The sequence below is a fragment of the Planococcus sp. SSTMD024 genome (assembly GCF_041320495.1).
Lineage (GTDB): Bacteria > Bacillota > Bacilli > Bacillales_A > Planococcaceae > Planococcus.
In genome coordinates this window covers 1-82,067 of sequence record NZ_JBGGNS010000007.1, presented here as the reverse complement: position 1 = coordinate 82,067, position 82,067 = coordinate 1, and the positions used below count along the sequence as shown (strand labels likewise).

At 50.6% G+C, this 82,067-nt stretch carries 83 protein-coding genes, 8 tRNA genes and 1 other annotated feature; of the genes, 71 read left to right on the top strand and 20 right to left on the bottom strand.

Features of this window, described 5'->3' with window-relative positions:
• Nucleotides 1–241 precede the first annotated feature (241 nt).
• The 12 genes from AB9R92_RS02105 (at nucleotide 242) to AB9R92_RS02050 (ending at nucleotide 12,103) form a co-directional block, all read left to right on the top strand.
• Nucleotides 242–1,393, top strand: a complete 1,152-nt coding sequence (locus tag AB9R92_RS02105) for a thiolase family protein (RefSeq protein ID WP_370667880.1) — start codon at nucleotides 242–244, stop codon at nucleotides 1,391–1,393.
• 33 nt (nucleotides 1,394–1,426) lie between these two features.
• Complete coding sequence (locus AB9R92_RS02100) at nucleotides 1,427–2,197, top strand: SDR family NAD(P)-dependent oxidoreductase (RefSeq protein WP_370667878.1); 771 nt, start codon at nucleotides 1,427–1,429, stop codon at nucleotides 2,195–2,197.
• Nucleotides 2,198–2,221: 24 nt separating this feature from the next.
• Nucleotides 2,222–3,370 (top strand): acyl-CoA dehydrogenase family protein, encoded by a 1,149-nt coding sequence (locus AB9R92_RS02095; protein WP_370667877.1) that lies wholly within the window; start codon nucleotides 2,222–2,224, stop codon nucleotides 3,368–3,370.
• Nucleotides 3,371–4,354 (top strand): CaiB/BaiF CoA transferase family protein, encoded by a 984-nt coding sequence (locus AB9R92_RS02090; protein WP_370667876.1) that lies wholly within the window; start codon nucleotides 3,371–3,373, stop codon nucleotides 4,352–4,354.
• Between the two features lie 143 nt (nucleotides 4,355–4,497).
• Nucleotides 4,498–4,727 (top strand) — a binding site (T-box leader).
• A gap of 62 nt (nucleotides 4,728–4,789) precedes the next feature.
• Complete coding sequence (trpD, locus tag AB9R92_RS02085; RefSeq protein WP_370667875.1) at nucleotides 4,790–5,782, top strand: anthranilate phosphoribosyltransferase; 993 nt, start codon at nucleotides 4,790–4,792, stop codon at nucleotides 5,780–5,782.
• Nucleotides 5,779–6,552 carry an indole-3-glycerol phosphate synthase TrpC gene (trpC, locus tag AB9R92_RS02080; RefSeq protein ID WP_370667874.1) on the top strand — a complete coding sequence of 258 codons (774 nt, stop codon included), beginning with the start codon at nucleotides 5,779–5,781 and terminating at the stop codon, nucleotides 6,550–6,552. The genes trpD and trpC overlap by 4 nt, the downstream gene beginning before the upstream one ends.
• The gene (gene trpB / locus AB9R92_RS02075) at nucleotides 6,549–8,357 is read left to right on the top strand and encodes a tryptophan synthase subunit beta (RefSeq protein WP_370667873.1); all 1,809 of its coding nucleotides are present in this window, start codon (nucleotides 6,549–6,551) and stop codon (nucleotides 8,355–8,357) included. Before trpC ends, trpB begins: the two co-directional genes overlap by 4 nt.
• Nucleotides 8,354–9,124 carry a tryptophan synthase subunit alpha gene (gene trpA / locus AB9R92_RS02070; RefSeq protein WP_370667872.1) on the top strand — a complete coding sequence of 257 codons (771 nt, stop codon included), beginning with the start codon at nucleotides 8,354–8,356 and terminating at the stop codon, nucleotides 9,122–9,124. Before trpB ends, trpA begins: the two co-directional genes overlap by 4 nt.
• A gap of 20 nt (nucleotides 9,125–9,144) precedes the next feature.
• Nucleotides 9,145–9,738 (top strand): DNA-3-methyladenine glycosylase, encoded by a 594-nt coding sequence (locus AB9R92_RS02065; RefSeq protein ID WP_370667871.1) that lies wholly within the window; start codon nucleotides 9,145–9,147, stop codon nucleotides 9,736–9,738.
• Between the two features lie 70 nt (nucleotides 9,739–9,808).
• On the top strand, nucleotides 9,809–10,324 hold the full coding sequence (locus AB9R92_RS02060) for a type 1 glutamine amidotransferase domain-containing protein (RefSeq protein WP_370667870.1): 516 nt from the start codon (nucleotides 9,809–9,811) through the stop codon (nucleotides 10,322–10,324).
• 138 nt (nucleotides 10,325–10,462) lie between these two features.
• Nucleotides 10,463–10,792 (top strand): ArsR/SmtB family transcription factor, encoded by a 330-nt coding sequence (locus tag AB9R92_RS02055; protein WP_370667869.1) that lies wholly within the window; start codon nucleotides 10,463–10,465, stop codon nucleotides 10,790–10,792.
• A gap of 15 nt (nucleotides 10,793–10,807) precedes the next feature.
• The gene (locus AB9R92_RS02050; protein WP_370667868.1) at nucleotides 10,808–12,103 is read left to right on the top strand and encodes an arsenic transporter; all 1,296 of its coding nucleotides are present in this window, start codon (nucleotides 10,808–10,810) and stop codon (nucleotides 12,101–12,103) included.
• A 62-nt stretch (nucleotides 12,104–12,165) separates the two neighbouring features.
• Here the strand turns inward: AB9R92_RS02050 and AB9R92_RS02045 are convergent, their stop codons facing one another.
• Nucleotides 12,166–12,966 carry a GNAT family N-acetyltransferase gene (locus AB9R92_RS02045; RefSeq protein ID WP_370667867.1) on the bottom strand — a complete coding sequence of 267 codons (801 nt, stop codon included), beginning with the start codon at nucleotides 12,964–12,966 and terminating at the stop codon, nucleotides 12,166–12,168.
• Between the two features lie 227 nt (nucleotides 12,967–13,193).
• Between AB9R92_RS02045 and AB9R92_RS02040 the strand changes: the two genes are divergently transcribed.
• The 4 genes from AB9R92_RS02040 (at nucleotide 13,194) to AB9R92_RS02025 (ending at nucleotide 17,527) form a co-directional block, all read left to right on the top strand.
• The gene (locus AB9R92_RS02040; RefSeq protein ID WP_370667866.1) at nucleotides 13,194–14,120 is read left to right on the top strand and encodes a manganese-dependent inorganic pyrophosphatase; all 927 of its coding nucleotides are present in this window, start codon (nucleotides 13,194–13,196) and stop codon (nucleotides 14,118–14,120) included.
• A gap of 104 nt (nucleotides 14,121–14,224) precedes the next feature.
• On the top strand, nucleotides 14,225–14,935 hold the full coding sequence (locus AB9R92_RS02035; RefSeq protein ID WP_370667865.1) for a DsbA family oxidoreductase: 711 nt from the start codon (nucleotides 14,225–14,227) through the stop codon (nucleotides 14,933–14,935).
• A 96-nt stretch (nucleotides 14,936–15,031) separates the two neighbouring features.
• Nucleotides 15,032–15,664 carry an FMN-dependent NADH-azoreductase gene (locus AB9R92_RS02030; protein WP_370667864.1) on the top strand — a complete coding sequence of 211 codons (633 nt, stop codon included), beginning with the start codon at nucleotides 15,032–15,034 and terminating at the stop codon, nucleotides 15,662–15,664.
• A gap of 309 nt (nucleotides 15,665–15,973) precedes the next feature.
• The gene (locus AB9R92_RS02025; RefSeq protein ID WP_370667863.1) at nucleotides 15,974–17,527 is read left to right on the top strand and encodes an FAD-dependent oxidoreductase; all 1,554 of its coding nucleotides are present in this window, start codon (nucleotides 15,974–15,976) and stop codon (nucleotides 17,525–17,527) included.
• Between the two features lie 45 nt (nucleotides 17,528–17,572).
• On the opposite strand, the gene AB9R92_RS02020 is transcribed toward AB9R92_RS02025, so the two are convergent.
• The gene (locus AB9R92_RS02020; RefSeq protein WP_370667862.1) at nucleotides 17,573–18,097 is read right to left on the bottom strand and encodes a YceI family protein; all 525 of its coding nucleotides are present in this window, start codon (nucleotides 18,095–18,097) and stop codon (nucleotides 17,573–17,575) included.
• A gap of 202 nt (nucleotides 18,098–18,299) precedes the next feature.
• Here AB9R92_RS02020 and murB point away from each other — a divergent pair, with 202 nt between their 5' ends.
• The 5 genes from murB (at nucleotide 18,300) to AB9R92_RS01995 (ending at nucleotide 23,953) form a co-directional block, all read left to right on the top strand.
• Nucleotides 18,300–19,217 (top strand): UDP-N-acetylmuramate dehydrogenase, encoded by a 918-nt coding sequence (gene murB, locus AB9R92_RS02015; RefSeq protein WP_370667861.1) that lies wholly within the window; start codon nucleotides 18,300–18,302, stop codon nucleotides 19,215–19,217.
• A 101-nt stretch (nucleotides 19,218–19,318) separates the two neighbouring features.
• Entirely contained in the window at nucleotides 19,319–20,794 is a 1,476-nt protein-coding gene (locus AB9R92_RS02010; RefSeq protein ID WP_370667885.1) for a potassium/proton antiporter, read from the top strand.
• A gap of 86 nt (nucleotides 20,795–20,880) precedes the next feature.
• The gene (locus AB9R92_RS02005) at nucleotides 20,881–23,235 is read left to right on the top strand and encodes a penicillin acylase family protein (RefSeq protein WP_370667860.1); all 2,355 of its coding nucleotides are present in this window, start codon (nucleotides 20,881–20,883) and stop codon (nucleotides 23,233–23,235) included.
• A 32-nt stretch (nucleotides 23,236–23,267) separates the two neighbouring features.
• Complete coding sequence (locus AB9R92_RS02000) at nucleotides 23,268–23,621, top strand: fluoride efflux transporter FluC (RefSeq protein ID WP_370667859.1); 354 nt, start codon at nucleotides 23,268–23,270, stop codon at nucleotides 23,619–23,621.
• Nucleotides 23,618–23,953: a fluoride efflux transporter FluC gene (locus AB9R92_RS01995; RefSeq protein WP_370667858.1), complete on the top strand. Its 336-nt coding sequence runs from the start codon at nucleotides 23,618–23,620 to the stop codon at nucleotides 23,951–23,953. Before AB9R92_RS02000 ends, AB9R92_RS01995 begins: the two co-directional genes overlap by 4 nt.
• Nucleotides 23,954–23,999: 46 nt before the next feature.
• On the opposite strand, the gene AB9R92_RS01990 is transcribed toward AB9R92_RS01995, so the two are convergent.
• On the bottom strand, nucleotides 24,000–24,986 hold the full coding sequence (locus AB9R92_RS01990) for a P1 family peptidase (RefSeq protein ID WP_370667857.1): 987 nt from the start codon (nucleotides 24,984–24,986) through the stop codon (nucleotides 24,000–24,002).
• A gap of 97 nt (nucleotides 24,987–25,083) precedes the next feature.
• Nucleotides 25,084–25,503 carry a universal stress protein gene (locus tag AB9R92_RS01985; RefSeq protein WP_370667856.1) on the bottom strand — a complete coding sequence of 140 codons (420 nt, stop codon included), beginning with the start codon at nucleotides 25,501–25,503 and terminating at the stop codon, nucleotides 25,084–25,086.
• Nucleotides 25,504–25,670: 167 nt separating this feature from the next.
• Here AB9R92_RS01985 and AB9R92_RS01980 point away from each other — a divergent pair, with 167 nt between their 5' ends.
• From AB9R92_RS01980 to AB9R92_RS01970, 3 genes are read left to right on the top strand one after another with little or no spacing between them, the layout of a single operon-like run.
• Entirely contained in the window at nucleotides 25,671–26,042 is a 372-nt protein-coding gene (locus AB9R92_RS01980) for an ArsR/SmtB family transcription factor (RefSeq protein WP_370667855.1), read from the top strand.
• Nucleotides 25,999–28,089 carry a heavy metal translocating P-type ATPase gene (locus AB9R92_RS01975; protein WP_370667884.1) on the top strand — a complete coding sequence of 697 codons (2,091 nt, stop codon included), beginning with the start codon at nucleotides 25,999–26,001 and terminating at the stop codon, nucleotides 28,087–28,089. Before AB9R92_RS01980 ends, AB9R92_RS01975 begins: the two co-directional genes overlap by 44 nt.
• Nucleotides 28,090–28,110: 21 nt before the next feature.
• Nucleotides 28,111–29,229: a GNAT family N-acetyltransferase gene (locus AB9R92_RS01970; protein WP_370667854.1), complete on the top strand. Its 1,119-nt coding sequence runs from the start codon at nucleotides 28,111–28,113 to the stop codon at nucleotides 29,227–29,229.
• A 59-nt stretch (nucleotides 29,230–29,288) separates the two neighbouring features.
• On the opposite strand, the gene AB9R92_RS01965 is transcribed toward AB9R92_RS01970, so the two are convergent.
• Nucleotides 29,289–29,444 carry a lmo0937 family membrane protein gene (locus tag AB9R92_RS01965; RefSeq protein ID WP_121300999.1) on the bottom strand — a complete coding sequence of 52 codons (156 nt, stop codon included), beginning with the start codon at nucleotides 29,442–29,444 and terminating at the stop codon, nucleotides 29,289–29,291.
• Nucleotides 29,445–29,673: 229 nt separating this feature from the next.
• On the opposite strand from AB9R92_RS01965, the gene mntR reads away from it, so the two are divergent.
• From mntR to AB9R92_RS01935, 6 genes are all read left to right on the top strand, one after another.
• A complete protein-coding gene (mntR, locus tag AB9R92_RS01960; RefSeq protein WP_370667853.1) occupies nucleotides 29,674–30,096 on the top strand; it encodes a transcriptional regulator MntR in 423 nt (140 codons plus the stop codon).
• 23 nt (nucleotides 30,097–30,119) lie between these two features.
• Nucleotides 30,120–30,980 (top strand): CvfB family protein, encoded by an 861-nt coding sequence (locus tag AB9R92_RS01955; protein ID WP_370667852.1) that lies wholly within the window; start codon nucleotides 30,120–30,122, stop codon nucleotides 30,978–30,980.
• A gap of 54 nt (nucleotides 30,981–31,034) precedes the next feature.
• On the top strand, nucleotides 31,035–31,922 hold the full coding sequence (locus AB9R92_RS01950) for a DUF1002 domain-containing protein (protein WP_370667851.1): 888 nt from the start codon (nucleotides 31,035–31,037) through the stop codon (nucleotides 31,920–31,922).
• A 219-nt stretch (nucleotides 31,923–32,141) separates the two neighbouring features.
• Complete coding sequence (locus AB9R92_RS01945; protein ID WP_370667850.1) at nucleotides 32,142–33,110, top strand: ring-cleaving dioxygenase; 969 nt, start codon at nucleotides 32,142–32,144, stop codon at nucleotides 33,108–33,110.
• A gap of 77 nt (nucleotides 33,111–33,187) precedes the next feature.
• Complete coding sequence (locus tag AB9R92_RS01940) at nucleotides 33,188–33,469, top strand: GNAT family N-acetyltransferase (protein WP_370667849.1); 282 nt, start codon at nucleotides 33,188–33,190, stop codon at nucleotides 33,467–33,469.
• Nucleotides 33,470–33,922: 453 nt separating this feature from the next.
• A complete protein-coding gene (locus AB9R92_RS01935) occupies nucleotides 33,923–34,471 on the top strand; it encodes a DUF4064 domain-containing protein (protein ID WP_370667848.1) in 549 nt (182 codons plus the stop codon).
• 80 nt (nucleotides 34,472–34,551) lie between these two features.
• Here the strand turns inward: AB9R92_RS01935 and AB9R92_RS01930 are convergent, their stop codons facing one another.
• Nucleotides 34,552–35,043, bottom strand: a complete 492-nt coding sequence (locus tag AB9R92_RS01930) for a GNAT family N-acetyltransferase (RefSeq protein WP_370667847.1) — start codon at nucleotides 35,041–35,043, stop codon at nucleotides 34,552–34,554.
• A gap of 94 nt (nucleotides 35,044–35,137) precedes the next feature.
• Here AB9R92_RS01930 and AB9R92_RS01925 point away from each other — a divergent pair, with 94 nt between their 5' ends.
• Complete coding sequence (locus AB9R92_RS01925) at nucleotides 35,138–35,596, top strand: GNAT family N-acetyltransferase (protein ID WP_370667846.1); 459 nt, start codon at nucleotides 35,138–35,140, stop codon at nucleotides 35,594–35,596.
• Nucleotides 35,597–35,663: 67 nt separating this feature from the next.
• Nucleotides 35,664–36,068, top strand: a complete 405-nt coding sequence (locus tag AB9R92_RS01920) for a hypothetical protein (protein ID WP_370667845.1) — start codon at nucleotides 35,664–35,666, stop codon at nucleotides 36,066–36,068.
• 60 nt (nucleotides 36,069–36,128) lie between these two features.
• Here AB9R92_RS01920 and AB9R92_RS01915 read toward each other — a convergent pair whose 3' ends face one another.
• A complete protein-coding gene (locus AB9R92_RS01915; protein ID WP_370667883.1) occupies nucleotides 36,129–37,250 on the bottom strand; it encodes an MFS transporter in 1,122 nt (373 codons plus the stop codon).
• A 191-nt stretch (nucleotides 37,251–37,441) separates the two neighbouring features.
• Between AB9R92_RS01915 and AB9R92_RS01910 the strand changes: the two genes are divergently transcribed.
• From AB9R92_RS01910 to AB9R92_RS01895, 4 genes are all read left to right on the top strand, one after another.
• A complete protein-coding gene (locus AB9R92_RS01910) occupies nucleotides 37,442–38,335 on the top strand; it encodes a diacylglycerol/lipid kinase family protein (RefSeq protein ID WP_370667844.1) in 894 nt (297 codons plus the stop codon).
• Between the two features lie 304 nt (nucleotides 38,336–38,639).
• A complete protein-coding gene (locus tag AB9R92_RS01905; RefSeq protein ID WP_058381804.1) occupies nucleotides 38,640–39,425 on the top strand; it encodes an AraC family transcriptional regulator in 786 nt (261 codons plus the stop codon).
• A gap of 143 nt (nucleotides 39,426–39,568) precedes the next feature.
• Nucleotides 39,569–40,366, top strand: a complete 798-nt coding sequence (gene yidC, locus AB9R92_RS01900) for a membrane protein insertase YidC (protein WP_370667843.1) — start codon at nucleotides 39,569–39,571, stop codon at nucleotides 40,364–40,366.
• A 49-nt stretch (nucleotides 40,367–40,415) separates the two neighbouring features.
• Entirely contained in the window at nucleotides 40,416–40,661 is a 246-nt protein-coding gene (locus AB9R92_RS01895; RefSeq protein WP_370667842.1) for a hypothetical protein, read from the top strand.
• A 217-nt stretch (nucleotides 40,662–40,878) separates the two neighbouring features.
• On the opposite strand, the gene AB9R92_RS01890 is transcribed toward AB9R92_RS01895, so the two are convergent.
• Nucleotides 40,879–42,030, bottom strand: a complete 1,152-nt coding sequence (locus tag AB9R92_RS01890) for a 3-phenylpropionate MFS transporter (protein WP_370667841.1) — start codon at nucleotides 42,028–42,030, stop codon at nucleotides 40,879–40,881.
• A 190-nt stretch (nucleotides 42,031–42,220) separates the two neighbouring features.
• Here AB9R92_RS01890 and AB9R92_RS01885 point away from each other — a divergent pair, with 190 nt between their 5' ends.
• Entirely contained in the window at nucleotides 42,221–43,021 is an 801-nt protein-coding gene (locus AB9R92_RS01885; RefSeq protein ID WP_370667840.1) for a D-alanyl-D-alanine carboxypeptidase family protein, read from the top strand.
• 1,270 nt (nucleotides 43,022–44,291) lie between these two features.
• Here AB9R92_RS01885 and cls read toward each other — a convergent pair.
• From cls to AB9R92_RS01860, 5 genes are all read right to left on the bottom strand, one after another.
• Complete coding sequence (gene cls / locus AB9R92_RS01880) at nucleotides 44,292–45,749, bottom strand: cardiolipin synthase (RefSeq protein WP_370667838.1); 1,458 nt, start codon at nucleotides 45,747–45,749, stop codon at nucleotides 44,292–44,294.
• A gap of 178 nt (nucleotides 45,750–45,927) precedes the next feature.
• Nucleotides 45,928–46,758, bottom strand: a complete 831-nt coding sequence (locus AB9R92_RS01875) for a squalene/phytoene synthase family protein (RefSeq protein ID WP_370667837.1) — start codon at nucleotides 46,756–46,758, stop codon at nucleotides 45,928–45,930.
• A gap of 167 nt (nucleotides 46,759–46,925) precedes the next feature.
• Nucleotides 46,926–47,645 carry an HAD-IIB family hydrolase gene (locus AB9R92_RS01870; RefSeq protein WP_370667836.1) on the bottom strand — a complete coding sequence of 240 codons (720 nt, stop codon included), beginning with the start codon at nucleotides 47,643–47,645 and terminating at the stop codon, nucleotides 46,926–46,928.
• Entirely contained in the window at nucleotides 47,587–48,852 is a 1,266-nt protein-coding gene (locus AB9R92_RS01865) for a glycosyltransferase (RefSeq protein WP_370667835.1), read from the bottom strand. Before AB9R92_RS01865 ends, AB9R92_RS01870 begins: the two co-directional genes overlap by 59 nt.
• Nucleotides 48,853–49,010: 158 nt before the next feature.
• Nucleotides 49,011–49,856 carry an MBL fold metallo-hydrolase gene (locus AB9R92_RS01860; RefSeq protein ID WP_370667834.1) on the bottom strand — a complete coding sequence of 282 codons (846 nt, stop codon included), beginning with the start codon at nucleotides 49,854–49,856 and terminating at the stop codon, nucleotides 49,011–49,013.
• A gap of 157 nt (nucleotides 49,857–50,013) precedes the next feature.
• Between AB9R92_RS01860 and AB9R92_RS01855 the strand changes: the two genes are divergently transcribed.
• Nucleotides 50,014–51,135, top strand: coding sequence for an NAD(P)/FAD-dependent oxidoreductase (locus AB9R92_RS01855; protein ID WP_370667882.1), 1,122 nt, complete (start codon nucleotides 50,014–50,016; stop codon nucleotides 51,133–51,135).
• A gap of 185 nt (nucleotides 51,136–51,320) precedes the next feature.
• Here AB9R92_RS01855 and AB9R92_RS01850 read toward each other — a convergent pair whose 3' ends face one another.
• Nucleotides 51,321–52,550 (bottom strand): helix-turn-helix domain-containing protein, encoded by a 1,230-nt coding sequence (locus AB9R92_RS01850; RefSeq protein ID WP_370667833.1) that lies wholly within the window; start codon nucleotides 52,548–52,550, stop codon nucleotides 51,321–51,323.
• A 227-nt stretch (nucleotides 52,551–52,777) separates the two neighbouring features.
• On the opposite strand from AB9R92_RS01850, the gene AB9R92_RS01845 reads away from it, so the two are divergent.
• The 3 genes from AB9R92_RS01845 to AB9R92_RS01835 all read left to right on the top strand — a co-directional run bounded on the left by AB9R92_RS01845 (nucleotide 52,778) and on the right by AB9R92_RS01835 (nucleotide 55,455).
• The gene (locus AB9R92_RS01845; RefSeq protein ID WP_370667832.1) at nucleotides 52,778–54,067 is read left to right on the top strand and encodes an MFS transporter; all 1,290 of its coding nucleotides are present in this window, start codon (nucleotides 52,778–52,780) and stop codon (nucleotides 54,065–54,067) included.
• A gap of 127 nt (nucleotides 54,068–54,194) precedes the next feature.
• On the top strand, nucleotides 54,195–55,049 hold the full coding sequence (locus tag AB9R92_RS01840) for an SDR family oxidoreductase (protein WP_370667831.1): 855 nt from the start codon (nucleotides 54,195–54,197) through the stop codon (nucleotides 55,047–55,049).
• A gap of 88 nt (nucleotides 55,050–55,137) precedes the next feature.
• On the top strand, nucleotides 55,138–55,455 hold the full coding sequence (locus tag AB9R92_RS01835) for a DUF5658 family protein (RefSeq protein ID WP_370667830.1): 318 nt from the start codon (nucleotides 55,138–55,140) through the stop codon (nucleotides 55,453–55,455).
• Nucleotides 55,456–55,491: 36 nt separating this feature from the next.
• Here the strand turns inward: AB9R92_RS01835 and AB9R92_RS01830 are convergent, their stop codons facing one another.
• The 4 genes from AB9R92_RS01830 to AB9R92_RS01815 form a co-directional block, all read right to left on the bottom strand.
• Nucleotides 55,492–56,679 carry an MFS transporter gene (locus tag AB9R92_RS01830; RefSeq protein ID WP_370667829.1) on the bottom strand — a complete coding sequence of 396 codons (1,188 nt, stop codon included), beginning with the start codon at nucleotides 56,677–56,679 and terminating at the stop codon, nucleotides 55,492–55,494.
• Between the two features lie 140 nt (nucleotides 56,680–56,819).
• Nucleotides 56,820–59,207 (bottom strand): heavy metal translocating P-type ATPase, encoded by a 2,388-nt coding sequence (locus tag AB9R92_RS01825; RefSeq protein ID WP_370667828.1) that lies wholly within the window; start codon nucleotides 59,205–59,207, stop codon nucleotides 56,820–56,822.
• Between the two features lie 65 nt (nucleotides 59,208–59,272).
• The gene (gene copZ, locus AB9R92_RS01820; protein ID WP_370667827.1) at nucleotides 59,273–59,494 is read right to left on the bottom strand and encodes a copper chaperone CopZ; all 222 of its coding nucleotides are present in this window, start codon (nucleotides 59,492–59,494) and stop codon (nucleotides 59,273–59,275) included.
• Nucleotides 59,495–59,543: 49 nt separating this feature from the next.
• Entirely contained in the window at nucleotides 59,544–59,864 is a 321-nt protein-coding gene (locus tag AB9R92_RS01815) for a metal-sensitive transcriptional regulator (protein ID WP_370667826.1), read from the bottom strand.
• 284 nt (nucleotides 59,865–60,148) lie between these two features.
• On the opposite strand from AB9R92_RS01815, the gene AB9R92_RS01810 reads away from it, so the two are divergent.
• On the top strand, nucleotides 60,149–60,292 hold the full coding sequence (locus tag AB9R92_RS01810; protein ID WP_180958518.1) for an Lmo0850 family protein: 144 nt from the start codon (nucleotides 60,149–60,151) through the stop codon (nucleotides 60,290–60,292).
• 41 nt (nucleotides 60,293–60,333) lie between these two features.
• Here the strand turns inward: AB9R92_RS01810 and AB9R92_RS01805 are convergent, their stop codons facing one another.
• Complete coding sequence (locus tag AB9R92_RS01805) at nucleotides 60,334–61,518, bottom strand: FtsW/RodA/SpoVE family cell cycle protein (protein ID WP_370667825.1); 1,185 nt, start codon at nucleotides 61,516–61,518, stop codon at nucleotides 60,334–60,336.
• Nucleotides 61,519–61,675: 157 nt separating this feature from the next.
• Between AB9R92_RS01805 and AB9R92_RS01800 the strand changes: the two genes are divergently transcribed.
• The 7 genes from AB9R92_RS01800 to AB9R92_RS01770 all read left to right on the top strand — a co-directional run bounded on the left by AB9R92_RS01800 (nucleotide 61,676) and on the right by AB9R92_RS01770 (nucleotide 70,062).
• The gene (locus tag AB9R92_RS01800; RefSeq protein ID WP_370667824.1) at nucleotides 61,676–62,446 is read left to right on the top strand and encodes a hypothetical protein; all 771 of its coding nucleotides are present in this window, start codon (nucleotides 61,676–61,678) and stop codon (nucleotides 62,444–62,446) included.
• 452 nt (nucleotides 62,447–62,898) lie between these two features.
• Nucleotides 62,899–63,969: a D-alanine--D-alanine ligase gene (locus tag AB9R92_RS01795; protein ID WP_370667823.1), complete on the top strand. Its 1,071-nt coding sequence runs from the start codon at nucleotides 62,899–62,901 to the stop codon at nucleotides 63,967–63,969.
• Nucleotides 63,970–63,982: 13 nt separating this feature from the next.
• Nucleotides 63,983–65,341 carry a UDP-N-acetylmuramoyl-tripeptide--D-alanyl-D-alanine ligase gene (locus tag AB9R92_RS01790; RefSeq protein WP_370667822.1) on the top strand — a complete coding sequence of 453 codons (1,359 nt, stop codon included), beginning with the start codon at nucleotides 63,983–63,985 and terminating at the stop codon, nucleotides 65,339–65,341.
• Nucleotides 65,338–66,033 (top strand): alpha/beta hydrolase, encoded by a 696-nt coding sequence (locus tag AB9R92_RS01785; RefSeq protein WP_370667821.1) that lies wholly within the window; start codon nucleotides 65,338–65,340, stop codon nucleotides 66,031–66,033. The genes AB9R92_RS01790 and AB9R92_RS01785 overlap by 4 nt, the downstream gene beginning before the upstream one ends.
• A gap of 336 nt (nucleotides 66,034–66,369) precedes the next feature.
• A complete protein-coding gene (cshA, locus tag AB9R92_RS01780; RefSeq protein WP_370667820.1) occupies nucleotides 66,370–67,866 on the top strand; it encodes a degradosome RNA helicase CshA in 1,497 nt (498 codons plus the stop codon).
• Between the two features lie 152 nt (nucleotides 67,867–68,018).
• On the top strand, nucleotides 68,019–68,498 hold the full coding sequence (locus AB9R92_RS01775) for a PH domain-containing protein (RefSeq protein ID WP_370667819.1): 480 nt from the start codon (nucleotides 68,019–68,021) through the stop codon (nucleotides 68,496–68,498).
• On the top strand, nucleotides 68,491–70,062 hold the full coding sequence (locus tag AB9R92_RS01770; protein ID WP_370667881.1) for a PH domain-containing protein: 1,572 nt from the start codon (nucleotides 68,491–68,493) through the stop codon (nucleotides 70,060–70,062). Before AB9R92_RS01775 ends, AB9R92_RS01770 begins: the two co-directional genes overlap by 8 nt.
• Nucleotides 70,063–70,079: 17 nt before the next feature.
• On the opposite strand, the gene AB9R92_RS01765 is transcribed toward AB9R92_RS01770, so the two are convergent.
• Nucleotides 70,080–70,694: a rhomboid family intramembrane serine protease gene (locus tag AB9R92_RS01765; protein WP_370667818.1), complete on the bottom strand. Its 615-nt coding sequence runs from the start codon at nucleotides 70,692–70,694 to the stop codon at nucleotides 70,080–70,082.
• A gap of 68 nt (nucleotides 70,695–70,762) precedes the next feature.
• Between AB9R92_RS01765 and acpS the strand changes: the two genes are divergently transcribed.
• From acpS to AB9R92_RS01655, 22 genes are all read left to right on the top strand, one after another.
• Nucleotides 70,763–71,116 (top strand): holo-ACP synthase, encoded by a 354-nt coding sequence (gene acpS / locus AB9R92_RS01760; RefSeq protein ID WP_370667817.1) that lies wholly within the window; start codon nucleotides 70,763–70,765, stop codon nucleotides 71,114–71,116.
• Between the two features lie 16 nt (nucleotides 71,117–71,132).
• Nucleotides 71,133–72,281, top strand: coding sequence for an alanine racemase (gene alr, locus AB9R92_RS01755; RefSeq protein WP_370667816.1), 1,149 nt, complete (start codon nucleotides 71,133–71,135; stop codon nucleotides 72,279–72,281).
• Nucleotides 72,282–72,325: 44 nt separating this feature from the next.
• On the top strand, nucleotides 72,326–72,610 hold the full coding sequence (locus AB9R92_RS01750) for a hypothetical protein (RefSeq protein WP_058381777.1): 285 nt from the start codon (nucleotides 72,326–72,328) through the stop codon (nucleotides 72,608–72,610).
• A 4-nt stretch (nucleotides 72,611–72,614) separates the two neighbouring features.
• Nucleotides 72,615–72,965, top strand: a complete 351-nt coding sequence (locus AB9R92_RS01745; protein WP_058381776.1) for a type II toxin-antitoxin system PemK/MazF family toxin — start codon at nucleotides 72,615–72,617, stop codon at nucleotides 72,963–72,965.
• Nucleotides 72,966–73,143: 178 nt separating this feature from the next.
• Nucleotides 73,144–73,974: an RsbT co-antagonist protein RsbRA gene (locus AB9R92_RS01740; protein ID WP_370667815.1), complete on the top strand. Its 831-nt coding sequence runs from the start codon at nucleotides 73,144–73,146 to the stop codon at nucleotides 73,972–73,974.
• Nucleotides 73,971–74,333, top strand: coding sequence for an STAS domain-containing protein (locus AB9R92_RS01735; RefSeq protein WP_058381774.1), 363 nt, complete (start codon nucleotides 73,971–73,973; stop codon nucleotides 74,331–74,333). The genes AB9R92_RS01740 and AB9R92_RS01735 overlap by 4 nt, the downstream gene beginning before the upstream one ends.
• 2 nt (nucleotides 74,334–74,335) lie before the next feature.
• Complete coding sequence (locus AB9R92_RS01730; RefSeq protein ID WP_058381773.1) at nucleotides 74,336–74,737, top strand: anti-sigma regulatory factor; 402 nt, start codon at nucleotides 74,336–74,338, stop codon at nucleotides 74,735–74,737.
• A gap of 12 nt (nucleotides 74,738–74,749) precedes the next feature.
• Entirely contained in the window at nucleotides 74,750–75,751 is a 1,002-nt protein-coding gene (locus tag AB9R92_RS01725; RefSeq protein ID WP_370667814.1) for a PP2C family protein-serine/threonine phosphatase, read from the top strand.
• Nucleotides 75,752–75,846: 95 nt separating this feature from the next.
• Nucleotides 75,847–76,179, top strand: coding sequence for an anti-sigma factor antagonist (locus AB9R92_RS01720; protein ID WP_370667813.1), 333 nt, complete (start codon nucleotides 75,847–75,849; stop codon nucleotides 76,177–76,179).
• Between the two features lie 2 nt (nucleotides 76,180–76,181).
• The gene (gene rsbW / locus AB9R92_RS01715) at nucleotides 76,182–76,652 is read left to right on the top strand and encodes an anti-sigma B factor RsbW (protein WP_058381770.1); all 471 of its coding nucleotides are present in this window, start codon (nucleotides 76,182–76,184) and stop codon (nucleotides 76,650–76,652) included.
• On the top strand, nucleotides 76,630–77,412 hold the full coding sequence (gene sigB / locus AB9R92_RS01710; protein WP_058381769.1) for an RNA polymerase sigma factor SigB: 783 nt from the start codon (nucleotides 76,630–76,632) through the stop codon (nucleotides 77,410–77,412). The genes rsbW and sigB overlap by 23 nt, the downstream gene beginning before the upstream one ends.
• A complete protein-coding gene (locus tag AB9R92_RS01705; protein WP_121300975.1) occupies nucleotides 77,412–78,011 on the top strand; it encodes a PP2C family serine/threonine-protein phosphatase in 600 nt (199 codons plus the stop codon). Before sigB ends, AB9R92_RS01705 begins: the two co-directional genes overlap by 1 nt.
• Nucleotides 78,012–78,112: 101 nt before the next feature.
• Nucleotides 78,113–80,293, top strand: coding sequence for a Tex family protein (locus AB9R92_RS01700; protein ID WP_370667812.1), 2,181 nt, complete (start codon nucleotides 78,113–78,115; stop codon nucleotides 80,291–80,293).
• A 1-nt stretch (nucleotide 80,294) separates the two neighbouring features.
• A complete protein-coding gene (locus tag AB9R92_RS01695) occupies nucleotides 80,295–80,759 on the top strand; it encodes a SprT family protein (RefSeq protein ID WP_370667811.1) in 465 nt (154 codons plus the stop codon).
• A 376-nt stretch (nucleotides 80,760–81,135) separates the two neighbouring features.
• Nucleotides 81,136–81,210: transfer RNA gene (locus AB9R92_RS01690), tRNA-Asn, on the top strand.
• Between the two features lie 7 nt (nucleotides 81,211–81,217).
• A tRNA-Glu gene (locus AB9R92_RS01685) sits at nucleotides 81,218–81,292 on the top strand.
• Nucleotides 81,293–81,361: 69 nt separating this feature from the next.
• Nucleotides 81,362–81,438: transfer RNA gene (locus AB9R92_RS01680), tRNA-Met, on the top strand.
• Nucleotides 81,439–81,441: 3 nt separating this feature from the next.
• Nucleotides 81,442–81,517, top strand: a tRNA-Asp gene (locus AB9R92_RS01675).
• 9 nt (nucleotides 81,518–81,526) lie between these two features.
• Nucleotides 81,527–81,601: transfer RNA gene (locus AB9R92_RS01670), tRNA-Gln, on the top strand.
• 101 nt (nucleotides 81,602–81,702) lie between these two features.
• A tRNA-Leu gene (locus tag AB9R92_RS01665) sits at nucleotides 81,703–81,788 on the top strand.
• Nucleotides 81,789–81,805: 17 nt separating this feature from the next.
• Nucleotides 81,806–81,882 (top strand) — tRNA-Arg (locus AB9R92_RS01660).
• A 16-nt stretch (nucleotides 81,883–81,898) separates the two neighbouring features.
• A tRNA-Gly gene (locus AB9R92_RS01655) sits at nucleotides 81,899–81,972 on the top strand.
• Nucleotides 81,973–82,067 lie beyond the last annotated feature (95 nt).

Sequence of the window (82,067 nt, the reverse complement as noted above, 5' to 3'; positions counted from 1 at the left end):
AAAAACACCTCCGATTTCAGTACTTGTGGTAAGTGTACCATCTCGAAGGTGTTTTATAGTGTCTCATTTTACTGTGTTAGTCTATTGGCTGCAGGGTTTTTTTGTTTGCCTGAAATTTCGTCTGCCCCTTTTTCATGTAGTAATCCTTTAAGGATTCTTGTACAATTAACGAAGGTGAGTGAATAGTCATTCAATTCAGTTTAATTTAATGAAAGCGATATCAAATTAGGAGTGATCATGAATGAAAGAAGTAGTTATCGTTGAAGGTGTCCGGTCGCCAGTCGGCAGGCGCAAAGGGCAATTCCGGGAGATGCGCCCGGATGAACTCGCAGCTGTCGTATTGGAAGAATTAGTGAACCGCGCAGGCGTCGATAAAGGAAGCGTGGAAGACGTCATTCTCGGATGTGTTTCGCAATCGGGCGAACAAGGCGGCAATATCGCCAGAACGGCAGCATTGATTGCCGGGTTCCCGGATTTTGTGCCGGGGGTTACCATCGACCGCCAATGCGGATCGAGCCAGCAAGCCGTGCATTTCGGAGCGCAAGCGATTCTGTCCGGCGATATGGATGTCGTCATCGCGGGCGGCGTCGAGAGCATGACGCGCGTGCCGATGTTTTCCAATATGCAAGGGGCGAAACCGAGTAAAAAATTAACCGATCAATACGAAATCATCAACCAGGGCTTGTCTGCAGAACGCATAGCTGAAAAATGGGGATTCAGCCGCCAGCAACTGGATACTTATTCTGTACAAAGCCACCAACGGGCACAAAACGCAATCGATGCAGGTGTATACGATAAGGAAATCGTTTCTGTAGATGTACCGGATGAGCAAGGCGATTTTCAGAAAGTCACAAAAGACGAAGGGCCGAGGCCTGGAACGACCGAAGAAGTGCTCGCCGGGTTAAAGCCGGCTTTCGATGAACAAGGCGTCATCACGGCAGGCAACGCCAGCCAAATGAGCGACGGGGCGTCCGCTGTTTTATTGATGTCAAAAGAAAAAGCCGATCAGCTCGGTTTGAAACCGAAAGCACGCATACTCGCCCGCGCGGTTGTGGGGTCGGATCCAACTTTGATGCTGACGGGGCCAATCGCCGCGACGAAAAAAGTGCTGGAGAAAGCCGGGCTGTCAATCGGAGATATGGACCGCTACGAAGTGAATGAAGCATTTGCGCCTGTTCCGCTTGCGTGGCTATCGGATATCGGAGGAGACCCGGACAAGCTCAATGTCAACGGCGGCGCGATCGCACTCGGGCATCCACTCGGTGCGACCGGCACGAAATTATTGGTGTCGCTTGTGCATGAATTGGAACGCTCTGGTAGCCGCTACGGCTTGCTTGCGATTTGCGAAGGCATGGGGATGGCCAATGCGACCGTCATCGAAAGACTCACATAATTAGTGAAAGACATCGGCAAAGGGGAGAATGGAATGGATTTTGCAAAAGTAACCGCCATCGTGACAGGCGGCGCATCGGGTCTTGGTGAAGCGACCGTGCGCCATATCGCTGAAAACGGCGGGCGTGCGATTATCTTTGATTTGAACGAAAAGCGTGCGCAACAGGTGATGGGTGATTTCAGTGAAGGGCAAGTCAGTTATTTAGAAACAGATGTAACAAACGCACTTCAGGTGGAAGAAAATGTGAAGAAATCAGTGGGCCAGCTCGGTGGCGTCAATCTTTTGGTCAATTGCGCAGGCATCGGCACACCTGGAAAAGTCGTGTCGAAAGGGCAGCCGCTTGCGCTCGACCGATTTGAAAAAGTCATTCAAGTGAATTTGGTCGGCAGTTTCAATGTATTGCGCGCTGTGGCGGCGGCCATGCAAACCAACGAGCCGAATGAAAACGGCGAACGCGGTGTCATCATTTCGACCGCATCCGTCGCGGCATTTGAAGGCCAGATCGGGCAAGCGGCCTATAGTGCCTCAAAAGGCGGCATCGTCTCGATGACTTTGCCGATTGCGCGTGAATTGGCGCGTGATGGCATCCGTGTCATGGCCATTGCGCCGGGCCTCATGAAAACGCCGATGTTCGACGGCTTGCCGGAAACGGCCATCGCTTCGCTTTCTGCGACCGTGCCGTTTCCGGCGCGTCTTGGGCGCCCTGCGGAATACGCAAAATTGGTCGAAAGCATTGTGGAAAATCCGTTGTTGAACGGCGAAGTGATCCGCTTGGACGGCGCGATCCGCATGCAGCCGAAATAAAGTAAGAAAAGGGGAATGGGAGAAATGGGAAGATATCGTTTTGAAGAAGAAGAACATACGATGTTCCGCAAATCCTTGCGCAAGTTTTTGGAAAAAGAAGCGGTGCCGCAGTACGAGCAATGGGAAAAAGACCGCCTGATCCCGAAATCGTTCTGGAAACAGCTCGGCGAGATGGGTTTTTTATGCCCTCAAGTCGAAGAACAGTACGGGGGACTCGGTCTCGATTTCCGCTATGGCGTCATTATCGGCGAAGAAATGGAGCGCGTCGGGGCGAGCTTGACGGGTGTCGGGCTGCATAACGACATTACCGTCCCTTATATTGAAGCATACGGGACAGAACAGCAGAAACAGGACTGGTTGCCGGGGTGCATCAGCGGCAAGTATATCACCGCCATTGCGATGACTGAACCAGGCGCCGGGTCCGACCTCGCCAATATTTCCGCAACGGCCGTAAAAGACGGCGACCATTACATCGTCAATGGGCAAAAAACTTTTATCACCAACGGCATCAATTCGACCCATGTGCTAGTGGTCGTCAAGACCGACCCGAAGGCGGAACCGAAGCATAAAGGCATCTCGCTCTTGATGGTCGAAGAAGGGACGCCAGGCTTCACGAAAGGGCGCAAGCTTGATAAAGTCGGGCTCCATGCGCAAGATACGTCCGAGCTGTATTTTGAAGATTGCAAAGTGCCCGCCGCCAATCTGGTCGGCGAAGAAAACAAAGGCTTTACCTATTTGATGGAAAAGCTGCAGCAGGAGCGGCTCGTCGTGGCGCTTGCCGCGCAAATTGCATCGGAAGATATGCTCGAAATGACGATCGATTATGTAAAATCCCGTAAAGCATTCGGCAAGCCGATCAGCGCATTCCAAAACACCCAATTCAAATTGGTGGAAATGGCGACCGAAATCGAACTCGGCAAAGCGTTCCTTGAATCTTTGATTGAAGAGCACATGGCCGGAAAAGACGTCGTCTCGAAAGTGTCGATGGCGAAATACTGGCTGACTGAAACGGCGAAGAAAATATCGGGTGAATGCATGCAATTGCACGGCGGCTACGGTTATATGGAAGAATACAAAATTGCCCGGCGCTACCGGGACATTCCGGTCGCAGCGATTTATGCCGGTTCGAATGAAATCATGAAAACCATCATCGCCAAGCGGATGGGGCTCTAAATGGAAAAGGCATTGTCTGGCGTCCGTGTCCTGGATGTGACGTATTATGTGCCGGGGCCGTTTGCCGGCATGCGGCTTGCGGAATTTGGTGCGGAGGTCATCAAAGTCGAACCGCCGAACGGCGATCCATCACGCAGGATGGGCGGCGGGCTGGTGCACCGTGCGCATAATGCCGGTAAAAAAATCGTCCAGCTGGATTTGAAATCAGAAAGCGGCAAGCGCGAGGTGCTTGAGCTCGTGCGTTCTGCTGACGCTCTCATCGAAACTTTCCGTCCCGGCGTCATGAACAAGCTGGGGCTGGATTATGAAAGTGTCAAAGAGTATAAAGGCGATATTGTCTATTGCTCCCTATCGGGGTATGGGCAAGCAGGTGAGCTTGCGCATCTCGGCAGCCATGACCTGAATTACTTGGCGCTTTCGGGTGCCTTGGACCAACTCCGCGATAAAATCGGCCGGCCAGTGCATCCGACCAATACACTCGCTGATTATACTGGGGGATTGCTTGCCGCTGAGCAGATCCTCGCGGCGCTGATCCGAAAGTTCCGGACGGGCGAGGGGGCTTATCTGGATATTGCACTTGCGGAAGTGATGGCGGAGTTTCTGCCGAATCACGATGCTTACGCGGAAGCGGGATTATCGGAGCACGGTGTGCCGGACATTGGCGGCGGCCACATCAGCTACGCGATTTACGAAACGAAAGACGGACGCTTCGTGACGCTTGGGGCTTTGGAGGAAAAGTTCTGGCGCAATTTCTGTAAACTGGCGGGACGGCCCGACTGGCTGTCTTGGGGAGAGTGCGCGCCGGACACGCCGGAGCACAGGCAGGTCCAGGCGTTTTTCAAATCGAAAAGTTGGCAAGAGTGGTATGGGCTGTCGCTCGTCCATGATTGCTGTTTAGCGCCGGTTTTGACTGCAGCTGAACGGCACCGGCATCCTTTTTTCCTCGGCCGGGCGACAGGCATGAAAACAAGCAGAGTGCGCTAAGTGAATTTGATTGAACGGCGAATGTGGAGGATTTGAAGTTTGACACTTGACAGAATATACAAAACCTTTTAGTATGAAGGACAACTTGTTGGTAGCGGCAAGTCTATTCGAGAGAAGAGTTAGCAGAGAAGAGAACAGAAGAGTATAAATCGAGGAATGAGACGAGTAGGCAGTGGCCTCTATTTAGAGAGTCAGCGGGTGGTGGAAGCTGATTAGAAGTGCTGTGCGAATGGACTTATGAGAGCCAGCCGGAAAGCGGAAGCGAGTATGGCGGACGTATCCCTGCGTTAAAGGGAAAGGCTTAAGAAGCCTGTTTAAGTGAGTGCAAAATGCATTAATGCGTGGTGGTACCGCGGTTAAAACCGTCCCCGCAACCGGAATCGATCCCGGTTGCGGGGATTTTTGCATTTAAAAACGAGACGAGGAGAGATTGAGATGAGCAGAGCAGAGCATAGAAATGAACATACAATGAAACAGCAAGCATTGGAATTATTGGAAGGGCGCATGGACCGCCAGCAGATGAAGGAATTCTTGAGCGAATTGCACGAAAAGGGCGAGACGGCCGATGAACTGGTCGGCATGGTGCTGGCGATGCGGGAGAAAGCAGTCGCGCTTCCGGAAGTGGCGGGTGAGCTGGTGGATGTTTGCGGCACCGGCGGCGACAAATCGTTCAGCTTCAATATCAGCACATTGACGGCTTTTGTCTTGGCGGGCTGCGGCATGAGCGTCGCAAAACATGGCAACCGAAGTGTCTCCAGCAAAACGGGCAGCTCGGATTTATTGGAAGAGATCGGGATATCCACTCAATTGGCTGTAACCGAACTGCCGGCACTCGTCGAACAGACGGGCATCGCCTTTTTGTTTGCACCGGCGATCCATCCAGCGCTCGGAGGCTTGCGCGAGGTGCGCAAAGAAATCGGCACGCCGACCATCTTCAATTTGGTCGGGCCGCTCGCCAATCCTTTGCCGATTGCCATCCAAATGAGCGGCGTCTACCGCCCGGATATGATGGAACCGATGGCCGATGCCTTGATGCGCCTCGGCAGAAAGCGCGGGGCGATTGTCCACGGGGCTGGCGGCTTGGATGAGCTGTCTCTTTCCGGAACCAACCAATTGATTGTCTTTGACGAACAAGGCAAGCGCAGCATGACGGTCCATCCTCACGAAGTTGGGCTTGAGACAGCGCCGATCGAGGCGATTCGCGGTGGCGATTCGAAGCGTAATGCCGAGATTTTCATGCAAGTGATCGGCGGGACGCCGAGCGCGTACTTGGACACGGTAGCGCTGAATGCGGGAACGGTGCTTTACGTGAGCGGACGTGCCGCGAGCATTGCAGAAGGCGTGCACCAGGCAAGAAAATCAATCATTTCAGGCGAAACGGCGCGTGTGTATGAACTGCACCGCCTCGCATCGGGGGTGCTCGTATGACGATATTGGATAAGATTATGGATACGAAACGGCAGGAAATCACTACTTATGAAGACAGTTATCCAGCTGTTGAGCAATTTCCAAATAAACCGAAACTTATCGACAGCTTGCGAAAAAGCCGCGGCGTCATTTCGGAAATCAAGCGCGCATCCCCATCAAAAGGCGCCATCCGCATGGAAGTGGACGTCGTTGAACAAGCCCGCCAATACGAAGGGGCCGGCGCAGCCGCCATTTCCGTTTTGACGGATGAGCAATATTTTAAAGGGTCCATCGACGATTTGAAGAAAGTGGCACGCGCAGTTTCGGTGCCGGTGTTGTGCAAAGATTTCATGGTCAGTGAAATCCAAATCGAACGGGCGAAAGCGGCTGGTGCGACAATCATTCTATTGATCGTCGCAGCCCTTTCTGACGAAGAATTAGAACGTTTATTCAGCTATGCAGAGTCGCTGAACTTGGAAATTTTAGTGGAAGTGCACGATGCAGCAGAGCTGAAAAAAGCCGTAGCGCTCGGCGCACAATTGATCGGCGTCAATAACCGCAATTTAAAAACTTTTGAAGTGTCATTGGAGCGGACGGCAGAACTGGCTGAGAAATTTGCGTTCGACAGCGGTTCGGTGCTGATCAGCGAAAGCGGCATGAACGATGCAGCGGATGCGCACCGCGCCTACGAACTCGGCGCGCAAGGCGTATTGGTCGGGGAAGCGTTGATGCGTTCGGAAAATCCGGCAAGCTGGATCCGCCGGGCAACAGGACAGGAGGCAGCGCAATGACACGTGTTAAAATTTGTGGGTTGATGGAAGAGCAGCACGTTAAAGCCGCATCACAAGCAGATGCCATCGGCTTCGTCTTTGCCCCTAGCAAACGGCGTGTATCGATCGAACGGGCGCAGGAATTATCGCGTCTCGCGAATAATGGCGTGCAGCGGATCGGCGTATTCGTCAACGCTTCCTTTGAAGAAATCGACAAGGCCGTCAAGACGGTGCCGCTGACGATGGTGCAATTGCACGGCGATGAACCGGACGAATTGATCCGGCGCATTGAAGTGCCGGTCATTCAGGCGTTCTCCATCCGCACGCCGGAGGATGTGAAAAAACTGAACCACTCGATTGCGGACTATGTATTGGTCGATGCACCAGGCGCGGACTACCGGGGAGGCAGTGGGCGTGTGTTTGATTGGAGCCTCCTGGAAAACGTGAATTTGGATCATAGCCGCCTCATTTTAGCGGGTGGTTTGAATAGAGACAACGTACAAGCGGCCATCAGCCAAACTGCTCCGTTCATGGTCGATGTGTCGAGCGGCGTGGAAACCGATGGCCGAAAAGACGAAGTGAAGATTCAGCAATTCATACTACAGGCAAAGGGTGATTCGATGGAAAAAACACAAGAGAAGACGATCGATCCAGTAGGTTTTTTCGGTCGCTACGGCGGCCAGTTTGTCCCTGAAACTTTGATGAAAGCGGTCAAAGAGTTGGAAGCGGCTTATGAAGAGGCGAAAAACGACGATGAGTTCCAAAAGGAATATCACCATTACCTGAAGGAATATGTCGGACGTGAGCAGCCGCTGACCTTTGCGGCGCGCATGACCGAAGCGTGGGGTGGGCCGAAAATCTATTTGAAGCGCGAGGACTTGAACCATACCGGTGCGCATAAAGTAAACAATGCGATCGGCCAGGCGCTGCTCGCACAGCGCATGGGCAAACGTAAAATCGTCGCAGAAACCGGGGCCGGCCAGCACGGCGTCGCGACGGCTACCATTTGTGCCTTGTTCGATTTGGACTGCGTCGTCTTCATGGGCGAAGAAGACATCAAACGCCAACAGCTTAATGTGTTCCGGATGAAACTGTTGGGCGCGCGAGTGGAAAGTGTGACAAAAGGCAGCGGCACGCTCAAGGATGCAGTGAATGAAGCGTTGCGCTACTGGGTCACCAATGTTGAAGACACCCACTATTTGATAGGATCGGCACTTGGGCCGCACCCTTTCCCGACGATGGTGCGCGATTTCCAAAGCGTCATCGGCAAGGAAACGAAGCGGCAAATCCTCGAGAAAGAAGGGCGTCTTCCGGATGCGGTTGTCGCATGTGTCGGAGGCGGATCCAACGCCATTGGCATGTTCCATCCGTTCGTGGGCGATGAAAAAGTCCGCTTGATCGGGGCCGAAGCGGCGGGCGAAGGTGTCGATACCGAGCGCCATGCAGCCACTTTGACGAAAGGTTCGGAAGGCGTGCTGCACGGGGCGATGATGAAGATATTGCAAGACGATGCCGGGCAAGTGCAGGAAGCGCATTCGATTTCCGCGGGTCTCGATTACCCAGGCATCGGGCCGGAACATGCGCATCTGGCGGATAATGGGCGCGTGACTTATGAAGCGATCACGGACGATGAGGCGCTCGCATCGGTCATTGAAATGTCGCGCTTAGAGGGCATCATTCCGGCTTTGGAATCGGCCCATGCGGTAGCGGAAGCAAAAAAACAAGCGCAGTCGATGACAGCGGATGAATTGCTCGTCATTTGCGTGTCCGGCAGAGGCGATAAGGATATGGCGACATACGCCGAAAAATTGGAGGGGCTGTCATGAAACGATTAGCAGAACTGAAACAAGCAGGGCATAAAGCTTTTGTTGCCTATATCATGGCAGGCGACGGCGGCATTGAAAAACTTGGTGAGCAGATCCGGCATCTGCAAGAACGCGGGGTGACGGCGATTGAAGTTGGCATCCCGTTCTCGGATCCCGTTGCTGATGGCCCGACGATCGAAGCGGCAGGGAACCGTGCGCTTGCGGAAGGCATCACGTTGGAAAAAGTGCTCGATGCAATGCAACGTTTTGAGTTCGAAGTGAAAGTCCCGCTCATCATCATGACCTATTTGAATCCGGTCATTCGCTTCGGGGCGGAGCGTTTTACGCAGGAAGCGAAAAAAGCGGGGGCCTCAGGCGTCATCATTCCGGATTTGCCGTTTGAGCATCGCCAATTGATTGAACCGTTCGCGAAACAGCAGGAACTTGTGCTGATCCAGCTTGTCACCTTGACGACCATCGAGAGCCGCCTGGAAGAAATTCTGAAGCAGGCGGAAGGTTTCGTTTATGCGGTCACCGTGACCGGCATTACGGGAAGCCGTGATGAGTTGGCGGAAGAAGTCGGCGCCTTCACGCGAAAAGTAAGGGAATTGAGCCCTGTCCCCGTCTATGCAGGATTCGGCATCTCGAAAGAAAGCCACGTCGATAGGCTGCGTAACGATGTCGACGGCTTTATCGTCGGCAGTGCGATTGTTCAGGCATTCCATGAAGGCCGTATTGAAGACGTTGAACCCTTAATCGATGCAGTGACCGCCCCTCATTCGGTATAATACCGTTAGGAGGGGTTAGCATGTTTGAGCCATTGGAGGCGAATTATTTTGAAGCGCCGACACTCGATTTGTCGCGTGATTTATTAGGGAAGATCTTGGTCCATGAATTGCCCGGTGGAATTGTCGCCGGCAGGATCGTCGAGACCGAAGCCTATATGGGCGCAGACGACCGGGCTGCGCATAGTTTCGGCAACCGCCGCACCAAACGTACGGAAGTGATGTTCGGCAGGTCGGGCCTCGTGTATACGTATCAGATGCATACACATACATTATTGAATGTCGTCAGCGGGCCGGAAGAAACGCCGCGTGCCATTTTGATCCGCGCGGTCGAGCCAGTCGAAGGCGCCGAGTTCATGGCGGAGCGCAGAGGGCAGCATATGCCGATGAAGCAATGGACGAGCGGCCCCGGTAAACTGACGAAAGCGATGGGCATCACGATGGACTATAACGGCCACCATTTCACGGAGCGCCCGCTTTATATTGCTGAAGGCGAAGCTGTGCATGCGGTGTCGACCGGCCCGCGCGTCGGCATCGGCAATTCACAGGAAGCGGTCCATTATCCGTACCGTTTCTGGGAATCGGAAAATCCGTTTGTCTCGAAATTCCGTCCGTAATCCGGATGTTTAAGCTTTCCAATTCGTGGAATACTGAAAGGGAGCACATAAACAGAAGGAGTGAAGGAAAGTGGCAAAAATTGCAACGTTAATTACAGATATGTTTGAAGATGTGGAGTATACAGAACCGGCAAAAGCGTTTAACGAAGCGGGCCATGAACTGATCAATATCGAAAAGGAAGCGGGCAAGAAAGTGACAGGCAAGCAAGGCGAAGCCGTGGTCACCATCGATAAAGGCATCGACGAAGTGAACCCGGATGAATTCGATGCGCTGTTATTGCCAGGCGGTTTCTCGCCGGACCAATTACGCGCAGATGATCGTTTCGTGACATTCACGAAAGCCTTCATGGATGCGAAAAAACCGGTCTTTGCCATTTGCCACGGTCCGCAGCTATTGATCACGGCGAAAGCTTTGGAAGGCCGTGATGCTACGGGCTTCAAGTCGATTCAAGTTGATATGGAGTATGCGGGCGCGAAAGTCGTCGACAAAGAAGTCGTCGTATGCCAAAACCAGTTGGTCACAAGCCGCCAGCCGGATGACATCCCTGCATTCAACCGCGAGTCCTTGAAATTGCTTGAAAAATAAATAAGGAACCATCCAAACCGCTCCCCAATATGGGGGCGGTTTTTTTGTGTTTGAAATCAGTAAAGAACCAAATGCCCTCTTGCATACATAAGCATTCGCTTATATAATGAATCCATTGCCAAAAAAGAGGTGACTGAAATGGACTATAAACAAATGGAGCAGAGCTTGAAAGCGGTGAGTGATGAAACCCGCATGCTGATTTTGAAATACTTATCAAAAGAGGCGTTGTGCATTTGCGAATTCACGGAGTTGCTCGATATGACGCAGCCGGCCATCAGCCAGCATATGCGCAAGCTCAAGCAAGCTGGGCTAATCTGCGAAGAAAAGCGCGGGCGCTGGACGATCTGGTCGCTTAATGATCAGCATGGGCTTTTCGGCGTGCTGTCATCGCTTCTTGCGATGCTGCCCGAACCCGAACGCACAGTGGAATCGCTCATTGCGGAAGGCAAGAAAGTGAATTGCAATTAAGGAGTTGGAATTGAAATGGGTGTTTGGTTAGCGATAATTATTTTTCTGGTCACATTGCTGTTCGTCATCTGGCAGCCGCGCGGTTTGTCGATCGGCTGGTCGGCCATTGCCGGGGCAGTGGTCGCTTTGCTGTTTGGCGTCGTTGATTTCGGCGATGTGTGGGACGTTACGGGAATTGTGTGGAATGCGACATTGACGTTTGTCGCCTTGATCATCATTTCCTTGATATTGGATGAAATCGGATTTTTCGAATGGGCAGCTTTACATATGGCGCGTTTTGCCAAAGGCAGCGGCTTGCGCATGTTTTTCCTCGTCACACTGCTTGGCGCGGTCGTAGCGGCTTTGTTCGCCAATGACGGCGCAGCGCTAATTCTGACGCCGATCGTTCTCGCGATGGTAAGGGCGTTGAAATTCCGCGATACGATGATTTTGCCGTTTATCATGGCATCCGGCTTTATCGCCGATACGGCGTCATTGCCGTTTGTCATCAGCAACTTGGTCAATATCGTGTCGGCAGATTTCTTCGGCATCGGCTTTACGGAATACGCATTGCATATGGTCGTTCCGAACTTATTCAGCATACTGGCAAGCATGCTTGTGCTGTTCTTATTCTTTAAAAAAGACATCCCGGGCCGTTTCGATCCCGGCGTGTTGAAAAAACCGGAAAGCGCCATCAAGGATATCCGCATTTTCCGCCTGTCTTGGGTCGTTCTTGCGGTCTTGCTGATCGGCTACTTCATGAGCGAATCGTTGGAAATTCCGGTTTCCTTGATTGCTGGTTCAATTGCGATCATTTTCCTGGCGATTGCGCGCAACAGCAAGCACGTTGAAACGATGACGGTACTAAAAGGCGCGCCATGGGCGATCGTCTTCTTCTCAATTGGCATGTACGTCGTCGTCTACGGCTTGCGCAATGTCGGATTGACTTCGGTTCTCGCGCAAGCGATTGAATGGACAGCGGGACATGGCTTGTATGCGGCGACGATCGGCATGGGCTTTATCGCGGCGATCCTGTCGTCAGGCATGAACAATATGCCGACGGTCATGATCAATGCCTTGGCCATCGCCGAGACGAACACGGACGGCGTCATGCGCGACGCCTTGATCTATGCCAATGTCATCGGGTCCGACCTTGGTCCGAAAATCACGCCGATCGGCTCGCTGGCGACACTTTTATGGCTGCACGTATTGAAGGCGAAAGGTGTCGAAATCAGCTGGGGTTATTATTTCAAAGTCGGCATCATCCTCACCGTCCCGACCTTGTTCATCACCTTGACCGGGCTGTATCTATGGTTAACGGTGTTGAATTAATCAACGCAAAGAAAAATGCCCGCCATTCAACAGTGAATGGCGGGCATTTTTTAAATGGCGGCTCAATCCAAAAACTTGGCCAAGTAAATTTCGTCGTGTTCCTTGCCGTCGATGACAAGTGAGCGGCGGCGCGTGCCTTCTGCTTCGAACCCAGCTTTTTCATACAGCTTGCGGGCGCGTTCGTTGGCTCCGAGGACCGTCAATTCCAGGCGGCTGATTCCTTTTTGCTTGGCCCAGTCTTCCGCTTTTTCAAGAAGGGACTTGGCGATGCCTTTTCCTTGGGCTTCCTTCAGGAGGCCGAGGACCAGTGATGCACGGTGTTGTGCCCGCTTCGCTTCATTGCCGATGACCATCAAATAGCCGACGTGCTGGCCGTTCAAGATGGCGATGATGATGGTGGAATGGCCGCTTTGTTTCCATTCAATGATTTGCTTACGGACACGCTGTGTGGAAAGGGAACGTTCATCTTTGCCGTAAAGCATGAAGTCGGATTCAGCCTCTACGGCTTTTTGGAGCAAGGCCAGTGAGCGGGCATCCCCGTGTTCAGCGGTTCGGATCAACAAAATGTCTTTGTCTTCGGCGTCCGTGTCGGCTGCTGTGTGCTTGGCGTCCGCTTTCTCGAAGACGACGTAGCGGTCGGGCTCGACTTCCGTCACGCGGTAGCCAGCGTCCATCCAGGCGTGAAAATGTTTCGCGGGGGGTTTTGACTTTTTCCACCAGCTTTTGTTCAAATAAGCGGCATTGGGCAAGTTCTGGCCCATAATCTGTTCGATTTCCGAAAACGTCAAACGGATGCTTGAATTTGTCGCGCCTTGGAAATAATGGGACAAGGGAATGTATTTCTTTTCCAATAATATAGTCACTGGCACATCTTCCTTCCAAGAATATAGGATTAGTTAGTCATATAATACCATTCAAGTATGCTAAAGTACACACTAAACTTTAAAAATACTGATAATTCTAAAATCATTTCCGTATTTAGTCGGTGGAATACTGGAAAACACTAGGTTTTCAGTAGCAGATTTTTTCTGGAGGGGCAATTTGTGATAGAATAATCACAGAAACTACACAAGCCAGGAGGCCATTATTCATGTCAAAAGTTTTTGTATTAGGTCACAAAAATCCGGACACTGACTCAATTTGTTCGGCAATCGCTTATACCTATCTGAAGAAAGAGCTCGGGATGGACGCTGAAGCCGTCCGCCTAGGTGAACCGAACAATGAGACGCTTTTTGCACTCGAACATTTTAAAGCCCAAACCCCCCGCCTGGTAAAGCGCGCTTCAGACGAAGTGAAGCAAGTCATTCTTGTCGACCATAACGAGCGCCAGCAAAGCATCGACGATATCGACGAAGTGCAAGTGATCGAAGTGATCGACCATCACCGGATCGCTAACTTCGAAACAACCGACCCGCTTTATTTCCGCGCAGAACCTGTCGGCTGCACAGCGACGATTTTACTGAAGCTCTATAAAGAGCATGCCGTCGAAGTGCCGGCTGGTATTGCCGGGTTGATGCTGTCGGCAATCATTTCGGATTCCTTGCTGTTCAAATCCCCGACCTGCACCGACCAGGATATTCAAGCGGCGAAAGAACTGGCAGATATCGCCGGCGTCGATTCCAAAGAGTACGGCCTTGCCATGTTGAAAGCCGGTGCCGATCTGAGCAATAAAACGCTGGAAGATTTGATTACGCTCGACTCCAAGGAATTCGAAGCGGGCAACCACCGGTTTGAAGTGGCGCAAGTCAATGCTATCGACGTATCGGAAGTGCTGATGCGCCAAGCGGAACTGGAAGTGTTGATCGGCAATACGATTGCTACAAAAGGCTTGGACCTTTTTGTCTTTGCCGTTACGGATATCCTGAACAATAACTCGGAAGCAATCGTCCTTGGCCGCCGCGCAGACATCATCGAATCTGCCTTCCAGTCAAGCGTCGTCAACAACCGCGTGATTTTGCCGGGCGTCGTCTCAAGAAAAAAACAAATCGTTCCGGTCATTACCGAAGCTTTAAGCTGATTCCCTCATGGGGGATCAGTTTTTTTGTGCTGGGAATTATTTTCAAGCAAAAAAATTGTGGCGTATCTATGTCATTGCTATAGTAAGTGGCGAGGTGAATAGTTATGAAAATCGAAGTCTGGTCAGATTATGTTTGTCCATTCTGTTATATAGGAAAACGCACATTGGAACAGGCACTCGTGCGCTCAGGCTACGAAAGCCAAGCGGAGATCACATTTAAAGCATACGAATTGGATCCGCATGCGCCAGTGGACTCCAGCAGATTTGCCTATGAACACTTGGCAGAGAAGATGGGGCAAAGTCTCGAACGGGCAAAGGAAATGTCAGCGGGCGTGGCACAACAAGCGAAAGCGTTTGATTTGCATTACGATGTGGAGAACATGCCGCACGCCAATACATTTTCTGCGCACCGGCTCGTCAAATGGGCTGCCACACAAGATGCAGAACATCGCCTGACCGAGCTATTGATGCATCATTACTTCGAAAAAGCGCATAATATCAGCAACGCGGAAACGTTGCTGTCGATTGCTGAAAAAGCAGGGCTTGACCGCGACCAGGCGGCGGAAGTCCTGGAGTCGGACCAATTTCAGGGCGAAGTCGAACGAGACATCCAAGAAGCCGGGCAGATCGGCGTGCAAGGCGTCCCGTTTTTCGTTGTTAACCGAAAGTACGCCATTTCCGGTGCGCAGCCGCTTGAAGCGTTCATTGAAGCGCTGGAGCAGATTGGGGAAGAGGAAGGCATGCGCCCGGCATTGAAGCCGATCGGCAAGGCGAAGACAAGCTTTTGCACAGGAGATTCCTGCGATGGCGACTGAGCTGAGCAAGCTCGTTGACTTTATATCTTGAATTACTTATAATTAAAAAGTCTCGAATTGAAGAATAATAATGATAGCATAAAGGAGTTTTTATCAGTGGAAAACATTTTAGTCGTAAAAGCCAATAACCGCCCGGCTTCTGAGGGCGTTTCAAGTAAAATGCACGAGGTCTTCATGGAGAACTTGAAGACGGATGCAGAAGTCAACACGTTCGATGTCTTTGCAGAAGACATGCCATACTTCGGCCAGGATTTCTTCGATGCGATGCAAAAATCCGCACAAGCAGAAGAATTGTCCGATCTTGAACAACGTATTTTGACTGCAGCCAACAAAGCGATGGACGCATTCATGGATGCAGATGTAGTCGTGTTCGCCTTCCCGTTGTGGAACATGACGATTCCGGCGGCATTGCAGACGTTCATCGATTATGTTTACCGTGCAGGAATGACCTTTAAGTACACGGAAGAAGGCCCAGTCGGTCTAGTTCCAGAGAAGAAAGTCATCATCTTGAACGCGCGCGGCGGCGTCTACTCGACTCCGGAAGCGGCACCTAGCGAAATGAGCGTCAACTATATCCGCGGCATCATGAATTTCTTTGGCATCACAGACATCGAAGAAGTCATCATCGAAGGGCACAATATGTACCCTGACCGCGCTGAGCAAATCATCGCAGACGGCATGGAACGCGTAAAAGAATCAGCAGGATCACTTTCTAAAGTAAACGCATAATGTATGGGAAAGACGGTAACGCTTCGGCGTTGCCGTCTTTTTTTTTTGCTTAGAATCGGCGGGACTAAGCTTTTCCAATCAAATGGATGGGGTCAGCTGTCCTTTATCGATTTATTTGCTCGACTTTCGCTTTGCTCAAGCCTCGCAAACGAATGTCCGAGGCAAGCCTCGCTAGTTTGCTCCCACATCTGCGTGGCAGATGCGTCGCAAATAAATGGACTCAGCTGCCCTTCGTCCATTTATTGATTAGCAATTTCCACATAGGGGTAGACAATCAATAAGCAAAACATTCAATAAAGGAGGGGCAGCATGTCTCAAAATGAACAGCAAAGCCGCATTCCCGAATCGAAGGAGTCTTTTTGGAGAGCCTATAAGGAACTGCCGGATTATCCGGCATTTACCGGCAACAAGTCCGCGGAAGTTGCAGTAGTGGGGGCTGGTATTGCCGGTGTCATCACCGCCTATCTATTGGCGAAAGAAGGAAAGAAAGTAACGCTTCTTGATGCCGGGAAATTGATCGATGGCGTCACGGGGTATACGACTGCGAAGATTTCGGCCCAGCACGGCCTATATTATGCACCGTTGATCAAGTTGGCTGGTGAACAACAAGCGAAGCTTTATTACGAAGCCAATATGGCCGGGTTGAAATTTATCGAAGAAACGGCAAAAGAGCTGAACATCGATTGCGATTTCTCGCATCGGGATGCGTTCATCTATTCAACGAAAGATTCCACGGTGAAGTTATTGGAGAAAGAAGCGGAAGCGTACCAGCAACTGGGTATCGACGGGGGGCTTGCGCGCGAAGAGTCGGAGCTGCCATTCCCTGTCACAGAAGCGCTTGTCATGCGCAACCAGGCACAGTTCCATCCGGTGAAATTTTTGACCGGCCTTGTAAAAGAGCTGGAGAAAATGGGCGTGGACATACACGAACAAAGCCGCGCCATGAAAATCCTAAGCAAAAAAGACCCGGTCATCCAGACAGAAAACTTATCTCATTTATCATGCGATAAAGTAGTCGTTGCGACGCATTATCCGTTCAACGATTTCGATGGCATGTATTTCTCCAGGCTGTCAGTCAACCGCTCCTATGCCATTGCCGTCCGGACCGCTGGCAAGATTCCAGAAGGCATGTACATCAGCGCCGACAGCCCATCGCGTTCGATCCGGTTTACGCCGGGAGAAGACGGGGAGAAACTCTTGCTGCTCGGCGGCGACGGCCATGCTACCGGCCAAAGTTCTGTTGAGACGATGGAACATTACGAGAATCTGGCGAAATTCGGCGAAGATTATTTTGCAGCAGAAGAAATCCCATATCGCTGGTCGTCACAGGATTTGACGACTTTGGATAAAATCCCTTATGTGGGAACGATCACCGCCGGCTATGAAAACATCCTCGTCGCGACCGGATTCCATAAATGGGGCATGGCGAACGGCGCTATTGCGGGGCGGATTTTGACCGACCAAATCGTCGGGCGCGACAACCCGTACGCTGCGTTATTCGATCCAACGCGGCCGAAAGTAAAAACGGCCGATGCGGCAAGCTTCTTGAAAGACAATGCCTCAGTGGCGAAAGAACTGGTCAGCGGCAAATTGAAAAAAGCATCCAAGACTGTCGATGACCTTGAAAAAGGGCAGGGCGGGCTTGTCAAAGTGGACGGCAAAAAAGCGGGCGGCTACCGCGATGAATACGGCCAAGTGCATCTTGTCAAACCGACCTGCACACACATGGGCTGTGACGTGGCGTGGAATGATGCCGAAACCTCGTGGGATTGCCCGTGCCACGGCTCGCGCTTCTCACATACGGGGGAAGTATTGGAAGGCCCTGCCGTGAAACCGCTGAAAAAATTGGAAGGCGGCATGTAAAACACAAAAAAGAAGCAGCGGCGGCTGCTTCTTTTTTGTGCTTACTTATGCTGGGTTCGCTTGGATTTCCAAGTTCAATTTGATGTCTTCGCCGACAAGCACGCCGCCTGTTTCAAGCGCCTGGTTCCATGTCAAACCGAAATCTTTGCGGTTGATTTTGCCGTTGACGTTGTATGCAACGACTTCGACGCCCCAAGGGTTGGTAGCTTTGCCGCCATATTCCGCTTCGAATTTCGCAGGGCGCGTAACGCCTTTGATCGTCAAATCGCCTTCAAGCTCATATTCGTCATCGTCTTTTTGGCGGATATCTGTGGCATTGAACGTAATGTAGGGATGCTGTTCGGCATCGAAGAAATCTGCAGAGCGCAAGTGGTTGTCGCGGTCTTCGTTATTGGTATCGATGCTTGTCACGTCGATTTTGAAATCGATCAATGCATTTTCCAGGTTGTTTTCATTCGCTTCCACCTGTGCTTCATATGAAGCGAAAGAGCCTTTCACTTTTGAGATCATCATGTGTTTCACGGAAAATCCGATTTCTGAATGCGCTTGGTCTACTGTCCATTTTTTCATGAGTAATTCCTCCAATTTCGTATGTGTTAGCTTTACTATAAACAATTAATATCTCGAAGTCAATAGGTTTTAATTAAAATAGTTTTAATTAGAGATAAAATTTATCCAGACTTTAGTCCTTAACAAGGCAATATCGCTTGTCAAAACATGATGAAAAATGGATACTATTAAGAGCGAAAAGTTTAGAAGGGATTTGCTTGGAATGATGAAAGAAACTTGGTTGACGGATTTGCGCCGTTTTGTGGCGGAAGATCACGTCAAAATGGACGAGCCTTTGCATTTGCATACATTGACGAAAATGGGCGGGCCGGCCGATATATTTGTAACACCGACAACTGAAGATGAAGTAGCTTATACTGTAAAATACGCATATGACAATGATATCCCGCTTTTGATGCTCGGGAATGGCTCCAATATGGTCGTTCGCGATGGCGGCGTCCGTGGAATCGTGCTGACGTTCAAGAAGCTCGACAGCATCATGATCAATGGTACAACTGTAATTGCCCAAGGCGGTGCGGATATCAAGAAAGTATCCCGCGCAGCAGCTGACCGCCAACTGACAGGTTTGGAATTCGCCTGCGGCATTCCGGGTTCGATCGGCGGCGCGATGGCGATGAATGCCGGCGCATACGGCGGTGAGATCAAAGACGTCATCGTACAGGCGACCGTCTTGACGAAAGAGGGAGAAAAGCTGGTCTTGACGAAAGACGAGCTGGAACTTGGCTACCGGAAAAGCATCATCACGAAAAAAGGCTTTTATGTCCTGTCTTCCGAGTTCGGCCTCGAAACCGGCGAGCAGCGGTTCATCGACGCGAAAATGGACGAATTGACGTTCCAGCGGGAAAGCAAGCAGCCGCTTGAATTCCCTTCTGCAGGGAGTGTCTTCAAACGGCCGCCGGGAAATTTTGCCGGCAAGCTGATCCAGGAAAGCGGATTGCAGGGGAGAGGATTTGGCGGTGCAGAAGTTTCAACGAAGCACGCCGGATTTATCGTCAACAAAAACAATGCAACGGCCAATGATTACATCCAAACCATTGAAATGGTGAAAAAAGCGGTGTTCGAGAAATTCGGCATCGATTTGGAGCTGGAAGTGAAAATCGTCGGCGAAGATATGGCTTAAAATCAACGGGCGGCACTCCTTATAAGGAGTGCCGCTTTTTTAAGTAGAGCCATTATTATGGTATAATGAATTCAAAGTAATTTACGGAGTAGGTGGTCAATATACAGAATTTTAGTGTAGACGGTGTAATACTGATCGGCGGGATCTTCCTGCTGGCTGGCGTTTTGATGACGAAAGTATCAGCTCGCGCCGGCGTTCCCTCGCTCGTTTTGTTTATGTTCCTCGGCATGGTGTTGGGCAGTGATGTTTCTGGACTCATTTATTTCTCCAATGCGGAACTTGCCCAGATGGTCGGAATTGTCGCCCTCATTATTATCCTCTTCGAAGGTGGTTTGCAAACCCAGTGGAAGCATATCCGCCCGGTTCTCGGTGGTTCACTCGTCCTGGCGACGCTTGGGGTTTTGATCACGACAGGCATCGTGGCTGTCGCAGCATATTATGTCTTTGATTTGACTTGGCTGCAGGCTTTGCTGCTTGGTTCCATTGTCGGTTCGACGGATGCCGCAGCGGTATTCTCGGTTCTCGCCGGCCAAAACATCAAATCCAAAATTTCCTCAACGCTCGAAGCGGAGTCAGGAACGAACGACCCGATGGCGATGTTTTTGACCATCGCGTTTGTTCAATTGATTATGATCCCGGATTCATCGGTCTGGAACATGCTCGGCAGCTTCCTGCTTCAAATGGGGCTGGGCTTGGTTCTTGGCTTAGCGCTTGGATTTTTCGCCTCGTGGACCATCAATAGGATCCGGCTTGATGCATCCGGGCTATATGCGGTGCTTGCCGCAGGCTTTGCGATTTTCATCTATAGCTTTACGGCCGTTCTCGGCGGCAGCGGGTTGCTTGCGGTTTACTTGGCCGCGCTTGTGATCGGGACACGTGATTTGACGCATAGCTATTCGATCGTCTCTTTCCATGAAGGGTTTGCTTGGCTTATGCAGATCGTCATGTTCGTCATTCTGGGACTGCTCGTTTTCCCGAGCCAATTGGCCGACTGGGAACTTATTTGGAAAGGGCTCGTGCTATCGTTCGTGTTGATTTTCGTCGCCCGCCCGATCGCTGTCTTCATCAGTACGGCGTTCTTCGATTATGACTTGAAAGAAAAATTATTCATGTCCTGGGCGGGGCTGCGCGGGGCGGTTCCGATCGTTCTGGCGACGTTCCCGATGCTTGCGGGCATGGAAAACAGCATCCTGTTTTTCAATATCGTTTCGTTTATCGTGCTGACGTCTGCGTTGCTGCAAGGCTCGACCATCCCGTTCTTTGCCGAGAAACTCGGATTGAATGGCCGCCCGGTACCGAGGCGCATCCATTCCCTGGAACTGGTGTCGATGGACCGTGCCAATGCCGAAATGCTCGAAGTCGAGTTGTCGGAAAAATCACCGTTCGCCGGCCAGTTGGTGCAGACAATCGGCCTGCCGAACCAAACCTTGATCAGCGCCATCATCCGTTCCGGCAAGCTCGTCATGCCGACCGGAACGACGCGCCTCAGGAAAGGGGATGTGCTGTATGTCCTCACTGAAAAGAAACAAGTGCCGAAAGTGAAATTGGTGCTTGGAGAAGAAGATTTCGTCAACTAAGCTTGCCCTTGCGGCAGGCTTTTTTTATGGTGAGGAAGGATTTTCCACTAAGCCGGTCGAATGAAAATCACAAAGGGGGATTGATCATGAAAAAGAAAAAATGGATGAAATGGCTGTTGATTGCGTTCGGGTCGCTGCTCGTACTGGCAGTCGTTGCGGGAATTTTTGCAAACGCTTACATATCGAAGTCGAAACCGGTCATTGAAGGAGAAGTGGCAGTAGGGGTGCTGGAACAACAAGTGACCGTCATACGGGATGATATCGGCGTGCCACATATCCAGGCAGAAAGCGATGCGGACCTGTACCGGGCGCAAGGCTATGTGCAGGCACAGGACCGTTTGTTCCAAATGGATCTATCGAGGCGGCAGGCAAGCGGCCGCTTGGCTGAAGTGATCGGTGAAGCAGCCGTCGATACCGATAAATATTTCCGCACCTTCAGCTTGCGCCGTGCCGGGGAAGCATCTTGGTCCGGCTATGGGGAAGAGGCGAAACAAGTGCTTGAATGGTATGCGGAAGGCGTCAACGCGTATATCGAAGAAGCGAAAGAAGAGAGGCGCCTCAGCTATGAATTCGCGCTGCTCGGTTACGAACCCGAACCGTGGACGCCTGTCGATTCCTTGGCGATCGGCAAGTTCATGGCTTATGATCTCGGCGGCCATTGGAATTCGCTCGCTGTGCGGCATTGGGCGTTGAATGAATTCCCGGAAGACAAAGCGCGCGAATTGTTCATCAACTACCCGGAAGAGGCACCTGCGATTTTGGCAGCCAATAAGAAACAGCCGGTTTCCGTCGCAGGCGCTTTCGATCCATCGGTCATCCCGCCCGAATTCAACGGCAGCAATAACTGGGTCGTGTCGGGGGATAAAACGGAAAGCGGGCTGCCGCTATTGGCGGACGACCCGCATCTAGGCCTCAGTACCCCGTCGATCTGGTACCAGATGCATTTGGAGTCGCCTGAACAAAATGTCAGCGGCGTCATTTTCGCGGGCATTCCGGGAATCATCCTTGGGCATAACGAACAGATCGCGTGGGGCGTGACGAATGTCGGGCCGGATGTACAGGATCTGTATATCGAAACGCCAAACCCTGATGATCCGACACAGTTCCGCTACGAAGGGCAGTGGGAGCAAGCAGAAGTGCTGGAAGAGCCGATCAAGGTAAAAGACGGGGAGACCGTCGATTTCGAAGTGCTCGTCACGCGCCACGGCCCGGTCGTGTCGCCGGTCCTATATGAAGAAGAAGAGCCTTCCGCTGTCTTTTCCATGCAATGGACCGCGCTTGAGCCGACGCTTGAACTGCAGGCCGTGTTGAATTTCAATAAAGCCGAGAACTGGGAACAATTCGAAACGGCGTTGGAAGATTTCCAGGCGCCTGCACAAAACTTTGTCTTCGCATCGACGGACGGCACCATCGCGTACAAGGCGAACGGGCGCATTCCGATACGCAAACAAGGCGACGGGCAATTGCCAGTGCCGGGTGATTCTGCTGAATATGGCTGGGACGGCTATGTGCCGTTTGATGAGCTGCCGCGTTCGGTCAATCCGGAATCCGGGTTTATCGCAACTGCCAATAACCAAGTCATTGATGATAGCTATCCGTACCATATCACGGATTTCTGGGCGCAGCCTTACCGCTATGAGCGCATTGCGGAAGTGCTCGAAGGCAGCGATAAACTGACGGCAGAAGACATGATGGCCTTGCAGATGGACCAGAAAAATCTATATGCCGCAGAGTTTCTGGAAGGGATGATGGCAGAAGTCGAAAACGTGACGGATGAACACGAAGGAATTTTCGAGATGCTGCGGAAATGGGATCAAGTCGACAGTGCTGGCCAAGCTGCACCATTCGTGTTCCATACATGGATGCGCCAATTGCCGGACACCTTATTTGAAGAACAATTTCCTGAAGATGTTTACGATATGCTGTCAGGCAAAAACCATATTACGGACGCCTTGTTGCGCAGGTCTTTTGAAGGCGACGAGGGCGCATGGGTACGTGAATACGGAGGCACCGGCAAGTGGCTGGCAGATTCACTTGATATAGCACTTGCCGATATCAAAAGCGAACAAGGCGATAATCCGCAAGATTGGGAATGGGGCGACTACCATCAATTGACCTTCCCGCATCCCGTCGCCGGGGCATCGCCGATTCTTGAACGTTTCCTGAATCCGGACAAAGTGCCGGTGGGCGGCTCGAATATCACGGTCCAGGCGGCGGCTTTCAATGATGACGGCGATGTCGACCACGGGGCCTCTTGGCGTTTTGTCGCCGACCTTGCCGATTTATCGAAAGCCTATCATATTGTCGGGCCGGGGCTAAGCGGCCACGTGAAATCCGATTTCTTCCATAACCAAGTCGATAAATGGGCGCAAGGCGAGTTTCATGAAACCCGAATCGAAGGCGATGTGGAAGGAGCCGAATTAACGCTCATCCCTGAATAAGGTATACTGGAGAAAACGTTTCGGGGGATTTTATGAAAAATGTATTGGCTGTAGGATTTGGCGGCATGGCCGGATCGCTTCTCCGCACGGTTGTGTTTCAATTCGCTGGAGCGGGGCTGGGTTTGTGGCTAGTGAACATTCTCGGAAGTTTCGTTATCGGCATTGCAGCAGCCCGCTTGGTGAAGCGTTCGGCGGAGACGCGGCTGTTCGTCTCGACCGGGCTGATCGGTTCGTTCACGAGCTTTTCCGCCTTTTCGGCGGATTGGTTCCGCTTGCTTGAATCGTCATTGTTTACAGGCATCATTTATGCTTTTGGCATGACGTCTACGTCGATTGTAGCGGCGGCTTTGGGGTTATTGACGGGGCGCAAGGGGGCGGTCAAATGATCGGCATCGCTATATTCGGCTTTCTCGGGGCGGTGGCCCGTTATCTCTGTTATATGGCGGTGGAAAATCGTGCGCGCCAGCCGAAACTGGCGACTTGGTTCGTCAACAGCCTCGGGTCGCTGATCATCGGCGCATGCCTGGGGGCAGGTGTGCCGGCAGCTTCCGTCATCTTCGGGTTTCTCGGCGCCTTCACGACGTTTTCGACGATGGCGCTCGATAGCGTGAAGGATTTTGAAGACGGCCATTGGAAACAGGGCATATTTTATCTTTCCGCGACGCTTGTTTCCGGCTTGCTGCTGTTTGCTGTCGGGTATTCCATTGCTGCTATGTAAAAAACCGTTCCGCTGAATTAGCGGGACGGTTTTTTGCGTTTTATTTTTATTCGAACAGACCTTTTTCGACGACGCGGCCAAGACGCCCAAAAGTGGTCTCTGCATGGAACAGCGATTGATAGACCGCTTCTTCCGTAGATTCGATAATGCCTTGGAAAAGCGAAGCCATCACTTCGTGGTCATCGCGCAATACCCGCAACTCGGTAAAAGGCGATTGCTGCTGGTGGGGAATCGTATAAGCGGTGGAGAAGGCGATAATGATATCCCCTGAGCCGTTATGTACATGCGTGCCGGTTCGGCCGAGCCCGATCGCCGCACGTTTGGCGAGCCGCTTCAGCTGGCGGCTATCGAGCGGCGCATCGGTGGCAATGACGATGATGACGGATCCATCCGGTCGCTGTTCCGGAGCATTTTCCGGCAGCCAATTGGCAATGGCGATTTCTTCTTTGCGTCCGAAATTGGTCAAAGCGAGTGCGCCGGCCGTGAACTGTTCATCCCCGTATTCCACAGTGCGTGAAGAAGAACCGATACCGCCTTTGACGCCGTAGCAGATCATCCCTTTGCCGGCACCGACCGCCCCTTGTGCAAAGTCAGGAGAAGCTGTGCGAATTGCCTGGGCAGCGTGAGCCGGTTCGACCGCCATCCGCCGCATCGAATTCAAATAGCTGTCATTGCATTCACCGACAAGCAAATTCAATGAGCTGGTCGAGTCGCCGATTGATGGATTCTCGGCGAGCATATAATCCATCGTGCCTTGCAATATTGCCGCCACGCTGAAGGTGTTAGTCAGCATGATCGGGGATTCAAGCACGCCAAGTTCATCGACCTGGACAAGTCCTGCCGTTTTCCCGAATCCATTCAACACGAATGATGCGGCGGGCGTTTTTTGTTCGAACCAGTTGCCGGCATGCGGCAAGATCGCAGTGACGCCGGTGCAGACCGATTCCTCATCATTGATCTTTTCATCGAGCGTGACATGGCCGACGGTGACGCCCGGCACATCGGCGATGGAATTGCGTTTTCCTCTATGCATCGTGATCCCCATTTCCGTTTTCCTGCATAACAGGCTGCGGATTCCAATATTGTTTAGAGGTGTGGAATCGAACAGTTCCGCAGCATGCAGTTTCTTTTTACTTGATGACCAAGACAGGCGCTTTGACGCGTTTTGCCACTTTATGGCTGACGCTGCCGAGCACAAATTCCTGAACAGGATTCAAGCCGCGGCTGCCGATGATGACTATATCGTATGGATGTTCGTTCGCATGGGAGACGATGGCCGGTCCGGGTGCTCCCTGTACAATGACGCTTTCCACACGGATGCCTGCGTGGCGGAAAATGTCTTCGAATGGCGACAGGTGCTCGTGGGCAGCGTCGATTATTTGCTCGCTTGTGAGCCCGCGATTGCTTTCCTTTTCGGATTTTCCATAATCGACGGCACAAATGATGGTCACTTTTGCCCCAGGCGTACCTTGAACAAGTTGGATCGCATGGTGTGCGGCGCGTTTTGAATGATCAGATCCATCGATGGCGACTAATACGTGCTGGTACATAATTCGTCTCTCCTGTTCTATGGTGTCGTTGGTTTTCTTAGTATAGCATTTCCTGAATTAGGAGAGGGCGGCTGTACTTTTCATTCAAATGAGCATTTGACTGTTTAACGGTATAGTCTTATACTGTAATCAATCAAATGAAGGTTTGAATGAAGGGTGTGAACAGGATGAAAGAAATGTGCGATATTACAAAAGTCCATCCCGAAGCGGTCGATCGGGTGCAGCAGCATATGGTCGACCTTGATGGCGTTTCGGCTTTGTTCAAGGCATTGGCGGATGAAACGCGCTTGAAAATCGCTTATGCACTGACAATCGAGCCTGAAATGTGCGTGTGCGATATCGCTGCGGTGATCGGTTCCTCGACAGCGACGGCGTCCCACCATCTGCGGTATTTGCGCGAGCGGGATTTGGCGAAATCCGAACGCAAAGGCAAACAGATTTATTATTCCTTGTCGGATGACCATGTGCGTCAGCTTGTGACCATCGCAAATGAACATGCGAAAGAAGGTGTTTCAGTTGAGCAAAACCTATCGTCTTGAAAATTTATCTTGTACAAGCTGCGCGGCGAAATTCGAACAGAATATCCGCAATTTGCCGGAAACGAAACACGTTGAACTGAATTTCGGTGCCTCCAAACTGCGGGTCGATGGCAATGTATCAATCGAAGAACTGGAAAAAGCGGGCGCATTCGACCATATCCGCGTCTATCCGGAAAAACAACGCGTGCCGCATGTGCCGTTTTATAAACGGCGACAGACGGTCGAAACGGCCATTTCGTTTGTCTTTCTGATCGCTGGCATCATCGCTTCATTCCAACTTGGCGAGACGCATCCATGGTCGATCGGCTTGTTCGGCGCATCGATGCTGATCGGTGGTTACCGGATGTTTTCCACCGGATTGAAAAACCTCAGCCGTCTGGAATTCGATATGAAAACCTTGATGACCATCGCGATCATCGGCGCGGTCATCATCGGAGAGTGGCGGGAAGGCGCGGTCGTCGTGTTCTTGTTCGCCATCAGCGAAGCATTGGAATCGTTCTCGATGAACAAAGCCCGCCAATCGATCCGTTCGCTCATGGACCTTGCGCCGTCACGGGCGTTGATCCAGCGAGGCGGCGAATTGATTGAACTGGAAACCGAAGACATCCGCATCGGTGACGTATTGATCGTCAAACCCGGACAAAAAATCGCGATGGACGGTACGGTGCTGCGCGGTGAATCCGCCGTCAATCAAGCAGCGATCACCGGTGAATCGATTCCTGCCACCAAACAGCGGGGCGATGAAGTATTTGCCGGCACGATGAACGAAGAAGGCGCACTCGAAGTGACCGTGACCAAACGTGTGGAGGATACGACCATTGCGAAAATTATCCACTTAGTGGAAGAAGCACAGGCAGAAAAAGCCCCTTCGCAGCAATTCGTCGACCGTTTCGCAAAATATTACACACCGGCAATTATTGCGGTGGCCTTTTTGGTCGCGCTCGTTCCCGGATTTGCCACGGGAAATTGGGAGCTGTGGGTCTACCAGGGCTTGGCGGTGCTCGTCGTGGGCTGTCCGTGTGCGCTCGTCGTATCGACGCCTGTCGCGATTGTCACGGCGATCGGCAATGCGGCAAGACAGGGCGTGCTCATCAAAGGCGGCATCTATCTGGAGGAAACAGGGCGCATACAGGCTGTCGCATTCGACAAAACCGGTACTTTGACGAAAGGTTATCCCGAAATGACCGATGTCTTGCCAGAAGAAGGCTATACACCTGAGGAAGTGGTCAAGCTCGCAGCGTCAGTCGAAGCCTTGTCGCAGCATCCGCTCGCACGCGCCATCACGAAACAAGCGCCGGAACTGTACCCATCCGAGCGTTTCCAATCCTTAACCGGCAAAGGCGTACACGCAGAAATAGGCGGCACGCGCATCCGTGTCGGCAGCTTGAAATGGGCAGAAGAGCACGGGTTCCATGCACCAGCAGCTGCCTATCGCTTACAGGAAAGCGGAAAGTCTGCGATGGCGGTATTTTCCAGCAAGCATCTATTCGGGGTGATCGGCGTTGCGGACGCCATTCGGGAAGAAAGCCCGGCCATCATCGAAGCGTTGAAAGGCATCGGCATCCATCAGACCATTATGTTGACAGGGGACCATCCTGCGACGGCCAAAGCAATTGCTGCGGAAATCGGCGTGACGGATATTCGCGCCGGCTTGATGCCTGAAGACAAACTGGCCGCCGTCAAAGAGCTGCAGTCGCAATATGGCCGCGTGGCGATGATCGGCGACGGCATCAACGACGCACCGGCGCTTGCGGCGTCCGATATCGGCATAGCCATGGGCGGGGCCGGAACGGATGCGGCGCTGGAGACGGCGGATATTGCCTTGATGGCCGATGATTTGGAGAAACTTCCATATACCATTCGACTAAGCCGAAAAACTTTGCGTATAATAAAAGAAAATATCATCTTTGCACTGGCACTGAAAATCTTGGCTCTGCTATTGATCATTCCGGGCTGGCTCACTTTATGGATCGCGATCTTTGCGGATATGGGGGCTACACTATTGGTCATCTTGAATGCATTGCGCTTGGTGAAAGTCCAGAAGTAAGAGGCGTTTGGGGGTTGTGATTTGAAGTTAACTGAATGGACCATGGAAGAGCACGAAAAATTGATCGAGTTTATGACGACCAACTCATGGCCCTATCATGGCCATGAGCATCCGGTGCGCGCCTTGATCGAGAAAACGATTGTAGAAGGCGGCTATAAATCGGACCAGGTCAAGACCTTCTGGATTGAAAACGACGAAGGCGAACAAGTGGGATTGGTAAAAATTTTCGACTTGCAGGATGAGATTCCGCTGTTTGATTTGCGGATTGCAGATTCTTACCGCGGGCAAGGTTACGGCCCGAAAGCATTGCGCATGATTGCCGATTTCGTCTTTTCCTTGCCGGAGAAGAAAATCCGACTGGAAGGCCATACGCGCCACGATAATTTTGCGATGCGCAAAGCGTTCGAGCGGACCGGATTCGTCAAGGAAGCGCATTTGCGCCAGGCTTGGTTCTCGCCCAAAGAAAATCGCTATTACGATGCCGTAACTTACGGCATGACCCGTGAAGACTGGGAGGCGGGAGTCACGACACCGGTCATGTGGGATGATGCTGTCAAAGAACCTGCCGAGCTGCCGTTTAACCCGGTATTGCTGGAATTTCCGGATGCTTTTGAATCGGAGCGGCTATTGATCCGCGCACCGAAAAAGGAAGATGCCGTGCTCAGCTACGAAGCGGTGCGTCATTCACTGGAAGCCTTGCGCCCTTGGATGCCTTTTGCCCAAAATGAGCCGGACCTTGCACAGATGACGGCGAACCTCATCGAAGCGGCAGCGGATTTCGAACTGCGCAAAGATTTGCGGCTGCATTTCTTCGATAAGAACAGCGGGCAGTTCATCGGTTCGAGCGGCTTGCACCGCATCGACTGGGAAGTGCGCAAATTCGAGATCGGCTACTGGGTGGACAGTCGCTTTGAAGGAAAAGGCTATGTAACGGAAGCGGTGGAACGCATCACCCGTTTTGCGTTCGAAGAGTTGCAGGCGAACCGCGTCGAAATCCGCTGCGATCCCGACAATGTCAGGAGCCGAGCGGTTGCGGAGCGCCTTGGATTTGAACTGGAAGGCATTTTGCGCAAGGACAGCCTGTCGAGGCATGACGGCAACATCCGTGATACGTGCGTCTATGCGAAAGTGAGAGCATGAAAAAACCCCGGGAAAGCAGATCGATCTGCTTTCCCGGGGTTTTTTGGTCCGATGCTTATCTAAACACCTTTCCTGCCTGTCACTAAATTAACGATCAAGACGATTGCCGCGATGATCAAAAGAATGTGAATAAGTCCGCCTGCTACGTCTAATAAGAATCCGATCACCCATACTGCAAGAATTACTACCAAAATAATCCAAAGAATACGTCCCATGTCCTCCACCTGCCTTTCATTTTCGTATAACTTTTGTGTTATAACTATCACTACCCTGAGCGAAAATCCGTTAAACCTCCCTTGCTCCATTCGCAGCCGCTTTTGTGAATGTTGGAAAATTGCCTTTATTCGGCGCTTTGGAATCGCGCGTGCCAAGCGCCCATGCTCAGTTGTTCACAGGGCGGCAGTATAGTAAACTGAACATAGCGAAGCGAGGGAGGAACGGAATTTGCCTACTCCAAGTATGGAAGACCATATTGAAATCATTTATTCATTGATAGAGCAAAAAGGGTACGCGCGCGTCTCGGATATTGCCGAGGCGCTATCGGTGCTGCCGTCATCGGTGACGAAGATGGTGCAAAAACTCGATAAGGACGGTTATTTGATTTATGAACGCTACCGGGGGCTGATGCTGACGCCTAAGGGGCAGAAGCTTGGCAAACGATTGCTTCAGCGCCACGACCTGCTCGAGCAATTCCTGCGGTTGATCGGCGTGGATGAAGATAAAATCTACGAAGACGTAGAAGGAATCGAGCATCATTTGAGCTGGAATTCCATCGACCGCATCGCCGACCTGGTCCAGTTGCTTGAAGAAGATAAAGGCGTAGCGGAAAAATTGAAGAAGTTAAGCAATGAGCAAAAAAACAGCTAACACAAATAGAGGAGGTATGCAGCATGGCTTTGCATCCAGGATTGAAAGCATTATTGCACATTAAAGACCGTTCCACATCCCAATGGATTTTAACGGATGGTTCCGGTGATGAGGTGACGATGAACGCATCGGAAATCGAGGAAGGCCAAGAGATCGGCGAGGAGATTGAGGTCTTCTTGTACCGCAACCGCCAAGGGGGCATCTCCGCGACACCGATGATTCCGCATATTTTGCCGAGTGAATACGGGTGGGCGAAAGTATTGAAGGTGTCACCGCGTGAAGGCGCAGTCGTTGATATCGGCACGACACGTGAAGTATATGTCCTGCCGGCGGATTTGCCGCAAGTGCAGGATCTATGGCCGCAGCAGGGGGACCACATCTTCATGACGCTTCGCACGGACCGTTATGGTGATCTGTATGGACGCCTGGCGACAGAAGAAAAGGTGCTGGAACTTTACGAGCCGGCGCCTGCTGAAGTATACAATAAAGATTTGAAAGCACGCGCTTACCGCTTATTGCCGGTCGGTTCGTTCATGCTCTCCGTTCCGGAGAACTACCGTGTCTTCGTCCATGAGTCAGAACGCGAAGCAGAACCGCGCCTGGGCGAAGAAAAAACGGTGCGCGTCATCGATGTCAAAGACGATGGCACGCTCAATGGGTCTCTGTTGCCGCGCAAACAGGAACGACTGTCGGATGATGCGGAAGAAATTCTTCGTTATTTGGAAAATGCAGGCGGCCAAATGCCATTTACAGACAAATCGTCACCGGACGAAATCATGGAAATGTTCGGCATGAGCAAAGCGGCGTTCAAGCGTGCGCTCGGCCGGCTTTACAAAGAACGCCGCATCCTCCAGGAAGATGGCTGGACAAAATTGATCGGCTAAGGAACCTTTCTGCCTCAAATGCGTACTAATATTTGAAGAAAGGGGCAAAAAAAGATGAGAAAAACTATGACACTTGCCGCACTTGCGATTGCCGTTGTGTTGGCATTCGCCGGTACGGCATCTGCGAATGTCGGGATAAATGAGAAATTTGGCTTGCCGATTGTCGTCTACGGAGGCGACCTGTCTGCAGATGAAAAGGCGCAAGTCGCTGAAAGCCTGGATGTTGCAGGAGAAGCGGAAGTGGAAGAAATCGAAGTGACCGGACAGGATCTGGTCAAATACATCACGGACGGCGACGCACGTGCGCGCATGTATTCTTCTGCCAAGATCACACGCACTGACGAAGGCGAAGGCCTGGTCATCGAAATCGCCACCCCGGACAACATCACCCAGGTGACGACAGAAATGTACGCCAATGCCATGCTGACGGCCGGTATTGAAAATGCGACCGTGGAAGTGGCTGCGCCGAAAGCGGTAACCGGACATTCTGCGCTTGTCGGCATCTACAAAGCCTATGAAGTGAACGGGGAACAACTCGACCCTGAACGGACAGATGTCGCCAACGATGAATTATCCGTTGCGACGGAATTGTCCGAAGGCGGAGTTGATCAAGAAAAGGTCAGCGAATTGCTGACGGAAATCAAAAAGCAGATTGCTGAGCAGAATCCGGCAACACGCGAAGACGTGGAGCAGATCGTCGAAGAGCAATTGAGCCGCCTCCAGATCGAATTGAGCCCTGAAGACCGCCAATTGCTGGTCGATTTGATGGACCGCATCCGCCAGCTTGATATCGATTTCTCGAAATGGTCGACTGAATTGGAAGATTTGAGCAAGACGATTGAAGATAAAATTGGGACAATCGTCAATGACGAAGGATTTTGGGAAAGCGTTAAACAGTTTTTCCGCGATCTGGCCAATACCGTTCGCGGTTGGTTCAACTAACCCATTCTTTGCGCAGGTAAGCGGGTAAAATCGCCGCAATGTGAAAAATAACAACACAGGGCTGTCCCGGAAAATCATGAAAATGGTTTCCGGGACAGTTTTTTTGGTTTTTCACCCGCCTTATCGTGAAGCGGAAACAGCTATCTTGCAGAAAAACAGGGAGGAATGCTAAACTATATATAATAATCTCGAATTCGAGATAAAGAAAGGGTGCTTTTCATGCAAGTAGCAGGCATTCATCATGTATCAGCAATTACAGCAAATGCAGATAAAAACCATGACTTTTTCACGCGCATTCTCGGGATGCGACTCGTCAAAAAAAGCGTCAATCAGGACAACCCGTCTTCCTACCATTTATTTTACGCCGATGCGGTAGGGACACCGGGAACGGATATGACTTATTTCGATATTCCAATGGCGGGCAGGACCTATCCGGGCGTGACTTCCATCAGCAACACCGGTTTCCGGATCCCATCAAGCCAGGCGCTGGATTACTGGTTGGAGCGTTTCCGTGAGTTCGGCGTCCCGCACGGTGAAAAAACACAGCGCTTCGGCCGGGATACTGTGGAATTCCAGGACTTTGAAGGGTCTCGCCTGATGCTTGTCGTCGACAATGGGGAAGGCATTCCGTTTGGTAAGCCGTGGACACAAGCGAGCGTTCCGGAAGAGTTTGCGATTCGCGGGCTCGGGCCTGTCAGATTGACGGTGCGGAAATCGGAGCGCACGGCTAAAGTATTGACGGATATTCTCGGTTTTTCGAAAGTCGGTGCTTATGCGCCGGAAGTGGAAGGGCAGCCCGAAATTCTCGTCTTCTCGACAGGAGAAGGCGGCCCGGGCGGCGAAATACATTTAGAGGAGCGCTCAGACCTTCCGCCGGAGCGCCCCGGCCGGGGAAGCGTGCATCATGTAGCATTCCGCGTAAAAACTTACGAAGAGTATAATCAATGGAACGCATATTTGCGCGCCAATGGCTTCCAGACGTCCGGGGAAGTGGATCGCTATTATTTCAAAGCGATTTATTTCAGGGAGCCGAACGGGATCTTGTTTGAATTATCGACAGATGGGCCCGGCTTTGCGACGGATGAACACGCAGACGAACTTGGCGAAGGTTTGGCTTTGCCGCCATTCCTTGAGCCGAGACGCAAGGAAATCGAAGACTCTCTCCGCCCGTTGGAAATCAACCGCTAACTGGCGTCGAGGCTCTAGCGGCAGGAAGTTTCGATTCGCCCGCACAGATAAAGTGGACATAAGGAGGAATTGGACCGATGGAATTGAAATTTACAGAACTCGGGCAAGATGAATTTGCATTTCGCGAAACAGACGGCGAGACAGTGAAAGCGGAAATCACGTGGACACAAATGGCTGATTTGATGGTCGTGGAATATACCTATGTCGAAGAAAGCCTGCGTAATCGAGGGCTTGCCAAAGAATTGGTCGACCGGGCGGCTGCTTATGCCCGTGAAAACCAATTCAAGATGCAGCCGGTTTGCTCGTATGTAGCGGAAACATTCGAACGTTCCGATGAATACAACGACGTCAAAGCTTAGCCCGCCATTCAGGTGACGCTTGATAAAGAGACACAAAAAAAGCAATCCGTTTCCTCTTGGAATGGATTGCTTTTCTATGTATTGATGAATGTTCGTCTCATAGGCTCACTCCTTCTTACAGGCTTGTCATGAAGAACACGATGGCTGTGAGGATCGATGCGCCGCCTACTCCGTACATGAAATCTGCTTGGTTAAAAATTAGTTTATTTTCCATTTTTTAGAACCCCTTTTATAATTTGTCTTTTGTTGCTGATAGTAATAAAATACCCAGCTTGACAAGAGTTAAACAAGTTTTAATAACTTTTTAGCGGGAATTGAAGTAATGCGAAACCAAAACGGCGCGAAAGCGTATGTATGGAGAAAGAAACTTAGTAATAGAAGCTAAGGGGCCGTGGGCAAGACAGAACATTCATTGCAGCGGAAAGCCCCGAAACAGAAATGGGAGGGTTATTTATGGATCAGGCACCACAGAATTACGGAACCATGAAGAGGACAGGTGAAAAAGCTCTTGGCATCATCGGCATCGTTTTCAATGTAATCGGCATCATTTTGTCAATCATCCTCATCACCAGTTTGGTTGGGTTTGAAAACAGCGATATGCACCGCCAGATGGAACAGGATTTGCGCAATGACCCAATGATGACAAATCCGCAAGAAGCAGAAATGGCAGTCGATACATTCAATGCATTTGTTGCAGGGTTCGATGTCGTGGGTTGGGTATTGGTCATCTTATTAGCGATTAGTACCGTCTTTGCCATTTTGGCCATCACGAAATTAAAATCTTTTGATACGGCAAACACGGCAGGCATTTTCTTCATCCTTGCCGGAATCTTCGCCGGGATCTTGTCGCTGACATCGATCCTCTTCTACATCGCTGCGATCATGTGCTTCGTGCGCAAGCCGCCACTCCGCGAAGACGAATTGATGGGCCACAGCAACGAACCGGCCACAAGAAGCGATGCGGTAACGCGTGAAGACGACACGCCGTACCGCCCGTTATAAGAAAAGAAAAACAGTAGAATTTCAGATTCACAAAAACCCCCTCGAAGCGAATTCGAGGGGGTTTTTGTGGAGCTATGGGTTTATTGCGCCTGGCGGGAAAGATCGAAAACGTATTTGGCTGTCTGGAGGGGATGCCCTTCGAACAACTCCTCGAATTCTTCAAGCAACAGGAAGCCGTTCGCTTCATAGAAATTGCGGCCTTTTTGGTTTTCGCTTTCAACGTAGACGAATAATTGCTGCCCGCCTTTTAAGCGAGACAAACCGTCCGACAGCAGTTTCCTGCCAAAACCTGAACGCTGGTGCTCAGGTTTCATGTACATGGCGATCAATTCGGCATCGCCGTCTTCATCGACTTTCGTGAAGTTCGCGAAGCCCACTGCCTGCCCGTCTTGTTCGGCAAGCAGGAGGATTGTCCGCTCCATGCGCATTTCGAGCATCGGAGTCGAATAAGATTGTTCCAAAAACTTCTGTTGTATGGGAGATGGAATGATCCCTTCGTACGTATCATTCCAGCTGATGTGAGCGATTTCCCGTACAGATTCGATATCTGCCGGTGTACCTGTGCGAATCATGCAATCACCTCTGGAATTATTTTTGCTATCATATCAAACTCTAGCCTGAATAGCCATTGATGTGGAATAATGAAATCACAGGAGGCGATTGATTATGGCATGGAAAAGTTATCAATTTGACGACTTCACAGCACAAGCATTATACAATATATTGAAGCTGCGTGTCGAAGTATTTGTTGTGGAACAGAATTGCCCGTATCCGGAATTGGACGGCTTGGATGAAGTTTCAACCCACATCGTGTATGAAGAAGGCGGCCAGGTGCTTGCCTATGCCAGGCTGGTGCCGGCCGGGAAGAAATACGACGTGCCATCGATCGGCCGCGTTATCGTTCGCAAGGAAGCACGAGGCCGTGGGCTGGCGAAGGAGCTCCTTGTGCGCTCGATCCGCTATATCGACGAACAATGGAAAGAACCCGAGATCCAATTGCAAGGCCAAGAGTATTTGAAAGATTTTTATGGCTCATTCGGTTTTGAAGCGATTTCGGCTGTTTACGACGAAGATGGCATCCCGCATATCGATATGAAACGGTCCGCAACCGAAACAGCTGAGTGATTCATGATTAGCTTTAGGCGAATAGGGTAAACAAGGGATAACAAGAAAAGTAAAAGGAGTGCTGCAAATGGCTAGGAAAAAAGGTGGCGGCAGAGGCCTGCTTTTGGCAGGACTGGCAGCCGGTGCATATGCATATTTCAAAAAACCGGAAAACCGCGAAAAAGCGACTGTTGCATTTAATGACGTGAAAGCGAAGGTGAATGAGTATATGGAATCCCAAAATTTGGACCAGAACAAAGACCAGCAAGACCAAAAGAGCGAAGGCCTGGACAAGACCGACTTGCAGGAAAACAAGATGACGGCAGAAGGCGGCACACAAGCAACCGTCCAGTACTACAATGAAAAAGAACAGAAAGAAAAGAAAGAAGGCAACGACGATGTGAAGCTTTCTTCAAATGATGACAGCGAAGAAAAATCGGAAAATACCGAATCGGTCTCATCCGAACCGCGTTTGAATACCGATAAACTATAAACTTCAAAAAAGACCGCCCTGGCACCTTTGCCGAGGCGGTCTTTTTCATGGCCAAGAAAATCAGCGTTTGAGCGTCAGCCAATTGGCCAAAGCGATCGACAGCAATAACGCACCGCTGAACAAGAAACCGCCGTCTGCAGTAAGTGCCAAAGCCCCGGTGGCTCCGGATCCCGCAACGACCCCGATGGAGAAAAAGGCATAAAAATATCCGTAAGCACGCCCTCTTGACGCGGGTTCTGTGGCGTCGATCAATAAAGAATTGATGGAAGGAAACAATAACGCGAAACCGAAACCATACGTACACATCGCCGCATACAACAATGGTTCTGATGAAATACTGGCGAGTGCGAACAGCGAAGTGCCCATGACGGCAAAGCCAATAATCAACGTGATGATCGGGCGGACGGCATCGAAGAGCCGGTTGATTGGCAGCAGGAAAACCAGGATGGCTGATACACCGAATGCACTCAGCAATAAGCCGCTCAGCTGAGTGGGAAGTTCGAGCGCTGCCACTTTCAGCGGCAGCATATAAGCGAGCACGCCCTGGGAGAACATCAAGAAAAATGCGCCTGAAAACGAACGCCAAAGCCCGGCGTTCCATTGGAAAGCTTCGCGTTTGGCTGCACGGTCCGCTTGCTTTTGCACTTGATGCGTCCGCAATAGAAAGAACGCTGCGACCGCGAGCAATCCAATCAAGGTGCCGGTGACGGCCATCGTCTCGGGAACACTGCCCCTGCCCGTATAGATCGCTCCATAGGCAGGGCCGATGATTGCCGCCAATCCCACAAACGCACCGGAAATCGCTGCATTTTTGCCGCGGCGGCTATGGTCGGTGCGATTTGCTAAATAAGTGAAGGCGGCCGGCACCGTCAAGCCTGCAGCCAAGCCATGCAAAAAACGGATGGCGAGGAGGCTGTAAGCGCCTTCCGCCAAGCCATAGGCGAATAGCGCCGCAGCTGTTAAAGCAAGCCCTGTCAGCAAGATGGCAAAAGGGCCTTTGCGGTCGGAGAAGATGCCGGAGATGATATTGCCGAATGTATTCGACAAAGAATACATTCCGACGGCCAGGCCCGCCAAAAACGGCCCTGCGCCGAGCGATACGGCAAACGGGCTGATGATCGGCAATTGGGCAAATAAATCGAAAAACGCGAAGAAGATGATAAGATAGATGAAAAAGCGCAAGAGGGTCCCCAACTTCCTTTAAGATGTAATGCTGGGTGGCACTTCCGACTTCAGCGAAGCACTTGTGAAAATGGCTGAAGCAGTCAAAAGGCGCCCGATTGAAAAGAAATAAATGCGGCAATGTGGATTACATTCCGCTTTGTTTAGGGTATTGAAATACATGACCTTATTATAGCACCGGAGGGGAAAAGATGAAAAAAGCGATGTTCATATGGAATCCTTCCTCAGGGAAGGAAAAAGCGGCGGATTATAAAGATTTTGCGGAAAAGACATTGGTCGAGATGGGCTACGAAGCCGATACGCGTGAGACGACAGGCCCGGGAGATGCCACGCTCTTTGCCGAAGAAGCCTGCGAAAAGCACTATGATCTCGTCGTGGCGATGGGTGGCGACGGAACAATCAACGAAGCGGTGTCGGGTTTGGCGGAAAAAGAACATGAACCGCTTTTCGGGTTGGTTCCACTCGGCACAGTCAACGACTTCGCCCGTGCGCTCGGTATTTCCTTGAATCCGGAAGAAGCGATCGAAGGCTTGAAAACGGGACGTGAAAAACGCGTGGACATCGGAAAAGTGGGCGATCAATACTTCATGAACATCCTGGCGATCGGCGAAATTGCCGAATCCACTTATGAAGTGGAGCCTGAACAGAAGACCAAGCTCGGAGCTTTCGCTTATTTCGTTGAAGGTGTCAAAGCAGTCACTTCCGACGAAGTCACAACATTCGTCATCGAGCATGACCACGGCACCTGGGAAGGCGAGGCCAAGCTCGTCCTCGTGGCATTGACCAATTCAGTGGGCGGCTTCGAAAAGCTGGCGCCGGAAGCATTGACCGATGACGGTCTGCTCCATTTGTATATTGTCGAAAATGCTGCGCTTCCGGCATTTGTCCGCATGGCGACTGCATTGGTACGCGGAAAATTCGAGGAAGATCCATCGGTGGAAGCCATCCATACGAAGCGGGTCTCGATCCGTACGAGCGAACCCTTGTCTTGCAATATTGATGGCGATGAAGGCAGCACGACGCCATTTGATATTGAAATCATGCCGCGCCACATACGGGCGGTCGTTCCTGGGGAAACCGACTGATAGCTGTTGCAGGGCAGCCGAGCGGATATACATGAAGCACAGAACAGGCCGTGTACCATCGACGGTCTGTTTTGAATTTTTTGTAAAAACATTGGAAGTTGGAACTTTTTCATCGCTGAAACGTACAGTTAAGTGTATAATTGGTTTTAACTGTTACTGATGTCATATGTTTGAAAAATAAATTAGCTCAATTTACTTAAAAACTTGTAAATTTATCTGTAAAACGCTATTATTATTATTTATCCAAGCAGTTTATTTATTGAATAAGTTCGTTAAATTTTTTACATAGAAAGCCGGGGAGAAGATGAATATACTCGAAACGCCATCAATTCAGGAAACTATTTCCAGAATCTTTATGAACGAAACAGAAAACGTCGCGCAGCTGGAGGGGCTCGAACGTTTTTTTGAAGTGGAAACTCAATTGATGCATGAAATCCACAACCTAGAGAAAGACCGTGCCAAAGAAACATTGCGTGAATTGATCGACATGCTGGCCCTTCATGCAGGAAAAGACATCATCCGTACCGTCCGTAATTATTACATTATTTTATCATCCGTTATGGCACGTAAATTGTATGAAATGCGCGTGCCGCCGAAAAAAGCGTTCGCTTTCAATGCGGCTTGCGTCGAATTGGTCGATAAGCATATGAACGATTCGGAATTCATGTATGTAGCCGATGAACTGATCGAGTTTTTCACATCAATCATTTCGGAACGCAAACAGCCATCATTCGGCCACCAGACCGTCAACAAAGTCGTCATTTTTATCAACGACGAAGTCGAGCGCGATTTGTCGGTAGAGGAAATCGCCAAGCACTTCAATATTTCGACGAGCCACTTGTCACGCATTTTCCGCGAACATGCAGGCATTACCTTGGTGGAATACTTGAACGTGCGCCGCGTGGAAGAATCGCAATATTATTTGCGCCATTCCAATAAAGGCATTTCGGAAATCTCTAAGCAGTTCCATTTCTGCAACCAGAGCTATTTCACGCGAATTTTCAAAAAGTATACCTCGGTGACGCCGAAGCAATTCCGCGACAGCCAGCATATTCCTTATTTCCGCTATACCTTACCGAATGCCAAGTAAAGGAGAAGCAATTCTCCTTTTTTCTTATGCCTAATTTTTGTCACAAGAAATGAAAAAAGCAGCCAGTCCCGGGACAGTGCATTGAATTTTTACGGCCATATCGTTATACTTCTTAGTAGTCCAAAAAGGTGAAGGTGACAAACGTGAAAAAGAAACTTACATTACTGCTCATGCTTGCGGCAACGATCGCTTTCTTGAGCGGCTGTTCAGCAGTTGAAAACAAAGAAGGATTTTTCTACACGATTTTTGTAGCGCCATTTGATTTTTCGCTCGATTATTTAGGGAACCTCTTCGGGGGAAGCTACGGCATGGCGATTGTGGTCATTACGATCATCATCCGCCTCGTCTTGATGCCGTTCATGCTGCGCACGTATAAACGCCAGCAAGGCATGAAAGTGAAAATGGATAAGATGCGCCCGGAAATGGAAGACATCCAGAAGCGCTTGAAGGAAACAAAGGATAAAGAAGAGCAAATGAAACTCCAACAGGAAATGATGGGGCTGTACAAGAAGCATGACGTCAATCCGCTCAATATGGGCTGCTTGCCCGTCGTCATCCAGATGCCGATCATCATGGGCTTGTATTTTGCGATTCTTTATTCACCGGATGTACGCTCGCATGAATTCCTCTGGTTCAGTCTTGGATCCCCGGACATCGCGATGACTTTGATCGCGGGTGCGGTGTACTTCTTCCAGGCGAAAGTGTCGCTATGGACCATGCCGGAACAGCAGCAGAAGCAGATGAAATTCTTCATTTACCTGTCTCCGATCATGATCATGTTCATCTCGTTCACATCGATGGCTGCACTGCCTGTTTACTGGGCAGTCGGCGGGATCTTGTTGATCATCCAAACCTTCATCGGCCGGAAATTCTATTCGGAACATCCGGAAAAAGCGTTGGAAGCGGTTGAAGAGACAAACACAGCCGACAAGAACAAATAAACAAAAAAGCCGGCGCAGCTGCCGGCTTTTTTCTTAGGAGAGATAATTGATGAACCCGAAAATTTTGCAAGGCGTCTTGATTTTACTACTCAGTATATTGGCGATCGTCTTCTTGTTCATGGGCAGCATGGAAATTGCCGTCTTGTTCATGACGCTCCTGTTCGTCTTGACGAACACGTTCCGCTATAAGCAAATGAAAGAGCGTGGCATGGACCGGGAAGCGAAATGGATGAAAGGCATGGCAATCATCTTCGGCGTTTTGTTTTTCGTCGTCCTCGGCACGATCTTCATCTAATGGAAAAACAGCACAGGCTAATTAGCCTGTGCTGTTTCTGTATGATGGTGTTTATCTTTTTTACGCTCTTCCAGAAGAAAGTCCAACTGACTCATGAGGGCCAGCAGGTCATGCTTTGATATCTCTTTCAAAATTCCCAGCTCCCTTAACAGTTATGCCAAATTATTCGCAGCAGTGGCGGCCGTTAAGGGGGTCAGAACATTATTTTTAAATATTTTTAATAAGCAAAGCGTCTGCGCGTCAACAACACCAGCACAACGGCCGGGAACGAAGACGCCGCCATTCCGAGGAATGAATAGCCCGGGGCGATTTCGTATAGATAGCCGCCAATAAATGTCAGCAACGCGACACTCAAGCTCATGCCGAGTGCGGCGTACATGCCTTGCGCCGCCGGGATATTGACCGGGTCGAGCTTTTTGAAGATATAGCGGATAAAGGCAAAATGCGCGACGCCGAAAGACAAAGCATGAAGCGTCTGCGCTAAAATGAACACCCAAACCGACGGAAACAGGAAAATCAAGATCCAGCGAACGGTCGAGCCGATGCCTGCCAGCAGGAACATCGACGACACCGACCATTTCTCGAACAGCGTATCGGCTTTGACGAAAAAGACGATTTCAAAAATCACGGCGACATTCAAGATCAAGCCGATGTAAAAGCTGTTGACGCCGATATCCTGAAGGTAGATGAATCCGTAATTATAATACGCCGCATGCGCTCCCTGCAGCAGGATGGACACGACAAGAACGGTTAAGAAGCCTTTTGATTTCAGCAGTTCCGCCGTGGCGCTCGGCCCTTTCGCCCTACTCGGTGCTGGCCTCGATTGAAGCGGTACCGGAGAAGCAAGTGATTGGGTGACCGCCATGAACAGCAAGCCCAGAAGCATAATCCATAAAATCGCATTTTCCTGCCAGATGGCGGTAGCCGCCCCGACAATCAGTAAAGCGATTGTATAGCCGAGCGAACCATAGGAGCGGCTTTTGCCGTAATGGATGCGGTCGGTCTGCATCAAGACGGTCGCGCCGCTTTCCATCGCCGGCAATAGATTCGGGTAGATAAAGCTGAAAGCAAATGTAATGATGAACAGCAAAGTATAGGAATTGGCCGGGATATAGAACGCCATTACGATAAACGAGGCGATGGCAAGGATCTGCATCAAGCGCCCAAGCGAGAACAGCCGTGTCAGGAGCGGGAAGAAAAACAAAGTCGACAGCGACCGTGCGACCATGCCGGTCCCCATGATGACACTGGCAGCCGATACGCTCAGCCCTTTCTCATTGGTCAGCCAGCCGGTCCAATAAGGCAAAAAGACGCCCCATGTAAAGAAAAACGCAAAAAAGTTCAACGAAAGCCATTTTTGATTGTGCATGAATAAATCTCCACTCTTTTCCAGAAGTCTGATTAAAGTATACCGAAATATTTTCGCGCCAGGGGAATTTCCGGAAAGAAAATGATAGAATGGAAAAGGAATTGACAGGAAAGTTGGCCAACCCATGAAACCGACAAAGAAGAAAACCGAATTTGACAAGAAATTTTATATAAAATGGATGGTGATCGCAATGACAGCAATCTGGGCAGCAATTGCCGCAGTTTGGCTCTCGATGCATAATTGGGATACAGAAGAAAGCATGAAAGCATTGGCACAGGCCTTTATCGAACAACCGGCAGAAACCGAGCAACAAGCTCCGGCAGAGGAGGAATCGGCAGTGAAAGAAGAACAAGCATCGACAGAAGAAACAGAACAGCCTGAAACACAACCGGAAGAGCAGCCGAAAGAAGAAACGCCTGCACCGGCACCAAAAGATGCGACCGTCTATCCGGACATCGATCAATTGCCATCAGAACCTACTATCGTGAACGGCATCCTGCTGGCGAATAAACAGCACCCGCTGCCGGAAACGTATGCACCGGGAGAAAACGCGGAAGCCCGTGCGGCATTTGACTCCATGGCACAGGCAGCTGCTGAAGACGGCCTGCAATTGGTTGCTTTTAGCACATACCGCGGATTTGACCGTCAAAAACAATTGTACGAAGGCTATGTCGCGAAAGACGGCCAGGAAGCAGCCGACCGCTACAGCGCACGGCCTGGCTTCTCCGAACACCAGACCGGTCTTGCTTTTGATATCGGCGAAGCCGGCCAGGAACAGCACTGGGCCTCTTCATCCTTCGGCGACACGGCAGGGGGCCAATGGGTGAAAGAAAACGCCCATAATTATGGATTCATCCTGCGCTACCCACAAGGAAAAGAACAGATCACCGGTTACATGCACGAATCCTGGCATTTCCGCTACGTTGGAAAAGAAGCAGCCACCGCAATTTACAACCAGAACATCACCTTGGAAGAATATCTCGGAATATAAATAGCAAACGAATAACAGAACCGGCCGTTTTCCTGAAAAGGGGGAACGGCCGGTTTTTTATTTGATATTACTTGTCAGGAAGTGTCGCTGTTAGTTGGTTTCATCAGCTCTTGGCGACGCTTAGCTGGACTTGATGGTGAGATGAATCGTTCGTTAAGGCGCGCATCTCTAAGTAGCCGCCTCCCGCTTGGGGCTGGCCTTCCGCCATGAGCCAAGAAGAAGGCTTGTCTCATGGCTTCGGCTCGCCCATGTGCGCGGTTCGGCTTTAAGATTTCATTGGATATTGCGTGCGAACACGTGTCGCTGTTAGTTGGTTTCATCAGCTCTTGGCGACGCTTAGCTGGACTTGATGGTGAGATGAATCGTTCGTTAAGGCGCGCATCTCTAAGTAGCCGCCTCCCGCTTTGGGCTGGCCTCCCGCAACAAGCCAAGAAGGGCACTTGTCTTATTGCTCCGGCTCGCCCGTGTGCGCGGTTCGGCTTTTAGATTTCATTGGATATTGCGTGTGAAGACGTTTCACGGTCAGTTAATTTCATCCACTGGCGGGGACGCTTAGTTACACTTGATAGTGAGGTGAAACGTTCGTTGAGGCGCGCATCTCTAAGTAGCCGCCTCCCGCTTTGGGCATGCCTCCCGCCACAAGCCAAGAAGGGCACTTGTCTTATGGCTTCGGCTCGCCCGTGTGCGCGGGGCGGCTTTTAGATTTCATTGGATATTGAGTGCGAAGACGTGTCACTGTTAATTGTTTTCATCGGTTGGTGGGAAAGCCTAGCTGGACTTGATAATTGCAGAGAAATTCCACGTGTTGTTCAATTTGAGTTTACGAAGATGGTTAAAGCTTTCCGCGCTTACTTCAGTGTGTGAGGAATTTCATTTCCTCTCTAAAAATAGAGATGAAGCGGAAAGGGGCGAATGGATGGCGAGCGGAAGCCGAGTCCATTCATTCGCGACGCATTTGCATGCAGATGTGGGAGCAACGGCTCTTCTGCGATGCTTGAACCCAGAGAAACTGGGGCCCATAAAACTGAGCGCGCAGCGATCGAAGCGGCTCAATGAATGAATGAGCGAGGTGAACCGAGTCCATTCATTTGCGACGCATCTGCATGCAGATGTGGGAGCACAAGGGTTTAGCCCTCCGGAAAGCGTCCCCTTGAAGCGTAATCTCTCTCATATACCTTTTCTATCATTGGTCGTGCAAAAATCACTAGTATATACATTTCACCAAACGAAAAAACGCCCTTCCATATGGAAAGGGCGTTTACGGGTTTGATTAAAGAATCGGTGCCAGCAGGCGGGCGATGGATTCCTTCGATTTGATCATGCGGGTTCTAGCCATGTACATCTCATAAGTCAGCTCCGACGATAATTCCGTATCCTGCCTGAACAGGTCGGCCAATTCCATCGACACCTTCTCATCATAAATGAATGCATTCACTTCGAAATTCAACTTGAAGCTGCGGACATCGATATTCGCTGTCCCCACCGTCGACGCTTCGTCGTCAATGACGATCATTTTCGTATGCAGAAAGCCGTTATCGTAAATGAACACACGAGCCCCCGCCCGCAACATCTGGCCGGCATAAGAATACGTCGCCCAATAGACGAACGGGTGGTCCGGCTTGTTCGGGATCATGATGCGCACATCGATTCCGGACAACGCCGCAATGCGTAAGGCGTCATAGAAGCTCGCATCCGGGATGAAATACGGCGTCTGGATGTAAATGTATTCACGCGCCAAATGGATCAGCTTTAAATAACCGTCTTTAATCTGTTCCCAATCCTCGTCCGGGCCGCTGGAGACGATCTGCATCGAAGTCGAGCCATCTTCGGGCTGTGAAGGGAAATACGCTTCATCGTATACGATATCACGCCGCGCAGAAGCTTGGTTCCAATCAAGGATAAACCGCGTTTGGAGCGGGTACAGGGCATTGCCTTCCAGACGGAGATGCGTATCGCGCCAATAGCCGAAGCGGCGGTTAAGCCCGAGGTATTCCTCCCCGACGTTAAAGCCGCCGAGATAGCCAACCTTTCCGTCAATGACGACGATTTTGCGGTGGTTTCGGTAATTCAGCCGCGGGTTGATAATTGGCATGATAGATGGGAAGAAGGTTTCCACTTCGCCGCCAGCTGCCGAGAATTCCTTGAAATGGCGCTTGCTCAAACTGCGGGAGCCCATGTCGTCATAAAGCAATCGTACTTTGACGCCTTCTTTCGCCTTGGCGAGCAAAGCATCCATGATGCGGTTGCCGAGCTGGTCCAGCCGGAAGATGTAGTACTGGATGTGGATATGGTGCTGCGCTTGTTCGATATCGCGGATCAGGGCATCGAATTTTTCGCGGCCATCGTTGAAAATTTCCACGTGGTTGTTCTGGGTCAATAAAGCGCCGTTATTGCGCAAATGCAAGTAAATCAAGTTGCTGTAATCCTTCGTGCTGACATCTTGAAAAGGGAAAGTGCCATCGTGAATTTCATTCATTTGATGGGCAATCAAGCTTTCGATCCCGATCCGCTTACGGCCTTCCTCCCATTTGAAAAGCTTTTTCTTGCGAAGTTTGCGGCCGAGTAATAAGTAGATGAAGAAGCCGGCTATTGGAATGAAGAACAGGACCAACAGCCATGCCCAAGTGGAGGAAGCGTCCCGGCGTTCCAAAAACACCAGCGCCGCTGCCAGGAAAATATTCAAGATGAAGATTGCAGCAGTCAACACACTGATAATGGTGACGGTCATGGCCATTCTCCTTTTTAGGTAATTGCTTGTTGCCTCTAGTATAGACTAGTTGTGTAACTGAAAGAAAGGAAGAGTCGGCTGGATGATATTTACTATGAATAAAATTTTGTGTAATTAACTGGATAGTCGTGTTGTGACATTAAAAAACTGCACTCTGCGGATGAGAGTGCAGTTTGATTTAGCTGAGGCGTTCTTCTTCTTTCAATTGTTCGACAATGCCTTCAACTTCCTGGCGGCTCATCTTTTCCTTGCCGGACTTGAGCGCTTTTAAGGTGCTGTGGGCCAGTGCGAGCGGCACTTTGCAGAACATGAGAATGCGTTTGTTTTTGATGGATTTTACGTATTGGTCGGCTTGCGACAGGTTTTCACGTGCATAGCTGAACATATCGTCGCGCGTCCAGCCGTCCGGGACGAAGGTGACGCCGCGTTCGTAATCTTCATCGTAATTGCGCAGCATGTTGACGGCTTGCAAACCGCGGCCAAAACCGATGGCGAGTTCTGTGTCGGTTTCGGTGCCGTCATGCCATCTCCAAAGGTCGGAAAGCATGACGCCGACGAGCCCGGCGACGTAATAGGTGTAATCGTCCAGGTCTTCACGCGTATGGATGACCCAGTCCTTTTCGACCCATTTGGCCATGCCTCCAGCCATGATGGCCGTCGATTCGAGTACTTTCCCGCGGATTTCAGGCGGGCACACTTCGACCCAGTCCGGAAGCCGCATCGTCACGGATGGCAAATCGTCCGCGTAAGGGGCGACAAGTGCCGCGTATTCCGTTTCGTTAATATCCGTTTCGAGCATATGTTGGATGGAGCGCAGAAGAGACGCTTTCACTTCAGCCGGAAGCTCGGGATGATCCTCGATTTCATCGATTGCGCGCATGCACAAATAGGCGGAGCCGACGGTTTTCTTCAGGACAGGATCCAAAAAGCTGATCGGAATGAAAAAGGTCCGGCTCGTTTGTTTCAGCATCGCGAGTGATTCTTTTTGCAGGTTGGCGACTTTGCTCATCTTCAGTCCTCCTTTATGTAGAATTTAAGCGTGCTTATGTATGGGCGTCGCCCACTTGATTCGTAAAATGTCTTCCTTCTAAATATAAACGATATGGCTGAAAAAACAAATGATTACCCATAGCGCCACGAGAAAACCCTTTGGAAGAAACACGTTCTCCAAAGGGTTCAGTCTGCATGAAAATGGTTCCACGCTTCGTAAATTCCGCCGGCGCAATGGCGATTCGCGCGGAAAATGAGCGGATGCTCTTCGTGGGTTTTGAGTTCGGGCTGGGCGTTTCCGACGATGACCGAAGGGAAACCGAGCGTCAGCATTTCCAAGTCGTTTCCGGAGTCACCCGCGACCAGCAGTTTGGCGTCAAAAATGCTGTGGCGTTCCAATAAGTAGCGAAGCGCCTGGCCTTTTCCGCTATTCGGAGGCAGGATATCCAAATCCTTGCCGCCGCTGAAAATCAGCTTATGGGGCACGTTTTCCGCTTCGAGCAGATTACGGAATTGTTCGACCGCGTGTCCATCCGTGACATGGTAGGAGCGCCGGCTTGTTACAGGCAAATCTTGTGGAGCCAGGCCGTCGATTGTTTTCGCTAGCGCTTCGATTTGTTCGGGCGCCCAATCGTCCATCAAGCGGGATTCCCAATTTTCATCTTTCTGGAAATCGGGTCCTACATAGATTTCGGTTCCGACATCGGTGACGAGCGCTTGTGGAATCGGAAGCCCCTCATCCGCAATCAACTGACGGGCGGAAGCGAGGTGGCGGCCGGTGATATAGATCAAGCCGACTTCATAAGGTTGTTCTTCGTAAAAGTCCAACAGTTCCTGAAGGCCGGCTCTATCGCCGACTAAGGTTCCGTCCAGGTCGGTCGCCAGCAAGTGTGTTGCTCCGTTCACGGATAATCACCTCATACAATGTATTTATTTTTTTTGAAATGCTCACCCAATTGAAATCTTTGCGGGCGATGCGCACCGCTTGGCGGCTAAGGCGTTCCACCAATAGCGAGTTGACGGACAGCACTTCCATGGCAATTGCCAGGTCGATCTCGTTCTGCGATTCGACAAGCAAGCCGCTGACGCCGTCTTCAACCACATTTTTCAAACCGCCGACTTTCGAGGCGATGACCGGGCTGCCGCAAGCTTGAGCTTCGGCCGCGACCATGCCGAATGATTCGTAGAAACTTGGGACGATAGTGGCCGTTGCTGAGTTGAACAGCAGGGCCAATTGTTCTTGGTTTTTCGGGCCGACAAAGCGGACGTGCTGTTCAATGCCGCTGACCGCTTTTCGCAGCTCGGGGTCTTTCGGCAAGCCTGTTTCCGTATCGATGGCATCCGGTTCACCGCCGGCAATCACCAATTCAGGCGTGTAGCGGCTGCCGCTTTTTTCTGTAAGAAGCTTGAAGGCTTTCAATAAGGTGAAGATGCCTTTTGTTGCTTCCAAGCGGCCTGCAAAAACAAAGAGGGGATCCTGGTAGCCGAATTTTTTCCGGATATGGTGTCGGCTGCCGCGGACGCGGAACGCTTCGTCGACTCCGATGGGGATTACTGAAATGGGAGAAGCGGCAGAAACGTTCTCTTTGATCACTTGCTTTTCGGTGTTTGTCGTCGCCAAAATATGGTCACTGTGGGCAAGTACGGTTTCTTCCGCTTTTTCCCGCCGGGCATCATGCGTGCCGGTCGCTTCTTCTTTTGCCCATCCGAGCGAGTGGGATGTATGGATATAAGGCAGCCCGAATTCTTCTTTGAGCTTTTTGCCGATCAATCCCGAAAGCCAGTAGTGGGTATGAACGATATCATAATTCGATAGTGGCAACAGCCGTTTCATTTCTTCATAAAATGCCGGGAGCATGGAATACATTTCGTTTTTTGACACAAATCCTTTAAAGCCCGCTTCTACACGGATCACACGGCAGCGTTCGCCGAAATGTTCGATTTGTGGGGCATTTTCATCGCACCAATGGGTCACGACATCCACCTGCCACCCTCTGTTTTCAAGAGCGAGTGCCAGTTGCTTGACGTAATTGTTTTGGCCGCCTGCTTGTTTTCCGCCGAGCTTTGCCAAAGGGTCGCCATGGTCTGATACAAAAAGCACTTGTTTGGTCATTGTCGTTCATCTCCGTTCGTTAGTTCCTCCCCCCAAAAAGGCGGGAGTGCATATTATATATACCCATATATAGGGAATGCTAAACAGGATTTCTGAAAAGTTCCAAAACTTTTCTGTGCATTAAAAAAGAACGCTTTTGAAAGCGTTCTTTCGCCTTTTCACTTGGTATGGACGAATTTGCCGTATGACGGCACAGCGACATCCGGGAAATGATCTGCGAGTTCCACCAAGCCTTTTGCCAATTTCGCGCCTTTCATCGGCTTGCCGTGTCCTGTGGCAGCGATGGAAGGCTTCAGGTCCGTGAGTTTTGAGACCGATTCCCATGCGGCACGCCAATCGGTCGTTAAATAGACCGGCGGGCCATGCACTTCTTTTTTCTGGCGCATCACTTTATACAGTGAATCCTGCTTGACCGTGACGAAGGCGTCCCCTGCGATCAATACGCGGCCAACATCCTTAAAGAACGACACATGGCCTTTTGTATGGCCAGGCGTATGGAGCCAGCGCCAATTCGGAAGGTCTGGAATGCTGCCGTCTGCCGGGAGCTCCACCAATTGCTCGGAAATGTCGATCGCCTTGACAGGGAAAGTTTTGGACATTTTCGCCACCATTCCGCCTTCTACGCCGGAGTCGGGCTCTGGGTAATCTTCCTTGCCGGTCAAGTAAGGGAATTCCTGGGGATGCGCATAAACAGGGACCGGGTGCTTTTCCAGGATGTCGATGAGTGCGCCGACATGGTCGAAGTGGCCATGCGTCAGCAAAATCGACTGCAATTGCTGATCTGGGCCGAAGCGGTTTTCCGCTTCTTTCAGAATTTTTTCGGCAGAGTGGGGCATGCCGGCGTCTACCAATACCCAGCGCGGGCTGATGGAAGGGTTCCCGATCAAGAAGACATTGGAGATTTTCGTCGTGTAGCAATACGTATCCGGAGCGATTTCGATGCCCGAGCCACTGCGGATCGATGTCATCGGCATGATTGCCTCAGTTTCAGTGCTGCGTTCCATAAACATTGATTCCTCCTTAAAATTCGTCCGTTGAATTTTCTTCATATAATTGCTTTACCCAAAATGAAGATTTCCAATCCAGCCCGGCACAATTTGAGTCTCTTGCCGCGATTCGTTAGAATGGAAAGAAGATTGTCAAGGAAGCAAGGTGCAGAACATGAAATCGATCATCATCATCGGCTCTGGCATTGTCGGAGCCAGCGCAGCGTATTGCGCAGCAAAAGCAGGGAACAGCGTCACATTGATTGACCGGGCGGATCGCGGGCAGGCGACAGGCGCGGCAGCAGGCATCGTCTGCCCATGGATCTCCCAAAGGCGCAATCAGGCCTGGTACCGTCTCGCTTCAAACGGCGCCGCTTATTACCCCGTGCTCATCAAGGAACTCGAAGCACTTGGCGAGAAAGAGACCGGCTATAAACAAGTGGGCATCGTCAGCATCCACGAAGACTCGAAACTCGACAAGATGGAACAAAAAGCGCGCGAACGCCAAGCGGGATCTCCCGAGATGGGCGAACTCGAACGGCTGACACCTGAACAAACGAAAGCCAGGTTTCCGTATGCGGGCGACCGTTACGGCTCTTTGTATGTCAGCGGGGCAGCGCGCGTCGACGGCGGGGCGATTCGTGATGCGCTGATCCGCTCCGCCAAGAGCTTAGGGACAAGGTTCATCCAAGGCGACGCCCAGCTGCTGGTTGAAGCAGGGCAGGCGACAGGCGTGGAAGTGAACGGCGAGCGCTTGAATGCAGACCGGATCCTCTCTGCCGGCGGTGCGTGGGCGGCGGAACTGTTCAAACCGCTCGGGCTTCAGTTGAAAGTCGTCCCGCAAAAAGCGCAGATTTTGCATTTGCAATCCGCCGACACCGGCACAGGCGACTGGCCGGTCGCGATGGTGCCGTTCGGGCAGTACATCGTGCCGTTTGAAGACGGGCGCATCGTCGCAGGTGCGACCCATGAGAACAATACCGGTTTCGACGACAAACTGACCGCCGGCGGCATTTTTCATATACTGGAGAAAACTTTAGACGTTGCACCAGGGCTTGCCGCAGCTGAATTCACAGGAGCCGCGACAGGTTTCCGGCCGGCAACACTGAGCGCCTTGCCGTTCATCGGGCAAGTGCCGGGGCAAGCGCAGCTGTTCGCGGCCAACGCGCTCGGCGCATCGGGCCTCACGGCAGGGCCGTATCTCGGCATGCAGCTCGCGAAACTTGCCACGGGCGAAACAACGGACCTCGATATCAGCTTGTATCCAATTGAGGAAGCTTTCGAAGAAATTAAATAAGAAAAGGCAGGAGACCCGGGTCTCCTGCCTTTTCTGCATTCAAGAATCAAAGACTTGTCTCAGTATTTGAAGAAGCGTTTGTTTGTGAATGCTTTTGCGATGTAATGCAGAGCATTGCATCGCAAAGATAAGCTCTCACGTAGTTCGAGCTTATCTTTCCTGCCGTTTTATGTGGGCCTTGATGATCAGTCTGCCTTGCCAAAAATTTTCCGGTATGTCTCCAAGATGAACTGTTTATACGGAAGGTCCGGCATCGGCTCAATCAGTTCTTTTGCTTGTTGTGCATAGATTTTTGCGTGTTCGTGATCTCCCATCTGTTCGTAGATGAGTGCCATATACGCTTCTTTCTCATAGTGCATCGATAAATCATACGGGTGGTGGATGAAACTATTCATGCGATGCTGCTTGAAGCAGGCGAGCGCTTCCTCATTCCGGCCCATGCCGAAAAGCGCCTTGCCTTTTTCCAGGAAGTAAAAATCTTCTTCATCCAGCAGGCTGCGTGTTTCTTCGAGCAGCCGGTCTGCTTTTTCGTGCTCATGAGTGAACGAATTCAAGTAATGGATTTCGATGGCCGTGGCATAGGCCTCAATTTCCGGATCCTCTGAAAACTCCGCGAAAAGTTTAAGCTTGCCCACATAATAATCTTTGCGCTCCAAATCACCAGCAAGAAGCGCTTCGAAGCCCGCTAACCTGTATAGCGCATTGATCTGGTAGAAAATCTGCTGTTTCCTGGAATAGGAGATGGCTTCTTCCATCATCCGGCGGGCATTTTCCTTATCGCCAGTCGCGGAATACAGGATGGACTCGTAATAATCGAAATCCAGTTTCTTCAACGGATCGAGGCTGCCCGTTTGCTCTTCGATTAATTTGCGAGATTCCTGCAATGTGGATAAGGCTTCTGCGTAATGGTGTTCGGTGAATTTCATCAGCGCGCGGAACATGTGAAGGTCAGCGATGGAATTAATCAAATGCAATTGTTCGTAAATGGCTTCCGCACGGTCGAAGGCGGGTTTCCAATCATAGCGTTTCGTGTGGTAGCAGCAGCGGCTGTAGATCTCGAGCAGCCGCGCCGATTCATAGCGGAATGGAAGCTTTTCGACATATGGATGGATGCGTTCTGCAATTTCTTCATAGCCCGCTATCATTTCATCGCCGGTTCCGGAGACGTTCCGGCGCTTTTCTTCGATTTCATCAAGCAGCGACCGAAGCTCTGCTGTGGGCATCTCCTGGAGCAATTCATTGCGCTCGATCCCAAGCCGCTCCGCGATATAGGAAAGGCTCTCCATCGATGGATTCGCTTTGTTGTTCTCGATCAGACTGAGCATGCCCTTCGACAGTTCATCTCCGGCAAGCGCCTGCAAAGTCAGGCCTTGCTGTTTTCGTAGCCGTTTAATCCGTTCCCCCAAAGTTGCCATTAACTCACCTGCTTTTTCTGATGTTTATCTTTTATCGGCGGCACAAGCCGCAGCGGCCGTGCCGTTGTTTCCTTTATTGTAAACGAAGGAAAAGCTCTTTGCCTGTCCGAGATGAAAGATTGATTTAAAATTAGTTTAATTATATTAAACTTTTTCTTGTAATGCGAATAAAAGCATGCTATATTTTGTTTAATTAAATTAAACTTATTGAAAAGGGAGCGAACAACATGAACGAAGCGGGTAAAATCAAACAGGCTACGTACCATCTGTACACCTTCACCATCAGCAAACTGATTTCCACATTCGGCAGTTCGGTATACGCATTCGGCATCAGCCTCTATGTCCTGGCTTTGACCGGTTCCGCCGCCAGTTTCGCCGTCAATTTGATCTGCAGCATCTTGCCGCGGACTTTGCTAGCCCCGTTTGCCGGTTATGTCGCGGACAATTATCCGAAAAAAGCGGTCGTGCTCTTGTCGCAGGCGGCGAGTGTGTTGTCGGTGGGGGGGTTATTGCTCTATAGTTTGTCGAACGGTTTGTCGCTTCCAGCGATTTATGCAGCGACCGCGTTGATTTCCGTCAGTTCCATGTTCACAAGCGTCGCCTTTTCCTCTTCCATTGCCAATTTGATCGACCCGGACCGCATTCAAAAGGCGATGAGCTATAACCAGTCGGCACTCGCCATCGCGACAATAGGAGGGCCGGTCATCGGCGGAATGCTGTTCGGCTTCGTGTCGATGAACGTCTTCCTGCTGATCCAAGTAATCGCCTATGCACTTGCCGCGGCACTCGAAGCGACGATGAACTTCCGGCTTTATACGAGACGCAGTGAAGCAGAGGCTGCGGAAGACAAGCAAGGCGTCTGGCAGGGCATGAAAGAAGGCGCTTCCTATTTGCGGAGAAACCGTGTCATCACCGTCATCGTCACAACGGCTATCGGATTGAATTTCTTCTTCTCCGCTTTGATGATCGGCTTGCCGTTCATCGCCGTCCAGCAATTGAAAGTGCAGGCGACGCATTTCGGCTTCATTGAAGCGATGATCGCGCTCGGCATGCTGCTGGCGTCGATTTATTTCTCGGTGCGCAAGGAAGTCAAATTCCCTCTGCAATTTTCCAAGCGCGCCATTATCGCCATGTCGTTGTTGCTTGCGGCGGTCTCGCTGCCACTCGTTGCGGGTTTGTCTTATTGGGGCAATGTCATCTATTTGCTCGTCTTGATGCTGGCGTTTGGCATCTCGAATGTTTTCGTCAATACGCCGATCGGGGTCATGATGCAAAAAGACGTCGACGAAGAATACCGCGGCCGCGTCTTCGGGATCTTGGAATCGATGGCGATGGCCATGATGCCGCTCGGTTATTTGCTGTTCGGCTTGCTTTATGACTTAGTGCCGGCTCAATACGTGTTATGGGCTTGCAGCCTTTGCCTGTTGATCTTGACGGCTTACAGCATGCGCCCGGCAATCATCCGCGAAGCTTATCCGGAACTCGCGGAAAAGCCGCTTAGTAAAGTGTTGTCCTGAATCAAAACAGCCGCCTACTCTCTAGTGGGCGGCTGTTTTCTTGAGTCCGGACAATTCCATGTTTTAGGAGAACGTAGAAAGGGAAAAGCGGAGGAGACGCAATACTCGAGAAAGGTGGAGGTGCACGATGAAAGACAAAGTGGAAAAAGTGCCGGCGCAGCATCAGGAGCGCCAGCCTGGATTTGAGAACGAAATGGAACCGCGCCCGGATTTCCTGGGCAATCTGGCGGGGGCTTCGCAGCGCTTGCCTGGAAAGGCCGCGCTCATCACCGGAGGCGACAGCGGAATCGGGCGCGCCATCGCCGTCGCTTTTGCAAAAGAAGGGGCGGACGTGGCGATTTCCTATTTGGATGAACACGAAGATGCCAAGGAAACAAAGCAGCTCGTCGAAAAAGAGGGGCGCAAATGCTTGCTTGTTGACGGAGACATCGGCGATGAGGCATTTTGCAAACAAGTCATTTCGCAAGTAATCGAGGAGTTCGGGAAACTCGATGTGCTCGTCAACAATGCCGCAGAGCAGCATGTCCAGGAATCGCTTAAGGACATCACGGCAGAGCAGCTGGAAAAAACGTTCCGCACCAATGTCTTCAGCATGTTCCATCTGACAAAAGCGGCACTGAACCATTTGAAGCCCGGCGCATCGATCATCAATACCACATCGATCACCGCTTTCCGCGGCGAGCCCAGCTTAATTGATTATTCTTCTACAAAAGGCGCGATTCTGGCATTCACCCGCGCATTGTCCGGATCGCTCGCAAAAGAAGGCATCCGGGTTAACGGCGTCGCACCCGGCCCGATCTGGACGCCGCTCATTCCGGCTTCCTTCCCGGCGGAAGAAGTCGAAGGTTTCGGAAGCGGCACGCCGCTCGGACGGCCAGGGCAGCCCGATGAACTGGCTCCAGGATATGTGTATCTGGCTTCAGATGACTCATCGTACGTTACAGGACAAGTGCTCCACATAAATGGAGGGACGCCATATTAAGCATTTTCAGGCATTCAATCAGCCGAGCTGATTGAATGCCTTTTTTATCCATAAATAAATTAATTTACAGAGAGGAGAGGTGCGTGACATGTCCGAGCAACTGAGAATGCCGTTAAAGAAACCGATCTGGACATTGGCTGTGTTGAATTTAACGGATGGTTTTTTGACTTATTGGGGATTAATTGCAGGGGCGATTGAAGAGGCAAATCCCTTGCTCAGTGGCTTGCCGCCGCTTGCGATTTTCATGCTCAAACTATTGTTATCCGCTTGCCTTGCCGCGTTCCTCTTCACCCCGCTCGTGCGGCTCGAATCCCGGGTCTGGCGTTATTTTCTTCTGGCAGCCAATTTGGTATATGCCGGTATTTTGTCGCTGCACATCGTCTGGATCGCTTTATTGTATCTATAGAAAAATCCCCGGACAGCTTGGCTGTCCGGGGATTTTTTAAGCTGGGGTTTCGCCAGCTTGTGATTCTGTATAGCGCAATGATTTTTTTGAAGCTTTGAACAGGACAATCAATACAATACTAAATATGGCGAGTGCACCCGAAAGATAATAGATGGCACCCGATTGCATTGTCAAAAGCCATGTGAAAGACAATGGGCCGATAATGCGCCCGAGATTGTCCATCGAATAAGTCATGCCGGCCGCGGTCCCGTACTTGCCGCCCGCTTCTTTGGAAGTGAGCGAGACGAGCACAGTGCGCGCGAGGGCGTTGCCCGCAGTAAAGATGCTGAGTGCGACACCTGCAAACACCAAGCTCGTCGTAAACGGCAACAGCATCAAGCCTAGAGCGGTGACGATCTGTGCGCCGATGATCCACTGCGTCTCGGTCCCGTTTTTCACGCGCCGCACCACGCCGCCTTGGATCGCGGCATCCACAAAGCCTGAGGCCATGAACAAATAGCCGAGCTGGAGCGGGGTGATCTGGATTTGGTCAATTTGGAACAATTGGAACGTCGACTCCAAGCCTGCGAGCAGAAACGTCACCATGAAAGAAAACAGGAATAAATAGCGGATGCGGTATTGCCAAAGCGTGCTGGCGCCTTTTGGCAGCAGTTTGCGCTTGACTGCTTCGCCCCGGCGGACCGGTTCTTTCAAGACGATGCTTGCATAGACCATCAATAACAGTACAAGGATGGCGGAAGCGGTGAAGGGCAAGGACAAGGACACCGCGCCGAGCAAGCCGCCGATCGCCGGGCCGAAAATAAAGCCAAGCCCGATGGACATGCCGAGAAGGCCCATGTATTTATTGCGCTCTTCATCCGTCGTAATGTCCGCGACATATCCCGTAACGGCTGTATAAAGCGCGCCCGAGAACAAGCCCCCGATGATGCGCGACATGTACAATAATGCAAGATTATCGAGAAACAGCGAGAATAGGAAGAAGCTGAGCGCGAATCCGGCAAGCCCGGCCAGGATCAATTTTTTGCGGCCGGTGCGGTCGGATAATTTGCCCCATAACGGCGCAGTGAAAAAGGACGACAGGGCGTATATCGTAATTAATCCTCCGACATGGATGTCCCCATACCCTTGCTGGACAATCACTTCAGGGAGTATCGGGATGATCAAGCCAAAGCCGAGGTAGACAAAAAATTGGACGGACATGAGCAATAAAATGGTTTTCTTCATAAAGGAATTCCTGCTTTCTGCAAAGACTGGTGGTTTCATTTTACTCTTGTTTGCCACTCAGAACAACGGCAGCCGAAAAAAGTCGGCCAACGAAAAAAGCTCCCGCTTGCCATCAGGCAAGCGGGAGCTTTTGAAGTCGTTCATTTATTCAATTTCACGCGCTGCAAGCGCAATGCGTTCATGACGACGGAAACGGAACTGAACGCCATCGCTGCACCTGCTAGCCAAGGGGCGAGGAACCCGGCAGCGGCGATCGGGATGCCGACTGAATTGTAAGCGAGCGCCCAGAACAGGTTCTGCTTGATGTTGCGGACAGTCAGGCGGCTCATGCGGACGGCATCCGCGACGCGCATCAAATCGCCTTGCATCAAGGTGATGTCGGCCGCTTCCATGGCAATCGCAGTACCGGTGCCCATCGCCATGCCGATATCGGCAGTCGCAAGCGCCGGCGCGTCGTTCAAGCCGTCGCCTGCCATCGCGACTCTGCGCCCTTGTTCTTGCAGTTTCGCGACGTGGCCCGCTTTTTCTGCCGGCAGGACGCCGGCTACGACTTCATCGATGCCGACTTGTCTGGCGATGGCATCGGCGGTGCGCTGCTGGTCGCCGGTCAGCATGACGACTAGCAGCCCCATGCGTTTCATTTCTTCGACGGCAGCTTTTGCGGAATCCTTGATCGTATCTGCAACAGCAATCAGGCCGGCGTATTTCCCGTCGATGGCAATGAACATCGCGGTCTTGCCGTCTTGCTCCAATTGTTCGGCCGCTTGTTCATCGACTGTCAAGCCAGCGAGCAAACGCCGATTGCCGACCCAAACGTCCTGGCCGTCGACTTGGGCTTTGATGCCGTGTCCAGGAACTGCTTCGAATCCAGTGACTGCAAGTTCAGCGGCGCCGAAGTCTGCGATTGCTTGCGCGACGGGGTGCTCAGATTCGCTTTCCGCGCTGGCAACGAGCCGTTTGAGATGATCCGCATCGATATCCGGAGCCGGGATGAAGTCGGTGACGACCGGCTTGCCGTTGGTGATCGTGCCGGTCTTATCGAGCACGATTGTGTCGATATGTTTTGTTGTTTCCAGGGATTCTGCCGTCTTGAACAACACGCCTTGTTCAGCGGAGCGTCCGGAACCGGCCATGATCGAGGTCGGAGTTGCAAGCCCAAGCGCACAAGGGCAGGCGATGACGAGAACGGCAACCGTACTGGTCAGCGCCGCCGCAAAATCTCCGGGCGCGGCCAGGAAGTACCAGACGAGGAAGGTCACGATCGCGATTCCGACAACAATCGGAACGAAAATGCCCGAGATCTGGTCAGCCAGACGCTGGATCGGTGCTTTCGATCCTTGCGCCTGCTCGACAACGCGGATGATGTTCGACAGTACCGTGTCTTTGCCGATTTTATCGGCGCGCACTCTCAGTGAACCGTTGGCGTTGACGGTTGCAGCGTACACTGCGTCGCCTTCCGCTTTATCGACCGGCAAGCTTTCGCCTGTCAGCATCGATTCATCGACCGCCGAACTTCCGGAGATGACGGCCGCATCGACAGGGATGGAAGCGCCCGGTTTGATCAGCAGGACATCGCCTTCTTTGACGTCTTCGATCGGCGCGCTGACGAATTCCCCGCCGCGTTCGACGAGCGCATGCTGCGGCTGCAGCTTCATCAGTTTCTTGATGGCATCGGACGAGCGGCCTTTTGCACGGGCTTCAAATACTTTCCCGAGGACGATCAAAGTGATCAAGACGGCACTCGTTTCAAAATACAAGCCCATGCTATGGCCCATCCCCCAGTTTGCGAGGACGAGATAGACGCTGTAGAAATAGGCGGCCGATGTACCGAGCGCAACCAATACATCCATATTGGCGCTTTTGTTTTTCAATGCGAAATAGGCGCCTTTATAGAAAGTAGCACCAATCCAGAACTGCACCGGCGTCGCGAGCGCCCATTGCACGAACGGGTTCATCAGGAATTCCGGGACGTACATCCAGGACGTGAACGTGAAATGGCTGAACATCGTCCAGAGGAGGGGCAATGAGAAAGCGGCAGATATCCAGAACAGCCGGGTCTTTTTCTTGATTTCCTGTTCCTTGTAATCGGTCGCTTCCTGCTGGTCCTGCTCGAGCACGGCGTCATAGCCGAGTGATTGGATTTTTTGGACAAACGCTTCAGGCGTCAAGGTGCCGGGGCTGTAAACAACGTGGCCGCTTTCTGTTGTCAAGTTGATCGTCGCATGTTCAACGCCGTCCATTCGATTCAGCGCTTTTTCGATCCGTGCCGAACAGTTTGCGCACGTCATGCCCTGAATCGAGAAATCGACTTCTTCTTGCTGGATGCCATAGCCGAGCTGTTCGACTTTTTGATGCAAATCAGCCAGATTGGATTGTTCGTCATCGAAACTGACCGATGCTTTTTCGGTTGCGAAATTGACTGTCGCGGATGAGACGCCAGGGAGCTTTTGCAAGCCTTTTTCGACCCGGTTCGCACACGCGGCACAGGTCATGCCGGTAATCGGCAGTTCCGTTTGCTTAGTAGCCATGTATTACCCACCTCCATACCTTATAGGGGTATATAGTTTTGAAAAAAATAACTGCGTTTCCGCAGTTATTCGCTTAATGCCGCTACATCATAGCCTTGATCTTCAATAGCAGAAGCGATTTGAGCGACATCGACATTCGCGCTGTCATACGTCACATCCACTGCGCCTTGCTCGAGTGACACATGGACTTTTTCGACGCCGGACAATGCGCCGACGCTGTCTTCTACGGATTTAACGCAATGTTGGCAGCTCATGCCGCTTACTTGCAGGTGAACTTGTTCTTTCATGAAAAATTCCTCCTTGTTATAAGGTAAGCAAATCGCTTCCTCTATATTGTTATTTCCTCATCAGCTTTTGGAAAGTGACGAGCAGTTCGTCCAGAATCTCCTCGTCGCCTGAAGCCAGGCGGTCTTTTACACAGCCTTTCAAATGGCCGTCGAGCAGCACTTTTGTGACGCTGTTCAATGCAGACTGGGTAGCTGCCAACTGGGTGATAATGTCATCGCAATAGACATCCCGGTCCACCATGCCCTTGATGCCACGCACTTGGCCTTCGATGCGGTTCAGCCGGTTCGTCAAATCCCGTTTGACCGAAGGGGGGTGGTGGCTTTTTCTGCAGGCGTCGGGGGCTGGCATTTCTTCGATCGCATCATTCATAAAAAACCCCTCCAATTTTTCGGTTAGTGAATCAATCGCCGGCTTGAGCCAATCAACAAATAAATGGTTTCGATTACACCCCGAGTATACCTTAAGGGGGTATAAGATTCAAGAGATTAACTCAAGCTTTGCATTTGTCATCAAATTGATACGTTTGAAACCCTGAAATGATGGTATTATATACATAGATAAAGAAAAGTCAACTATTTCGAGCGGAACAGCCACATCAGCGAGATCTGCACACGTCCAAATAGCAACAACTACTCTTAAAGAGGTGATCATGGATGATTAAAAATGGAGAGATCCGCAACATTGTATCGAACCTTGCAAAACTTGGCGTCCAAGCGAAGATAACAAAATCCCGTGTAGAGTTGAGCAAAACCCTGTCATTGCCCCAACCGCCGCAAGCCTCATCGCATTCTTCATAAGAAAACTCCGACGCCCGATGCGCCGGAGTTTTTTATTTAACTTATGAATTTTGGTTTGAGCGGTCGAACATATAGTTCTTGTGATGGAAGCGCATGCTGAAGACGACGCCGAGCGCGAGCATATTGCCGATCAAGGAGCTGCCCCCGTAGCTGATGAATGGCAATGGAATCCCGGTGATCGGCAGCAATTGGATCGTCATGCCGATATTCTGGAAGACGTGGAATGTAATCATCGCGATGATCCCTGCGCACACGTAAGTGCTGAAGGTATCCTTGAATTGAAGCGTGATTTTCGTCAAATGGTAAATGAGCATGAAGAATAAAATGATGACAGCACTTGCCCCAATAAACCCGAAATCTTCCGAAATGACGGTGAAGATGAAATCGGTATGGTTTTCCGGCACATATACTTGGCGGCCTTGATAGCCTTTTCCGAACACTTCTCCGGAACCGATCGCATTCAGGGCGGCGATCAGGTTATAGCCGCCCGATTCCGCATAAGAGTAAGGGTCAAGCCATGTGTAGATGCGCTCGAACATATACGGCTTCAAACCGAAGCGCCCGAGCAGTTCCTGCATATTGAGCGTCATCCACAATAAAGTGACGCCGACGAGCGCCACGCCACCGAAGCTTGGCACGATGATTTTCCAGGAGACACCGGAGACGACCACGATGGCCAATGTGATGGCAATGAACACGAGCGCCGTTCCAAGGTCGGGCTGCAGCAAAATAAAGCCGAGCGGTACAGCGAGCATCGCCACAATCTTACCGAGCAATAATAAATCGGTTTTGATGGTGCTCAGCAAATGATGTTCATGATGCGAAGAAATCATTTTAGCGAGCGCTAAAATATAGAAGGTTTTCATGAACTCGGCTGGCTGGATATTGACGAATGGCGTGTGGAACCAGGCTTTCGCGCCATTGATCGGCTGTGCGATCTGGCCTTGCCCGTCCGGTGCGATCATCAAGGCGAGCAAGAGCAAAATGCCTGCTCCGTACAAATAATACGCCATTTTTTTGTATTGGTCGGTATCGAAGTACATCAATACGGCAATCATCCCCGCCGAGACAATGTAGAACAGCGCCTGGCGCGGGACGAAATTGGTCAAGTACTGCCCCGAAGTCTGGGCGGAGGAGATCGCGACCAAGCTGACGATGAAAAACAGGAACAATATAAAGGTGAGCGACCAATCGAAACGATCGGAAAAACTCTTGTTAGTTTGCATATCAATTCACCCATACTTTTCTTAATCTTTAACGCCCATCATTATACAGCATATGCCAAACTTGTGCGCATGCAAAAAGTAATGACGATTTGAAAACAGGAATGTTTCCTAACCGGCGCCCAAGCCGTATAATGAAAGAGGAAATGGAGTGGGGCACATGGAGAAAAAACCGTTGAAGGCGGATTTTTACATACAGCATTTATATATCTATGTAAGCGAAGCGGACAGAATGGCGCTTTTCAGCGGTTTTGGCTTCGGGCATTTTCTCGAAGCGGTCGACATGCCGGAGAATTTATTGCTTTTGAAGCATCCGTACGAGGAAGCTTCTTTTAATATGCACACCCACCTGGACTTCGCGACAAGGGAAGAATACAGCCAATTGAAAAGGGCCCGCTCCAACCGGAAAAGTGAATTCTGTTGGGTGGATTTCCGCAGTGAAAAGCAATTGAATTCACTGACGGCCCAGGAGCAGGCGGAACTTCTCTATTTGGGGCATAAAAAAGAACCGGTGAAAAGCCCCTTCTTCACGACGCTGCAAAACGACTATGTGTATTTGGCGGGCGAAGAAAAGGAATGGACGAAAATCTATTTCCGGCGCATGGAAAAACTCGGCGCATTGATTGCCAATCATTTCACGCAAATCATCCGCAAAGAAACGAACGGCCAGCATTTTTTCCGCCGCCGGATGAAGGACTTGATTCCGGAGTTGCCGAAAGAGCAATTCCATAAGCTGCGCATGGACATGGGCGAAGGGGTGCTGCTGTCTTTGGCTGACCCTGAAAAAACGAAAAATACGATTGAACTCCACGTCCGGACCGTCGGCGAGATCGATTTTATGGACGAGTTCTGGGAAGATCTCGGCGAAACGATCCGCAAACCGCTATCGGGACGGATTGTCTACGACCGAAAACAAAAAGGCTGGAAATGATACCTGGTAAGACGCGGGTATCATTTTTATTTGCCAAAGTTAAAAGGATTCGTGACATGCCTATTCAAATAGATCAGATGAAAGAGTGGAAGGCGGCGACTAATGAATAAGCGAAAGGTACTTGAGCTTGTTCATTTGCGACGCATTTGCTCGCAAATGTGAGAGCAGCTGAGGGAATAGCTGAGTTTTAAAGTGAACCATTAGCGAAAAAAGAGGCTGAGTCCATGCCCTGGCAGCTGGAAGCGCGACGTCCTGTCGCACCAGCTGCATGACCCACATCCTGTGGTCCCGAAAGCGTCCGCCTGGAGCGATTTAACTACTTTCTTTTACGCTATCTAATTCTACAACCTAACTTAATTCAGTGCGATTTTACAGCTGCTGACAAAAAGATTTTTCGGCTGACAACGTTCGTGATAAACTAAGCAATATGCAAAACGAAATGAGGGGCACTAATGAAAAAACGAATTGGGCTTTTATACGGCGGGAAATCCGCTGAACACGAAGTATCGTTGACCACAGCGAGCGCATTCTCTAAAGCGCTTGATTTTGATAAATACGAAGTTTACCCGATCTACATTACGCAAGAAGGCGAATGGCGAAAAGGCACTCCTTTAACTGGGCCTGTTTCTTCTATAGAAGAACTTCAATTGGCAGGGGAAGGGGAACGCAAAAATGACATTTCCAGTTTCCTTCCAAATAATCAAGAGCCAGCACTGGATGTCATCATCCCGCTGCTCCACGGGCCGAACGGGGAAGACGGCACGGTGCAAGGGTTGCTCGAAGTGATGAACTTGCCGTACGTCGGCAATGGCGTTCTTGCTTCATCCGCCGGCATGGACAAAGTGGTCATGAAGCAATTGTTCGAACAAGCCGGCCTGCATCAGACGCCTTACGTCTATTTCCTGCGCCGCGACTGGAAAAACGGCCAGGATTTGTGGTTGGACAAAGTCGAGCAGCAGCTAACATGGCCGGTATTCGTCAAGCCGGCAAATCTCGGTTCAAGTGTCGGAATCAGCAAAGCCGAATCACGCGAAGAACTGATTGCCGCGGTTGAGGAAGCACTTAAATTCGACCGGAAGATTGTCATCGAACAAGGTGTCGCCGGGCGTGAAATCGAAGTCGGCGTACTCGGCAACGATGAGCCGGAATGCTCGGTGGCAGGCGAAATCAAACCGTTGAAAGCGTTCTATGATTACCAGGCAAAATACAAAGACGGCAACACGGCGATGATCATCCCGGCGGAACTGCCGGAAGCGGTGTATGCAGAACTCGTCGAGTCGGCGAAAAAAGCATTCAAGATCCTTGATTGCGCAGGACTAGTGCGCGCAGACTTTTTCGTGACGGATGCACATGAGATCATCATCAACGAAGTCAACACCTTGCCGGGCTTTACGCCGTATAGCATGTTCCCGCTCTTGTGGCAGCATACCGGCCTCGAATATCCCGATTTGATTGAGAAACTTATCGCACTTGCCGTAGAACGTTACGAAGAAAAACAATTATTGCAATTCAAAATGGATTGAGTGGGGAGAACCTATGAAAAAAACGATTGAACAGATAGCCGAATGGCTGGATATCAAGACGAATTTAAAAGGGATTGAAGTGACTGGCGTGTCGATCAATACGCGGACGCTGAAGCCGGGCGATTTGTTCATTCCGTTCCGCGGCGAAACTGCCAATGGGCATAAATACGTCCGCTATGCGATCGAGGCGGGTGCTGCCGCTGCGTTATGGCAGCGCGATGAACCGGAGCCGCCGTCCGATTTGCCCTTATTGATCGTCGATGATTGCGAAAAGGCGCTGCAGGAAATGGCGCGTGCTTACCGCAATGAACTCAAGGCGACTGTCATTGGCATCACAGGGTCAAACGGCAAGACCTCGACGAAGGATCTGGTCGCAAGCGTCTTGAAGCCGTATTACAAAGTCCAGAAAACACAAGGCAATTTCAATAACGAACTGGGGCTGCCGCTGACGATCTTGTCTTTGGATGAGGATACCAAATACGCTGTCCTTGAAATGGGCATGAGCGGTTTCGGGCAGATTCAATTCCTGTCGGAGCTGGCACGCCCTGATTATGCGGTCATCACCAATATCGGCGAAGCGCATATGCAGGACCTCGGATCGAGAGAAGGCATCGCCGAGGCGAAATTCGAAATCGTCGCAGGGCTCGAACAGCACGGCAAACTTTTCTATGACGGCGATGAGCCACTCTTATTGCCGTTTGTCGAAGATTTCACCCAAGCGGTATCGTTCGGCTTTGGCCCGGATAATGAATTGAGCGTGACCGACATCCAGGCGACCGAAGACGGCAGCAGCTTTTTGGTCAACGGCATCATCGACGCGAAGTTCTCCATCCCCGTGCTAGGCGAACACCAAGTGAAAAACACCTTGCCTGCGATCTTGATCGCCCTTGAAGCCGGATTGACTGAAGAAGAAATCCGCCGCTCGTTGAAGAATGCAGCGCTGACCGATATGCGCATGCAGCTGGTGCCTGCGGAGAACGGTGCGGTGTTCATCAACGATGCGTACAATGCGGCACCGACTTCCGTGAAAGCGGCACTGAACTTCATTCGCGAGACGACGATGAAAGATGCGAAATGGGCAGTGCTCGGCGATATGCTTGAACTCGGCGAACACGAGCAGCGCTTCCATGAAGAACTGGCTAGTTCGATCGGACCTGAACTTGAAGGTGTCTGCCTGTACGGCCCGCGCATGAAATGGCTTTACGACAAACTGGCGGCTTCTTATGAAGGAAAACTATTGTGGAGCGAAGACGATTACGGCCCGATCATCGACTTGTTGAAGAAAAACGTCAAAAAAGACACGGCTGTTCTCGTCAAAGGTTCGCGTGGCATGGCGCTTGAAAAAGTCATCGAACCGTTCACTGGCCAATGAAAACCGGCGTCCTGTGCATCCATGGGTTCACCGGGGGGCCGTTCGAAGTCGAGCCGTTTGCCGATTACTTGAACGAACAAACGGATTGGATCATCGAGATTCCGACATTGCCGGGGCACGGCGAAAAGCTCAAACTCGGCGCGCAAAGTGCTGAAGTGTGGATGATGGAAGCGGAGCTGGCGTTAAAACGCTTGAAAGCGAAAGCCGACCGCGTCATCATCGTCGGCTTCTCGATGGGCGGCTTGATTGCGCTTTACTTGTCGATGCGCTATAAAATCGACCGGCTCGTGTTATTGAGTGCCGCGGTAAAATACATCAGCCCGGTGCAGATGCGGGCAGAAGTGCGTGGAGCGCTCCGCGATTTGATCAGTAAACGGATCACCCAAAATGCGCTATACCATTTATATGAATACAAATTCCGCAATACCCCGATCCGTTCGACTGTCGAGTTTTTGCGCGTCGTCAAAACAGTGGAACCTTATTATCACCTGATCGATGCGCCGGCTTTCATCGTCCAAGGGGAAAAAGATGGCATCGTCCCGCCGTCCGCAGCCCAACATATTTACGACCACCTGGGTTCTAGGGAAAAGCATCTTTACCACTCGGCGAACGGCAAGCATTTGATCTGCTATAGCGACGATGCTGCCGAATGGTTTCCGAAAGCCTTGGAATTCATGCGCAAGGGACAGTAAACTGATAATTGGAACCTTTGCATATCAATTGCATGTGGAGGTAAAGCATGTTATTCTGTTTAGAGCAATGGATACATTTTTGAGACACTCTTCCTTCGTGAAGAGGTTTTTTTTGAGCATAAACGGTTTGTTCTACTTAATGGGGAAGACAACCCCGCTGTGCAGACCGCTCGGCAACGACCGAGCTTTTCCTGTTCACACATCCCCTCTGACTTAAAACTCCAGAGCATGATTTTCGACGTGAAAGTTCTTAATAAAGGCTCGACCTTGTCATAAATTCATCTAAAATGTGTACCATTTGTAAATAAGATGAAGACAAAAGGAGATTGAAAAAATTTGGTTAAATTTACAGAATTAAACATCAGCGAAACAACATTGAAATCCGTAAGACGTATGGGCTTTGAGGAAGCGACACCTATCCAGGAAGGCACAATCCGCCTGGGCATGGAAGGCAAAGACATTATCGGGCAAGCACAAACAGGTACTGGTAAAACAACCGCTTTCGGTATTCCGTTGATCGAGAAAATCGACACACGCGACGGAAATGTGCAAGGTTTGGTCATTGCACCGACACGCGAATTGGCGATCCAAGTTTCTGAAGAACTTTACAACCTAGGTAAAGACAAAAACGTGCGCATCTTGTCTGTATTCGGAGGCCAGGAAATCGGCCGCCAGATCCGCGCTTTGAAAAACCGCCCTCAAATCATCGTCGGCACGCCTGGTCGTTTGCTTGACCACATCAACCGCCGCACGCTGAAGCTTGAAAACGTCAATACACTCGTGTTGGATGAAGCTGATGAAATGCTGAACATGGGCTTCATCGAAGACATTCAGTCCATCATGTCGAATGTCCCTGAAACCCGTCAGACGCTTCTGTTCTCTGCAACGATGCCGGATCCGATCCGCCGCATCGCAGAAAAATTCATGAAGACACCTGAAATCGTTAAAATTAAGTCGAAAGAAATGACTGTCGAGAACATCGAGCAGTTCTACGTGAAATCCGTAGAACGCGAGAAGTTCGACATCCTTTCCCGTTTGTTGAACGTTCAACAGCCGGAGCTTGCAATCGTCTTCGGACGCACGAAGCGCCGCGTCGACGAATTGGCGAAAGCTTTGAACCTCCGCGGTTACCTTGCAGAAGGAATCCACGGCGACCTTAGCCAAGCGAAACGCATGTCTGTTTTGAAGCAATTCAAAGCAAACAAAATCGACATCCTTGTTGCCACTGACGTAGCGGCACGCGGTCTTGATATCTCAGGCGTATCCCACGTATACAACTTCGATATCCCGCAAGACCCTGAAAGCTATGTTCACCGTATCGGCCGTACTGGCCGTGCAGGCAAAAAAGGCGTAGCCGTAACTTTCGTTACACCACGCGAAATGGGCTACTTGTCAATCGTTGAAAGAACGACGAAAAAGAAAATGGAAGCTCTAGTTCCTCCGACTGCTGACGAAGCGGTCATCGGACTTCAGCGTGTTGCAGTAGAGCAATTGGAAACAATGACCGAGAAAAACAACCTCGGCAGCTACCGTGAGCTTGCAACAGAAATGTTGGAAAAACACGATGCAGTTGATTTGATTGCAGCAGCACTTAAAACGCTGACGAAAGATCCGGAAGATGCGCCAGTCCAAATTACTGAAGAGCGCCCATTGCCATCACGCGGCGGTGGCGGCTACAAAGGTAAAGGCGGCGGACGTTCCGGCGGCGGATATAAAGGCAAAGGCGGCGGCGGACGTTCGTCTGGCGGTGGCTATAAAGGCCGCCGTGAGTCAAGCTCAAGCCGTCCTTCAGGCGGAGGGCGTCCAGGACGCACTCGCCGTCACGAATCCTAAAATCCAGTTAATACGATAACGAGACGGAGAACCGGCAGTAACTGCCGATTCTCCGTCTTTTTTGTCGTTTCGGAATAAGGTACAATGAAATGAAACGTTCCGGTTCATGAAACGTATAGATGAAGAGAGTACTCTTGATTGGAGATGACATAATGAACCATCAACCGAAAAATCGGATCTCGCGAAAAGGGCTGACCGTCTGGCGCCTCTACGGGATGATCGAGACAGTGGTCATCGCTGTGCTGTTGGCCGGTATTGGGGCCCTTACATATTTCTTCGACTGGCCGAATTGGATTTATGCTGCAGCGGGAGGCGTCTTAGTGCTGTTTGCTTTTCTGTTCGTCTATCTATTCCCGAAAATTCGCTGGGAAAGATGGCGCTACGAAGTGCGCGACCAGGAAATCGAATTGCAGCACGGCTTGTTCATCGTCAAACGGACGCTTGTGCCGATGGTCCGCGTCCAGCATGTCGACACCGAACAAGGCCCGATTCTCCGCAAATACGATCTATCGGAGATTTCCATTTCGACTGCCGCAACGACCCATACCATTCCAGCATTGATTACGGAAGAAGCGGATGAATTGCGCTCCCGTATTTCCGTGCTTGCAAGGGTGGCGGAAGATGATGTCTGAGACACGCTACAAACTGCATCCGATTTCTGCACTCATTAATTTCTTGAAAGGCCTGAAAGAATTAATCTTGCCTTTCGTTATCATTTTCGGCGCGAACCTGTTCCGGGAAGACGGCATTTCCGGCATGTTCACCCAAGGCTGGCAAGGCTTATTGCCGCTGATCATCGGTGGGGTTGTGTTGTTGTTCATGCTGATTGCCGGCATCATCAAATGGAAACGCTTCGTTTACTGGTTTGAAGACGGGGAGCTGCGGATCGAATACGGTCTATTCGTCAAAAAGAAACGCTACATCCCGTTTGAGCGCATCCAAAGCTTGAATTATACGGAAGGGATTTTCCACCGGCCGCTCGGGCTCGTGAAAGTGAAAGTCGAAACGGCGGGTTCCGGAAAAGCCGGGCAATCGGAAGCGGAATTGACCGCCATTTACCGTGCGGAAGCCGACCGCATCGAACAGGAGATGCATATGGCGAAGCGCGGCTACGCAACGCAAGCCGAGGCATCCGGCGAAAAGCTCTACGGGCCGGTGGAAGCCGCGCCGCCGCGCGATGAGCCTGCGGAAGAAGAAGCGCGTGTGTTGTACCGGATGAGCATGAAGGAATTATTGGTGCTCGCGACAACTTCCGGGGGGATCGGCGTCGTCATATCCGGTGTCGCTTTATTCCTGTCGCAGTTTGCCGAACTGATTCCCTATGACGCGATTTACGAGGAAGTCATGCTGTTCATGCGCTTCGGCTACCTGGTTGTTGCGCTGACCGTCTTTGCCGGGTTGTTGCTTGCGTGGGTCATTTCGGTGGCCATGACACTCATCGCCTATTATCAATTCACCATCCATGCAGATGATGAACGGATTTACATTACACGCGGCTTGTTGGAGAAGAAAAAAGTCTCAGTGCCGTTCAACCGTGTGCAGGGCATTAAAATGACGCAAAACCCGCTACGCCAATTATTCGGCTACGTCAACGTCACGGTCGAAAGCGCGGGCGGCACCTTGGCCGATAAAGACGAAAAAATCCGTTTGTTCCCGCTCGTGAAGCAAGAGAGGATGAAGCCGGTCCTCGATGAACTGTTCCCTGATTTCGACTGGTCACCGGAACTGACCCGTTTGCCGAAAAGAAGCCGGCCGTTCTTTTACCGGCTGTCGATCGGCTGGCTCGTGCCGGCATTCGCGGCGCTGGGTTATTTCTTCTATCCGTATGGCTTGTGGGCACTTGCGGTCGTGCCGGTCATCATTGCGATCGGCTTATGGCAGCACCGTTCGGCGGGATATGCCATTACGGGCCGCCAATTGACGGCGCAATTCCGGGGCATCAGCTTGCACCGCTTTTACATGCTGAAAAAACGCATACAAGTGGTAGTGGTAACACGGACGATCTTCCAGCGACGCCGCGATGTCGCTTCTGTCCATGCGACAATAAAATCCGGCATGCTCGGAGCCACCGCGCTCGTGCCGAACTTGGCGAGGGAAGATGCTGAACGCATCCTGGCCTGGTATGAGCCATCAAGGCAACGGCAAGCAACAGGTCTTGAACACACGAAAAACCCTCAACCGAGTGAAATCGGCTGAGGGTTTTTTCATGAGGGTCAGCGGCGGTTTTTAGCGCGCCAGCTGACGATGCGTTTCGGGTGGAAATAGCTGAGCCCGATCAGGAATCCGGTGATCATCCCGGCGATGTGGGCCGTGACATTGATGTTTGGCGTCACGAATGTCATGACTATACTAATGACGATGATCGGGAGTATAATTTGTTTGAGCTGCGGCAATGCGCGGCCGCCGTAATAGACGAGGGCGCCGAATGCGCCGAAGATGCCGAATATCGCGCCGCTTGCCCCGACATGTAAATAATCGAGTGGCTGCAGGAAGTACGTCGCGGCCGATGCGAAAAGGCCGGCCAGCATATAGATCGTGATAAAACGCACCTTGCCGGTCAAACGCTCAAGTTCCGGACCGAACAGGAACAGCGAAAACATATTGAACAGCAAATGCATAAGTCCGCCGTGCAGGAAAATCGGCGTCACAAAGCGCCACCACTCGCCGTTTGCGATATGGAAGTTCGACCCGACGCCATAAAAATAAATGTATTCGCCGAGCATCGGCAAAAATGTCAGCAAATGAATGAAAACATTCAACGCGATCAAAGTCGACACGACCGGATACATTCTTAAGTACTGTGAAAAACTTTCTCTTCTGATAAACAATAAGGTCACCTCAATTTCATAGCTTTATTATACCCGTTACCCATTTGCGAATGAAAGGAGAAACCTTTATGATAACAGGAATCGGTCTTGATATTGTCGAGCTGGAAAGAATCCGCAAGCTTGATGAAAGATCTTCGAAATTCCGCGAGCGCGTCCTGACCGAATCGGAGCTAGCCGAGTATCTTCTATTGAAGAATAAACGCAAAACCGAATTTTTGGCAGGGCGCTTTGCAGCGAAAGAAGCATTCGCCAAAGCTCGCGGTACCGGAATTGGCGCAGCATGCCCTTTTTCGGATATGGAAATCAAAAAAGATGAAAACGGCAAACCCGGCATGTTTTTCCGCGGTGTGGAATGCGGGTTCGTTTCAATCACCCATTCAAAAGAATTTGCCGCCGCGCAAGTTGTTTTGCAAACCGAATGAACAGGATGTGTAGAATATGGAAATGTTTCGACCGACAAAAGCAGTGATCAATTTAGAAGCGATCCGGAATAATCTCGCGGCTTTTCAAAAACGGGCTGGCGACGCCGAAGTGATCGCGGTCGTCAAAGCGGACGGCTATGGCCACGGGGCAGAAGAAATTGCCCGCACGGCTATTGATTGCGGCGTCCGTACGCTGGCAGTCGCCACGCCAGACGAAGCGCTGTTGCTTCGCCGGGCGGGAATTGAACAGGACATCCTCGTAATGGGAGCAGTGCCTGCTGCATTCGTACCTGTCGCGCAGCGTGAAAATATCACCGTCACCGCCCTGTCGCTTGAGTGGATCGAGGTGGCTGAGAAAGCGGCCGCTCCAGGACAGCCGCTGCAAGTGCATTTGAAAGTCGACACCGGAATGGGGCGCCTCGGTATACAGCCCGGGGAAGCAAAGACGGCATTTGCCAAACTGGCTTCGGAAAGTTTTTCGTTCGATGGCATCTTTACGCATTTTGCGGCAGCAGACGATGAAGATCTCACGCTTTTTGAGCAGCAAGTCGAGCGGATGAACGGCGTATTGGAGCAATTGCCGGAACGGGTCATGGTTCATGTGTCAAACAGCGCCGCGGCGCTTATGCATCCGTCCGTTGCATGCGATGCGGTTCGGATCGGCATTTCACTTTATGGCATCGCGCCGTCTCCTTACGTTGGCGAACATTCGCCGATTGCGCTTGAGCCGGCACTTGGCTTGGAAACGGAAATCGTCCACATCAAGAAAGTGCAGCCGGGTGCGACAATCAGCTACGGCGCGACGTACCGGAGTGAACAGGAAGAATGGATCGCTACGCTTCCTGTCGGTTATGCGGACGGCATGCTGCGCGGTTTGCAAGGGCAGGAAGTGCTGGTGCGTGGCGAGCGTGTGCCGATCGTCGGGCGCATCTGCATGGACCAATGCATGGTCCGCTTGACGGAGCAGCTGCCAGTCGGAGAGCCAGTCCAGTTGATCGGCCGCCAAGGGGACGGGGAAATCTTAATCGATGAATGGGCCGAAAAGCTGGGCACAATCCCCTATGAGATCCCTTGTATTTTGACGAAGCGGGTTCCGCGCGTCTATGTGAATGGCACCAAAAATGCCGGATCGCCTTTTCAGTCGAACGATTCAATGGTAAGATGAGAAGGTAAACTAGACAGAGATCGGGATTTTCGGAGGTGTCGGCTGTGTACGAGAAGTCAAAGACGAAAGAAGTGGTAGTCAAGTTGCCGAAACAATTCATGTCGGAACTTACTGCCCATTCAGATGAACGCATTGAGGAGAACGGTGAATTCATCTATGTATCCACTCAACGGGTAACAAAAAATGTCTACGATTCATATCATATTCGGGAAGCGATGATCAAGGGCTACGTGGAAATGTCGCAGATCAACCTGTCGATTGCCTGCGAATGTTCGCACGCTGAGTACGAAGCGGAGCACACGACAGTGCAACTCGTAAGCGGAGGGTGACAACTTGATTGTAAAACGCGGGGATGTTTTTTTCGCAGAATTATCACCGGTCGTCGGGTCTGAGCAAGGCGGGACCCGACCGGTCTTGGTGATACAAAACGATATCGGGAACCGATTTAGCCCAACAGTGATCATTGCGGCGATCACCGCCCAGATCCAGAAAGCCAAATTACCGACCCACGTGGAAATCAATGCCAAGAAATACGGCTTTGAGCGTGATTCTGTTATTTTGCTTGAGCAATTGCGGACGATTGATAAATCGCGTTTGACTGATAAGATCACACAGCTGGACGATGCGTTGATGGAGAAGGTGGATGAAGCCTTGGAAATCAGTGTCGGACTTGTAAAATTTTAGCATACATACTCCATGGTAATGCCCCGGGATGGCTATTCTCGGGGTATTTTCGTATAGAAAATCATCATAATGGGACAGGTTCATCAAAAAAGATGTGAAATGCTTCGTTTTCCGATACAATGGATAGACAAGTATGAAATTGTGGCTGCTAGGGTCACCGGGAGGGTTTTACGACAAGATGAACAAACAAATGGCTACATATATACAAGAAAACATGACCGGCATCATTGCCGAATGGCAGCAAATGATGCGAGATGAAAAGGACGAACCTTCATTTCAGGTGATGTCGGAAGATATGGTGAACCAGACGAGCCGTGAATTCGCAGGACTGATGACTTCGAGTCTTCTCGAAAGCCATCAGGTCTACGAAAGCCGCTTGCAGGATTTTGCCGAGAAAGTGGTGCGCCTTGGCTGGTCCATCACGTTTATGACAAAAGCAATCGACCATTTTGCTGAGATCGTTTACGAAGGAATGCGTGATGCCGGCACGATCCATCCAAACAACATGGATGGATTTATCCATGAATTTGCAAATTGGGCCACGCCAATCCGCAACAGCATGATCGACACATACTCTAAAACCTGGGAGCGCACGGTCAGCTTGCAGAAGATTGCGTTGCAGGAACTGTCTGCTTCCCTGATCCCGGTGTTCGATAAGGTTTCTGTCATGCCGCTCGTTGGAACGATTGACACGGAACGGGCGAAATTAATTATGGAGAACCTGCTCGACGGTGTTGTTAAACATCGTGCGGAAGTGGTGCTGCTGGATATTACTGGCGTGCCGGTCGTCGATACGATGGTCGCCCATCACATTATCCAAGCTGCAGACGCAGTGCGTTTGGTCGGGGCAAAATGCATGCTCGTCGGCATACGCCCTGAAATTGCCCAGACAATCGTAACGCTCGGCATCAATTTGAACGACTTTACGACAACAAGCACATTGCAGCGCGGCGTAGAACAAGCGTTGGCTTGGACAAACCGAAAAATTGTGGAGGTTGAAGAAGTATGAATGTGAGAATCCCAATTCTAAAACTGAAAGATACATTAATCGTTTCGATCCAATGGGAACTGGATGACCAAACAGCTTTGCAGTTCCAGGAAGATCTTTTGACTAAATTGCATGAAACCAGTGCCCGCGGGGTGGTCATCGATTTGACGTCTATCGACTTTATTGATTCATTCATTGCCAAAGTACTGGGGGATGTCATCAGCATGTCCAGCCTGATGGGGGCAAGAGTGGTTATTACCGGTATCCAGCCGGCAGTTGCCATCACTTTGATCGAGCTCGGAATTCGACTTGAAGATGTTATGACGGCACTTGACCTAGAGAACGGCTTGGAGAAACTTCAACTGGAATTGGAGGCTTGAAGATGAGCGACCAATCCTCAGTGGAAATTTTAACAGAATGGGATATTGTAGCGGCACGGCAGCTTGGGCGCAATGTCGCCAAAGAACTCGGCTTCGGCACCGTGGACCAAGCGCGGATTACGACGGCCATCAGTGAGCTTGCCCGCAATATTTATTTATATGCCGGCCAGGGCAGGATTGAAATCCAGCAGCTGACCGAAAACGGCATGAAGGGAATCTTAATCATCGCGGCCGATAGCGGCCCGGGAATCCCGGATGTCAGAAAAGTAATGGAAGACGGTTTTACGACATCAGGAGGATTGGGTGCAGGCCTGCCAGGTGTCAAGCGCTTGATGGACGATTTCAAGATCGAAACGATCCAAGGCGAAGGGACAGATATACGGGCTACGAAGTGGCTCCGCTAGGGGGAACGCTAAATGCCTCAACATATTGAAGCACAGTATCAGGAAATTCTGAACGAATACGTAAAAAAGCAGACGGAACAAAATTTGTACGTCGGCCAAAATTTCAGCAGGCAACTGATTTTGGAGAACATTTCTCCGGAAGAAGTGATCAGTATGCACAAAGCAGCCATCCGGGAGCTCTATAGCGATCTCCCGGATGTTGTTTGGCATTCATTCGATTTTCTGATCGAAATGATGATCAATTATGGCTTGGCATTGCAGGAACGCCAAAGTTTGCTGAAGCGCCAGGAAGAGTTGAAAGTAGAGATGGACTTGGCGGCAAACGTGCAGGAAACTTTGCTCAAAACGAAATTGCCGTCGCTTGACGGGCTGGATATCGGCTTATTGTCGATTCCGGCCAAGAAGATGAACGGGGATTATATTTATTTTGTCAGTGATTATGATGGATACGCTGGGGTGGCCGTTGCCGATGTTATCGGCAAAGGCCTGCCGGCGGCTCTTTGCATGTCCATGATCAAATTCGGCATGGACAGCTTGAACAGCTCGCACGCCATGCCGAAAGACGTGCTCGGGGTCATTAACCGCATCGTGGAAAAAAGTGTCGATGATTCGATGTTCGTGTCGATGTTCTACGCAAATTACGATGCGGGGGCAGCCAAACTTACATACGGATCGGCTGGCCACGAGCCTGCCATTCTCTACCGCGCAGCTACAGGTGAATTTGATGAACTCGAAGCAAAAGGCTTGCTGCTCGGTGTTTCTCCGGCAGCAGTATACGAAGAGCATTCCGTCACCTTGGACAAAGGCGATATGGTCATCATGATGACGGACGGGGTGACCGAAGGCCGCACGGAAGAAGGCTTTATCGAGCGTGAGGTCATTTATAAATTGATTGAGCAAAAGAAGAACCAACCGGCTCAGGCAATTGTCCAACATGTCTATGATGAACTTGAACGAATGCAGAATGCAGAACTACAGGATGATTTCACTTTAGTGGTTTACAAGAAGGTTTAATTCGATGTTTAAAGCCATTGGGCAGCGGGTATGAAAGCTTAGAATGGCTTTTTTACAGCCGAATTGAATCATACAAAACGGGGTGTCATATAGAGATGAATATTCAAGTTAATTTGACAGAAAATGACAATAAATTAAAAGGCGATATTCACGGGGAAATCGATGCACATACAGCACCGGTACTCCGTGAAAAATTGGAAGCGTACCAGGGGCAGGAAGGCTTGAATGCCGAACTGGATTTATCCGGTGTCGATTACATGGATAGTACGGGCTTGGGTGTTTTTGTCGCGTTCTATAAATCGATCAATGCAAAGGGTGGCCATCTGAAACTGACTGGCCTTTCGAGCCGCTTGAAGCGCCTTTTCGATATTACAGGCCTAGGCGATATTATGGATATTGAAGCAGCAATCGGGAAGGGTGGGATTTAATCATGCGTCCTTTCGATTATGTAGAGATGCGCGTCCCGGCCAAATCCCAGTACGTAGGCGTTGCCCGTCTGACGATTTCAGGCCTTGCAAGCCGCATCGGTTTTTCATTTGATGATATTGAAGATTTGAAGATCGCTTCAAGTGAAGCGGTGACAAACGCTGTCCAGCACGCTTATTCTGAAGGTGAAGAAGGCGAAGTGGTCATCGGTTGCGCGTTATATGAAGATAAAATTGAAATCATGGTAGCCGACCACGGCCAAAGCTTCAACTTTGAAGAAACCAAGGCGAAAGTGGGCCCGTATCACGATCAGGAAGAGGGAGCGTTCCTGCGCGAAGGGGGTCTCGGCCTGTATTTGATCGAAACGCTTATGGATGAAGTGAAAGTGCATCATCAGGAAGGCGTTACTGTCTTTATGACCAAGCATGTTGAAGGAGAGCGGGTGGAAGAGGATGTCGAAACAATCTCATCCTAATCAGCCAACGAAAGAACAGGTACTGGAATGGATTGAAGCTTATCAAAAAACGGAGGATGAGGAAGCCCAGACAAACCTGGTCCTCAATTACCGCCGTCTCGTGGAATCGATTGCCCGTAAGTATTCAAATGGGAAATCCTACCACGAAGACATTGCACAAGTGGGCATGCTTGGCTTGCTCGGTGCAATCCGGCGTTATGACCCATCTTATGGCCGCAGTTTTGAAGCTTTCGCGGTACCGACCATCATCGGTGAAATCAAGCGCTTTTTGCGTGACAAAACATGGGCCATCCATGTCCCGCGCCGCATAAAAGAACTGGGGCCACGCATCAAAGCAACGGTTGAAGTGTTGACGACAGAGCTTCAGCGTTCTCCGCAAGTTTGGGAAATCGCTGAATATCTGGATGTTGACGAAGACGACGTTTTGGAAGCGATGGAGATGGGCAAAAGCTATCAAGCACTTTCCATGGACCATTCACTCGAGGCGGATTCGGACGGCAGTACGGTTACATTGTTTGATGTAGTCGGCCAAGAAGACGACGGATATGAAAAAGCGGATCAGCGCATGCTCGTGGCGGAAGCGATGAACGTCCTTTCCGATCGGGAAAAGCAGATCATCCAATACACCTACATAGAGCAGCTGAGCCAGAAGGAAGCGGGCGACCGCCTGGGAATTTCCCAGATGCACGTTTCACGCCTTCAACGAAAAGCCATTAAAAAGCTCCAGGAAGCCATTTTGGCTGCTGGCGGGGTTTCCTAGTGGAGGAAATTCGCCATGAAAATGTAGAAGCCTATGCCTACAACGCAGCAAAAAAAGGGAATTATGAATCCGGCGATAGTTATTTCACTGTATTGACGGATGAATACTTTATTTGCTCCGTAGCCGATGGTTTGGGAAGTGGTCCTGTGGCGCGCGAATCGTCACAGGTCATCCCGCAAATTTTGAAAGAATATCATCATGAGACAATCGATCAATTGATGAACCGCTTTAATGGATTAATGATGCAAAAACGTGGGGCAGCAGTCGCCATCTTTAAAGTGGATTTCAAGAAGCGCACTCTGGAATACAGTTGTGTAGGCAATATCCGTTTCTATCTTTATAGAAGAGAAACCGATGAAGTGATTTATCCACTACCTGTGATGGGCTATCTCTCGGGAAGGCCCCAAAAGCTGAAAACCCAGCTTTATACGTATTTGGAAAATGATTTGTTCCTGATTCACTCAGATGGCGTGGATTTACGTAATCCAAAAGCGATGATGAGAAGAGCGGGAGCGCCTAAACGTTTGTACGAAGATATTCTTGCATCCATTCAAACAGGTGACGATGCAACATTGATTTCAGGAAGCCTTCTTCACTAAGAAGAGGCTTCTTTTTTATGGTGTAAACGATATGGAAGAGGCTTGTTCCGCCGATTATCACTGGCATGTTAAAATAGAGAAGTAGAAAGGAAGTGCATAGAATGGATACTCAGCAATTGCACGCATTAATCGCCAAAGAAGCCGGCGTTAAACCGAACCAGGCAAAACAAGTCATTGAGCTGCTGGAAGACGGAAACACGGTGCCATTTATTGCCCGTTACCGAAAAGAAGCGACCGGTTCATTGGATGAAGTCCAAATTAAAGCGGTTGAAGACCGATATACATATATCCAGAATTTGGAACAAAGAAAAACTGATGTTATACGCTCGATCGAAGAACAACAACAACTGACCCCTGAGCTTGAAAAAGCCATAAAAGGAGCCACAGTTCTTCAACGTGTAGAAGATTTGTACCGTCCTTATAAACAAAAACGCCGCACAAAGGCGATCATCGCAAAAGAAAAAGGTCTCCAGGAACTGGCAGAGTGGCTTTTAAAACCAGGAAAAGAGCAGTTGCAGGCTGTTGCAGCCCGTTATATCAATAATGAAAAGGGTGTTGAAACTGCTGAAGAAGCAATTGCAGGAGCACAGGATATTTTAGCTGAGCTTTTTGCGGACGACCCTGAGATCCGTGAAAAAGCCCGTCGCTTGACTCGTGATAGTGGTCTGCTGGAGACAGCGGCCAAAAAAGGCCATGAAGATGAGAAACACGTCTTCCAAATGTATTATGAATACAGTGAAGCCATTAAAAAGATTGTCCCGCATCGTATTTTGGCTATTAACCGCGGTGAAAAAGAGGGTGTATTGAAAGTGACTGTCACGCCTCCAGTCGACCGGATTGTTCGTTTAATGAAAGACAAATGGATGAAATCAGGAAACCCTGCCGCCAAAGAAGTGGAAGAGGCCATTGGAGACAGCTATAAACGCCTAATCCAGCCATCCATTGAACGTGAAATCCGTACGGAACTAAGTGAAAAAGGTGAAACACAGGCGATACACATCTTTTCGGAAAACCTTCGCAATCTTTTATTACAGCCCCCGATGAAAGATAAAATGGTGCTCGGCATTGATCCGGCGTACCGAACGGGATGTAAATTAGCGGTGATTGATGCGACAGGGAAATTATTGGAAGTGGCGGTTATTTATCCGCATCCCCCAAAATCCGATCAAAAAGGCGCGAAGAAAACCTTGCAACGTCTAACCGACACCTACCCTATTGAAATCATGGCAATTGGAAATGGCACAGCATCACGTGAAACCGAGCAATTCGTAGCTGATTTCCTCGGCGAAACGGCAAAGAAAGCATCATATGTCATCGTCAATGAAGCAGGCGCAAGTGTGTACTCGGCTTCCGATGTAGCCCGGGCAGAGTTTCCGGACCTGCAAGTCGAAGAACGCAGTGCAGCTTCCATCGCCCGCCGTCTCCAAGACCCACTTTCAGAACTCGTGAAGATCGACCCGAAAGCGGTAGGCGTTGGACAATATCAACACGATGTCTCGCAAAAAAAGTTGGCAGACCAATTGACCTTCGTTGTCGAAACTGCGGTCAACCAAGTTGGCGTAAATGTTAACTCAGCCTCTGCTTCTCTGCTCCAATACGTCGCCGGACTCAGTAAGACCGTCGCCGAAAATATTATCAAAGTGAGAGACGAGAATGGCCGTTTCACTTCCCGAGTCCAATTAAAGAAAATTCCGCGCCTCGGTGCCAAGACTTATGAACAAGCTGTCGGTTTCCTGCGTATAACGGAAGGGAAGAACCCGCTCGATGCTACCGGCATTCATCCCGAAAGTTATGAAGCTGCTGAGAGGATCCTCAAGTTGATCGATGCAGACAAAAAAATGATCGGCCGCCCAGAAATTATCCCTAAGCTAGAAGACTTAGATCTAGAAGCGTTAAGCGTAGATTGGGAAATCGGAAAAGTGACTCTTAAGGACATCGTGGATGCGTTGAAGAAGCCATTCCGCGACCCGCGGGATGAGTTCCCTCAGCCCTTATTAAAGAGCGACGTCTTAAAGATGGAAGACTTAACTCCTGGAATGGAAGTGCAAGGCACGGTGCGCAATGTGGTCGACTTCGGAGCTTTTGTCGATATTGGCGTGAAACAGGACGGGTTGGTCCATATCTCTAAATTGAAAAAAGGATTTGTTAAACACCCGCTTGATGTTGTGGCAGTCGGAGATATCGTCACTGTATGGGTGGACCAGGTCGAAAAACAAAAAGGCCGGATCGCCTTGACGATGCTGCCGCCAAAAGAACAACAGCCCGATCTACAGGAGAGATAAGATGACGAACGAAGAATTGACCAAGATGATTGCAGAAATTTCCCGCGATGTCTTTGGCAAGCCGTTCCGCCATCAAGGCGTATTCAATAAGCGCCTCCGGACAACAGGTGGCCGTTACTTGCTGGGGTCGCATAACATTGAAATTAACCCGGCTTCTTATGAAAAGTTCGGCGGTGATGAACTGACAGGTATCATTAAGCATGAACTGTGCCATTACCATCTGCACCTTGAAGGAAAGGGATACAAACATCGGGACAAGGATTTCCGTAAGCTATTACAAGAAACCGGATCTCCGCGCTTTTGTTCTCTCCTTGCAGAGAAACGGCGGAAGTCAAATGGCTTTCATCTATATGAATGCATCTCCTGTAAAACAGAATTCCCAAGAAGGATCCGGATGAACACTGCCAAGTACAGATGTGGACGCTGCAGCGGAAAGTTGCGGATGAAAAGGGAAAAGAGTTTTTAATGTAGAGCCGCTTTTTTAAGCGGCTCTTTTTTGATGTCTAGCGACTTATAGTGAAGTCTTTTTAAATGAAAGTGAGCAAAAGAAAATACTGGCGATTCGTATACAATCGAAGAAGAGAAAGAATGGAACTGGGAAAGTCCAAGGGAAACGTCCGCCGTCATTTTAAATGAAGGTTCGGTTCTCTACTGTTCGTGATCTATTAACATAAGAGCTCTAGTGGCTAGCTAAATGCTCTGTGGGCTCAGGCAATTTGAAATGCAGATTACTAAACGAAATACAGAACTCAAATTAAAATATAAAATGATGAATAAAAAGTATTGACGATTCCACTTAGACTCTTTATAATAGAAAAAGTCGACAAGTACTTAAACATTATTCCGAAGTAGCTCAGTGGTAGAGCACCGCACTGTTAATGCGATGGTCGTAGGTTCGAGTCCTACCTTCGGAGCCATTTAATTGGCCCCTTGGTCAAGCGGTTAAGACACCGCCCTTTCACGGCGGTAACACGGGTTCGAATCCCGTAGGGGTCACCATACATATTATTGAATTACTTTTTCTAATATAATACTTATGTGCGATGCAATTGAAAATATTATTATTGTCGCGGGGTGGAGCAGTTCGGTAGCTCGTTGGGCTCATAACCCAAAGGTCGCAGGTTCAAATCCTGCCCCCGCAACCAAATGGTCCCGTGGTGTAGCGGTTAACATGCCTGCCTGTCACGCAGGAGATCGCCGGTTCGATCCCGGTCGGGACCGCCATTTTTTCAATGGGGTATAGCCAAGCGGTAAGGCAACGGGTTTTGATCCCGTCATGCCCTGGTTCGAATCCAGGTACCCCAGCCAATTTCAGGGTTACTGAGACGAACTTGAACTTAAAAGGATAGTCCTTGACAAAGAAGGGCAGAAGTTATATAATAGAATTTGTCTCAAAAAATATATTATTTGCGGTCGTGGCGGAATGGCAGACGCGCTAGGTTGAGGGCCTAGTGGGAGAAATCCCGTGGAAGTTCGACTCTTCTCGGCCGCACCATACATATTCAATTATTTGCGCCCGTAGCTCAATTGGATAGAGTACTTGACTACGAATCAAGCGGTTAGAGGTTCGAGTCCTCTCGGGCGCGCCATTTATCTTCTATATATGCGGGTGTAGTTTAGTGGTAAAACCTCAGCCTTCCAAGCTGATGATGAGGGTTCGATTCCCTTCACCCGCTCCATCATTATTTTGAACCTTGAAAACTGAACAGCAAAACGTCAACGAAAGACGTCACGAGCGCCTTGGCGCGCGAACGGCTTTTGCGAGGGTCGCCCT

Coding starts and splice junctions, on each gene's coding strand:
- AB9R92_RS01905 (WP_058381804.1), top strand. CDS start 38,640: ATGAATATACTCGAAACGCCATCAATTCAGGAAACTATTTCCAGAATC.
- AB9R92_RS01695 (WP_370667811.1), top strand. CDS start 80,295: ATGACGAACGAAGAATTGACCAAGATGATTGCAGAAATTTCCCGCGAT.
- alr (WP_370667816.1), top strand. CDS start 71,133: ATGGAAATGTTTCGACCGACAAAAGCAGTGATCAATTTAGAAGCGATC.
- AB9R92_RS01805 (WP_370667825.1), bottom strand. CDS start 61,518: ATGCAAACTAACAAGAGTTTTTCCGATCGTTTCGATTGGTCGCTCACC.
- AB9R92_RS01930 (WP_370667847.1), bottom strand. CDS start 35,043: ATGATTCGCACAGGTACACCGGCAGATATCGAATCTGTACGGGAAATC.
- trpA (WP_370667872.1), top strand. CDS start 8,354: ATGAAACGATTAGCAGAACTGAAACAAGCAGGGCATAAAGCTTTTGTT.
- AB9R92_RS01945 (WP_370667850.1), top strand. CDS start 32,142: ATGCAAGTAGCAGGCATTCATCATGTATCAGCAATTACAGCAAATGCA.
- AB9R92_RS01890 (WP_370667841.1), bottom strand. CDS start 42,030: ATGCACAATCAAAAATGGCTTTCGTTGAACTTTTTTGCGTTTTTCTTT.
- trpC (WP_370667874.1), top strand. CDS start 5,779: ATGACGATATTGGATAAGATTATGGATACGAAACGGCAGGAAATCACT.
- AB9R92_RS02095 (WP_370667877.1), top strand. CDS start 2,222: ATGGGAAGATATCGTTTTGAAGAAGAAGAACATACGATGTTCCGCAAA.
- AB9R92_RS01790 (WP_370667822.1), top strand. CDS start 63,983: ATGAAAAAAACGATTGAACAGATAGCCGAATGGCTGGATATCAAGACG.
- AB9R92_RS01700 (WP_370667812.1), top strand. CDS start 78,113: ATGGATACTCAGCAATTGCACGCATTAATCGCCAAAGAAGCCGGCGTT.
- AB9R92_RS01795 (WP_370667823.1), top strand. CDS start 62,899: ATGAAAAAACGAATTGGGCTTTTATACGGCGGGAAATCCGCTGAACAC.
- AB9R92_RS01885 (WP_370667840.1), top strand. CDS start 42,221: ATGACAGCAATCTGGGCAGCAATTGCCGCAGTTTGGCTCTCGATGCAT.
- AB9R92_RS01975 (WP_370667884.1), top strand. CDS start 25,999: ATGCGAAAGAAGGTGTTTCAGTTGAGCAAAACCTATCGTCTTGAAAAT.
- AB9R92_RS01940 (WP_370667849.1), top strand. CDS start 33,188: ATGGAATTGAAATTTACAGAACTCGGGCAAGATGAATTTGCATTTCGC.
- acpS (WP_370667817.1), top strand. CDS start 70,763: ATGATAACAGGAATCGGTCTTGATATTGTCGAGCTGGAAAGAATCCGC.
- AB9R92_RS02055 (WP_370667869.1), top strand. CDS start 10,463: ATGGACTATAAACAAATGGAGCAGAGCTTGAAAGCGGTGAGTGATGAA.
- AB9R92_RS02025 (WP_370667863.1), top strand. CDS start 15,974: ATGTCTCAAAATGAACAGCAAAGCCGCATTCCCGAATCGAAGGAGTCT.
- AB9R92_RS01990 (WP_370667857.1), bottom strand. CDS start 24,986: ATGCATAGAGGAAAACGCAATTCCATCGCCGATGTGCCGGGCGTCACC.
- AB9R92_RS02035 (WP_370667865.1), top strand. CDS start 14,225: ATGAAAATCGAAGTCTGGTCAGATTATGTTTGTCCATTCTGTTATATA.
- AB9R92_RS02000 (WP_370667859.1), top strand. CDS start 23,268: ATGAAAAATGTATTGGCTGTAGGATTTGGCGGCATGGCCGGATCGCTT.
- AB9R92_RS02040 (WP_370667866.1), top strand. CDS start 13,194: ATGTCAAAAGTTTTTGTATTAGGTCACAAAAATCCGGACACTGACTCA.
- AB9R92_RS02005 (WP_370667860.1), top strand. CDS start 20,881: ATGAAAAAGAAAAAATGGATGAAATGGCTGTTGATTGCGTTCGGGTCG.
- AB9R92_RS01725 (WP_370667814.1), top strand. CDS start 74,750: ATGCCTCAACATATTGAAGCACAGTATCAGGAAATTCTGAACGAATAC.
- AB9R92_RS02100 (WP_370667878.1), top strand. CDS start 1,427: ATGGATTTTGCAAAAGTAACCGCCATCGTGACAGGCGGCGCATCGGGT.
- AB9R92_RS01810 (WP_180958518.1), top strand. CDS start 60,149: ATGATTAAAAATGGAGAGATCCGCAACATTGTATCGAACCTTGCAAAA.
- AB9R92_RS01770 (WP_370667881.1), top strand. CDS start 68,491: ATGTCTGAGACACGCTACAAACTGCATCCGATTTCTGCACTCATTAAT.
- AB9R92_RS02105 (WP_370667880.1), top strand. CDS start 242: ATGAAAGAAGTAGTTATCGTTGAAGGTGTCCGGTCGCCAGTCGGCAGG.
- AB9R92_RS01920 (WP_370667845.1), top strand. CDS start 35,664: ATGGCTAGGAAAAAAGGTGGCGGCAGAGGCCTGCTTTTGGCAGGACTG.
- AB9R92_RS01840 (WP_370667831.1), top strand. CDS start 54,195: ATGAAAGACAAAGTGGAAAAAGTGCCGGCGCAGCATCAGGAGCGCCAG.
- AB9R92_RS01860 (WP_370667834.1), bottom strand. CDS start 49,856: ATGGAACGCAGCACTGAAACTGAGGCAATCATGCCGATGACATCGATC.
- trpB (WP_370667873.1), top strand. CDS start 6,549: ATGACACGTGTTAAAATTTGTGGGTTGATGGAAGAGCAGCACGTTAAA.
- AB9R92_RS01720 (WP_370667813.1), top strand. CDS start 75,847: ATGAATATTCAAGTTAATTTGACAGAAAATGACAATAAATTAAAAGGC.
- AB9R92_RS01740 (WP_370667815.1), top strand. CDS start 73,144: ATGAACAAACAAATGGCTACATATATACAAGAAAACATGACCGGCATC.
- AB9R92_RS01815 (WP_370667826.1), bottom strand. CDS start 59,864: ATGAATGATGCGATCGAAGAAATGCCAGCCCCCGACGCCTGCAGAAAA.
- murB (WP_370667861.1), top strand. CDS start 18,300: ATGATGAAAGAAACTTGGTTGACGGATTTGCGCCGTTTTGTGGCGGAA.
- AB9R92_RS01845 (WP_370667832.1), top strand. CDS start 52,778: ATGAACGAAGCGGGTAAAATCAAACAGGCTACGTACCATCTGTACACC.
- trpD (WP_370667875.1), top strand. CDS start 4,790: ATGAGCAGAGCAGAGCATAGAAATGAACATACAATGAAACAGCAAGCA.
- AB9R92_RS01875 (WP_370667837.1), bottom strand. CDS start 46,758: ATGAGCAAAGTCGCCAACCTGCAAAAAGAATCACTCGCGATGCTGAAA.
- AB9R92_RS01865 (WP_370667835.1), bottom strand. CDS start 48,852: ATGACCAAACAAGTGCTTTTTGTATCAGACCATGGCGACCCTTTGGCA.
- AB9R92_RS01995 (WP_370667858.1), top strand. CDS start 23,618: ATGATCGGCATCGCTATATTCGGCTTTCTCGGGGCGGTGGCCCGTTAT.
- AB9R92_RS01895 (WP_370667842.1), top strand. CDS start 40,416: ATGAACCCGAAAATTTTGCAAGGCGTCTTGATTTTACTACTCAGTATA.
- AB9R92_RS01785 (WP_370667821.1), top strand. CDS start 65,338: ATGAAAACCGGCGTCCTGTGCATCCATGGGTTCACCGGGGGGCCGTTC.
- AB9R92_RS01980 (WP_370667855.1), top strand. CDS start 25,671: ATGAAAGAAATGTGCGATATTACAAAAGTCCATCCCGAAGCGGTCGAT.
- sigB (WP_058381769.1), top strand. CDS start 76,630: ATGTCGAAACAATCTCATCCTAATCAGCCAACGAAAGAACAGGTACTG.
- AB9R92_RS01925 (WP_370667846.1), top strand. CDS start 35,138: ATGGCATGGAAAAGTTATCAATTTGACGACTTCACAGCACAAGCATTA.
- AB9R92_RS02090 (WP_370667876.1), top strand. CDS start 3,371: ATGGAAAAGGCATTGTCTGGCGTCCGTGTCCTGGATGTGACGTATTAT.
- AB9R92_RS02050 (WP_370667868.1), top strand. CDS start 10,808: ATGGGTGTTTGGTTAGCGATAATTATTTTTCTGGTCACATTGCTGTTC.
- AB9R92_RS01825 (WP_370667828.1), bottom strand. CDS start 59,207: ATGGCTACTAAGCAAACGGAACTGCCGATTACCGGCATGACCTGTGCC.
- AB9R92_RS02020 (WP_370667862.1), bottom strand. CDS start 18,097: ATGAAAAAATGGACAGTAGACCAAGCGCATTCAGAAATCGGATTTTCC.
- AB9R92_RS01800 (WP_370667824.1), top strand. CDS start 61,676: ATGGAGAAAAAACCGTTGAAGGCGGATTTTTACATACAGCATTTATAT.
- AB9R92_RS01950 (WP_370667851.1), top strand. CDS start 31,035: ATGAGAAAAACTATGACACTTGCCGCACTTGCGATTGCCGTTGTGTTG.
- AB9R92_RS02065 (WP_370667871.1), top strand. CDS start 9,145: ATGTTTGAGCCATTGGAGGCGAATTATTTTGAAGCGCCGACACTCGAT.
- AB9R92_RS01775 (WP_370667819.1), top strand. CDS start 68,019: ATGAACCATCAACCGAAAAATCGGATCTCGCGAAAAGGGCTGACCGTC.
- AB9R92_RS01910 (WP_370667844.1), top strand. CDS start 37,442: ATGAAAAAAGCGATGTTCATATGGAATCCTTCCTCAGGGAAGGAAAAA.
- cls (WP_370667838.1), bottom strand. CDS start 45,749: ATGACCGTCACCATTATCAGTGTGTTGACTGCTGCAATCTTCATCTTG.
- copZ (WP_370667827.1), bottom strand. CDS start 59,494: ATGAAAGAACAAGTTCACCTGCAAGTAAGCGGCATGAGCTGCCAACAT.
- AB9R92_RS01730 (WP_058381773.1), top strand. CDS start 74,336: ATGAGCGACCAATCCTCAGTGGAAATTTTAACAGAATGGGATATTGTA.
- AB9R92_RS01985 (WP_370667856.1), bottom strand. CDS start 25,503: ATGTACCAGCACGTATTAGTCGCCATCGATGGATCTGATCATTCAAAA.
- AB9R92_RS01855 (WP_370667882.1), top strand. CDS start 50,014: ATGAAATCGATCATCATCATCGGCTCTGGCATTGTCGGAGCCAGCGCA.
- AB9R92_RS01835 (WP_370667830.1), top strand. CDS start 55,138: ATGTCCGAGCAACTGAGAATGCCGTTAAAGAAACCGATCTGGACATTG.
- AB9R92_RS01935 (WP_370667848.1), top strand. CDS start 33,923: ATGGATCAGGCACCACAGAATTACGGAACCATGAAGAGGACAGGTGAA.
- AB9R92_RS01850 (WP_370667833.1), bottom strand. CDS start 52,550: ATGGCAACTTTGGGGGAACGGATTAAACGGCTACGAAAACAGCAAGGC.
- AB9R92_RS01965 (WP_121300999.1), bottom strand. CDS start 29,444: ATGGGACGTATTCTTTGGATTATTTTGGTAGTAATTCTTGCAGTATGG.
- AB9R92_RS01955 (WP_370667852.1), top strand. CDS start 30,120: ATGGCTTTGCATCCAGGATTGAAAGCATTATTGCACATTAAAGACCGT.
- rsbW (WP_058381770.1), top strand. CDS start 76,182: ATGCGTCCTTTCGATTATGTAGAGATGCGCGTCCCGGCCAAATCCCAG.
- AB9R92_RS01735 (WP_058381774.1), top strand. CDS start 73,971: ATGAATGTGAGAATCCCAATTCTAAAACTGAAAGATACATTAATCGTT.
- AB9R92_RS01830 (WP_370667829.1), bottom strand. CDS start 56,679: ATGAAGAAAACCATTTTATTGCTCATGTCCGTCCAATTTTTTGTCTAC.